Source organism: Myxococcales bacterium, from assembly GCA_016717005.1.
In the GTDB taxonomy this organism is placed as follows: Bacteria; Myxococcota_A; Polyangia; order Haliangiales; family Haliangiaceae; genus UBA2376.
This window is the reverse complement of the sequence record JADJUF010000037.1, coordinates 1150800-1258874: the sequence shown is the minus strand read 5'-3', so window position 1 is coordinate 1258874 and position 108075 is coordinate 1150800. Positions and strand designations below refer to the sequence as shown.

Annotated in this window: 81 protein-coding genes and 8 pseudogenes (1 of these 89 cut by a window edge); 48 read left to right on the top strand and 41 right to left on the bottom strand. The window is 74.0% G+C overall.

Annotation, left to right across the window (positions count from 1 at the left end; translation table 11 throughout):
* Positions 1 to 123 precede the first annotated feature (123 nt).
* The 6 genes and pseudogenes from IPL61_29080 to IPL61_29055 all read right to left on the bottom strand — a co-directional run bounded on the left by IPL61_29080 (position 124) and on the right by IPL61_29055 (position 8954).
* Complete coding sequence (locus tag IPL61_29080; protein MBK9035262.1) at positions 124 to 633, bottom strand: hypothetical protein; 510 nt, start codon at positions 631 to 633, stop codon at positions 124 to 126.
* Between the two features lie 3 nt (positions 634 to 636).
* A complete protein-coding gene (locus IPL61_29075; protein ID MBK9035261.1) occupies positions 637 to 1884 on the bottom strand; it encodes a tetratricopeptide repeat protein in 1248 nt (415 codons plus the stop codon).
* Between the two features lie 1022 nt (positions 1885 to 2906).
* Entirely contained in the window at positions 2907 to 3986 is a 1080-nt protein-coding gene (locus IPL61_29070) for a protein kinase (GenBank protein MBK9035260.1), read from the bottom strand.
* 296 nt (positions 3987 to 4282) lie between these two features.
* Positions 4283 to 5544 (bottom strand): annotated as a pseudogene (locus IPL61_29065) (DUF1688 family protein).
* A gap of 1437 nt (positions 5545 to 6981) precedes the next feature.
* Positions 6982 to 8391, bottom strand: a complete 1410-nt coding sequence (locus IPL61_29060) for a hypothetical protein (protein MBK9035259.1) — start codon at positions 8389 to 8391, stop codon at positions 6982 to 6984.
* 110 nt (positions 8392 to 8501) lie between these two features.
* Complete coding sequence (locus IPL61_29055) at positions 8502 to 8954, bottom strand: D-tyrosyl-tRNA(Tyr) deacylase (GenBank protein MBK9035258.1); 453 nt, start codon at positions 8952 to 8954, stop codon at positions 8502 to 8504.
* 134 nt (positions 8955 to 9088) lie between these two features.
* On the opposite strand from IPL61_29055, the gene IPL61_29050 reads away from it, so the two are divergent.
* The 7 genes from IPL61_29050 to IPL61_29020 all read left to right on the top strand — a co-directional run bounded on the left by IPL61_29050 (position 9089) and on the right by IPL61_29020 (position 16603).
* Positions 9089 to 9577 carry a hypothetical protein gene (locus IPL61_29050; GenBank protein MBK9035257.1) on the top strand — a complete coding sequence of 163 codons (489 nt, stop codon included), beginning with the start codon at positions 9089 to 9091 and terminating at the stop codon, positions 9575 to 9577.
* Between the two features lie 589 nt (positions 9578 to 10166).
* Entirely contained in the window at positions 10167 to 11105 is a 939-nt protein-coding gene (locus IPL61_29045; GenBank protein ID MBK9035256.1) for a GAF domain-containing protein, read from the top strand.
* On the top strand, positions 10994 to 11731 hold the full coding sequence (locus IPL61_29040; GenBank protein ID MBK9035255.1) for a hypothetical protein: 738 nt from the start codon (positions 10994 to 10996) through the stop codon (positions 11729 to 11731). The genes IPL61_29045 and IPL61_29040 overlap by 112 nt, the downstream gene beginning before the upstream one ends.
* On the top strand, positions 11644 to 12573 hold the full coding sequence (locus IPL61_29035) for an ABC transporter permease (protein MBK9035254.1): 930 nt from the start codon (positions 11644 to 11646) through the stop codon (positions 12571 to 12573). Before IPL61_29040 ends, IPL61_29035 begins: the two co-directional genes overlap by 88 nt.
* Positions 12570 to 13415 carry an ABC transporter permease gene (locus IPL61_29030; GenBank protein MBK9035253.1) on the top strand — a complete coding sequence of 282 codons (846 nt, stop codon included), beginning with the start codon at positions 12570 to 12572 and terminating at the stop codon, positions 13413 to 13415. The genes IPL61_29035 and IPL61_29030 overlap by 4 nt, the downstream gene beginning before the upstream one ends.
* 40 nt (positions 13416 to 13455) lie before the next feature.
* Positions 13456 to 13773, top strand: coding sequence for a Rieske 2Fe-2S domain-containing protein (locus IPL61_29025; GenBank protein MBK9035252.1), 318 nt, complete (start codon positions 13456 to 13458; stop codon positions 13771 to 13773).
* A 322-nt stretch (positions 13774 to 14095) separates the two neighbouring features.
* Entirely contained in the window at positions 14096 to 16603 is a 2508-nt protein-coding gene (locus IPL61_29020; protein MBK9035251.1) for a protein kinase, read from the top strand.
* Between the two features lie 1113 nt (positions 16604 to 17716).
* Here the strand turns inward: IPL61_29020 and IPL61_29015 are convergent.
* Both IPL61_29015 and IPL61_29010 read right to left on the bottom strand, forming a co-directional pair.
* A pseudogene (locus IPL61_29015) lies at positions 17717 to 18350 on the bottom strand (DUF4157 domain-containing protein).
* A 302-nt stretch (positions 18351 to 18652) separates the two neighbouring features.
* The gene (locus IPL61_29010) at positions 18653 to 20023 is read right to left on the bottom strand and encodes a sigma 54-interacting transcriptional regulator (protein ID MBK9035250.1); all 1371 of its coding nucleotides are present in this window, start codon (positions 20021 to 20023) and stop codon (positions 18653 to 18655) included.
* 345 nt (positions 20024 to 20368) lie between these two features.
* On the opposite strand from IPL61_29010, the gene IPL61_29005 reads away from it, so the two are divergent.
* Positions 20369 to 21679: a DUF4157 domain-containing protein gene (locus tag IPL61_29005; protein MBK9035249.1), complete on the top strand. Its 1311-nt coding sequence runs from the start codon at positions 20369 to 20371 to the stop codon at positions 21677 to 21679.
* Between the two features lie 145 nt (positions 21680 to 21824).
* On the opposite strand, the gene IPL61_29000 is transcribed toward IPL61_29005, so the two are convergent.
* Positions 21825 to 22208: an SCP-2 sterol transfer family protein gene (locus IPL61_29000; protein ID MBK9035248.1), complete on the bottom strand. Its 384-nt coding sequence runs from the start codon at positions 22206 to 22208 to the stop codon at positions 21825 to 21827.
* A 388-nt stretch (positions 22209 to 22596) separates the two neighbouring features.
* Between IPL61_29000 and IPL61_28995 the strand changes: the two genes are divergently transcribed.
* Positions 22597 to 24564 (top strand): 3-hydroxyacyl-CoA dehydrogenase/enoyl-CoA hydratase family protein, encoded by a 1968-nt coding sequence (locus IPL61_28995; protein MBK9035247.1) that lies wholly within the window; start codon positions 22597 to 22599, stop codon positions 24562 to 24564.
* 13 nt (positions 24565 to 24577) lie between these two features.
* Positions 24578 to 25861 carry a thiolase family protein gene (locus IPL61_28990; protein MBK9035246.1) on the top strand — a complete coding sequence of 428 codons (1284 nt, stop codon included), beginning with the start codon at positions 24578 to 24580 and terminating at the stop codon, positions 25859 to 25861.
* Positions 25862 to 26227: 366 nt separating this feature from the next.
* Here IPL61_28990 and IPL61_28985 read toward each other — a convergent pair whose 3' ends face one another.
* Positions 26228 to 27289, bottom strand: coding sequence for a carboxypeptidase regulatory-like domain-containing protein (locus tag IPL61_28985; protein ID MBK9035245.1), 1062 nt, complete (start codon positions 27287 to 27289; stop codon positions 26228 to 26230).
* 69 nt (positions 27290 to 27358) lie between these two features.
* On the opposite strand from IPL61_28985, the gene IPL61_28980 reads away from it, so the two are divergent.
* The gene (locus IPL61_28980; protein ID MBK9035244.1) at positions 27359 to 29878 is read left to right on the top strand and encodes a hypothetical protein; all 2520 of its coding nucleotides are present in this window, start codon (positions 27359 to 27361) and stop codon (positions 29876 to 29878) included.
* A 12-nt stretch (positions 29879 to 29890) separates the two neighbouring features.
* On the opposite strand, the gene IPL61_28975 is transcribed toward IPL61_28980, so the two are convergent.
* Entirely contained in the window at positions 29891 to 32659 is a 2769-nt protein-coding gene (locus IPL61_28975; GenBank protein MBK9035243.1) for an insulinase family protein, read from the bottom strand.
* Positions 32660 to 32862: 203 nt separating this feature from the next.
* The gene (locus IPL61_28970; protein ID MBK9035242.1) at positions 32863 to 34398 is read right to left on the bottom strand and encodes a glycosyltransferase family 39 protein; all 1536 of its coding nucleotides are present in this window, start codon (positions 34396 to 34398) and stop codon (positions 32863 to 32865) included.
* A gap of 41 nt (positions 34399 to 34439) precedes the next feature.
* Between IPL61_28970 and queC the strand changes: the two genes are divergently transcribed.
* The 7 genes from queC (at position 34440) to IPL61_28935 (ending at position 42183) form a co-directional block, all read left to right on the top strand.
* Positions 34440 to 35120 (top strand): 7-cyano-7-deazaguanine synthase QueC, encoded by a 681-nt coding sequence (gene queC, locus IPL61_28965; GenBank protein ID MBK9035241.1) that lies wholly within the window; start codon positions 34440 to 34442, stop codon positions 35118 to 35120.
* 36 nt (positions 35121 to 35156) lie between these two features.
* Positions 35157 to 36245 carry a hypothetical protein gene (locus IPL61_28960; protein ID MBK9035240.1) on the top strand — a complete coding sequence of 363 codons (1089 nt, stop codon included), beginning with the start codon at positions 35157 to 35159 and terminating at the stop codon, positions 36243 to 36245.
* Positions 36246 to 37256: 1011 nt separating this feature from the next.
* Positions 37257 to 38018, top strand: a complete 762-nt coding sequence (locus tag IPL61_28955) for a hypothetical protein (protein ID MBK9035239.1) — start codon at positions 37257 to 37259, stop codon at positions 38016 to 38018.
* Between the two features lie 282 nt (positions 38019 to 38300).
* Positions 38301 to 39539, top strand: coding sequence for a putative lipid II flippase FtsW (gene ftsW / locus IPL61_28950; protein MBK9035238.1), 1239 nt, complete (start codon positions 38301 to 38303; stop codon positions 39537 to 39539).
* Positions 39540 to 39657: 118 nt separating this feature from the next.
* The gene (locus IPL61_28945) at positions 39658 to 41328 is read left to right on the top strand and encodes a CotH kinase family protein (protein MBK9035237.1); all 1671 of its coding nucleotides are present in this window, start codon (positions 39658 to 39660) and stop codon (positions 41326 to 41328) included.
* Positions 41329 to 41356: 28 nt separating this feature from the next.
* A complete protein-coding gene (locus IPL61_28940; protein ID MBK9035236.1) occupies positions 41357 to 41605 on the top strand; it encodes a hypothetical protein in 249 nt (82 codons plus the stop codon).
* The gene (locus IPL61_28935) at positions 41602 to 42183 is read left to right on the top strand and encodes a hypothetical protein (GenBank protein MBK9035235.1); all 582 of its coding nucleotides are present in this window, start codon (positions 41602 to 41604) and stop codon (positions 42181 to 42183) included. Before IPL61_28940 ends, IPL61_28935 begins: the two co-directional genes overlap by 4 nt.
* Here the strand turns inward: IPL61_28935 and IPL61_28930 are convergent, their stop codons facing one another.
* Positions 42184 to 42597, bottom strand: coding sequence for a hypothetical protein (locus tag IPL61_28930; protein MBK9035234.1), 414 nt, complete (start codon positions 42595 to 42597; stop codon positions 42184 to 42186).
* 388 nt (positions 42598 to 42985) lie between these two features.
* Here IPL61_28930 and murG point away from each other — a divergent pair, with 388 nt between their 5' ends.
* The 4 genes from murG to IPL61_28910 all read left to right on the top strand — a co-directional run bounded on the left by murG (position 42986) and on the right by IPL61_28910 (position 48333).
* Positions 42986 to 44074, top strand: coding sequence for an undecaprenyldiphospho-muramoylpentapeptide beta-N-acetylglucosaminyltransferase (gene murG / locus IPL61_28925; GenBank protein MBK9035233.1), 1089 nt, complete (start codon positions 42986 to 42988; stop codon positions 44072 to 44074).
* Between the two features lie 150 nt (positions 44075 to 44224).
* Positions 44225 to 46510, top strand: a complete 2286-nt coding sequence (locus IPL61_28920; protein MBK9035232.1) for a protein kinase — start codon at positions 44225 to 44227, stop codon at positions 46508 to 46510.
* Positions 46507 to 48024 carry a sigma 54-interacting transcriptional regulator gene (locus IPL61_28915; GenBank protein ID MBK9035231.1) on the top strand — a complete coding sequence of 506 codons (1518 nt, stop codon included), beginning with the start codon at positions 46507 to 46509 and terminating at the stop codon, positions 48022 to 48024. Before IPL61_28920 ends, IPL61_28915 begins: the two co-directional genes overlap by 4 nt.
* 9 nt (positions 48025 to 48033) lie before the next feature.
* On the top strand, positions 48034 to 48333 hold the full coding sequence (locus tag IPL61_28910) for a hypothetical protein (protein ID MBK9035230.1): 300 nt from the start codon (positions 48034 to 48036) through the stop codon (positions 48331 to 48333).
* A 12-nt stretch (positions 48334 to 48345) separates the two neighbouring features.
* Here IPL61_28910 and IPL61_28905 read toward each other — a convergent pair whose 3' ends face one another.
* Positions 48346 to 50025, bottom strand: coding sequence for a DUF4157 domain-containing protein (locus tag IPL61_28905; protein ID MBK9035229.1), 1680 nt, complete (start codon positions 50023 to 50025; stop codon positions 48346 to 48348).
* 139 nt (positions 50026 to 50164) lie between these two features.
* On the opposite strand from IPL61_28905, the gene IPL61_28900 reads away from it, so the two are divergent.
* From IPL61_28900 to IPL61_28845, 12 genes are all read left to right on the top strand, one after another.
* Positions 50165 to 50671: a GNAT family N-acetyltransferase gene (locus IPL61_28900; GenBank protein MBK9035228.1), complete on the top strand. Its 507-nt coding sequence runs from the start codon at positions 50165 to 50167 to the stop codon at positions 50669 to 50671.
* Between the two features lie 134 nt (positions 50672 to 50805).
* Positions 50806 to 52224 (top strand): UDP-N-acetylmuramate--L-alanine ligase, encoded by a 1419-nt coding sequence (locus IPL61_28895; GenBank protein MBK9035227.1) that lies wholly within the window; start codon positions 50806 to 50808, stop codon positions 52222 to 52224.
* Between the two features lie 89 nt (positions 52225 to 52313).
* Positions 52314 to 52661 carry a hypothetical protein gene (locus IPL61_28890; GenBank protein ID MBK9035226.1) on the top strand — a complete coding sequence of 116 codons (348 nt, stop codon included), beginning with the start codon at positions 52314 to 52316 and terminating at the stop codon, positions 52659 to 52661.
* A 62-nt stretch (positions 52662 to 52723) separates the two neighbouring features.
* A complete protein-coding gene (locus IPL61_28885) occupies positions 52724 to 53782 on the top strand; it encodes a PQQ-binding-like beta-propeller repeat protein (GenBank protein MBK9035225.1) in 1059 nt (352 codons plus the stop codon).
* Positions 53772 to 54773 (top strand): UDP-N-acetylmuramate dehydrogenase, encoded by a 1002-nt coding sequence (gene murB / locus IPL61_28880; GenBank protein ID MBK9035224.1) that lies wholly within the window; start codon positions 53772 to 53774, stop codon positions 54771 to 54773. The genes IPL61_28885 and murB overlap by 11 nt, the downstream gene beginning before the upstream one ends.
* Complete coding sequence (locus IPL61_28875) at positions 54770 to 55711, top strand: D-alanine--D-alanine ligase (protein MBK9035223.1); 942 nt, start codon at positions 54770 to 54772, stop codon at positions 55709 to 55711. Before murB ends, IPL61_28875 begins: the two co-directional genes overlap by 4 nt.
* Before the next feature lie 34 nt (positions 55712 to 55745).
* Positions 55746 to 57482: a hypothetical protein gene (locus IPL61_28870; protein ID MBK9035222.1), complete on the top strand. Its 1737-nt coding sequence runs from the start codon at positions 55746 to 55748 to the stop codon at positions 57480 to 57482.
* Positions 57483 to 57506: 24 nt separating this feature from the next.
* Positions 57507 to 57935: an SRPBCC family protein gene (locus tag IPL61_28865; protein MBK9035221.1), complete on the top strand. Its 429-nt coding sequence runs from the start codon at positions 57507 to 57509 to the stop codon at positions 57933 to 57935.
* Between the two features lie 184 nt (positions 57936 to 58119).
* Positions 58120 to 59235: a tryptophan 2,3-dioxygenase gene (locus IPL61_28860; protein MBK9035220.1), complete on the top strand. Its 1116-nt coding sequence runs from the start codon at positions 58120 to 58122 to the stop codon at positions 59233 to 59235.
* Between the two features lie 47 nt (positions 59236 to 59282).
* Positions 59283 to 61574 carry a bifunctional salicylyl-CoA 5-hydroxylase/oxidoreductase gene (locus tag IPL61_28855; protein MBK9035219.1) on the top strand — a complete coding sequence of 764 codons (2292 nt, stop codon included), beginning with the start codon at positions 59283 to 59285 and terminating at the stop codon, positions 61572 to 61574.
* 90 nt (positions 61575 to 61664) lie between these two features.
* Positions 61665 to 62450 carry an EAL domain-containing protein gene (locus tag IPL61_28850; GenBank protein ID MBK9035218.1) on the top strand — a complete coding sequence of 262 codons (786 nt, stop codon included), beginning with the start codon at positions 61665 to 61667 and terminating at the stop codon, positions 62448 to 62450.
* Positions 62451 to 62477: 27 nt separating this feature from the next.
* On the top strand, positions 62478 to 63917 hold the full coding sequence (locus IPL61_28845) for a diguanylate cyclase (GenBank protein ID MBK9035217.1): 1440 nt from the start codon (positions 62478 to 62480) through the stop codon (positions 63915 to 63917).
* A 238-nt stretch (positions 63918 to 64155) separates the two neighbouring features.
* Here the strand turns inward: IPL61_28845 and IPL61_28840 are convergent, their stop codons facing one another.
* Positions 64156 to 65190, bottom strand: a complete 1035-nt coding sequence (locus tag IPL61_28840; GenBank protein MBK9035216.1) for an SMP-30/gluconolactonase/LRE family protein — start codon at positions 65188 to 65190, stop codon at positions 64156 to 64158.
* Between the two features lie 20 nt (positions 65191 to 65210).
* The gene (locus IPL61_28835) at positions 65211 to 65837 is read right to left on the bottom strand and encodes a rhomboid family intramembrane serine protease (GenBank protein ID MBK9035215.1); all 627 of its coding nucleotides are present in this window, start codon (positions 65835 to 65837) and stop codon (positions 65211 to 65213) included.
* Between the two features lie 69 nt (positions 65838 to 65906).
* Here IPL61_28835 and IPL61_28830 point away from each other — a divergent pair, with 69 nt between their 5' ends.
* Positions 65907 to 66788 carry a helix-turn-helix transcriptional regulator gene (locus IPL61_28830; protein ID MBK9035214.1) on the top strand — a complete coding sequence of 294 codons (882 nt, stop codon included), beginning with the start codon at positions 65907 to 65909 and terminating at the stop codon, positions 66786 to 66788.
* Positions 66789 to 67256: 468 nt separating this feature from the next.
* On the opposite strand, the gene IPL61_28825 is transcribed toward IPL61_28830, so the two are convergent.
* The gene (locus tag IPL61_28825) at positions 67257 to 69893 is read right to left on the bottom strand and encodes a tandem-95 repeat protein (GenBank protein MBK9035213.1); all 2637 of its coding nucleotides are present in this window, start codon (positions 69891 to 69893) and stop codon (positions 67257 to 67259) included.
* 1341 nt (positions 69894 to 71234) lie between these two features.
* On the opposite strand from IPL61_28825, the gene IPL61_28820 reads away from it, so the two are divergent.
* Together IPL61_28820 and IPL61_28815 are read left to right on the top strand one after the other, a co-directional pair.
* Positions 71235 to 72014, top strand: coding sequence for a YegP family protein (locus IPL61_28820; GenBank protein ID MBK9035212.1), 780 nt, complete (start codon positions 71235 to 71237; stop codon positions 72012 to 72014).
* Positions 72014 to 72205 (top strand): hypothetical protein, encoded by a 192-nt coding sequence (locus tag IPL61_28815; protein MBK9035211.1) that lies wholly within the window; start codon positions 72014 to 72016, stop codon positions 72203 to 72205. The genes IPL61_28820 and IPL61_28815 overlap by 1 nt, the downstream gene beginning before the upstream one ends.
* A gap of 107 nt (positions 72206 to 72312) precedes the next feature.
* Here IPL61_28815 and IPL61_28810 read toward each other — a convergent pair whose 3' ends face one another.
* The gene (locus IPL61_28810) at positions 72313 to 73797 is read right to left on the bottom strand and encodes a sigma-54-dependent Fis family transcriptional regulator (GenBank protein ID MBK9035210.1); all 1485 of its coding nucleotides are present in this window, start codon (positions 73795 to 73797) and stop codon (positions 72313 to 72315) included.
* 536 nt (positions 73798 to 74333) lie between these two features.
* Between IPL61_28810 and IPL61_28805 the strand changes: the two genes are divergently transcribed.
* Positions 74334 to 76223 carry a hypothetical protein gene (locus IPL61_28805; GenBank protein MBK9035209.1) on the top strand — a complete coding sequence of 630 codons (1890 nt, stop codon included), beginning with the start codon at positions 74334 to 74336 and terminating at the stop codon, positions 76221 to 76223.
* 18 nt (positions 76224 to 76241) lie between these two features.
* Here the strand turns inward: IPL61_28805 and IPL61_28800 are convergent, their stop codons facing one another.
* The 4 genes from IPL61_28800 to IPL61_28785 form a co-directional block, all read right to left on the bottom strand.
* Positions 76242 to 76799, bottom strand: coding sequence for a hypothetical protein (locus IPL61_28800; protein MBK9035208.1), 558 nt, complete (start codon positions 76797 to 76799; stop codon positions 76242 to 76244).
* 448 nt (positions 76800 to 77247) lie between these two features.
* A complete protein-coding gene (locus IPL61_28795) occupies positions 77248 to 77550 on the bottom strand; it encodes a hypothetical protein (protein ID MBK9035207.1) in 303 nt (100 codons plus the stop codon).
* Positions 77551 to 78218: 668 nt separating this feature from the next.
* Positions 78219 to 78707 (bottom strand): hypothetical protein, encoded by a 489-nt coding sequence (locus IPL61_28790; GenBank protein MBK9035206.1) that lies wholly within the window; start codon positions 78705 to 78707, stop codon positions 78219 to 78221.
* 214 nt (positions 78708 to 78921) lie between these two features.
* A complete protein-coding gene (locus IPL61_28785; protein MBK9035205.1) occupies positions 78922 to 79887 on the bottom strand; it encodes an SDR family NAD(P)-dependent oxidoreductase in 966 nt (321 codons plus the stop codon).
* Between the two features lie 150 nt (positions 79888 to 80037).
* On the opposite strand from IPL61_28785, the gene IPL61_28780 reads away from it, so the two are divergent.
* Positions 80038 to 80979 carry a hypothetical protein gene (locus tag IPL61_28780; protein ID MBK9035204.1) on the top strand — a complete coding sequence of 314 codons (942 nt, stop codon included), beginning with the start codon at positions 80038 to 80040 and terminating at the stop codon, positions 80977 to 80979.
* A gap of 121 nt (positions 80980 to 81100) precedes the next feature.
* On the opposite strand, the gene IPL61_28775 is transcribed toward IPL61_28780, so the two are convergent.
* The 5 genes and pseudogenes from IPL61_28775 to IPL61_28755 all read right to left on the bottom strand — a co-directional run bounded on the left by IPL61_28775 (position 81101) and on the right by IPL61_28755 (position 85137).
* Entirely contained in the window at positions 81101 to 82111 is a 1011-nt protein-coding gene (locus IPL61_28775; protein ID MBK9035203.1) for a DUF4215 domain-containing protein, read from the bottom strand.
* Between the two features lie 414 nt (positions 82112 to 82525).
* Positions 82526 to 82618 (bottom strand): annotated as a pseudogene (locus IPL61_28770) (hypothetical protein).
* A gap of 120 nt (positions 82619 to 82738) precedes the next feature.
* A pseudogene (locus IPL61_28765) lies at positions 82739 to 82996 on the bottom strand (proprotein convertase P-domain-containing protein).
* 387 nt (positions 82997 to 83383) lie between these two features.
* Positions 83384 to 84058, bottom strand: a pseudogene (locus IPL61_28760) (DUF4215 domain-containing protein).
* Positions 84059 to 84807: 749 nt separating this feature from the next.
* A pseudogene (locus IPL61_28755) lies at positions 84808 to 85137 on the bottom strand (hypothetical protein).
* Between the two features lie 114 nt (positions 85138 to 85251).
* Between IPL61_28755 and ttcA the strand changes: the two are divergent.
* Entirely contained in the window at positions 85252 to 86133 is an 882-nt protein-coding gene (gene ttcA / locus IPL61_28750; protein ID MBK9035202.1) for a tRNA 2-thiocytidine(32) synthetase TtcA, read from the top strand.
* 229 nt (positions 86134 to 86362) lie between these two features.
* The gene (locus IPL61_28745; GenBank protein ID MBK9035201.1) at positions 86363 to 87049 is read left to right on the top strand and encodes a transposase; all 687 of its coding nucleotides are present in this window, start codon (positions 86363 to 86365) and stop codon (positions 87047 to 87049) included.
* A 283-nt stretch (positions 87050 to 87332) separates the two neighbouring features.
* Here the strand turns inward: IPL61_28745 and IPL61_28740 are convergent, their stop codons facing one another.
* The 7 genes from IPL61_28740 to IPL61_28710 all read right to left on the bottom strand — a co-directional run bounded on the left by IPL61_28740 (position 87333) and on the right by IPL61_28710 (position 93962).
* Entirely contained in the window at positions 87333 to 89387 is a 2055-nt protein-coding gene (locus IPL61_28740) for a S9 family peptidase (protein ID MBK9035200.1), read from the bottom strand.
* A gap of 122 nt (positions 89388 to 89509) precedes the next feature.
* Positions 89510 to 89686: a hypothetical protein gene (locus IPL61_28735; GenBank protein MBK9035199.1), complete on the bottom strand. Its 177-nt coding sequence runs from the start codon at positions 89684 to 89686 to the stop codon at positions 89510 to 89512.
* Complete coding sequence (locus IPL61_28730) at positions 89668 to 90540, bottom strand: phytanoyl-CoA dioxygenase family protein (protein MBK9035198.1); 873 nt, start codon at positions 90538 to 90540, stop codon at positions 89668 to 89670. The genes IPL61_28735 and IPL61_28730 overlap by 19 nt, the downstream gene beginning before the upstream one ends.
* 7 nt (positions 90541 to 90547) lie before the next feature.
* The gene (locus IPL61_28725; GenBank protein ID MBK9035197.1) at positions 90548 to 91096 is read right to left on the bottom strand and encodes a hypothetical protein; all 549 of its coding nucleotides are present in this window, start codon (positions 91094 to 91096) and stop codon (positions 90548 to 90550) included.
* A gap of 447 nt (positions 91097 to 91543) precedes the next feature.
* On the bottom strand, positions 91544 to 92866 hold the full coding sequence (locus IPL61_28720; protein ID MBK9035196.1) for an AarF/ABC1/UbiB kinase family protein: 1323 nt from the start codon (positions 92864 to 92866) through the stop codon (positions 91544 to 91546).
* Positions 92867 to 92884: 18 nt separating this feature from the next.
* Positions 92885 to 93736: an EamA family transporter gene (locus tag IPL61_28715; GenBank protein ID MBK9035195.1), complete on the bottom strand. Its 852-nt coding sequence runs from the start codon at positions 93734 to 93736 to the stop codon at positions 92885 to 92887.
* A 4-nt stretch (positions 93737 to 93740) separates the two neighbouring features.
* Positions 93741 to 93962, bottom strand: a complete 222-nt coding sequence (locus IPL61_28710; GenBank protein MBK9035194.1) for a hypothetical protein — start codon at positions 93960 to 93962, stop codon at positions 93741 to 93743.
* Here IPL61_28710 and IPL61_28705 point away from each other — a divergent pair.
* From IPL61_28705 to IPL61_28695, 3 genes are all read left to right on the top strand, one after another.
* The gene (locus tag IPL61_28705) at positions 93961 to 96177 is read left to right on the top strand and encodes a peptide ABC transporter substrate-binding protein (GenBank protein MBK9035193.1); all 2217 of its coding nucleotides are present in this window, start codon (positions 93961 to 93963) and stop codon (positions 96175 to 96177) included. The genes IPL61_28710 and IPL61_28705 overlap by 2 nt on opposite strands.
* A gap of 426 nt (positions 96178 to 96603) precedes the next feature.
* Entirely contained in the window at positions 96604 to 97530 is a 927-nt protein-coding gene (locus IPL61_28700; GenBank protein MBK9035192.1) for an ABC transporter permease, read from the top strand.
* Positions 97488 to 98387, top strand: a complete 900-nt coding sequence (locus IPL61_28695; protein MBK9035191.1) for an ABC transporter permease — start codon at positions 97488 to 97490, stop codon at positions 98385 to 98387. The genes IPL61_28700 and IPL61_28695 overlap by 43 nt, the downstream gene beginning before the upstream one ends.
* Before the next feature lie 7 nt (positions 98388 to 98394).
* On the opposite strand, the gene IPL61_28690 is transcribed toward IPL61_28695, so the two are convergent.
* A complete protein-coding gene (locus IPL61_28690; GenBank protein MBK9035190.1) occupies positions 98395 to 98673 on the bottom strand; it encodes a hypothetical protein in 279 nt (92 codons plus the stop codon).
* Between the two features lie 118 nt (positions 98674 to 98791).
* On the opposite strand from IPL61_28690, the gene IPL61_28685 reads away from it, so the two are divergent.
* Genes IPL61_28685 through IPL61_28675 form a run of 3 tightly spaced genes read left to right on the top strand, consistent with a single transcriptional unit; the run spans position 98792 to position 100451 of the window.
* Positions 98792 to 99847 carry a hypothetical protein gene (locus IPL61_28685; protein MBK9035189.1) on the top strand — a complete coding sequence of 352 codons (1056 nt, stop codon included), beginning with the start codon at positions 98792 to 98794 and terminating at the stop codon, positions 99845 to 99847.
* Positions 99844 to 100185: a hypothetical protein gene (locus tag IPL61_28680; protein MBK9035188.1), complete on the top strand. Its 342-nt coding sequence runs from the start codon at positions 99844 to 99846 to the stop codon at positions 100183 to 100185. Before IPL61_28685 ends, IPL61_28680 begins: the two co-directional genes overlap by 4 nt.
* Positions 100186 to 100235: 50 nt before the next feature.
* Complete coding sequence (locus tag IPL61_28675; protein MBK9035187.1) at positions 100236 to 100451, top strand: hypothetical protein; 216 nt, start codon at positions 100236 to 100238, stop codon at positions 100449 to 100451.
* A 2546-nt stretch (positions 100452 to 102997) separates the two neighbouring features.
* Here IPL61_28675 and IPL61_28670 read toward each other — a convergent pair.
* From IPL61_28670 to dnaX, 6 genes and pseudogenes are all read right to left on the bottom strand, one after another.
* A pseudogene (locus IPL61_28670) lies at positions 102998 to 103579 on the bottom strand (GTPase domain-containing protein).
* A gap of 12 nt (positions 103580 to 103591) precedes the next feature.
* Positions 103592 to 104072, bottom strand: a pseudogene (locus IPL61_28665) (roadblock/LC7 domain-containing protein).
* 356 nt (positions 104073 to 104428) lie between these two features.
* The gene (locus IPL61_28660) at positions 104429 to 104887 is read right to left on the bottom strand and encodes a hypothetical protein (protein MBK9035186.1); all 459 of its coding nucleotides are present in this window, start codon (positions 104885 to 104887) and stop codon (positions 104429 to 104431) included.
* A 129-nt stretch (positions 104888 to 105016) separates the two neighbouring features.
* Positions 105017 to 105619, bottom strand: a complete 603-nt coding sequence (recR, locus tag IPL61_28655; GenBank protein ID MBK9035185.1) for a recombination protein RecR — start codon at positions 105617 to 105619, stop codon at positions 105017 to 105019.
* Positions 105620 to 105741: 122 nt separating this feature from the next.
* Complete coding sequence (locus tag IPL61_28650; protein ID MBK9035184.1) at positions 105742 to 106074, bottom strand: YbaB/EbfC family nucleoid-associated protein; 333 nt, start codon at positions 106072 to 106074, stop codon at positions 105742 to 105744.
* Positions 106067 to 107944, bottom strand: a complete 1878-nt coding sequence (gene dnaX / locus IPL61_28645) for a DNA polymerase III subunit gamma/tau (GenBank protein MBK9035183.1) — start codon at positions 107942 to 107944, stop codon at positions 106067 to 106069. The genes IPL61_28650 and dnaX overlap by 8 nt, the downstream gene beginning before the upstream one ends.
* Before the next feature lie 128 nt (positions 107945 to 108072).
* On the opposite strand from dnaX, the gene IPL61_28640 reads away from it, so the two are divergent.
* A protein-coding gene (locus IPL61_28640; protein ID MBK9035182.1) for an SDR family oxidoreductase crosses the window boundary here: on the top strand, positions 108073 to 108075 show its beginning. 942 nt of this gene lie beyond the right edge of the window; only the first 3 of its 945 coding nucleotides appear in the window; it begins with the start codon at positions 108073 to 108075; its stop codon lies off the right edge, out of view.

The following is a 108075-nucleotide window of genomic DNA, read 5'->3' as shown; positions in this document are numbered from 1 at the left end:
CCTCGCGCCCGAGCGACGAGCCGGTGCCGATCTGGATCGTGCCGATCACGAACTGTTGTGACTGAGTCGCGCAGCTTCAAACGCAGCTTCATGACCGTTCCGCTGGCGTAAGGCGACCTTGACCTAGGGCACGCCGCTGCCGCGCGCGCCCGGCAGGTGGCAGAGCATCACCGACACCGCGCCGAGCGTCGGCACCGCGATCGCCCACGCGATCCAGATGTCGCCGTTGGCCTCGAACGCCGGCTCGATCGTGACGACTCGACCCAGCGGATGCGGTGAAACGCCACCAGCGACCAGGCCGCACACGCCGCCGATCAGGATCGTCAGGCTGAACAGGCGCTGCCGCTCGGTCGGGCTGAACCGCGCCTTGGTCAGCAGCCACAGCTGGTAGCTACGCTGGACGACGGCCGCCGCGAAGGCGATCGGCTGCGCCGGCCACGCGGTCGGGCGCGAATCGTCGGGCGGCCGGGCTGGGTCGGGTGGTTCGGCGCGCTCAAGCCGTCCGCTCCGTCGCGCTTGAACGCGGGGATGCGGCGCACCACCCGTCGGTACCACGATCTGATGGTGCTCCATAATCTCCCCCCCCGAGATCCGACCAAGACCCGGCGAGCCCTCCCAACAATTCAAGATCATTAGCTATCCGACACGCGACGCTCGGAGATAGTCGCCTGCCTTGCGCGCGCGCGATGACGTGGCGCATCGGTGCGCGCGTCGCGCGCGGAGAGGTGGCGATCGAGATCCAGGTGCACGACGGCGGCGCTCGGCGCCCGCCGCCGCAGGCACGTACGCGCGGTCAGCGGAACGGCGAGGACTCGGCGGTGGTGGACGACAGGCGGGCGGCGTAGGCGCCTTCCGGGTGCGGCAAATTGGAGGCCAGGCGCGGAGCCGCGCGCGGCCACCGACGTCGCCGCGGGGCGGTGAGGACCCGGGCCAGGTAGTGGTGCGCCAGCGCGCTGTCGGGGCGGCCGAGGTACGCGCGCGCGGTGTGTTCGGCCGCGTCGAGGAGCGAGCGGCGAGCGCGGCCACGGTCATGACGCCCGAGCCGCCGCGCGTGGACGGCGTCCGCGCTCGCGCCCGCAGGGAGGGTGGCGGTCGCTCTACGCGGGTCCGCTCGATGGCGCGCCGGTGCCGGCGGTGCCGCCGAGGGCGCGCGCGCTCGATCCGGGATGCGGCGGGTCGACTCACCGTCCCGCACCAGCGCCTCGGCCGCGCGCGCCGCAGCGCCGCGGCGGACCGGTGAACGCGTCGCGGGCGGCTTGGGCGAGCCGCACGACCGCGGGCGATCGAGGCCGCGCGCGCGTCGAGCGCGATCGCCAGCGCGAGGCGGTGCGCGAGCTCGGCGGCGTCGACGGCGGCGGCCTCGCGCAGCTCGAGGCGCGCGCGAGGACGTCGATCGCGGCGGCGGCTGCCCGGCGGCGGTGAGCGCCTCGCCCTCGCAGGTAGGGCTGTAGGCGAGCTCGGGCGAGGCGAGCGCGCCGGAGGCCTTCGCTCGACGGCGTAGGCGCGGCGGCACAGGTCGAGCGCGTGCGCGTCGTCGCCGCGCGCCAGCGCGACGTCGCCGAGGTTGCCGAGCGGGATGGCCAGCGCCGGGTGCTCTTGACCGAACACGCGCGCCCAGGTGGCGAGGGCCCGGCGAAGTGATCTTCGGCGGCGCCGCCAGCTCGCCGCGATCGAGGTAGACGCCGCCGAGGTTGTTGAGCGAGGTGCCGACGTCCTCGTGATCGGGTCCGAGCGTGGCCAGCCGCACGCGCAACGCCTGCTGGTGAGCGCGCGGCGGCCTCGTCGAGAACCGGCCCTGGTGGCAGATGACCGCCCGAGGGTTGTCGAGGAGGACGCGACGTCGGGATGGTCGGCGCCGAGCAGGCGCGTGCGCAGCGCGAGCACGCGGCGATGCAGCCCTCGGCGCCGGCGTGGTCGCCTTGCCGCGAGGCCAGGGTCGCCTTAGGTGGTTGAGCACGTCACCCACCGGCAGTGGGGCGTCGGCGCCAGTGGCGGCGGTGCGCAGCGCGAGGCCTGATCGTCGCGCGCCATCGCGGCGGCGAAGTCGCCGGTGGCCTCGAGCGCCGCGGCCTCGGCCTCGAGCAGCGCCGCCGGCTGCGGCCTGGCCGGTCCGCCGCGCCAGCGCGGCGTCGGCGGGGCGCGATCGCCAGCGCCTCCTGCGGCCGCCCCAGCGCCGCCAGCGCACCCTGACGCCGGCGATCCACGCCGCGGCCGCGGCGGGCTCGGCGCGGGCCTCGGTCGCGAGCCGCGCGGCGCGGAACACCTCGTCGTCGAGGCCGGCGTAGTCGCCGGCGATCAGCGCGGCATCGACGTCGGTGACCAGGGGCCTCGGCGACCAGCACGCTCCAGCCCGCGCGTTCGGCGAGCTCGACGCCGGCGCGCGCCAGCGCGCGGGTGTGGCGGGCGTCGGCGGCGCAGCTCCGGCGCGGGCCGCGGCCACCCCGCGGCCCGGCGGCTTCGCCAGATCGCGCTGGCGCGCCGGGTCGGTCGGCCGCGGCACCGCCGACACCAGCGCCTCGGCGTCGGCGCAGGCGTCGATCGGCGGCAGGCGCGCGACGGCGTCGAGCGCGATCCATCAACGCCGCGTCGGGCGCCGCCCAGCCGCGCCACCAGCGCCGCCAGCTCGGCGCCGCGCCGGTCGAGGCACGTCATCCGGCGATCGAGCAGCTCGGGCGACTGCTCGTGGCGCACGCTCGACGCCTCGCACGCCGCGACCCGGCTCGCGCCCAGCGCGCGGGCGCGGCGCTGCAGCTCGTCGGCGACCCGGGCGGTCCAGCCGTCGACGGCGGGCCGCCCGGTGGCGCGGAACGCCGTCGCCACCCGGCGCCCGCGCCGCGTCGGTCCACAGCTCCAGCGCGGCGCGTCGATTGCCGCGGCAGACGGCGGCACCGGGGCGGCGCGGCGGGTCAGGCGGACCAGCGCGAGCGCGCCGGAGCCCAACCACCACGGCGCCCAGCGCGCGCGTCGCCGCCGCAGCGCCGGGTCGCGGGCCACCTCGACCAGCAGCGCCTGCAGCGCCGGGAAGCGATCGCCGGGCTCGGGTTGCAGCGCCTGAGCAGCGGCCGCCGGAGCCACGCCGGCACGTCGCGCTCACGCGGCGGCGGCCGCACCCGGTAGGCGAGCGCGTTGTCCGCGATCTCGTCGGCGTGGTCGCCGGCGAACGGCCGCTCAGGCCGTACAGCGCCTCGTACAGCGCCACCGCGAACGCGTACTGATCGACGCGGGCGTCGTGGACGCCGGGACGCCGCTGCTCGGGCGCCATGTACGACGGCGTGCCCATGGCCCGGCTGGCGAGGATCCGCGGGCTGGCGTCCGCGTCGGGGTCGGGCTCGCTGCCGGGCGTCGCGGGGTCTGGCGCCACGACCATCGCGCCGACCCGGGCCACGCCGAAGTCGAGCACGCGCACGCGCCCGTCGCGGGCGATCATGACGTTGCCCGGCGAAGTCGCGGTGGACGATGCCGGCGGCGTGGGCGGCGCACAGCCCAGCGCCTGCGGCGGCGAACACCGTCACGATCTCGCGCCAGCTGCGCGGCGTGCGTCGCCATTCGGTGAGGGTCTGACCGTCGACCAGCTCCATGGCGATGAAGACGCCCTCGGCGAAGCGGCCGGCGTCGTGGACCGCGCACACGTTGGGGTGCGACACGCGGGCCATGGCCTTGGCCTCGGCGATCAACCGCTCGCGGCCCTGCCCGGTGAGGTCGCGCACCAGCTTCAGCGCGACCCGACGATCGAGCTCGGGATCGTAGGCGGCGTAGACGTCGCCCATCCCGCCCTGGCCCAGCAGATCGATCACGACGTAGCGGCCGATCACCGTGCCGCGATCCATCCGCGGCAGCCGACGTCGGCGCGGGCCCGGCGGCGGCGAGGTCATCGTCGCGGTCGCCGTCGCGTCGCCGTCGCGCAACTGATCGACGGCCGCGTCGACCTGCGCGGTCGAGAACGGTGACGTGCCTGGGGCGGGCTCGGTGGAGTCCCGATCGGCCACCTCCCCAGTCTACGCCTTCGTCGGCCGCGGCGGGCCGGCGTCGGGCGCCACCGCACGCGGCGCCATCGGCGCAGCGGTCGCGGACCGACCGGCGGCAGGTGGCGCGATCGAAGAAGAGCAAGCGGTCACGGCTCCTGCATCGCGAGGTCGAGCGTGCAGGCCATGAACCGGTGCCGTCGACTGTCGCCGGCGATGGGCGAGCCGCCGCCGGCGCGCGCCGGCGCTGGCTGGACCCGCCGCCCGGCGTACGCCGAGCGGTGCCGCCGCCCGAACGCTCGGCCGCGTCCGCGGCGCGGTCAGAACACGGTGCCGTCGCTGTCGACGGCGATGGGCGAGCCGCCGCCGGCGCGGCGCTCGCGCGCGACCTGGCGCCCGGCGTACCAGGTGCCGCCCTCGAGGACGCTGGCCAGCGGCATCTGATCGGGCGAGACCTGCAGGCGCTCGCGGACCGCGTCGGCGACCCAGTCGAGCAGCGCGACGGTGAGCGCGCGCCACTCGACGACGACCTCGTCGTCGACGCGGTAGCGGGTGCCCTGGGTGATGGCGTCGTAGCGCGGGACGAGCACGCCGAGGTCGAGCAGCAGGCCGCCGTTGCGGTGCTCGGGCAGGCCGGTCATGGCGCCGTGCTGCACGACCTTGACGCCGCCCAGCTCGAACGGCTCGAACAGCGAGTAGGCGAGCCACTGCGACAGCTTGTGGAACGGCACCAGGCCGCTCGACATGCCGGCGCCGCCGGCGGCGGGTGACGCCAGCAGTCGCCGAGGTTGACGCCACCGAGCTCGATGCGGCCGGGCCAGATCGGGCCGAGGCCCTCGAGGAGATCGCCGAGCAGATCGGCGGCGCGGACCTCGGGCCCGCGGGCGCGGATCGACGTGAGCAGCCCGCTCGGGCGGCCGTTCGGGAACATGGCGGGGTTGTCGTCGATGACCTCGCCCAGCCGTCGCAGGAGGCCGGCGCGGCCGGCCAGCCCCACCAGCGGGTTGTCGGGGCCGGCCTGGAGCGCGCGCGCGAGGTCGTCGTCGTCGAGGCCGCGCAGCGCCGCCGCGTCGACGCGGAGCGGCAAGAGCGCGTCGGCCGAGAACAGGCCGGCCTCGAACGCGCGCAGGCTGGCGACCGCGACGCCCTCCGCCCGCGCCAGGAGCTCGCCGGTGGCGTCCTCGCGGTAGCGCCACGCGTCGCCGGCGTCGGCGTCGAGCAAGACGCTGACGACGATCAGATCGATCAGCGCCTCGGCGGCGATCGCGCCGGCGCCCGCGGCCTCGACCATCGCGGCGACGCGATCGAGGTTACCGGCCCGGAACCGCACCAGGCGCCCGTGGGCCGGGATGCGCAGGGTCGGATGGTTGGCGCGCGTCACCGCGATCACTCGATCAGCGACGGCCTCGATCCGCCCGCGATCGACGCGGAAGTGGCGGAGCTCACCGAGCAGGCCGGCCTCGAGGACGTTGGTCGCGCGGACCCGGATCGCCAGCGGCGAGCGCAGGTACGACACCGCGGCGGCCGCGTCGGCGGCGGCGCCCGGGACGATGAACCCGCTGCCGAGGTCGTAGCCGCTCATGGCGCCGCCCCGACGGCACCGCGGACGCTCGCGTCGTGGTTCTGGTTCGACATCGGCACGTGCGTGACTCTGGCACGAGCCCCGGGCGGGGTAAAGCCACGCCTCGGGCGGGGCCGTGGCGCGGCGCGACGTCGGCCGCGCCCAGGTGCGTGCGCGCCGACGCGACCGGTCCGCACGACCGCTCCGCGCGATCGATCAGCGCGGCAGCACGCGCGTGCGCATGTGCAGCTCGTGGCGCTCGCGCCGCGCCGGGTTGGCGACGCCGGGCGTGGGCTCGACCGTGGCGATCAGGTGCAGCTCCGCGGCGCGCGTCGGCAGCAGGCGGCCGGCGGTGTAGACGGTGGTGACCGTGCCCTTGGCCTCGAGCCGCGCGGTGCCGCCGGCGATGGCCTGGGCGATCGGCGCGATCGCGGTCTCCGACGAGATCACCGCGACCGCGCCCTTGCGGCTGACCAGCTTGGACCGGACGATCACCGTGACCGCCTGAGCTCGATCGCGACCACCTGGCGGCGCCGCGCAGCGTCAGCGTCGGCTGATCGGCCTCGACCCGCTTGCCGGTGCCGTCGTCGGACACGGCGCGGCCCGACATCTCGTAGGCGATCGGCTGCGCGCTGTCGACGGCGGCGGTCAGCACCAGCGGCGCGCGCTTGCCCCTGCCCGGCGCGTCGAGCTTGACGGTCTCGACGTTGACGTCGAGGCGCGTCGCGAACGGCTGCGACACCGGCGGCGGCGGCGCCTCGCCGAACGTCAGCGCCGAGGTGACGATGCCCTGCGACGCGGTGGCGACGCCGCCGCCGACGATGCCCGCGTCAGCGCGCACGCACAGCACGGTGCGCGCGGCGTCGGCCTCGGCGGCGTTCTCGGTGGCGAGGCACCAGGTGCCGGCGTCGCCGAGCGCGAACGCCTCGATGCCGCCGGCGATCGCCGGCAGCGTGTCGGTGGCCTCGGCGTGGGCCTCGTAGGTGACCGGCGCCGGCGCGGTCCCCAGGCGCATCGGCTCGGCGACGGTCCACGCCAGCGCGCCGGCCTCGTCGTCGGGCAGCGGCGTGACCACCGTGAGGTGCTCGGTGAACCACAGGCCCTTGGCGGTCGCGATCACGCCGAACCGCGGCAGCCCGCCGCTGATCGGGCCTAGCTCGCGATCGGGCGTGCACGTGAGGAAGCCCAGGCGCGCGCTCTCGAACGCGCGCTGCGCGCCGACCTCGCAGGTGATGACCGGCGCCGGCCCCTTGCCGGTCCAGCCCGCGAGCGGGAACTGCCAGCGCGCGCCCTTGACGAACAGCTTCGCGAACGGCGCCGTGGGCTCGATCTCGAGGTAGTCGGCCTCGACCTTGCCGCCGGTCGGCACCACCAGGCCAGGGTTGGTGACCTGGCCGCCACCGCAGGCCGCGATCGAGAGCACAACGACGAACCAGCGGGCGCGCATCGGCGCAGACACTACCGCGTTTCGCCTGTCGCGCCCGCGCGCGGTCGCGCCCGCTGCCGCTCGAGCAACGCCCGCCCGGCCGCGGCCCGTCCGGCCAGCGCGGGATCGAGCGCGACCGCCTGACGCCAGGCGTCGAGGGCCGCGTCGCCGGCCGCCGCGTCGCCCGCCACCGCGGCCTCGTAGGACGCGTCGGCGGCCGCGGCCCACGCGAGGGCGGTGGCGGCCGCGGTGGCGTGCTCGTGCGCGAGGGTCGCGGCGGCCGTGGCCGCGTCGCGCCGGCGCGGGCCTGCCGGCGCCAGGGTCCGGACGACGATCCACGCCGCGATCGCGTCGGTGGGATCGCTCCGCAGCGCGCGCACCTCGCGCGTGAGGACCTGCGCGACCGTCTTGGCCAGGGCCGCGGCCTCGTCGGCGCAGGCGGGGTCGACCCGCCGCCACTGGAGCGCGGCGAGCGCGGCGGTGGCCTGCGCGCGATCCCCGCTCCGCCAGACCGCGGCGGCCAGGCCGACCTGCGCGCGACACGCGCCGGCGTCGTCGAGCTGCGGCTGCGCCAGGGCGTAGGTCGCCGCGGCGTCGCGGTCCTTGCCGACGTCGGCGTAGTGCGCGGCGAGGCGCAGCAGCATCGTCGGGGTCCCGGCGCGATCGAGCGCGCGGAAGAACGCCTCGGCCTGCGCCGGCGACCCGACCTCCGCGAACGCGCGCACGACGTCCTTGAGCGCCTCCCGGCGCAGCGGCTCCCGACCGACCCGCGCGACCTCGACGAAGTCGGCGAGCGCCGCCTCGAGGTCGCCGCGGTTCCAGGCGACCCAGGCCCGCTTGTAGCGCGCGTACGCGCCGACCAGCGGATCGCCCAGCGCGCGCTCGTACATCGCGCCCGCCGTGGTCAGATCGTTCGCCGCGAACGCGTCGTCGCCGAGCGCGACCGAGGCGGTGCCGGCCCAGCGCGACCTCGGGTAGTCGCGGATCAAGCGCCGCCAGATCGCCGGCACATCGCCCGCGCGCTGGCCCCGCCGCAACGCCTCGGCGTACTCGGCCAGCACCTGATCGGCGGTCGCGACGGCCGCGAAGCCCGGCTCCGCCAGCAGCGCGGCGCCCAGCGCCAGGGCCTCGGCGCCGCGGTCACCGGCCGAGGGGTCGACCAGCAGCTCGAACAGCTGGATCCGCAGCTCGAGGCGATCGCGCCCGTCGGACAGCTCGATGGCCGCCCGCAGCATCTCCCGCTTGCGCTCGATCACCGCCGGCGACCGCCAGACCTCGCCGACGCCGTCGCCGGCGGAGCCCGCGACCAGGCCCGACGCGGTCCCCTCGGCGGCGATCCGGGCGCCCGGCGGTGGCAGGTCGTCGCCGGCGCGCGCCCGCCCCGGCCCACGCGCGCCGGTGGCGCACCCGGCCGCGAGCGCGGCGATCGCGAGGAGCCTCATCGCCGGTGGGACACACGCCGCCCGCCGGGGTTTCAGAAACCTGCGCGGGTCCGCGCGGGCGCGCGTGGGACACGCCCCCCGGCCAAGGGGCTCGGGATCCCCGCGCGCGGTCAGAACTGCCGGCGCGAGTCGATCATGATCGTGACCGGTCCGTCGTTGACCAGCTCGACCTGCATGTCGGCTCGGAACACGCCGGTCGCGACCTGCGCGACGCCGGCGCTGCGCACCGCCGCCACCGCCCGCTCGTACAGCGCCTCGGCTGGACCCGGGTCGAGCGCGTCGAGGAACGCTGGCCGCCGCCCCTTGCGCACGTCGGCGTAGAGCGTGAACTGCGAGATCATCAGCACCCCGCCGGCCACGTCGAGCACCGACCGGTTCATCTTGCCGTCGTCGTCGGCGAAGATCCGCAGGTTGACCAGCTTGTCGACCACGTAGCCGAGGTCGTCGTCGCCGTCGCCCTTGCCCGCCCCCAGCAGCACCACCAGCCCGTGACCGATCTCACCCACGACCGCGCCGGCCACGGTCACAGACGCGCGCCGGCAGCGCTGGATGACGGCTCGCATGCCGCGTACTTACGGCAGCGGCTGGGCCGGGGCAACCACCTGGGCGGCCCCGCAGTCCAACCTCGCACCTCCGCCGGCCAAGCCGGCCGTCCGCGATTGTGTCCACCGTCAACCCTGCTAGGATGCGCGCCCGCATGACCCGCCTCGGTCTCGTCCTCGTCCTCGTCCTCGCCGCCGCCTGTGGCAAGGAGATCGGCGACGAGTGCTCGTCGAGCCTCGACTGCGGTGACGGCACCGACCAGACCAGCATCTGCGACCAGCAGTCGCCCGGCGGCTATTGCACCGAGCTCGGCTGCGACTGGAACACCTGCCCGGACGAGGCGGTGTGCGTGCGGTTCTACTCGGCGTCGTTCACGAACAAGCCGTGCGTGCTGGCGACCGAGGACCTGACCACCGACGACTGCACCCTCGACGAGGTCTGCACGCTGCGCGGCCAGTGCGTGCCGCGGTCCTCGGAGATCCGGTACTGCATGCGCACCTGCAGCGGCTCGGGCGACTGTCGCGACCGCTACGAGTGCCGCGACGAGTCCTTGATGATGTCGCACGGCGGCGAGCCAGTGCCGAAGCCGGGCGAGCGCCTGGGCTCGGATCTCCCGGGCTTCTGCGCGCCCGCGCCGGGTTGATTCCGGAACCGACGAGCGAGCTTTGGGGACCGGCTCCTGGGTCGCAAATACCCAGGATCACTGGCGATTTTCGCCCTGCCGCGTCAGCTTTGGGGACCGGCTCCTGGGTAACGTTGGGGAGCGGCTCCTGGGTCGTAAATTCCCAGGATCACTGACGTTTTCGCCCTACCGCGTCAGCGTTGGGGACCGGCTCCTGGGTCGTAAATACCTAAACTTGCTGACTATTTTTCAACTCTGGGGAGCGGCTCCTGGGTCGTAAATACCCAGGATCACTGGCGAGTCTCGCCCTGCCGCGTCAGCTTTGGGGACCGGCTCCTGGGTCGCAAATACCCAGGATCACTGACGTTTTTGCCCTACCGCGTCAACGTTGGGGACCGGCCCCTTGGTTGCAAATACCTAGGATCACTGACGATTTTGCCCTGCCCGTCAACGTTGGGGCCCTCAGCGTTGGGGACAGCGCATGGGTCAACATCCCAGGATCAGTGGTGCCTTCTCGCCTACCTCGGCAGCTTTGAGGACCAGGATCTCCGCCTGGGGCGGTGGACGCGATCGGAAACCGCAGCGAAACACGGGGGTGGCATGGTGGGGCATGACCTCGCGCCCGGCCACCGTCCACATCCACCACGCCGGTGATCGCTCGGTCGACGGCATCCTGCGGCTGATCGCGGTCGCCGGCGAGGACGCGCCGCTCGAGCAGGCGCTGACGACGATGTGCCGCGAGCTCGCGGCGATCACCGAGGTCGACGTCGTCAGCGCGTACGTCCGGGAACCGGACGAAGACGGCGTCGACCGCCTGGTCATGCGCGGCAACCACGGCTTCCCGCCCGGCGCGATCGGCGCGGTGCGCCTGAGCTTCGGCGAGGGCCTGACCGGGCTGTGCGCCGAGTGCCTGCGCCCGGTGTCGGTCGCGGTCGGCCCCGACGAGCGCCACTTCAAGCTGGTGCCGGGCCTGGGCGAGCAGTTCCCCGCGTACCTGGGCGTACCGTTGATCGGTGGCGGCCGCGCGCTCGGCGTGCTGGTGCTGCAGCGCCGGGCCCGGACCGGGTTCACGCCGACCGAGGTGACGCTGGCGACCGCGCTCGCGGCGCCGGTGACGCTCGCGGTCGAGCGCCGGTTCGGGCGCGCGGCGATGGCCCAGGCGCGCGGCTCGATGGCGTCACCGTGGCCCCGGGCTCGGCGGTCGCGCGCGCGACGATCCTGCCGACCCTGGCGGCGCTCGGCGAGCGCGGCGACCTCGACATCGCCGGGGCCCTGGCGCGCCTGCCGACCGATCTCGAGCGCGCGCGCCGACGCCTGCGCAAGCACGGCGACGCCGACGCGCAGGTGGCGCTGGCCGAGGTCGAGCTGCTCCTGCTCGACGGCCGGCTGCACGAGCGGGTCGCCGCGGCGCCGCCGACGGTGGCGGGCCTGGCGACCGTGGCCCGCGACTACGCGCGCGCGCCGTTCAAGGTGGCCGCGGCCCACGGCCACGCGCCGGCGTTCGATCGCGCGGCCGAGGTCGAGGACCTGCTGGTGCTCTTGGGCGTGATGGCCAGCGACGCCGCGGCCCTGCCGCCCGGCGGCATCTGGATCGGCGAGCGCGTCGGCGGCCTGGTGGCGCTGGTCGCGTGCGCGCGCGCGGCCGGCGCGATCGTGGTCGAGGGCGCGGCCACGCCGGCGGCGGCGGCGATCGCCCGGGCCGACGATCTGGCCGTCGCGGCCGAGGTCCGCGGGCTGCACGCGTGGGTCCGCCCCGGCGACCGCTGCACCGTCGACGCCGACGCCGACGGCGCCGCCGTGGTGCGCGTGAACCCCCCTGGCCGCGGACGCTCGGTCCGTCACCGAGCGCGGCGCGGCGCGACCAGCGAGGCGGCGACGCGATCGACGACGCCCCGGCTGGCCGCGTACGCTCGGTCCGTCACCGAGCGCGGCGCGGCGCGACCAGCGAGGCGGCGACGCGATCGACGAAACCCCGGCCGGCCGCGGACGCGCGGTCCGCCACCGAGCGCTGCGCAGCGGGAACAGCGGGGCGTCGACGCGATCGACAAAGCCCCGGCCGGCCGCGTACGCTCGGCCCGCTCGTGCCGCTGGGCGCCTTCATCCTCCGACGCCTCGGCCTCGGCATCCTGTCGATGCTCGGGGTGTCGCTGCTGGTGTTCCTGTTCCTGCACGTGATCCCCGGCGACCCGGTCGATCACCTGGCCGGCGGCGAGGCCACGCCCGAGCAGCGCGCGAAGATCGTCAAGTGCATGGGCCTCGACGTGTCGCTGCCCGAGCAGTTCGTGAACTTCATGGGGCAGGTGGCCGACCGCACGCTCGGCCACCAGTGCCCCGATCCCGAGGGCAAGCCGACGGTGGCCGACCTGATCGCCGACGCGTTCCCGCACACCGTGGCGCTGGCCCTGGTCGGGCTCGCGTTCGCGATCGTGATGGCGCTGCCGCTCGGCATCTACGCGGCGCTCCGGCGCGGCACCTGGTTCGACACGCTGGCGGCGATCGGCGCGCTGGCCGGGATCGCGATCCCGAACATGCTCCTGGGGCCGCTGCTGCTGCTGCTGTTCTTCGTCGATCTCGGCTGGCTGCCGGGCCTGTTCGAGATCGGCCCCGCCGCGATCATCCTGCCGGCGTTCGCGATCGGCACCCACCTGATGGCGATGCTCGCGCGCATGACCCGCTCGGCGATGGTCGAGGTGCTGGGCGAGGACTACCTGCGGACCGCGCGCGCCAAGGGCCTGCCCGAGCGCGTCGTCGTCTGGAAGCACGCGCTGCGCAACGCGATCATGCCGGTCGTGACCGTCGCCGGCTTGCAGTTCGGCAGCCTGCTGTCCGGGTCGATCATCATCGAGAACATCTTCGCGCGCCCGGGCCTGGGCTCGCTCTTGCTGGCGGCGATCCGCGAGCGCAACTACCCCGTGGTCCAGGGCTGCGTGCTGGTGATCGCCGGCTCGTACGTGCTGGTCAACATCGCCGTCGACGTCGCCTACGGGCTGATCGACCCGCGGGTGCGGCGGGCGTGAGCGGCGTGCGCTTCAAGCAGTGGTCACCGAGCGTGTGGGTCGGCGCGATCATGGTCGCGGTGTTCATCGTGCTCGGCCTGTTCGGCCCGTGGCTGGCGCCGTACCCGGTCGGCGCCCGCGCGATGGATCTCGATCACATGTACGCGCCGATGTCGTGGGCGCATTGGCTCGGCACCGACAAGAGCGGCATCGACACGCTGTCGCAGCTGCTGCACGGCGCCCGCGAGGCGCTGATCCTGTCGGTGATCGTGGTCGCGATCAGCGCGTCGATCGGCGTGACGATCGGCATGGTCGCCGGCTACGCGCGCGGCGTCGTCGACGAGGTGATCATGCGCGTCGTCGACATCTTCCTGGCGTTCCCGGGGCTCCTGCTCAACATCGCGATCGTCGCGGTCGTGGCGCGGCCGGGCCTGCCGATCTTCATCATCGCGCTGTGCGCCAACGGCTGGGTCGGCTACGCCCGGGTCGCCCGCGGCCAGGTGCTCACCCTGCGCGAGCGCGACTACGTCATCGCGGCCAGGGCCCTGGGCGCGTCGACGCCGCGGATCCTCTTCCACCACATCGCGCCCAACCTGATCGCGCCGCTGCTGGTGCAGATGTCGCTCAGCTTCGGCAACGTCATCGCCGCCGAGGCGTCGCTGTCGTTCCTCGGGCTCGGCCCCCAGATCGATCACACCTGGGGCGCGATGCTCGAGCAGGGCACGTCGTTCCTGTGGAAGCCCGGCTTCCGCCACTACGCGCTGGCCGCCGGCTTCGCGATCGCCTGGGTCGTGCTCGCCGCCAACCTGCTCGGCGACGGCCTGCGCGATCGCCTCGACCCGCGCCAGCGAGGCCGGCTCTAGTGCGCGGCCTTCGACCTGGGGTCGAGGCGACGGCGCGCTAGTGCTGCGCGTGCGCCTGGCGCGGCTGGCCGACCTGCCCACCGACGCGCTCGTGGCGTTCACCGTCGCGGGCGTCACCTGGCCCGTGCTCGCGGGCGTGTTCGGCGGCGAGATCATCGCCACCGCCGGCGTGTGCCCGCACGAAGACGTCGCGCTCGCCGACGGCGAGGTCGACCTCGCCGACGGCTGCCTCACCTGCCCCGGCCACGGCTACGTCTTCGACCTGCGCACCGGCGCGTGCTTGCACGATCGGTCCTTGAACCTGCGCCGCTACCGCGCGGTCGTCGTCGGCGACGAGGTCTGGATCGAGCTGGTGTGACGCCGGTCAGGCCGACGGTCGAGCCCGAGCACGAGCTCGCGCCACGGCCCGAAGTCCTCGGCGCTCACCAGGGGACGGACCTCTGAGCCCACGTCGGCTCGCCACCTCCCCGACGTCCGTCCGCACGCGCGCGCTTCCGACCCAGCTGACGCCCGGGTGCGCCCGCGGCCGTGCGGCCGTGCGGCCGATGCGACCGCGGCGACCGCGGCGCGCGCGCTTCCGACCCAGCTGACGCCCGGGTGCGCCCGCGGCCGTGCGGCCGATGCGACCGCGGCGCTCGTGGCGCTCCCGATGTGCCGCGCCGCTGCGCTAGGCTCGCCTCATGGCGAGCGGCGACGAGACCATGCCGATGCAGGACGCGTCCGGCGCGGGCGTGGCGCGGCCGCCGTCGAGCGGCGCCGCGGCGATGGCGCCGGGCGGCACCGTCGGGCGGTTCGTCGTCCTCGGGGCGCTCGGCGCCGGTGGCATGGGCGTGGTGCTGTGCGCGTTCGATCCCGAGCTCGACCGCAAGGTGGCGATCAAGGTGCTGCGCCACGGCGGCGCCGGCGTCGAGGCGCGCGTGATGCTGCAGCGCGAGGCCCAGGCGATGGCCAAGCTCGCGCACCCCAACGCGGTGACGGTGTACGAGGTCGGCCGCGCCGGCGAGCACGTGTTCATCGCGATGGAGCTGATCGACGGCAGCACGCTCAAGGCCTGGCTCGTCGACGAGGAGCGCCGCTGGCGCGAGATCGTCGCCGTGTTCATCGCCGCCGGGCGCGGGCTGCAGGCAGCGCACGACGCCGGCCTGGTCCACCGCGACTTCAAGCCAGAGAACGTGCTGATCGGCAAGGACGGGCGGCCCCGGGTCAGCGACTTCGGCCTCGCCGAGAGCGGCGTGCGCGTCGACGCCTCGCCGACCGCCGACCCCGGGCACAGCCTCAGCGTCGACGGCGCCGTGATCGGCACCCCGAAGTACATGGCGCCCGAGCAGTGGCTGGGCGGCGAGGTCGACGCCCGCAGCGATCAGTTCGCGTTCTGTGTCGCGCTGTGGATCGCGCTCGGCGGCCAGGCGCCGTTCGACGGCCACACCGCCGACGAGCTGCGCGCCGCGGTGATCGCCGGGCAGCGCCGCGAGGGCGCGGCCCGCTCGGAGCGCCAGGTGCCGACCTGGCTGTGGCCGCTGCTCGATCGCGGGCTCGCCGTCGAGCCCGCGCAGCGCTGGCCCAGCGTCGCGGCGCTGCTCGACGCCATCACCGAGCGGATGACCTTGCGGCGCCGCGCCTGGGTGCTGGGCGGCGCGGCGGCGATGGTGCTGTCGGCGAGCGGCGCGGTGCTCGTCGCCGGGCGCGGCGGCCACGACGTGTCCGCGGTGTGCGCGCCGCCCGACGCGCGGCTCGCCGTCGTGTGGGGCGCCGCCCGCAGGGCGTCGCTCGCCACCCATCTCGCCGCCATCGATCCGACCTACGGCGCGGCCCGTCACGCGGCGGCGGCGGCGGTGTTCGATCGCGCGGCGCCAGCGTGGCGCGACATGTTCGTCGAGACCTGCCGCGCCAACAAGGTCGAGAACCGGCAGTCCGACACGGTGCTCGACGCCCGCATGAAGTGTCTCGACCGCTGGCTGGTCGGGCTCGACGGCGCGGTGCGCACGCTCGAGCGAGCCGGCGACGCCGCCGCGCTCGAGGGCGCGATCAAGGCGACCACCACGGTCGCGGCGCTCGACGGCTGCGCCGACCCCGACGCGCTGCTCGCGGCCCAGGACCTGCCCGAGGCGCCAGCCGCGCGCGCCGAGGCCACGGCCATCCTCGCCGAGGTCGAGGCCGCCAACAACGCTCGCCGCGCCGGCGTGACCGACGGGCTCGCCGCCCGCGCCGACGCCGCCATCGCCCGCGCCCGCACGCTCGGCCACGAGCTCACGCTGTCGCGCGCGCTCGCGCTGCGCTGGCGCATCGCGGTCGTCACCGGCGACATCCCCGGCGGCCTCGCGTTCCTCCGCGAGCTGACCGAGGTCGCGTCGCGCGGTGGTGACGACGTCGAGGCCGCCAAGACCTGGTCGCTGATGGGCCGCCTGACCGCCCAGTTCCAGGGCCAACCCGACCAGGCCCGCGTCATGATGCTCGCGGCCCGCGCCGCCTCGGCCCGCGCCGGCGATCCGCCGCTGGTCCGCGCCGAGGTCCTCACCAACGAGGCCGACGTGCTCACCGCGGCCGGCGACACCGACGGCGCGCTCGCTGATCTCGACGAGGCCCGCCGCCTGCTGCAGCGCGCCGGCGCCGACCAGCCCGGCTCACCGGTCGCGTCCCAGCTCGCCGGCCTCTTGCAGTCGCTCGGCGAGGCCCACTGGTACGCCGGGCGCCACGACGCCGCGCTCCCACCCCTGCGCGAGGCCATCGTCCTCTACGATCGCGCCTTCGGCCCCGACACCGCCGACGCCGCCGGCGTCTACCTCGACGTCGCCCAGGTCCTGCGCGACCAGCGCACGTACCCTGACGCGCTCGCCGCCGCCGACCAGGCCGTCCGCGTCCGCATGCGGCGCGACCCCGACGCCGTCGACACCGCGCTCGCCATCTCCACCCGCGCCTCCATCCTCACCTACCTCGGCCGCCACGCCGAGGCCATCGCCGACGCCGAGCGGGCCGTCGCGCTCGGCGCCGCCGCGCTGGCGCCCGACGACGGCGTCCTGCTCTCTCTCCGCTCCACCGTCGCCGACATCCTGGTCGACGCCGGCCGCCGGTCCGCCGCCGCCGCCATCTACCGCGACCTCCTCGCCATCGCCGATCGCACCGGCATGGACTCCGCCAACGTCGCCATGTGGCAGCGCAACCTCGCGCGCCTCGACGCGCCGCGCCCCTGACGCCCGGCTCATCGCCGCCGCCGCCTGGTCGAGGGCGTCAAGGTGGAGCCGGCGAGCTGGTCACTTCCCGAACTTCAGCGCGGCGACCGACTGCTGGTTGATGAGGTAGGCGATGTATTTCGCCGCCTTGATCGCGCTCTCCTTGCGAATAGCGGGATCCAGGCGGTCTTCGATCATTCCGGCTGCGGCGAACAGCGCATCCTGGCCCACCGAGTTCTCCGGCACCCAGGCCTGGCCGCCGCCGGGGGTGATCTCGAACCGCCCCTTGCCGCCATAGCCCGCGACGGTGACGCGCAGCGTGGCGCCGAGGTCGCCGATCGTCGCCTTGCCGTGCTCCTCGACCACGCCCTCGGTCTCGCGACCGACGCCGCGCCAGTTGGAGCCCGTGATCGTGATCCCTGCGCCCCGCTCGTGCCTGCACTCGATCTCGATCGCGCCCTTCTCGGGGTCCTGGCCGGCGACGTCATCGGCCCATGCGCCTGCGGTCGCGTGGCGCCCCGCGGTGGCGCGGGTCCAGGCCCCGGCCGCCTGGGCTGCCTGGAGATCGGGGGCGGCAGGGGCGCGCGCATCGATCCCGGTGGCCAGGCCGGCGAGTGACTCCGGGCCCTTCGCGACGCGGCCGAGCTCGTCGGTGTGCTTGATGAGCTCCTGCACCGCCCCGTGCTCGGCGTCGTTGATCGCGAGCGTCTGCGCCTCGACGAAGTTGTCCGCCGCGTCGGTCTCCTTCTTGCCCTCGAAGTGCTCCTTGGTCTTCTCCTTGCCGATGTCGACCGCCTTGTCCTTCACGACGTCGGCGAGCTTCTCGATCAGCTTCTTCGCCAGCTTCGACTCGGCGAACTCCACCACGCCCGCGCCCACCGGGCCGAGCACGGCGCCGATGACGCCACCGACCACGCCGGCCGCGAGGTCGCCGAGCAGCGACTTCTTGGGCGCGGAGTCCTTCTTGAGCGCCGCGCCGAGGCGGGTCAACCCGGCCTGCTGGTTCTTGAACAGGCGCCGGTACGCGTTCTCCGCCAGGCGGCTGGCGGAGGTGATCGTCAGTGACCCGTCGGCCCCAGCGTCGGCCTTCGCGTCGCCGGTCGCCTGGGGGCCGACGTCGCGCTGGACCGCGCTCGAGGCACCGCCGCCGACCCTCGCGCTCAGCAACTCGGCGGCGCTCTCGCCGCGCACCACGGCGTCAGCGACGGCGTCGGCGTGCTGCTCGTAGACGTCCCCGACCTCACCGACGCCGCCCTTGAGGTGAACGCCGGCGCGCTGCTGGATGACGTGGGCGGCCTCGTGGGCGGCGGTGTGGAGGTCGGGCGCGCCGGCGAAGGCGACGTGGTCGCCGGTCGCGAAGGCCTGCGCGCCCATACCGGTGGCGGCCGCGGCGGCAGCGCCGTCGGTGTGCGCGCGCACCCCGCTCACGTCGTGGTGGCCGAACGCGGCCTGGATCTGCTCGAGGAATGGCAGCGGGCCGCCGGCGCCCGCGGTCCCGGCGGCGGCCAGGGCGTGGACGTCGGGGCCCGGGTCGGCGACCGCGCGGCGTTGCACCGGCATCGCCAGCAGCTGATCGACGAACGCCGCATCGCTGAGCGTCGGGTCGACGTACCGCGGCGGTGGCGCCGCGCTCGGGGGCGCCGCGGCGTCGGCCGCCTTGCGCTGCAGGCGATCGGTGAGGGAGCGCTTCCCGGGCGCGCCCCGGGACGTGGTGGCGGAGTCGTGCGGACCCTCGTGCTCGCGATCGAACCGGTAGGACATGGGGCAGGACTCAGCAACGGTCACGCCAGCCACCGTCGCCGGCCCAAGTGCCCGTCGAGGCTCGGGCCGTCGTCGTGTGACCACCGGGTCAGGTCAGATCGTCCTGACAGATCGTCCGGCAACCCGTTCGCGCGACGGCCCGCACGCGCGCGCGGGCGGCGATGACCGAGCCCGCCACGCCCGGGCGCGGGGTTCAGATCGGAGCTTGTAGCGTTTCGGTCGACGCCCCGGGAGTTCGCGTCCTGGGTGGGGGCCCTCATCGGGGCTTGCCCCCGATGGGGGAGGGTTCGGCGACCACCCCTCGGGAAATCAGGTGCGCGGGCGCGGGACGCGGTACAGGCCGAGCTTGTTGGCCAGCGTCGTGCGGGCCATGCCCAGCGCGCGCGCGGCCCGGGTCTGGTTGCCGGCGCAGTCCTCGAGCGCGGCGATGATGCGTGCCCGCTCGGCGAGCTGCTCGGCGTCGAGCCCGATCACGGCTGGGTCATCGGTCGCGACCGTGGCCGCGCGGGCGCGGGCCGGTGCCGCGACCGACGGGGGCGCGTCGGCCGCCAGCGAACGGGTGAACGCCAGGTGGCGCACGCCGATCGTGCCGGCGCGCGCTAGCAGCACCGCGCGCTCGATCACCGCGCGCAGCTCGCGCACGTTGCCGGGCCAGGCGTAGGCCTCGAGCGCAGCCAGCACCTCGCCGTCGAGCCGGGCGTGGCCCCCGGCGCGCTTGCCGGCGGCCTCGAGGAAGCCCAGCGCCAGCGGGCCGATCAGCCGCGCGCGCTCGCGCAGCGGCGGGATCACCAGGGTCATGCCGTCGAGCCGGAAGAACAGGTCGCGGCGGAACCGCCCGGCCGTCACCTCGGCGGGCAGGTCGCGGTTGGTGGCGGCGATGAAGCGCACGTCGACCGGCACCGGCCGGGTGGCGCCGATGCGCAGCACCTCGCGGTGCTCGATGGCGCGCAAGAGCTTGGCCTGGACCGACAGCGGTAGCTCGCCGACCTCGTCGAGGAACACCGTGCCCCGGTCGGCGGACTCGAGCAGGCCCGCCTTCTGCGCGGCGGCGCCGGTGAACGCGCCCTTCTCGTGACCGAACAGCTCGCTCTCGAGCAGCGTGTCGCTCAGCGCCGCGCAGTTGATGCGCGTGATCGCGCCCGGCCGGCCCGACAGCGCGTGCACCGTCTCGGCCAGCACCTCCTTGCCGACGCCGGTCTCGCCCAGGATGACCACGTTGGTCAACGTCGCCGCCACGTCGCGCACCAGGCGCGGCACGCCGGCCGGCGTCGGATCGATGATGCGGGTGGCGTCGCGCGCCGACAGCGAGCGGTCGTCGACGCTGACGCCGGCCACCAAGACGAAGGAGAAGGGCCCGATGTGGAAGCTGTCGTTGGCCGCCAGCCGCACCGGCGCGCCGCCGCGGTGCTGCTCGCCGGCGACCCGGGTGCCGTTGGTCGAGCCCAGGTCCTGGATCGTGCGCGGCGGCCCCTGGCGCAGGATCGCGTGGCGCCGCGACAACACGCGGTGATCGATCTGCACGTCGCAGCCATCGGCCCGGCCGATCACCAGGTCGCGATCGCCGAGCACGTGGGTCGCGAACGTGCCCTCGCCGGCCACGAGCAGCACGGCGGCGCCGATCGCGCCCGCGCCGGGGCCGACCGCCGGGGTCGGCTCCTCTGAGGCTGGGGCCCGCCGCATGCCGGCGTCAGCCTACCACGGGCCCACGCCGGCGCGCCGCGCGCCATCGACGGCCGCGGGCGTCACCAACCTCCGCAGCGATCAGCGTGTGCTCCTGCAAGCTCGACACCGTGCCCGCCCGCGCTAGCACGATCGCTCGCTGCTCCTGCGCCGCTACCGCGCGGTCGTCGTCGGCGACGAGGTCTGGATCGAGCTGGTGTGATCGCGATCGCGGGTGCGGGATCCGCAGGTCCCACCGGCCGCGGGCGCCGGGCCCTCGAGGTCCCGACGGCCGTGGCCAAACCCAGGCCCGACGCGCCCGTAGGCCGCGTGGGCCGTGGCACATCGCTTGCGATTGCCTGGTCCATGTTCCATCGTCGCTACGCGTCGCAGGATCCCGTTGGCGCTGCCGGGTCGTGGTCGGGGCCGGCGCCTGGCAAGCGCACGCTCACCGCAGACCTGCCGGCCCAGGCCAAGCGCGGCGGCGCGCCCCGAGGCGGCCAGCTGCCCAGCCCCTCGACCGGCGCCCCGCTCCCGGCCGCCATCGCGCAGGCCGCCGGCGCCGAGTTTGGCCACGACTTCTCGGCGGTGCGCGTGCACCACGACGGGGCCGCCGAGCAGCTCGGGACCCAGGCGTTCGCCCGGGGCGACGACCTGCACTTCGCGAGCGGCGCGTTCCAGCCCGACGCACAGGCCGGGCGCGCGCTGATCGGTCACGAGCTCGCCCACGTGGCGCAGCAACGCGACGGCCGCGTCGAGGCCACCGGCGAGGCCTGCGGCACACCGGTCAACACCGACGCCGCGCTCGAGGCCGAGGCCGACCGACGCGGCGACGCCTTCGCCGACGTGGTGCAGGGCTTCGACATCGACGAGCTGCTGGCGATGCCAGCGCCGCGCGCGGCCCGCAGCGCGGGCGCGCCGGTGGCCCAGGGCGCCGACCTGTCGCCCGAGGAGGATCGCGATCACGACGGCGAACCGGACAAGGTCACCGTGCCCATCCGGCCGTGCGTGGGCGTCTGCCGGCCCAAGGGGCCGAGCGAGGAGAACCACTGGGGCCTGCCCGAGCCGCTGCTGACCCGGATGGGTGGCGACCTGCCCCTGGTCGACGTGACCACCGGCACGACCACCATCAAGCTCGCGACGCCGTTCGGCTCGTCGTCGCTGGGCAGCGACGGCAAGTTCAAGATCACGATCAAGGACGGCGACCTCACCGCCGGCACCGACGGGACGAAGGTCGAGGTCGGCGGCAAGGTGGGGCCGGTGTCGGGCGCGGTCGACAGCACCGGCAAGGTCAGCGGCGCGGCGCAGGTCGGCCCGTTCACCTTCGCCGCCGACTCCGGCGGCAAGGCGTCGTTCAGCGCCGCCGGGGTCAAGATGGAGTACGACCGCAACACCGGCCAGATCGCCACCACGTTCACGCCCGAGCTGAGCTGGGGGCCCGCCACCTTCAAGGGCGCCGCGGTGCCCGGCGGCGTCAAGATCACCCTCGAGCTCAAGCTCGCGCTGTCGAAGGACTGGTCGATCACGATCGCGCAGGAGTACATCTTCAAGAAGACGATCACCGACGCGGAGGCCCAGCGCGCGGTGATCGAGGCGGTCGTCGACCCGTTCTTCGAGGCGGTCAACGGCGGCCAGGGCAACTTCTCGGATCTGCTGCGCGCCCTGGGCGGCCCGTGAGCTGACCGCGCGGCGCGGCGGGCGTCGAGCCTGCGCCATCGCAGCCGGGTCCGATCGGCGCCGTCGTCGAGGAGGGGCCGCCGCCGCGATCCGACCCGCCGCGACCCGCCACCCGCCGCGACCCGCGCCGCCACGAGCGCGGGCGCTACGCGGTGATCGCGGCGATCTGCTGGGCCAGGCGCAGCTGCGCGGCGCTGGGCTCGGCGGTCTGCATCGCGACCAGCTGGGCCAGGTCGCCGTCGACCGTGATCTCGCCGGCCAGGAACGCGCCGATGCCGGCGGCGGCGTCGCCGTCGACGAAGATCTTCCGGGCGAGGTCGGCGGCGAGGGTGATCGCGGTGGCCGCGGCCTGGTGGCCACGCGCGAAGACGCCGTCCTGCAAGAACACCTGGGTGTCGCCGCGTGGGCCGGTGATCGTCACGTTGATCTTGGCCGCCTTGTGCGCCGGCGGTAGGTCGAGATCGCCGGCGGCGGCGATCAGCGCGTCGACCTGGGCGAACCATTCTTCGGACAGGAACTCGTAGGACATCGCGGCGCAGGGTACCCACGCGGGCGGCCAGGAGGGAGCCTCACGATCCACTGGTTGGGCCGGCGCGGACGCAGAGCGTGCCAGGACCGCACAGCGACACGCGGGCGCGCGGGCGCGGGCGGCGCGACGCCGACACCGCCATCGAGGGTACGCACCGCGGCGCGGCGCAGGCGGCGCGATGCCTGCCATCGCCATCGAGGGTACGCGCAGCGACGCGGGCGCGCGATGCCCGGCGACACCGTCGCGCCGAGCGTGACAGGACCGCACAGCGACGCGCGGTCGCGTGGTCGCGGGCCGCGCGATGCCTGGCCACGTGGGCGCGCTTCCTGGTACACCGCACGTGGACCGCCGCGACGGCGGCCACCCACACGACGCGAGGAGTCATCGCATGATCGTCGGTGTCATCGGCTCTGGATCCATCGGCCCGGACCTGGCCTACGGGTTTCTGACCGCCATCGCGCGCGAGCCCGGCGCGAAGGTCTACCTGGTCGATATCAAGCAGGAGGCGCTCGACGCCGGCGTGGCGCGGATCCGCGGCTACGCGAGCAAGGGCGTGGCCCGCGGCAAGCTGGCGCCCAAGGTGGCGCAGGCGATGGAGGCCGCGCTGGTGCCGACCCAGGACCTCGGCGCGCTCAAGGACTGCACCTACGTCCTCGAGGCCGCGTCCGAGGACCTGACGATCAAGCGCGCGATCCTCGCCAAGCTCGAGGCGGTCGTGGCGCCGAGCTGCCTGATCGGCTTCGCGACCTCGGGCCTGCCGCGGGCGCAGATCGCGGCCGAGGCCACGCACCCCGCGCGCTGCTTCGTCAACCACCCGTTCTTCCCGGCCTGGCGGGCGCTGCCGATCGAGATCGTGCTATCGGGCGACGCCGCGCTCGGCGCGCAGATGATCGCGACGATGAAGCGGCTCGGCAAGGTGCCGATCCTCACCGCCGACGTCGAGTGCTTCGCCGCCGACGACATCTTCTGCAACTACATCAGCGAGGCCGCGCGCATCGTCGAGGCCGGGCTCGCGACGCCGGCCCAGGTGGATCGCATCGTCAACGACGCGATCGGCGGCGGCGGCCCGTTCAACGTCATGGACGCGACCCGCGGCAACCTCCTGACCGCGCACTGCCAGGAGCTGATGGAGCACGCGCCGACCGGCACGCCGTGGTTCCGCGCGCCGGCGATCCTGACCACCCAGGGCAACAGCCCGTGGTTCGCCAAGGGCGCCGCCGTCGACGGCCGCTACGACGCGGCGCTGGGCCGCACGGTGCTCGATCGGATCCTCGCGGTCCTGTTCGGACGGACCTTCGCGGTCCTCGACGCCGGCACCTGCGCGGCCACCGAGCTCGACTGGCTGACGCGCATGGCGCTGGGCTTCCGCAAGGGCCTGCTGGCGCTGGCCCAGGAGTACGGCGCGGCGCGGGTGCACGAGCTCGTGACCCGGTTCGCGCGCGACCACGCCGGGTTCCCGGTGCCGGCGACGATCGCCGCCCAGGCGCTGGCGCCGGTGCGCCCCAACACGCTGGTCGAGCGCGACGGCGACGTCGCGGTCGTGCGGGTGTTCCGCCCCGAGGTGAAGAACGCGCTCAGCGCCGCCACGATCGGCGAGCTCGGGGCGATCTTCGCCGAACTCGGCGCCGACCCGACGGTGAAGGGCGTCGTGCTGTCGAGCTACGACGGCGCGCTGGCCGGCGCCGACATCAACGAGCTGGCGGCGCTGCCGTCGGTCGAGGCCTGCCGCGCGGTGTGCCTGACGACCCACCCGATCTTCGCGGCGATCAGCGCGCTGGGCAAGCCGGTGGTGGCGGCGCTCGACGGCCCGGTCCTCGGCGGCGGCGCCGAGCTGGCGATGGCGTGCCACGCGCGCGTGGTCGGCCCGCAGCTGGTGCTGGGCCAGCCCGAGGTCAACCTCGGCATCATCCCCGGCTACGGCGGGACCCAGCGGCTGCCGCGGCTGATCGGCGTCGAGCGCGCCGCCCGGCTGATCCGCACCGGCGCGTCGATCGGCGCGGCCGAGGCCTGCGCCTGGGGCTGGGCCCACGGGGCGCCGGCCGCCGACGTGCTCGGCGCGGCCAAGGCGCTGATCGCCGATCACCTCGCCGGCAAGGTCAAGCTGGCGCCGGTGAACCCGGAGCCGATCCCGGTGCCGGCGCGGCTGCCGGCGGTCGACCTCGGCCATCGCTCGCTCGCGATCGACGCGATCGTCTGCGACGTGCTGCGGCGCGGGCTGGCGCTGCCGCTGGCCGAGGGCCTCGCGCTCGAGGCCGACGGCTTCGGCCGCTGCAAGGCCACCGTCGACATGGACCTCGGCATGAAGAACTTCACCCAGAACGGGCCGCGCGTCCCCGCCGCCTTCCTGCATGAGTAGAGGAGCGACCACCATGGCAACCGACGATCGCACCATCGTGATCCTCGACGGCGGGCGGCGCACGCCGCGCGCCGACATCCTCGTCAACAACCGCGAGCCCGGCCTGTTCGCGCGGTTCTCGACCACCCAGCTGGGCGGCTTCGCGATCGCCGGCGCGCTGGCGCAGACCCAGCTCGATCGCGGCCTCGTGGGCCACGTGGTCATGGGCATGGCCCAGCACAGCCACCGCGACTCGATCTACGCCGCGCGCGGCATGGGCTGGCGCGGCGGCCTCGACCAGACCGTGCCGGCGCTGACCGTCGCGCGCATCTGCGGCAGCGGCGCCGAGGCGGTCGCGGTCGGCGCCGAGATCATCCTCGGCGGGCTGCGCCACGACCACGCCCGCCCGTTCATCGTCGTCGGCGGCGCCGAGAGCATGCAGTACCCGTTCACGCTCTACGGCGTGCGCGGCAAGAAGATCGGCGAGGCCGTGCAGAAGTATGGGCCGATCGACACCAAGACCCTGCCGGCCGGCACCCACCTGCAGGACATGCTGCTGATGAGCCTGTACGACCCGTCGGCGGGCATGGCCATGGCCAACACCGCCGAGGAGCTCGGGCGCCGGTACGGCATCACCCGCGACGAGGCCGACGCGTTCGGGTTCCGGTCGCAGACCCGGGCCAAGGCCGCGCGCGATCGCGGCGCGTTCCGCGAGGAGACGGTCGCGGTCACGGTCCAGCAGGACGGCGCGGCCGAGCCGTTCGAGGTCGTCCACGACACCCACATCGTCGACGACGTGTCGCTGGCGAAGATGGGCCGGCTGCCGGCGGCGTTCGAGGCCGGCGGCATCGTCACGGCCGGCAACGCCAGCGCGGTCGTCGACGGCGCCGGCGCGATGATCATCGGCACCGCGGCCGACGCCGCCAAGCACGGCGCGAAGCCGCTGGCCCGGCTCGCCGGCGTCGGCGTCGCCGGCTGCGACCCGCGGATCATGGGCTGGGGGCCGGTGCCGTCGACCGAGCGGGCGCTGGCCGCCGCCGGGATCAGCGGCAAGGACATCGAGCGGGTCGAGCTCAACGAGGCGTTCGCGCCCCAGGCGCTCGCGGTCATCCGCGACTTCGGCGAGATGGGCATCGACGCCGGGACGGTGAACCCCGAGGGCGGCGCGATCGCGCTGGGCCACCCGCTCGGCGCCACCGGCGCGATCCTGACCCTGACCTGCGCCTACGGCCTGCGCCGCGCCAAGCAGCGCTACGGCCTGGTGACGATGTGCATCGGCGGCGGCCAGGGCATCTCGCTGGTGCTCGAGGCGCTCTAGCGCTCCGACCGCGTGATTCTGAACCGCCACGATCCCTTCAGGTCGCTTCGCGCCTGTGAGAACCCCGCCGATGCATCTCCATGGGCTGCGTTGCAGCTCCTCGAGTTACGGAGAGTAGCCCGTCGTCGGTTCGCCTTGCCCCTGGCGCGCCTCGACGCCGTGGACGGATCACAAGCACGCGGTCGGAGCTCTAGTACCTCGCCGCAGTGGATCTGACCGGTTGCGGGCGTCGAGGCGCGCCGAGCGCAAGGCGAACCGACGACGGGCTCCTCGCTGGAACTCGAGGAGGTTCAACGCAGCGATCGGCGATGGATCGGCGTCCTCAACCGGTCAAGTTCATTGCGGCGAGGTACTAGCGCGCCACGATCACGGCCCGGCGGCGTCGCCGCACAGGAGGCCGAGCGGCTGCATCGCGCGCTGCCCGGCGACGAGGGTCAGCGTCGGTCGATCGCCGATGCAACCCGGCCGGCTGGCCACTAGCTTGGCGGGGCCGGCCGGGAGATCGGGCACCAGGAACGTGCCGTGGGCGTCGGTGGTGACCGCGGCCAGCCGCAGGTCGCCGACCCAGACGACGATCTCGACCCCGGCCAGCTCGGCGCCGCGATCGTCGAGCGCGCGCCCGGCGACGCCGGCGGCCGGCGCCAGCGCGCTCGACGCGTTGCCCGCCAGGTCGGCCGTGACCATCGCGCGCACCAGCGCGACGCCGCGATCGGGCGCGACCACGAGGACCGCGTAGCTGCCGGGGGCCAGGCCGTCCCAGCGGAAGCTCCCGCCGGTGCCGACGAAGCGCCGGGGCGGCAGCGGCGTCGGCTGCGGCACGCGATCGCGCACGACCGGGTGGCCGGGCCCGAAGTCGCCGAGGAAGATCGGCGTGACGATCAGATCGGCTGGGCGCGCGCCGGCCAGCGTGACCTCGCCGACCAGCGCGCCGGCGCCCGGCGGCACCGGCGGCAGCTCGCGCGGCGGCGGCACCTCGGCGGCCGGCACCGCCCGGACGATCAGCTCGGGATCGAGCGCCGCGCCGACGGTCCAGTCCTCGGCGTCGGTCAGCACCAGCGGCGCGCCGCCGCGCGTGGCGGCGACCTGCCAGCGGCCTTCGCCGAGGGCCAGGGCCGCGCGCCCGAGGGGGTCGGTGGTCGCGGTGAGCACGACGATCGCGCCCCCGCCGTCGGCGCGCCGCAGCGTGAGCGTCACGTCGGCGAGCGCGGTCCCGGCCCGCGCGTCGATCACCGCGATCGGCAGGGTGGGCCCCCGCGGCGCGGTCGCCGCGACGACCGGCGCGACCGGCGCGCGCGTGGCCACGCCGGCGTCACGCGACCGGCGCGCGCGCGGCGCGTCGAAGGGCCGATCGTGCGCGGCCCAGCGGTACGCGACCGCGCCGAGGCCGAGGCCGAGCGCCAGCGCGATCCACACGCGGAGCCGTGTCACGCCTCACTATTACCGCAACCGCGCGCGCATCCGGTAGCCGCGCCGGCGGCGGACCTGCGAAGCTCGGGCGTGCTCGCCTGCCGGACGCCGCTTGCGCTGGTCGCGATCGCCGCGGTCGCGTGTGGCCCCGCCGCCGCGCCCCGGCCCGCGACCGCGCCGGTCGTGACGCCGCAGCCCCCGCCGGTGCCGGCGCCGGCGCCCGACGTCGGGCTCGGGCCGCCGCCCGCGGTCACGCTCGACGACGACGTCACCCCGGTCGCCTACCGGCTCGACCTCGCGCTCGATCCCTCCGCCACGACCTACGCCGGCGTCGTCGAGATCGACGTCACGCTCGCGCGCCCGACCCGCGCGATCTGGCTGCACGCCGACCGCCGCATCACCGTCGACGCCGCCACCGCGCGCCGGGGCACGACCACGCTCGGGGCGCTGACCCAGGCCCGCCCCGGCCCGCCCCGCACCACCCGCGAGAGCCTGCTCGGCCTCGGGCTCCCCGCCGCCGCCACCGGCGCGCTGACGCTGCGGCTCGAGTTCAGCGCGCCCTACGGCGATCGCGTCGGCATCTTCGCGCAGCGCAGCGGCGACGATCGCTTCGTCTACTCCGACTTCGAGCCGGCCGACGCCCGCGCCGCCTTCCCGTGCTTCGACGAGCCGCGCTGGCGGACGCCGTTCGCGGTGGTGGTGCGCACGCCCGACGGGGTCGCGGCCTACGCGAACATGCCGACCACCGGGACGACCCGCGAGGGCGACTGGCTGGTGCACCAGTTCGAGCCGACGCCGCCGCTGCCGACCTACCTGGTCGCGGTCGCGGCCGGTCGGTTCACCGCCGTCGACGTGCCCGGCGCGCCGGTGCCCGCGCGGCTGATCGCGCCGCCGGCGCTGGCCCACGTCGAGCAGGCCCGCGCGGTGCTCGGACCGATCGTCACGACCTCGACCCGGTGGCTGGGGCGGCCGTGGCCCTGGCCCAAGCTCGACGTGATCGTGGTGCCGTCGCTGAGCGGCGCGATGGAGAACCCGGGGCTGATCACGATCGCCGCCAGCATCGCCACCGGCGCGGTCCACGCCGACGAGCGCGCGCTCGTGGCGCTGGTGCTCGCGCACGAGGTCGCGCACGCGTGGTTCGGCACCGTGGTCACGCCGCGGACCTGGCGCGAGCTGTGGCTCAACGAGGGCCTCGCGACCTGGATGTCCGATCGGGTGCTGCGCGAGCTGCCGACCCCGACCCGCGCGGCCACCGATCACGTGCTCGACCGGCTCGAGGTGATCGCCGAGGACCAGGCCGACCTCGCCCACGCGCTGCGGCCGGCGACGATCGCGCACCCGCGCGCGCTGCTCGACGGCCTCACCTACCAGAAGGGCGCGGCGCTGATGCACGCGTGGGCGGCGTGGCTGGGCGACGCGCCGGTGCGCGCGGCGCTGGGCGCGTACCTCGACCGCCACGCCGGCCAGGTCGTCGACAGCGACGATCTGATCGCCGAGCTGGCGCGCCTGGCGCCCGAGCTCCCGATCGCCGCGGTCGCCACCGACGGGCTCACCCGCGCCGGCGCGCCGGCCGTCGTCGCCGAGCGCCTGTGCCTGCCGGGCCGGGCGCTGGTGCGCGTGACCGCCACCGATCATCGGGTCACGCCGGTGTGCGTGCGCTGGAGCGGTGGCCGCGCGTGCGCGGTCGTCGACGACGTTGCGACGATCGAGCTCGGCGCCACCTGCCCGGCCTGGCTGACCGCCGACGCCGGCGGCGACGGCTACTACCGCTGGCAGCTGGTCGGGGGCGACTGGGCGGCGCTCGCCGTCGCGCCGCTCACGCCCGCCGAGCGCGTCAGCGCGCTCGAGGCCGTCGTCGATGGCGTCGTCGCCGGGACCGCGACCCGCGACGATCTGGTGGCGACGCTGACCGCCGCGATCGCCACCGGCGACGCCGGCGCGCTGGCCGCGGCCGCGCCCTGGCTCGGGATCGTCGACGCCGCCAGCGCCGACCGCGCGCGCCCGGCGCTCGCCCGCGTGCTGCACGCCGCCACCGATCGCGCGCTGGCCCACCTCGGCCGCGCCGCCATCGCCGCCGAGCCCGACGCCCGCGCCGACGCCCGCGCCCGCGCGCTCGAGCTGGCCGGCGTCGCCGGCGACGACCGGGCCGCCGTCCGCTGGGCCCGCCGCACGGTCGCGTCGTGGCGCCGCGGCGCCGCCCTGCCGGCCGCGGTCATCGGCCCCGCGCTGGTGATCGCCGCCCACCGCGGCAACGCCCGCGCCCGCGCCCAGGTGCTGGCGATCGCCCGCCGCGACGACGCGCGCACCGAGCCGCTGGCGCCGTACCTCGGCCGCGCCCTGACCGCCCTGCCCGACGCGACGCTGTACCCGCTCGTCATCGACGGCGCCCAGCTGCCGCTGCGGGTCCGCGTCGAGGCCATGGGCGCGCTGCTCGAGCGCCCCGATCGCGCGGCGACGATCGCGCCGGTGCTGGCCGCGCGGGTCGGGCCGATGATGGCCTTCGCCACCACCCGGCCGTGCCAGGCGCCGCCGCCCGCGCTCACCCAGCGCCCCTACCTCGCCGCCGTCGCCGCCCGCTGTCAGACGCTGGCGGCCCGGCTCACGCCGTGACCGCCGCGCGCGTCACTTGTAGTCGGGCTCGATCAGCTTGACCTGATCGATGCCGGCGTCGGCGAACGCCTTCTCGAGCGACGGCCGGTCGCCCTGGCACACGACGACCTCGCCCGCGGGATCGAGCTCCCTGCCCATGAGCAGCTTGACCTGGGCCGGCGACACCGCGGCGATCTGCTTGACCAGCTGCTTGTAGTAGTCGGGCTTCAGGTTGAAGCGCGCGATCGTCGCCAGGCGCTGGGCCAGCTCGCTCGACACCGTCGACTGCGCCAGCAGGTCCTCGATCAGCGCGCGGCGGGCGCGCACGAAGTCGATGTCGAAGGTCGCGCCGGTGCGCAGCATCTCGACGCCGTCGCGCATGGCCTTGATGGCCTCGCCGGCGCGCGGGGCGTCGACGTTGCCGCCCATGGTGTAGGCCGACGGCCCGATCTGGGCCTGCCGACGCGCGTAGGTGCCGTACGTGGCGCCGAGCTTGAACCGGATGTCGCCCATGCGGATGTTGAGCATCTCGGTCAGCACGCGCCGCGCGGCCTCCTCGGCGCCGACCCCGGCCGGGGCCGGGTAGCCGATCGTGACCGTGACCTGGGGGTTCTCGACGCCGACCACGCCGACGAACTCGGGGCCGGTGCGGGTCCGCGCGGTGGCGTCGATGGGCTGATCGACGTGGCCCTTGCTCCAGCTGCCGAAGTTCGACGAGATCGTCCCGCGGGCCTTGGCCGGATCGAACTTGCCGACGACGATCAAGGTCGCGTTGCCGGCCGAGTAGTGGGTGCTGCGGAACGACGACAGGCGATCCTGGCCGATGCCGTCGGCCGACCCGGGCGTGAGCACCGCGTTCTTGGTGTACGGGTGATCGGCGCCGTAGAGCGCGGTCAGGACCTGGCGCTGGTACTCGACCTCGACCTGGTAGTCCTTGCGCTTGAACCGCTCCTTGAGCTGCTTGCGCCAGCCCTCGACCTGCTCCTGGCTGTAGACGCCGGCCTTGATCAGGCGCTCGAGGCCCTTGAGCATCGGGCCCATGTAGATGTCGAGGCCGCCGGCGGCGAAGAAGGTGTGGTCGTTGACGGTGAAGGCCTGGATGCCGATGCCGAGGCGCTGGAGCGCGTCGCTGTCGAGCGCCGGGCTCAGGAAGCTGGCCGCGGCGTCGGCCATGCCCGGCACCGAGCCCGAGTGGGCGTCGCCGACGTTGAACACGAGCATCGTCGACACCAGCGGCATCGGCGACTCGATCGGCAAGAGGATGACGTTCATGCCGTTGCCGAGCTGGTAGCGCTCGACCCGATCGAACACCGGCATGTCGGCCGCGACCTTGAGCGGCACCTTGGCCTCGCGCGGGTCGACCTCGGGGATCTCGCGCTTGTCGTGGCTCTTGGTCTGGAACGTGACCTTCGAGCGCTTGTCGCCGTGGATGCCGGACTTGCTGGCCTTGAACACGATGACCTTGGCGCGATCCCAGTCGAGCGTCTTCTTGGTCGCGCGCTCGATCAGGCCGCCGTCGAACTTCTGGATGCGCTCGAGCTGCTTGATCAGGTACAGGTCCTGCGACGCGAACTCGGTCTCGGTGTCGAACTGGATCGCGTCGCCCAGCGAGGTCGTCCGGGCCGGCAGGGTCTCGAGCTGGCGCAGGAACCCGGCCGCGGTGCGGGCCTTGAAGTCCTCGGTCTGCTGCCAGTTGGCGTCGTCGAAGTTGCGGTGGGCCTTGGCCGCCGCCTTCTTCACGAACTCGAGCGCCTCGCCCATCTTGTCGATGCCCTTGAGCTCGACGATCACGCCGAACACCGGCGCCAGCTCGCCGCCCAGGACGATCGGATCGACGCTGTAGGCGAAGTTGTAGTCGAAGGCCTGGCCCGCGGTCTCGAAGAACACGCGGTTGATGCCGTAGCGCACGGCGCGGCCCTCGGGGGTGTTCGCGGCCGGCAGCGGCCACGCCACGACCACGTACGGGCGCTCGATGTCGAGCTCGTAGTCGGCGCGGCCGGCGGTGACCGAGGTCACCGGCTCGACCTCGACCCGGGGCGCGCCGGCGCGCTTCTCGAGCCCGCCGAACCACTTGGTGATCGACGCGGTCGCGGCCTCGACGTCGACGCCGCCGGCGACGATCACGGTCGCGCGGTCGGGCGTGTAGTAGTTGTCCATGAAGTCGCAGACGTCCTGGAGCGTGATGTTGGTCAGGTTGGCGTCGTCGCCACCGATCATCCGCGCGTAGGCGTGCTGCTTGGGGTAGACCTGCTCGAGGATCATGTCGGGGATGCGGCCCTCGGGCGTGCCCCCGCGCTGCCGGATCTCGTTGCGCACGACCTCGCGCTCGCGCAGGAACTCGTCCTCGCTGATGGTCTTGCAGCGGAAGTGCATCCGCATCGCCTCGATCTTGACCAGATCGTCGAGGCGCTCGGACCGCCCCTGCATCATGTAGTGGGTCGTGTCCCAGTTGGTGTAGGCGTTGAAGAAGCTGGTCAGCGCCCCGATCGAGTGCATCAGCGGCTGGGTGTCGGGCCCGTCCGGCTTCTGCTGGAACATCATGTGCTCCACGAGGTGCGCGATGCCGGCCTTGCCCTGCGGGTCCTCGCGCGAGCCGACCTCGTAGCGCACGTCGACCTCGACCAGCGACGTCGTGCGATCGGGCATGATCACGAACCGCAGGCCGTTGGAGGTCAACGTGCCGCGCTTCTCGCCGTAGACGAACGTCGTCTTCGGCACCTCGGGGTTGCACGCGGCGAGCGTCGCGGACGCCAGGACCGCGGCGGTCATCAATCGGGCGAGCTGCATGGCGGGGATCTTCATGCAAGTCTCGCGGATTGCAAGCGGACCGGTGCTGGCTCGTGCGATGTGTCGAGGCATCGGTGCGGCGGCTGTCCCGGGACGTCGCACTGGCGAGGTGGGAGCCGGAGCCGGAGAGCCGGAACCGAAGTCGGAACTTCCAGCAGGCCGCGGCCGCCGGCCCGGGTCAGCGGGTCAGCGGGTCAGCGGGTCAGCGCGTCAGCGCGTCAGCGGGTCGGCCACCGGCGCCAGTAGCGCGCCATCGGCTCCGGCACCTGGGTGAGCACCCAGGCCCAGGTCGCGTCGGGCACGAGCACCAGCCCGCTGGGATCGCGCGGGTGCAGGCCCAGCGGCGGCACCATGCCGGGCTGATCGTGCGCGGCCCGCAGCGCGCGATCCAGCGCAGAGCCCAGGCCGATGACGTTGCCCGCGAGCAGGCGCCACCGTCGGGGCGCCGGCACCGGATCGGGCCGCAGCCGCACCGGCAGGCGCGCGTACCACGCGACCATGAAGCCGAGGTGACGCTCGGACGTGATCACGACGGCGTCGGCGGGCAGGCGCCCCGGCAGCGCGACCATCGCCGCGACCATCGCCGGGTGGGCGTAGACCACGCCCTCGCGCGGCTCGGGCTCGACGACGGCGACCCGCACCAGCAGCGCCGGCACCACGACCGCCAGCGCGATCCAGCGCGGGCGGCCGGCGAGCGCGCGCCCGATCACCGCCGCCGCGACCAGCGCCGCCGGCGCGAACACCGCGACCCGCAGCCGGAAGCCGATGCCGTCGGGATCCCCGATCGCGAGCACCGGGATCGCGGTCACGAGCACGACCGCGACCGCGCCCCACGTCGCCGCGCGGTCGGCCGGCCGCGCCGCCCACCGCGGCAGCCCGCGCACGCGCCCCGCGGCGATCGCGAGGGCGATCACCGCCAGCGCCAGCGCCACCGCGATCGGCGTCTGATCGCCGAAGCGCAGCTCGAACGCCGCGCGGCCGCGGTGCGGCACGTGCATCGCCGGCAGGTGCCACTGCGCCTCGCCGCCGAGCGCGTCGCCCAGCTCGGCGAGATCGCGGCCGGCGACGAAGCGATCCGGCGCCAGCGTCCCGAGCGCCAGCGCCGCCACGGCCAGCGCCGCGACGCCGATCGCCAGCGACCGCGTGGCCCGGCGCGCGCCCAGGCGCGCCCGCAGCTCGACGACGACCGCCGGCGCGAGCACCGCCAGCACCAGCGCCGCGGCCATCTTGTGGGTCAGGACCGCCGCCAGCGCCGCCAGCGCCGCCGCCGCGACGCGGGCCCGGCTGGGCCGCTCGAGCGCCGCCAGGCCCAGCCAGATCGCGCCGAGCGCGACCGCCAACCCCACGCCGTTCTTCACGAATTCCAGGGACAGATAGAACGAGCCGCCGCTGGTCGCGACCACGACCGCCGCCGCCAGCCCGCCCGCGACCCCGCCGAGGCGCCGCCCGATCCCGAACGCGGGCACCGCCGCCAGGGCGCCGGCGAGCGCGGCCACCAGCTTGACGCTGGTGATCACATCGGCGAACCGCGCCACGAGCGCCATCAGGTAGAACGTCAGCGGCGCGGCCGGGTAGGCCAGCTCGCCGCGCTCGAGCAGCGCGCGGACCTGGATCGCGTAGTAGTAGCCGTCGATCCCGACCGGGTGCGGCGACGCGGTCAGGACCTGCCAGCGGTGCCACGCCGACCACGCCACGAGCGCGGCCAGCGCCAGCCACGGCGCCACGGCGGTCGCGCGATCGCGCGCTTGCGTCACAGGCCGAGCCTACAGCGTCGCGCCGGTGCTACAAGGGAGCGGTGCCAGCAGCTGTCGTGCTTCTGTCGGGCGGGCTCGACTCGACCACCGCCCTCGCCATCGCCCTCGCCGAGGGCCGGACCTGCTACGCCCTGACCGTCCGCTACGGTCAGCTCCACGCCTGCGAGCTCGCGGCCGCGACCCGGGTCGCGCAGGCGCTCGGCGTCGCCGAACACCGCGTGCTCGAGCTCGACCTCGCGCCGCTGGCCCGCTCGGCCCTGACCAGCCCCGATCTGGCGGTGCCCAAGGATCGCTCGCTCGACGAGATCGGCGCGCCCGGCGACGTGCCGCTCACGTACGTGCCGGCCCGCAACACGATCCTGCTGGCGCTGGCGCTGGCGTGGGCCGAGTCGCTCGGCGCCGAGGAGCTCTGGGTCGGCGTCAACGTCCTCGACGCGAGCGGCTACCCCGACTGCCGCCCGGTGTTCATCGACGCGTTCCAGGCCCTGACCGACGTCGCGACCCGCGCCGGCGGGTTCCAGGTGCGCGCGCCGCTGATCGCGATGACCAAGGCCGAGATCATCGCCACCGGCCGGCGCCTGGGCGTCGACTACGCGCTGACCCACTCCTGCTACGACCCGATCGGCGAGCTCGCGTGCGGGCGCTGCGACGCCTGCCACCTGCGGCGCAAGGGCTTCGCCGACGCCGGCGTCGACGACCCGACCCGCTACGCCACGACTTGACGCCCAGGCGGTCGGCGAGCGACGCTCGCCCCTTCGATGAAACTGGGCACGCTGCTGCTGCGCAACGCAGCGATCTCGCTATCGCAGCTCGAGAGCGGGCTGCGGACGCAGGTCCTCTACGGCGGGCGCCTGGGGACCAACCTGGTCGAGCTCGGCTACCTCGACATCGACGCGCTCGGCGATCAGCTCGGCGAGCTGTACCAGATCCCGTCGGCGACCCGGGCGCTGCTCGACGGCGCCCCGGCCGAGGCGATCAACCTGATCAGCGCGCGCACCGCCGCCACCCTGGGCGTGATCCCGCTCGGGCAGCTGCCGCCGTTCGTCGACGCGCTGGCGGTGGCGATGATCGATCCCAAGGACGACCACGCGATCGATCAGCTCGCCGACCAGACCGGCATGGCGATCACGCCGTACATCGTGTCGGAGCTGCGCGCGCTCTACTACCTCGAGAAGCACTACGGCCTGCCGCGCCAGGCCCGGTTCGTCCGGCCCGGCACCCGCAAGAGCACGAGCAACCCCGATCGGCGCCGCACCCAGCCGGCCGGGGGCATCGTGACGCCGCCGCCGGTGCGGCTCGAGCCGCGCCGCAAGAGCGGCAACGTCGCGGTGCCGGCGCCGCCACCGCCGGCGCCGCCGAAGGTCGCGTTCGCCGAGGCGTGCGATCGGATCGACGCGGCCCACCACCGCGACGAGATCGCGGCGACGCTGCTCGAGTTCGCCGACGGCCGCTTCCCGGCGCTGGTGCTGTTCCTGGTGCGCGACGGCAACGCCCTGGGCTGGCGCGCGTTCACCGAGCGCCCGCTGGCGCGGCCGATCGCCGAGCTGGCGCTGCCGATCGGCGGCTCGTCGGCGCTGCAGTGCGCCAACGACGATCTGCGCCCGTTCCGCGGCCGACCGCCCGCGGCGGCGCAGCCGACCGAGCGCGCGCTGTGGGAGTTCCTCGAGGTCGCGCCGGCGGCCGAGGTCGCGGTGGCGCCGGTCGCGGTGCGGCAGCGCGCGGTCAACCTGATCTACGCCCACCCGCGCGGCGATCGGTTCGAGGGCGCGGTCATCGACGAGCTGTGCGAGCTGGCGGTGCGCGCGTCCGAGGCGTACGTGCGGCTGATCCGGCAGGCCAAGGGCTGAGCCGGACCTTACGCACGCCTGACGCGGATCGCGCCGCGGCGCGCGTATCACGGACGCATGCACCTGCCCCCCCCCCCCCCCCCCCCCCCCCCCCCCCCCCCCCCCCCCCCCCCCCCCCCCCCCCGCCCCCCCCCCCCCCCCCCCCCCCCCCCCCCCCCCCCCCCCCCCCCCCCCCCCCCCCCCCCCCCCCCCCCCGCCGCCCCCCCCCCCCCCCCCCCCCCCCCCCCCCCCCCCCCCCCCCCCCCCCCCCCCCCCCCCCCCCCCCCCCCCCCCCCCCCCCCCCCCCCCCCCCGCCCCCCCCCCCGCCCGCCCCCCCCCCCCCCCCCCCCCCCCCCCCCCCCCCCCCCCCCCCCCCCCCCCCCCCCCCCCCCCCCCCCCCCCCCCCCCCCCCCCGCCCGCCCCCCCCCCCCCCCCCCCCCCCCCCCCCCCCCCCCCCCCCCCCGCCGCCCCCCCCCCCCCCCCCCCCCCCCCCCCCCCCCCCCCCCCCCCCCCCCCCCCCCCCCCCCCCCCCCCCCCCGCCCCGCCCCCCCCCCCGGGGCCCGCCGCCCCCCCCCCCCCCCCCCCCGCCCCCCCCCCCCCCCCCCCCCCCCCCCCCCCCCCCCCCCCCCCCCCCCCCCCCCCCCCCCCCCCCCCCCCCCCCCCCCCCCCCCCCCCCCGCCCCCCGCCCCCCCCCCCCCCCCCCGCCGCCCCCCCCCCCCCCCCCCCCCCCCCCCCCCGGGCCCCCCCCCCCCCCCCCCCCGCCCCCCCCCCCGCCCCCCCCCCCCCCCCCCCCCCCCCCCACCCCCCCCCCCCCCCCGGGGCCCCCCCCCCCGCCGCGCCCCCCCCCCCCCCCCCCCCCCCCCCCCCCCCCCCCCCCCCCCCCCCGGGCCCCCGGGGGGCCCCCCCCCCCCGGCCCGCCATCCGTGGATGGGGCTCTTGCCCGACGACGTCTACACCGGCCTGCCCGGCGGCGCGGTGATCACGCGGCGGTGACGCGCGCGGGCCGCGGGGTGTAGATTCCGCTGCGCCGCGATGCGTCCGCCCGAGCTCCGCTTCGGCCCCTGGCGTCCGCGCTGGTCTGACTGGACCGGCCTGGGCGTGATCCTCGACGGGCTGGTCCACGATCAGCCCGAGGTCGCGGCGCCGGCCGACTACGTCGACCTCGTGCTGCTGACGCCGGATCACCGGGCCGCGTTCCTGGCGCTGATCGACGACGCCGGGCTCGTGGTGTGCAGGAACGTCGGCGGCGCCGACGCCACCCACGCCGAGGTCCGCGGGCGCTCGAGCCGCGGCCGGCTCAGCCCGAGCGAGCTGTACCACCACGACGGCTGCGCGGGCCCGACCAAGCCGCGCGTCGTCGAGATCCGGTGCCCGTACCAGCCGGTGCCCCGGGCGATCGCCACCGCGATCGCGCCGTTCCACACCACCGTGCACGCGATGCTCGAGGTGCTGTCGCCCGAGCTGCGCGGCGCCGACCCCGAGGTCGTGGCGTGGCACGCGGCGCTCGCGGCCGACGGCGCGCTGCCGCTCGACGCCTACGACCGGGCCCAGGGCGCGATCAACCGGATCACCCGGGTCGCGATGTCGGCCGAGGCCACGCGCGCGTACTTCCGCGCCGTCGACGCGCGCGCCGGCGCGTACCGCGAGCCGTGGACGATGGGCGAGAGCCGGTTCATCGCCAACAGCAACCCCGGCCGCACGATGCAGCACCGCCGCGCCTACCTCGAGCCGCCCGGCCCGCCCAACGGCCACCTGATCAAGCGCTGGCCCGACGGCCCCGCCATGCACGAGTAGCGCCGCCGGGTCGCCCGCCGACGGCAGCTGATCACGCGCTGGCCCAGAGCCCGCGATGCACGAGTAGCGCGCACCGCCCCCCCCGGCCACCTGATCACGCGCTGGCCCGAGGGCCCCGATGCACGAGCAGCCCGCCGGGGCCGCCCAACGGCCACCTGATCACGCGCTGGCCCGACGGCCCGGCGATGCACGAGTAGGCCGCCGCGCCGCCGCGGCGTCGTCACGCCCGCGCCGCCGAAAAGTTGCCCCGCGCGCGCCAGTCGGCACGATGGCCTGACCTCCGTGCTGCCTGCCACCCTCGTGTCCGAGCCTCCGGTCGAGCGGGCCCCGCCGCTGGCGGCGCAGGCGGCGATCGCCGACGTCAGCGAGCGCCCCTACGACCTCGTGCTGGTCGGGACGATCCTGGCGCTGCTCGGGGTCGGCACGATCGAGATCTACGCGGCGACCGCGGCCGAGGCCATGGCCCGCCACGGCGACCCGGCGTTCTTCCTCAAGCGCCAGATCGTGTTCCTGGCGCTGGGCGCGTTCGCGATGTTCGCCGCGGCCCACATCGACTACCGCCGGCTGCGCAACCGCGCCTACTCGCTCCTGGCCTGCGCGCTGCTCGCGCTGGGCGCGACCCTGGCGATGCCGTCGCTCAACGGCGCCAAGCGCTGGCTCCTGCTCGGGCCGCTGTCGTTCCAGCCGGTCGAGCTCGCCAAGCTGGCGCTGATCGTCTACCTGTCGCACAGCCTGCAGAAGAAGGCCGACAAGGTGAAGACCTTCACGATCGGCTTCGTGCCGCACCTGGTCGTGTGCGCGCTGATGATGGGCCTCTTGCTGATGCAGCCCGACCTGGGCTCGTCGATCATCCTCGGCACGACCACGCTGATGATGCTGTTCGTCGCCGGCGCCCGGGTCTCGTACATCGTGCTCGCGGTGCTCGCGGCGCTGCCGGTCGCGTACCAGCTCGTCGTCGGCACGCCCTGGCGCATGCGCCGGTTCATGGCCTACTTCAACCCCGAGGCGTTCAGCGATCGCGAGGCCTACCAGATGGTGCAGGCCCACGTGTCGCTCGGCTCGGGCGGGCTGTCGGGGCTGGGCCTGGGCAACTCGCGCCAGTCGCTCGGCTACATGCCCGAGGGCCACAACGACTTCATCCTGGCGCCGATCGGCGAGGAGCTCGGCTTCATCGGCGTCGCGGTCGTGCTGGGCCTGTTCATGGTGCTGGTCTGGCGCGGCGTGCGCGCGGCGCTGGGCGCGCGCGACACCTTCGGCGGCTACCTGGCGTTCGGCATCACCGCGATGTTCGGCCTGCAGGCGCTGCTCAACGCCGGCGTCGTGTTCGGCGTCGTCCCCAACAAGGGCATCACCCTGCCGCTGGTCAGCTACGGCGGCACCTCGCTGATCGTCACGATGTTCCTGGTCGGCCTGATCCTCAACGTCGGGCGCCGCCGGCCGCCGCCGGTGCCGACGCGCGAGCTGGTCAACCCCGACTACGCGCGCAAGAAGCCGCAGCGCGTCCGCGTCGTGGTCGCGTAGGGAGCGCCCGGCGCGGGCGGCGTCGGCCCCGGCGACGGTCAGGCGGTGGGTCATGACCCCGAGCGCGCGCGACGATGCGCCGCGGTGACGCCGACCCGGCCGCGCGTAGATTGCGGGGGTGCGGACCTGGTCTGTGCTGGTCGGTGTGGTCGCGGCACTCGCGGCGTGCGGCGGCGACGGCCGCGACGGCCCGGACGGTGGCGCGCGCGACGGCGGCCCGGACGGCGGCGGCCCGGCCGCGCCGCTGGATCCGGCGGTGCTGCACGCGGTCGCGATCGACATCGCGCCGGCCGACGTCGACACGTTCGACACCGATCCCACGGTGCGGGTGCCGTGCGACGTGCGCTGGGACGGCGCGCTGCTGGCGCGGTCGGCGTGCCGCAAGAAGGGCAGCGGCGGCTCGGTCGACGCGGTCGTCGGCAAGCCGGCGTTCTCGATCAAGTTCGACGAGCTGGTCGCGGGGCAGAAGCTCGGGCCGTTCGACAAGATGGCGCTCGACAATGCGCTGCAGGACCCCAGCCTGCTCCACGAGCACGTCGCCTACGAGGTGTTCCGCCGCGCCGGCGTGCCTGCCCACCGCACCGCGATGGCGCGGCTGATCCTCAACGGCGAGCCGCGCGGCCTGTACGTCGCGGTCGAGCCGGTCGACAAGGAGTTCCTGCGCGATCGCTACGGCGCGACCAGCGGCGGCGGCAACCTCTACGAGTCGCCGTCGGCCGACTTCGCGGTCGACCCCGACGGCATGGATCTCAAGGATCCGGCCGGGCGCAGCCGCGCCGATCTCGAGGCCGCGGCGGCCGCCGTGGTCGGCGCGAGCGACGCCGGGTTCGCGACCGCGGTCGGCGCGCTGATCGATCTCGACGAGGCCACGCGCTTCATCGCCGCCGAGCTGGCGCTGGCGGCCGAGGACGGCTTCGCGCTCGGCCGCAACAACTACTACCTCTACCACCGCCCCGACACCGACCGCTTCGTGCTCCTGCCCCACGGCCAGGACGTGATCCTGGGCAACCCGGCGCTCGAGCCCGACTACCCGCCGGCGGCGCGGCTGGCGGCGCGCATCCGCGCGATCCCGGCGCTCGCGGCTGCGCTCGATCAGCAGCTGGCCGCGGCGGCGGCGCCCGGCGGCGCGCTCGACGACGACGCCCTGGCCGCCCACGTCGACGGCGTCGTGGCGCTGGTCGGCGCGCTGGCGGTCGACGACGACTTCACCGTCGGCGACATCGCGACCTTGACCCGCGAGGCCCCGGTGGTGAAGGCCCAGCTGGCGTGGCGCGCGGCGCTGCTGCGCGGCGCGGCCGCGGCCCCGCGGTGCGGCGACGGCGTGGTCCACGTCACCGAGCAGTGCGACGACGGCGGCACCGCCGACGGCGACGGCTGCGACGCCACCTGCCGCCCCGAGTGCCGCACGATCGTCGCCACCGCCGCCGACGGCGGCGCCACCTGGCGGCTGTGCCCGGCGGCGATCGATCAGCCGAGCGCCGCCGCGGCGTGCGCGACCGGCGGCGGCGCGCTGCTCGTGCCGGCCAGCGCCGCCGAGGCCGCGGTGCTGGCGCGGGTGGTGCGCCGCGAGCTCGGCTCGGCCGACGTGTGGCTCGGGCTGACCGACGCCGCCGTCGAGGACACCTGGGTCGACGCCCGCGGCGCGCCGGCGCCGTACCTCGGCTTCACCGGCCGCGAGCCCACCGGCGGCACCTCGGAGAACTGCGCGGTGCTCGACACCGGCACCGCCGGCGGCTGGCGCGACACCAGCTGCGACGCCGGCTACCCGACCTTGTGCCGCCGGCCGTGACTGGCGGCGCGCCTGCTATCCTGCCGAGGTGCAGCCATCCGACACCAGCCCGGCCATGGCCGCCAAGCAGCTCGAGCTGCTCCGGGCGGCGGGACCTTCGCGCCGGGCGGGGCTCGCTCTTCGACTCTCGGCCGCCTTGATCGACTCGTCGCGGCGGACCATCGCGCGTCTGCATCCGGAGCTCGACGAAGAGGGCGTTCGGCTGCTGTGGGTCGAACACCACTACGGCCGGGAGCTGGCGGATCGCCTCCGCCAGCATCTCGCGGCGCGCCGATGACCGCGGACCTCGCCGAAGCGCTGGCGCCGGTGGCCGACCTGCTCGAAGCGCTCGGCGTGGCCTACCGCGTCGGCGGCTCGATCGCGAGCTCGGCGCTCGGCATCGGCCGGTCGACGTTCGACATCGACCTGGTGGCCGACCTCGCAGGACGGCACGTCGAGGCGCTGGTCGAAGGGCTCGGTGAGGCCTACTACGTCGACGGCGACATGATCCGCGACGCGATCCGACGGCGCTCGTCCTTCAACGTGATCCACCTCGCGACGATGATGAAGGTCGACGTGTTCATCCTGAAGGATCGCCCGTTCGACCAGGCCGCCTTCGCCCGGTCGACGGCGTCGACCCTCGACGAGCACCAACGCCGGGTCTATCCGCTGACCACCGCGGAGGACATCATCCTGCACAAGCTCGAGTGGTATCGTCTCGGGGACGGCGTGTCGGAGCGCCAGTGGCAGGATGTCCTCGGCGTATTCCGGGTCCAGGGGGCGACGCTCGATCGCGCGTACCTCGAGCGTTGGGCCAGCGACCTCGGTGTCGCGGATCTGCTCGCGCGCGCGTTCCGCGAGGCCTTCCCGGGGTGACTACAGCACGCCGCGCAGCACGCCGTAGGCGATGATCGCCAGGCCCGCGGTGTTGAGCACCGCGTTGATCGACGCGAGCAGCCAGCCGGTCGACTTCTCGGCGAACTGATCGCCGGTGCCCTTGAGCCAGTTCACCACGCCAGAGAGGTCCTGGAACACCGACGCCAGCACCACCAGCCACGCCCCGGTCGCCGCCGTCGTCTTGCCGAGCACCGCGAACGACATCGCGAAGCCCAGACCCAGGAGCATCAGGCCCTCCTGCAGCGACACGGTGTGCGCCACCAGGAGCCAGTGGTGCCTGGCCATCGGCTCCTTCATGCGCTTGATCGACAGCACCCAGCCGAGCACGAACGCCAGCACCAGGTTGAGGACGCCGCCGAGGACCAGCACGCGGATCGCATAGGGGGCCTGCATCGATGCGCATCGTACGCGAGACCCTGCCGCGTGGATCGCGCCCGGCCGCGGGCCTCGCGCCGCGGCGGCGGTCCGCCACGCTGACCGCGGCGACGACGGCCTGACGCTCAGCCGGCCAGCGGCGCTCGCGATCGCGCTGCGCGTAGCCGGGCGGCGGGTCGGCGCGCCAGCCGGTGCCCAGCTCGGCGGCGAGCGCGCCCAGGGACGCGTCGAGCGGCGGGTGCGCGAACCCGAGCTCGGCCACGGCCCGGGCCGGCTCGACCTGGGACATCCACGCGGTCGACCGCGCGACACCTGGCGCACGACCAGGCCGGCCTCGACCAGCGCTTGCCACCGGACGCCTGCGCAGCACTACCGCGCGCGATCGGCCCGCGGTAGCGTCGCCGCCATGCGCGTCCTCATCGCCGGCGGTGGCACCGGCGGCCACCTGTTCCCCGGCGTCGCGATCGCCGAGGAGGTCCGCGCGCGCGATCCCGACGCCGCGGTCCAGTTCGTCGGCACCGCCCGCGGCATCGAGGCCCGGGTGCTGCCCGAGCTCGGCTGGGACCTGGCGCTGGTCCAGGTGTCGGGCCTCAAGACCGTCGGCGCGCTCGGCGCGATCAAGGGCCTGTTCAAGCTGCCGCGCGCGCTGTGGCAGGCCCGCCGGATCGTCAAGCGGTTCAGGCCCGACGCGGTCGTCGGCGTCGGCGGCTACGCCTCCGGGCCGGTCGTCCTGATGGCGCGCCTGCGCGGCGTGCCGACGGCGATCTGCGAGCAGAACTCGATCCCCGGCTTCACCAACAAGCTCCTGGGCCGCGTGGTGCGCCGGGTGTTCCTGTCGTTCGAGGAGAGCCGCCGGTTCTTCAAGGCCAAGAAGATCGCGATGACCGGCAACCCGGTGCGGCGCGAGCTGGCCGCCAAGCTGCTGGCCGCCGGCGCGACGCCGCGGCCGACCGACGCGCCGCTGGCGGTGCTGGTGAGCGGCGGCTCGCTGGGCGCGGTCGCGGTCAACGACCTGGCGTCGCAGGCGCTGATCGTGCTGGCCGGCGCGCGGCCGCTGACGATCGTCCACCAGACCGGCACCGCCGACGAGGCCCGGATCGCCGCGCGCTACCGCGACGCCGGCGTCACCGCCGAGGTCAAGGCGTTCATCAAGGACATGGCCAGCGCGTACCAGCGCGCGGATCTGATCGTGTGCCGGGCCGGGGCCACCACCGTCGCCGAGCTCGCCATCGCCGGCAAGCCCGCGATCTTCATCCCGTACCCGTTCGCCGCGGACAACCACCAGGAGCTCAACGCCCGGGAGATGGCGACCGCCGGCGCGGCGCTGTCGTACAAGCAGGCCGACCTCACCGCCGCCGCGCTGGGCGCCGCGATCGCGCCGCTGCTCGACGACGCCGACCGACGCGCGACGATGGCCGCGGCGATGCGCGCGCTGGCCCGGCCCGGCGCCGCGGCCGCGGTCGTCGACTGGTGCGCGGCCCCGGGCCAGCGCTGACGCCGGCGGGGTGAGCCGCCCGGCCCGCGGCCGGGAAGAACCGCAGGTATACTGCGTCGTGCGATCGCGATGGACCCTGACCAGACCGCGGGCGGACCGGGACACCCCGGGGCGGCGACCATCTCCAGCGATGGCGGGGCGGTCGTGCGCGTGGTCGCGCCAGCGACGGCGGTCGGCACCGCGCTGACCAGCGGCGTGGTCGTCGCCGAACGCTACCAGGTGGTGCGCCTGCTCGGGCGCGGCGGCATGGGCGAGGTCTACGCCGCGCACGATCGCCTCCTCGGGCTCGAGGTCGCGCTCAAGACCGTGGCCGCCGAGCGCGGCGGCGCCGCCGCCGACCGGCTCGACCGCGAGCTGACCCTGGCGCGGGCCATCGCCCACCGCAACGTGTGCCGGATGTTCGACCTCGCGGCCGACGCCGCCGGGCGCCGCTTCGTGACGATGGAGCTGGTGCCGGGCGAGACCCTGGCCGAGCGCCTGCACCGCGGCGCCCTCGATCCCAGCGAGGCCGGCGCGATCCTCGACGACCTGATCGCCGGGCTCGGCGCGGCCCACGCCGCCGGCGTGATCCATCGCGACCTCAAGCCGGGCAACGTCATCCTCGCGCGCGACGCCGCCGGGAGCCGCGCGGTCATCACCGACTTCGGCCTGGCGCGCCACCAGGACGACGCCCGCGAGAGCGTCACCGACTTCGCCGGCACGCCCGCGTACATGGCGCCGGAGCAGCTCACCGGCCGCCGGGTCACGACCGCGGTCGACGTGTACGCGCTCGGCGTGGTCGCCTACGAGCTGCTCACCGGGCACCTGCCGTTCGAGCACCCCGACGACGTCACCAGCCGTGGCCTCGGCCGGCTCGCGGCACCGGTGCCGAGCGTCGGCGCCGCCGGCGGCCGCGACGCGCGGCGGTGGGACCACTTCATCCACGCGTGCACCGCCCTCGACCCCGGCGCGCGCCCGGCCACCACCGCGCTGGCGCACCTGCGGACCGCGGCCCCACCGCGGCGCCGGGCCCGCGCCCTCGCGCTCGGCGTCGGCCTGGCGATCGTCGCGGCGTCGACCGCCACCGCCGCGGTCGCGCTGCGCCCGCACCCGGCCCCGGCCCCGCGCCGCGATCGCGGGGCCCGGGTGCCGCTGGCGTTCACCGTCGGCGGCGTCGGCCGCGACAACGTCAACGCCGTCGCCTGGCACCGCCACGGCGATCTCGTGCTCGGCGGCTACGCCGGGCCCGGCGGCACGCTCGCGGGCCGCGGCCTGGTCCGCGATCCGACGCTCGAGCGCAGCGCCTGGGTCGCGCGCACCGACGACCGCGGCCGCCCGCGCTGGGTCTGGCGCACCGCCGGCGCCCACGACGCCCGGGTCGTCGACGTCGCGGTCGCGCCCGACGGTGACGTCGTCGCGGTCGGCTGGTACTACGACGAGGTCGACGTCGGCGGGCAGGTGCTGCCGCGGCCGCCGCAGGACGCCGACGGCTTCGTGATCCGCCTCGACGGCGCCACCGGGGCGCGCAAGTGGGCGCTGGCCCTCGGCGCGCACCACGCCGGCGCGCCGCGGGCGGTCGAGGTCGACGCGGCCGGCGACGTGTACGTCGCCGGCGAGTACGGCGGCGCGACCACCTTCGGCGGTGACGCGATCGCCGCCGACTCGGGCGGCACGCTCGACGCCCGCGCGCCGTTCGTGCTGGCGCTCGACGGCGCCGGCCGACGCCGGTGGCTGGTGGCGGCGCGGGGCCGGGCCGCCCGGATCTTCGGGCTCACCACCGACGGCGCCCGGGTCTTCGTCAGCGGCATCGTCTGGGGCGGCACCTACGTCGGCGACCTCGAGCTGGGCGCGCGCTCGATCGGCGATGGCGTCGTGCTCGCCCTCGACGCCGGCACCGGCGCGGTCGCGTGGACCCACCGATTCGACAGCGCCCAGGCCGCGACCGCGATGGGCGCCGTGGCCCGCGCCGGGCGGCTGGTGGTGACCGGCAACTTCCGCTACGAGGCGACGTTCGCCGGCGTGCGCCACGAGACCGCGGGCCCCTTCGGCGCCTGGGTCGCCGACCTCGATCCCGGCACCGGCGCCGAGCGCTGGTCGACCGCGGTCACCGGGCCGGGCATGGCCAACCCCAGCGACGTCGCCCTCGACGACCGCGGGCACGCCTGGGTGGTCGGCAAGTTCACCGACGAGGTCGGCGTCGGCGACCTCCGCCTCCGCAGCGGCGGCGGCGAGGACGGGCTCGTGCTCGAGCTCGACGGCGCCGGGCGCGCGCTCGGCCTCGAGCAGCTCGGTGGCCGCGGCGGCGAGCGCCTCCGGCGGATCGCCGCCGGCCCCGACGGACGGCTGGCGATCGGCGGCCACTACGTCGGGCGGCTGCAGGCGGGCCGCTTCGACCTGATCAGCCGCGGCGACGCCGACGGCCTCGTGCTCGAGCTCGACCCGAAGGTGACCCGATGACCGCGCCCACGATCACCAGCGCCGGCGCCGCGCCGCCGACGCCCACACGCCTGCGCCGGCTGGTGGTCGTATCGACGCCGACGCCCGCGCCGCGCACCCACGTCACCGTCACCCACGACCTCGCGCTCGGCCGCGAGCTCGACGGGCCCGGCCTGGTGCTGCTCGACCCCGAGTGCTCGCGGGTCCACGCCCGCGTGCTGGTCGCCGACGACGGCGTCGACGTCGTCGACTGTGGCAGCCGCAACGGGGTGTTCGTCGACGGCGTCCGCGTCACGCGCCACCGCCTCGAGGCCGGCGCGGTCCTGCGGCTCGGCCAGAGCTTGCTGGTGTTCGGCGACGACGAGGTCATGACCGGGGTGCCGCCCTTGCCGGAGTCACCGCGGCTCCGGGGCGGCAGCCTCGCGATGCAGCACGTGCGCGGCCAGATCGCGCTGGCGGCGCCGCGGGCGCTGCCGGTGCTGGTGCTGGGCGAGACCGGCGTCGGCAAGGAGCGGGTCGCCGAGGAGCTGCACCGCCAGAGCGGCCGGCCCGGCCCGTGGGTCGCGGTCAACTGCGCGGCCCTGCCGGTCGAGCTGGCCGAGAGCGAGCTGTTCGGGCGCGTCGCCGGCGCGTTCACCGGCGCCACGCGCAGCGACGGCCTGTTCGTCGCCGCCGATCGGGGCACGCTGTTCCTCGACGAGGTCGGCGAGCTGCCAGCGCCGGTGCAGGCCAAGCTCTTGCGGGTGCTGGTCGACGGCGAGGTCCGCGCGGTCGGCGCGAGCGCCACCCGCAAGGTCGACGTGCGCATCGTCGCCGCGACCCACCGCGCGGTCGACACCGCCGACGGCGGCTTCCGCGCCGACCTGTTCGCGCGCCTGGCCGGCTGGGTCGTGCGGGTGCCGCCGCTGCGGACCCGGCGCGACGACATCCTGCGCCTGGCCGTCCGCGACGACACCGCGCTCACCGCCAACGCCGCCGAGGCGTTGCTGCTGCACGACTGGCCCTACAACGTGCGCGAGGTCGAGCAGGCCATGCACCAGGCCCGGATCCTCGCCGGCGCCGCGCCGGCGATCGATCTGCCGCACCTGCCCGAGGCCATCCGCGCCGCGCTGCCAGCGCGCCCGGGCAGGGCGCGCCGCGCCCGCCGCCGCTGGCGGCGCGCATCGATCGCGGCCGCACGCCCACCGCCGACGAGCTGCGCGAGGTGCTCGACCACGTCGACGGTAACGTCACCGCCGCCGGCCGCTTCTTCGGCAAGGATCGCCGGCAGGTGTACCGGTGGATGGCGCGCCACGGCCTGCGCGGCACCGACGCGTCCGCCGACGACGACGGCGATGATGACGGCGACGGCGACGGCGACGGCGGGGGCGGCGGCGACGGCGGGGGCGGCGGCGACGGCGGGGGCGGCGGCGACGGCGGGGGCGGCGCCAAGGCGCGCGCCGGCGGGGATCGCGGCGACGACGCCGGGGATCGCGGCGACGACGCCGGGGATCGCGGCGACGCCTCATCGTGACCGCCGCGCACCGCCGCGGTAGCGTCCGCACATGTCGCTCCGCGCCGCCGCCCTCGCCGCCGTCCTGGTCACCGCGTGCGGCGGCCGCGAGCCCGACGACTGCGCGGTCTACGCGCGGCGCGAGTTCGAGTGCGGCAGCTACCCCGCGCGCGAGCGCGCGATCACGCTCAAGCTGTCCGAGGGCTTCTGCCGGGAGATCAAGCGCGGCAACCCCGAGCTGCAGGGCCTGCCCGGCGTCAAGGCCGGGCCCGGCTGCGCGACCTCGACCACGACCTGCGCCGCGTTCCTCGACTGCATCGCCCAGGCCGAGGAGCCGCCGCCGCCGCCGTGACCCGCGTCGTGATCAGCGCACGCGGGGCTGCGGCGCCTCGCGCGCCCGCCGCGCACGTTCCTCCTCGGCGCGGTCCTCGGGCCGCGGCTGGCCCCGCGGCGGGGCCTCCCGCCGCGGCACGTCCGGGGCCGGCACCACCGGCGTGTGGTCGCGCCAGTGCTCCGGCCGCAGCTCCTGCTTGAGCATCTCGTTCACTTCTTTCTCGAGGTCGTCGGCCATGATCAGCCGCAGGCCCGCCTCGAGCAACGACGCGACCTCGCGCAGCGTCGCCGCGACGCCCCAGACGATCTCGCCGCACGCGGCGAAGGCGGTGACCGCGACGCCGGCGATCGCGCCGGCCACCGGCCCGACCTCCTTGGAGGCGGCGTCGTACGTGTCGAAGCCGAGGTCGAGGCTGTCCTTGCCGTGCCACGAGTCGCCCTTGGCCAGCAGCTCGGCGCCGGCCGCGCGCAGCTGCAGCAGCGCCGCCGCCAGCCCCGTGACCCCGGCGACCCGCGTCAGGCTCGCCAGCGAGCTCACGCCGCTCGCGAAGCCGAGCACGCCTTGGTCGAACTGGAGCATCGCCTCCATGTGATCGCCGCGGGTCTGCGCCTTCGAGAACTTGTCGACCCCGTCGTAGATGTTCTTGGCCCCGCCGATGATCCCGAGAATGGCGAGCGTCTTGTCGGCGACCTTGAGCCCCTTGGAGAGCCGATCGAGGGCCTTGGGCGACAGCGGCGGCTTCTTCGCCGCAGCCGGCGGCGGCGCGCCCTTCGCCACCTCGGCCTCGAAGTTGATCCGCGGCTTCGGCGCGGGCAGATCCGCCGGCAGGCGGCCGGCCGGCGCCGCCGGCGCTGACGGCGCTGACGGCCTGGCCGTGAACAGATCGTCGGGCGCCATCTGGGCGCGCTCGAGGGTCGGCGCCATCAGGTGCGCGGCCTCTTGATCGAGCCCCCACTCCTGCCCAACGGCGCCGGCCTTGCCGAGCACGTACGCCAGCGCGTCGTCATAGATGATCCGGTTGACCCTCGAGGCCTCGAGCTTGGCGTCGACGGCCTTGACGGCGTGGTACGCGAGCTTGACCGCGGCCAGGCCGCTGACCGCGTCGCGATCGCCGGGGACGTTGCCCGCGCCCCTGCCCGCGCCCGCGCGCGGCTCGCCGTCCTTGCGCTGGATCGCCCGGCGCGCGCCGCCGCCGCCGCCGCCGCACTCGGCCAGCAGCGCCTCGGCCGAGCGGCCGGCCACGACCGCGTCAGCGACCGCGTCGGCGTGGCGCTCGTAGGCGTCGCCGGCGCGACCGATCCCGTCGCGGAGCTGCACGCCGCCGCGCTGCTGGACCACGTGCGCGGCCTCGTGGGCCGCGGTGTGCAGGTCCGGCGCCGACGCGAACGCCACCGCGTCGCCCGACGCGTAGGCCTGGGCGCCGAGCTCGGCGCACGCGTCGGTGGCCGGCCCGCCGATGAACGCGCCGACCCCGCTGAGATCGTAGGTGAAGCCGAAGCAGCGCTCGATCTCGGCCGCGTACGGCAGCGACTGCCGCGGGCCCTGCATCCCAGCGGTGGCCGCGGCGTGCTGGGCCTCGGGGCTCGTGGCGGGCGCGGCGCCGCCCTTGCGCTGCAGGCGCGAGGTCAGGGTCACCTTGCCGGGCGCCCGGGGGAACGATGGGCTGGCGTCGGCGTGATCGGGCGCCGACGCGTGCGAGCGGGTCCTCATGTCGACGAAGTCGCCGGGCGCGGCCAGATGATCCCGGGCGTCGGACGATTTCTGGCACGCCGGCCCAGGCGCCGACGCAGACGCCCTGACGCGCGGGGCCGTCGAGTGCACGCCGGCGTCCCGGTGGCACAATGCGCCCATGGTGCGCGAGGCCCGGCCTGACGACGCGGACGCGATCGCGCGCGTGCACGTGGCCAGCTGGCACGCGGCGTACCAGACGCTGATCCCGGCCGACCGGCTGGCGGCGTTCACGGTGCGGGTTCGGGCCGCGGCGTGGCGCCACAACCTCGAGACCGGCTCGGTGCGCGCCGCGGTGTTCGAGGACCCCGGCGGGGTGCGCGGCTTCTCGGCGGTGGGCCCCAGCCGCGATCTGATCGGCTGGGGCGAGATCTGGGCGCTCTACGTCGATCCGTCGATGTGGGGCCGCGGCGTCGGCAGCGCGCTGTTCGCCGACGCGCTCACGGCGCTGACCGAGCGGCGGTTCGACCAGGTGTTGCTGTGGGTGCTCGAGGGCAACGAGCGCGCGCTGCGGTTCTACCAGGGCGGCGGGTTCGTCCTCGACGGGACCCGCAAGGTCGAGAGCGGGCTGCCGCAGCTGCGCCTGCGTCGCTGGCCGCCGACCGCTCGGGCGAGCTCGGCGCGCTGACGCCGGCTCGGCCAGGCACGGCCCCGCGCCCCCGGCCGCCGGTTCTGGTATGTACGCTCCACGCGGCACAAACCCGCGCGCCCATGCGTTCCACCCGCGTGCGCCACCCCCGCCCGCTCGTCGTCGAGGTCCCGATGTTCCGCAAGCCTGACACCAAGATCCACTTCGTCGGCATCGGCGGCATGGGCATGTGCGGCCTGGCCGAGGTCCTCGCCAACATGGGCTACAAGGTCTCGGGCTCGGACACCAACGACTCCGAGATCACGCGCCACCTGTCGGAGATCGGCTGCGCGGTCAAGCAGGGCCACCGCGCCGACCACCTCGGCGAGTCCGACGTCGTGGTCGTGTCGTCGGCGATCAAGGACTACAACCCCGAGGTCGAGGCCGCGCGCGCCCGCCAGATCCCGGTGATCCCGCGGGCCGAGATGCTCGGCGAGCTGATGCGCATGAAGTTCGGCATCGCGGTCGCCGGCGCCCACGGCAAGACCACGTCGACGACGATGATGCACACGGTCATGATGGCGGCCGGCCTCGACCCGACCGCGGTCATCGGCGGCCGCGTCAACTCGCTGGGCCTGGCCAACGCCCGCTGGGGCAAGAGCGACTACCTCGTGGCCGAGGCCGACGAGAGCGACGGCTCGTTCCTGACCCTGTCGCCGACGCTGGCGATGGTCACCAACATCGACGCCGAGCACCTCGATCACTACGGCACCTACGACAACGTCAAGAAGGCGTTCGCGTCGTTCTGCAACCGCGTGCCGTTCTTCGGCATGAGCGCGCTGTGCCTCGACAACGCCGGCGTCCAGGAGGTGATCCCGCAGCTGACCAAGCGGTTCACCACCTACGGCGTGTCGGCCCAGGCCACCTACCGCGCCCGCAACATCCGGCCCGACGGCCTGGTCACGCGCTTCGTCGCGTGGCGCCGCGCCGACGAGCTGGGCGAGGTGGTGCTGCCGATGCCCGGCCACCACAACGTGCTCAACGCGCTGGGCGTGCTGGCGATCAGCGACTTCCTCGACATCCCGTTCGCGACCTACGCCGGCGCGATCGCCAAGTTCGAGGGCATCCAGCGCCGGTTCACCGTCCGCGGCGAGGTCGGCGGCATCACCGTCGTCGACGACTTCGGCCACCACCCGGCCGAGGTCCGCGCGACCCTGTCGGGCGCGCGCGCGTCGTTCGCCGGCCGCCGCATCATCGCCGCGTTCCAGCCGCACCGGTTCACCCGCACCCGCGATCAGTTCGCCGAGTTCGCGCGCAGCTTCTACGACGCCGACAAGGTGGTCGTGTGCGACGTGTTCGCCGCCGGCGAGAAGCCGATCGACGGCATCTCGTCCGAGGCGCTGGTGCGCGCGATCAAGGAGGCCGGCCACAAGGACGTCTCGTACGTGGCGCGGCGCGAGGACGTCGCGCCGTGGCTGGCCGAGCAGGCCAAGGGCGGCGACCTGATGATCACGCTCGGCGCCGGCAACATCCAGCTGTCGTGCAACGAGGTGATCGAGCAGCTCGAGAAGACCCGCGGCGCGGCGACGAGGAAGAACCTGGTCCGGATCTGACGTGGCTGGTCGGAGAATTGCGGTGCGACGCTTGACCGCAGCCGGTGCGTGGCTTGAACATCGGTCCCTCAATCCAAGGGGGACGCTTCATGAAAAACCGCGACCAAGTCGTCACTGCGCTTCTGTGTATGTTCGTTCCGTTCTATTCGCTCTACTGGGCTGTGAGCACCAAGAACGAAATGAATCAGCGCCACGGCACAACTGTGCCGACGGGCTGGGTCCTGCTGATCCCTGTGATCGGCTTCTTCTGGTTCACGATCTCGTGGTGCGGCGCGGCAGCGAAGGTCCACGGCAAGTTCGGCACGTTCGTCGGCTGGATCCTCTTCGCGATCCCGGGAGCCGGTCCCTTCCTCGGTCCGTTTCTTCACCAGGGCGGGTTCAACGAGGTCGCCGCTCGCGGCGGCGCGCCCGGCATGGCGATGCAGCAGGCGGGCTGATCGGCCTGCTCGCCGTCGCGCTCACGGCGACGGCCTGTACGTCACCGCCGGCGACGCGGCCGGTGATCGCCCAGGGGGGATCGATCCCGGCCACGCCGCCGCTGCCCACGCCGACCGAGGCGTGGAGCTACGACTACCCGGCCTACTTCGGGGCCGGTGACCTGCGCGCGAGCGTGTTCGGACGCGACCTCGTGGTGCTGACCAAGGAGTTCGACGGGCGGGTGGTCATCGGGCTCGACGCCGCCACCGGCGCGGTGCGGTTCGAGGTCGACGGCGCGACCGCGGTGCGCGCCGGCGACGGACCGCTGTACGTGGTCGGCGTCGACGCCGCCGTCGGGTTCACCGTCACCGAGCGCGCGCCGGGCGACGGCGCCGTCGTCCGCACGATCGCGCTGGCGCCGTCGCTGCCGGCGTTCCGGTCGACCCGGTTCGCGCTGGCCGGCACCACGCTCCTGGCGATCACCGACGGCGCGGTCGCCGCCTACGACCTGACGACCGGCGCGCTGCGCTGGCGCACCCCGCTCGTCAGCGCCAGCTACCTGTTCGCGCCGGTGGTCCTGGCCGACCGCGTGATCGTCGTCAACCAGACCACCACGGCCTTGCGCCTCGCCGACGGCGCGACCCTGTGGACCTTCGCCGGCGCGTGCTGTAGCGCGGTCGCCAGCCCCGACGGCGCCCACGTCTATGTCCGCCGCGACGACGACGTCGACGTCGAGCTCGACGGCCGCGGCCAGGTGGTGCGCGCGCTCGCCGGCCACGCCGCCGCAGCCACCGACGCCTGGGTCGCGGTGCTCGGGCCGCGCGGGCTCGACGTCGTGCCGCACGATCGCGCCGCGCCGATCTGGCACGCGCCCGCCGCCGCCGACGACGGCCTCGGCGCGATCGGCACCGCCGGCCCGTGGCTCACCTACTTCGACGGCCGCGACGACACGCTGTGGCTGCAAGATGTCGTCGGCGACCAGCGGGTCGCGCTGCGCCAGGCCCACGAGCGCCTGGTGATCAGCCCCGACGCCAGCGGCACCGCGCCCGCGTACATCGGCGCGCCGGCGGTCTGGGCCGCGCCGCGCGCGTACGTGCTCGACTGGGCGCTGCACGCCTACGAGGTCGGCGATGGCCGGTGACGCGCCCGACGACCTGGCCCTGATCGGCGACGACGCGCCCGACGACGCGGCCGCCGCGGTCGCCAACCCGCGCTCGATCCTCGACGCCGCCGCCCGCGCCGCGCTGGTCGAGCTGCTCGCCGACGACGTCGCGTTCGACGAGCCGATGCGGCGCCACACCACCGCGAAGATCGGCGGCCCGGCCGACGCGTTCGCCCGGCCGTCGACCCACGCCCGCCTCGACGCGCTCCTGCGCTGGTGCGCGGCCGAGGCCGTGCCGGTCACCGTCGTCGGCGGCGGCTCGAACCTGCTCGTGCGCGACGCCGGCGTCCGCGGCGTCGTGCTCACGACCAGCCGCCTGCGCGGCCTGGCGCTGACGTCGCCGACGACGATCGAGGTCGAGGCCGGGACGCCGACCTCGAAGCTGCTCGCGCTCGCGCTCAAGCACGACCTCGGCGGCCTCGAGTTCCTCGGCGGCGTGCCGGGCTCGGTCGGCGGCGGCCTGATCATGAACGCCGGCACCTACCTGGGCGAGTTCACCAGCGTCGTCACCTGGGTCGAGAGCGTGCGCCTGGCCGACGCCACCGTCGTGCGCCGCGACCACGCCGCGTGCGGCTTCCGCTACCGGGCCAGCGACCTGCCGCCGACCGAGCTGGTCGTGCGCGCCGGCCTGACCCTGCGCCCGCGCCCGCGGGCCGAGGCCGACGCCGAGATCCGCGAGCTGCGCGCCCGCCGCCACGCCCGCGAGCCCAAGAAGGTGTCGTCGAACGGCTCGACCTTCAAGAACCCGCCCGGCCAGTTCGCCGGCCAGCTGATCGAGCGCGCTGGCTGCAAGGGCTGGCAGGTCGGCGACGCGGTGTGCTCGCCGGTCCACGGCAACTGGCTGGTGTCGACCGGCCACGCCACCTGCGCCGACATGCTCGCGCTGATCGAGCGCGTCCGCGCCCGCGTGCGCGAGGTCCACGGCGTCACCCTCGAGCTCGAGGTCAAGGTCATCGGAGAGGTCACATGATCGAAGCGTTCCGCGACAAGCGTATCGGCGTCGTCCTCGGCGGGCTCTCGGCCGAGCGCGACGTGTCCCTCAAGACCGGCGCCGGCGTCCACGCCGCGCTCCTCGAGGCCGGCTACCAGGCCGTCGCCATCGACTGGCAGGCCGGCACGTCCCTGGCGGCGCTCCTCGTCGAGCACCGGGTCGACGTCGTCTGGAACGCGCTGCACGGCACGTTCGGCGAGGACGGCGCGGTCCAGGGCCTGTGCGCGTGCCTCGGCGTCCCGTGCACCGGCTCGGGCATCCTCGCCAGCGCCCTGGCGATGGACAAGGTCGCGTCCAAGCGCATCTTCGAGAGCCACGGCATCCCGACGCCGCGCTGGCGCTTGCTGCCGGGCAAGGACGAGGGCCCCGCCGACGGCGGCGACGGCCCCGCGGCGCTCGCGGACTTCGGCTACCCGCTGGTGGTCAAGCCCGCCGACGAGGGCAGCTCGGTCGGCGTGTCGGTCGTCGACGACGCGTCGCAGTGCGCGGCGGCCGTGGCGCTGGCGCGGCACCACCACGGCCCGGTGCTGGTCGAGGAGTACATCGCCGGCACCGAGGTGTTCGTCGGCATCCTCGACGGCGCGGTGCTCGGCTCGGTCGAGGTGCGCCCGGCCACGCGGTTCTACGACTACGAGGCCAAGTACCTGCGCACCGACACGCAGTACCTGGTGCCGCCCGAGATCGACGCCGACGTGCTGGCCCGGTGCGAGGCCCACGCGCTGGCCGCGTACAAGGCGCTGGGCTGCAGCGGCCACGCGCGCCCCGACGTGCGCATCGACGGCGCTGGCGCCGCGTTCGTGCTCGAGGTCAACACGCTGCCGGGCATGACCGCGACCAGCCTGTTGCCCAAGATCGCGAAGCGCGCCGGGATGTCGTACGCGCAGCTGTGCGAGCGCATCCTCGCCGGCGCGCGCTGACCCGCGGACCGCCCGCGCGGGGTACGCTCCGTGGATGTCGCAGGGGGATCCGCGCGATCCGCGCCGAGGGCCACCACCACCGTTCGGTCAGCCCGCGCGGCCGATCGTGCCCGGGTCGGGCATCCCGCCGGGACCGCCGCCCGCAGGCCCCGCGCCGGTGCAGCCGCCCACGCCCGCGCCGCAGCCACCGACGGCCGCGCCGCAGCAACCAGGGGCGTATCCGCAGCAGCCGCAGCACGGCGCGTATCCGCAGCAACCGCAGCACGGCGCGCAACCGCAGCACGGCGCGCAACCGCAGCACGGCGCCTACCCGCCGCCGCAGCAGCGCGGCGCGCAACCGCAGCACGGCGCGCAACCGCAGCACGGCGCGCAACCGCAGCACGGCGCGTACCCACAGCAGCCGCAGCACGGCGCGTACCCACAGCAACCGCAGCACGGCGCGTACCCACCGCAACCGCAGCACGGCGCGTACCCACCGCAACCGCAGCACGGCGCGTATCCGCAGCAGCCGCAGCACGGCGCGTACCCGCAGCAACCGCAGCACGGCGCGTACCCGCACCAGCCGTACCCGCAGCACGGCGCGTCCCCGCCGCAACCGTACGGCTATCCGCCCGCGGCGCCGCGGCCGCCGAAGCCGCCCGGCCACGGCTTCTTCGCGTTCCTGCGCCTGTCGCTGCTGCGCGCGGTCCGGCTGCGCATCGAGCCCGACGAGGTGCTGCCCGCCGAGCGGGCCGCGCTCGAGCGCGCCGGCGTCACCGAGCCGTCGTTCCAGGCGTTCCTGGCGTGGCGCCGCTCGATCCTGTTCGCGGTCGCGACGCTGCTGGTCCCGCTGATCGCCCTCAAGGCCTACGAGATCTACGGCGAGGACTCGGCCCTGCCCGACTCGATCGCCAGCACGTTCCGCACGCTCCAGACCATCCCGCTGCTGGCCGAGATCATGTTCTGCGGCCTGGCCTGGTGGCAGCTGTCGGCGTGGACCCACTGGCGCCGGCAGCGCCGGCGCCTGGCGTGGGGGTGGCTGGTGTTCTTCCTCGCGCCGTTCGTCGTCTACCTGTACCCGCTGCGCAGCCTCACCGGCGAGCTGCTCGAGGGCGCGTCGCCGGAGCAGACCCGCGCGCTGTCGCTCCTGCTCGGGATCGGCTTCTCGCTCCAGGCGATGATGACCCTCGCGCCCAAGGCGGTGTCGCTGATCCCCGGCATGGTGCGCGCCGCCACCGTCACCAAGCTCTTGTTCCCGGGCTCGGCCGCGCCCGGCTGGCTGATCGTCCTCGGCGCGCCGATCTACGCGCTGTTCATCTACGTCGTGCTGATCGTGCCGTACCAGCTCACCGGCTCGGGCTACTTCGCGGTCGCGATCGTCGGCATCATCGGCGCCGAGTTCTTGCTCGGCCGCGGCGGCTACCTGCTGGCGCGGCCGCTGACCCGCGACGAGGCCATCGCCGGCGTCCGCAAGGCCCGGCTGATGTACCTGGCGGCGCTGGTGGTGGCCGCGCTGTTCATGCTGCTGGCCCTCGGCGAGCTGGTCGAGCAGCTCGAGTGGAAGCTCATCACCGTCGTCAACCTGGCGGGCACGTTCCTCACCAACGTCTGGATCCTGACGCTCATCACCACCGACCTGCTGATCGCCGGCCTCGATCGCGCCCGGGGCCTGTCGGCCGGGACCTCGCAGCTCGCCGACGACTTCAACCGCCAGCTGGGGGTGTTCATCGGCCAGCGCACCGTCGCCATGGCCGCGGTGGCGCCGCCGCCGGACGTCGAGCCCCCACCCTGACCTGCGATGCCGTATAGTCCCGGCGTGCTCGAGGCAACGATCGAGGTCCGCTGTACCGCCGCGCGCGCCTGGCAGCTCCTCGCCGACATCGCCGCGACGCCCGCGTGGGTGCCGGGCATCGCCGACGCCCGGGTGATCGAGGGCGACAGCGTCCGCCCCGCGGTCGTGCAGTTCACGTCGATGCCGTCGACCGGCAGCCTCGACTACCGGCTGCGCTACACCTACGACGACGACACCCGCACGCTCGGGTGGTCGCCGGCCGTCGTCGACGACGCCCGCGGCCTCGAGGGCGTGGCGCGGATCGAGGCGATCGCCGACGATCGCTGCCTCTTGCACTACCAGCTCCGCACCTGGGCCGGCCGCACCGTGCCGCGCTGGGCCCAGGCCGCGCTCGCCGACGACACCGCGCAGCGCACCGTCGCGGCGTTCCGCCGCTGGGCCGAGACCCGCTGATCGCGCTGCGCGCCCGTCGCGGCGCGCGGCCGTCGGCGTCGCGCCCGTCGGTGCGCCCGTCGTCGCCGCCGTCGGTGCGCGGGCGGCCTGCCGCGGCGCGGCGCGAGCGCGCCAGGCTGACGCAGCGGCGGCGGCCCGCGGGAGCGCTTGTGCTGGCCCGTCGATCTGACGACACTCGCCGGCGATGGCGCGCACCCCTACCGCGTACTGGGACTACATCCGGGTCGAGGAGCTCCTGTCGCTGCAGGCCGGGCTCGAGCCCGACGCCGACAAGCTCGCGAACGACGAGGTGATGTTCATCACCATCCACCAGATCGACGAGCTGTGGATGCGCCTGATCCTGCGCGAGCTCGTGGCCGCGCGCGACCTGTTCGTCCAGGTGCCCGTGCCCGAGCAGGCGCTGGCGTCGGCGGTGCGCGGCATCGACCGCATGTCGCAGATCCTCGGGCTCATCGCCGGCCACTTCGCGCTGATGGAGACGATGACGACGCGCGACTACCTGGCGTTCCGGGACAAGCTCAACCCAGCCAGCGGCTTCCAGTCGGCCCAGCTGCGGCAGATCGAGATCCTGGCGGGCCTGCCCGAGGCGATGCGCATCCCGCTCGGCCAGGAGAAGAGCTACATGGCGATGCTGAAGAACCCCGACGGCAGCGCCACCTCGGCGTCGCGCCGGGTCGACGCGGCCCTCGCCGACACGCCGACCCTGGTCGACGCGATCTCCGACTGGCTGCACCGCACACCCATCCAGGGCTCGATGCCGGGCCACGCCGACGACGACGCCCGGGTGCGCGCCTTCATCGAGCGCTACTGCGCGGCCCACGCCGGCAGCGCCCGGGCCGCGCTGGCCCTGGCCAAGGAGGCGACGCGCAACCCGGCCGACGCCGATCGCCTCGACGAGCGCTTCCAGCGCGAGATCGACGGCGCCCGCGACTTCTTGCTGGCCGCCGACGTGGCCGAGCCCGATCGGGCCCGGGCCTCGCGGGTGCGGGCCGCGCTGATCTTCATCGAGAGCTACCGCGAGCTGCCGCTCCTGGCCTGGCCGCGCGCCGTCATCGACAGCCTGGTGGCGTTCGAGCAGGCGTTCGTGATCTTCCGCCAGCGCCACGCCCGCATGGTCGAGCGCATCATCGGCCGCCGCACCGGCACCGGCGGCTCGGCCGGCGTCGAGTACCTCGACCAGACCGCGCTGCGCTATCGCATCTTCCGCGACGTGTGGGCGGTGCGGACGCTGCTCGTCCAGGAGTCGGTGCTGCCGCCGCTCGAGCACCCCGAGGCCTACGGCTTCGCCGCCAAGATCTGAACCAGGCTGGGTCTGCCAGACCCGACCGCGCCTCCTTGGAGTCTCCCATGCGCATCCTCTGTCTCGGCGGCGGCCCCGCCGGCCTGTTCTTCGCGATCCTGATGAAGCAGGCGGATCCGCGCCACGACGTCACGGTGTTCGAGCGCAACCGCGCCGACGACACCTTCGGGTGGGGCGTCGTCTTCTCCGACCAGACGATGGCCGGGTTCCGGGCCCACGCGCCCGAGGTCGTCGACGAGATCGAGCGCTCGTTCCGGCACTGGGACGACATCGACACCTACTTCCGCGGCGAGAAGATCACCTCGGGCGGCCACGGCTTCGCCGGCATCGCCCGGATGAAGCTCTTGCAGATCCTCCAGCGCCGGGCCGCGGCGCTGGGCGTGCAGGTCGAGTACGAGCGCGAGTTCAGCGATCCCGACGTCTACGCCCGGAGCTACGATCTGGTGATCGGCGCCGACGGGGTCCACTCGGTCACGCGCAAGAAGCACGAGGCCCACTTCAACCCGCGCGTCCAGGTCGGCGACTGCCGGTTCATCTGGCTCGGCACCAAGAAGAAGCTCGACGCGTTCACGTTCGCGTTCCGCGAGACCCCGCACGGCTGGTTCAACCTGCACGCGTACCGGTTCGACGACGAGATGTCGACGTTCATCGTCGAGACGCCCGAGCACGTCTGGCGCGCCGCCGGCGTGCCGACGATGACCGCCGAGGAGTCGATCGGGATGTGCGAGGAGCTGTTCGCCGACCTGCTCGACGGCCACCGGCTGGTGTCGAACGCGCGCCACCTGCGCGGCGCCGCGGTGTGGCTGCGCTTCAACCGGGTGCTGTGCGAGCGCTGGTACAAGGACAACATCGTGCTCCTGGGCGACGCCGCCCACACCGCGCACTTCTCGATCGGGTCGGGCACCAAGCTGGCGATGGAGGACGCGATCGCGCTCGCGGCGGTGCTGCAGTCGACCGACGGCGACGTGCCGACCCAGCTGGCGCGGTACCAGGCCGAGCGCGAGGTCGAGGCGCTCAAGCTCCAGAGCGCCGCGCGCAACCGGATGACCTGGTTCGAGCACGTCGATCGCTACGTCGACCTGCCGCCGCAGCAGTTCGTGTTCTCGCTGCTGACCGGCAGCCAGCGGGTCGGCCACGCCAACCAGCGCCTGCGCGACCCGGCCTACGTCGAGCAGGTCGATCGCTGGCTGACCCGCGCCAGCGGCCTGGGCGATCGGGTCGTGCCGCCGATGTTCACGCCGCTGCGCCTGCGCGGCCTCACCATCGACAACCGGGTCGCGGTGTCGCCGATGTGCATGTACTCGGCCCAGCGCGGCACGCCCGACGACTTCCACCTGGTCCACTACGGCAGCCGCGCGACCGGCGGCGCCGGGCTGCTGTTCACCGAGATGACCTGCGTCGCCGCCGACGCGCGCATCACGCCGGGCTGCGCCGGGCTGTGGACCGAGGCCCACGAGGCCGCGTGGACCCGCATCGTCGGCTACGTCCACCGCGCCGGCGCGACCAAGATCGCGCTGCAGCTCGGCCACGCCGGGCGCAAGGGCTCGACCCAGCTGGCGTGGGAGGGCGTCGATCAGCCGCTGGCCAGCGGCGGCTGGCCGCTGGTGGCGCCGTCGCCGCTGCCGTACCTGACCGGCGTGTCGGCGGTGCCGCGCACGATGACCCGGGCCGACCTGGACGCGGTCCTGGCCGCCCACGTCGCCGCGACCAAGCGCGCCGCGCGGTGCGGGTTCGATCTGCTCGAGCTGCACTGCGCCCACGGCTACCTGCTGTCGTCGTTCCTGTCGCCGCTGACCAACCGGCGCGCCGACGACTACGGCGGCGATCTCGAGCGCCGGTGCCGGTTCCCGCTCGAGGTGTTCGCGGCGATGCGCGCGGTCTGGCCGGCCGACCGACCGATGTCGGTGCGGCTGAGCGCGCACGACTGGGCGCCCGGCGGCAACACCGGCGACGACGCGGTCGAGATCGCGCGGCGGTTCCAGGCCGCCGGCGTCGACATCGTCCACGTCTCGTCGGGCCAGGTGGTCAAGGACGAGCGCCCGGTCTACGGCCGGATGTTCCAGGTGCCGTTCGCCGATCAGATCCGCAACACGCTCAAGCTCCCGACGATCGCGGTCGGCAACATCTTCGAGGCCGACCACGTCAACACGATCATCGCCGCCGGCCGCGCCGACCTGTGCGCGCTGGCGCGGCCGCACCTGGCCGACCCGTACTGGACGCTGCACGCCGCGGCCGCGCAGGGCTTCGCCGACGTCACCTGGCCGGTGCAGTACGCCGCCGGGCGGCAGCAGCTCGAGCGCAACCTGGCGCGGGCGACCCAGCTGGCGCTCGACGCCTGACCGCCTCGGGCGGCTCCGGATGGCGACCGCAACCCCGCCCGCACCCGAACCCCGTGCGCGCCGCGACCCAGGTTTGATAGGCTCAGCCCGGTGAGGCGACCCACGCGGCAGCCGCCATCGCGCGATCCCATCCACCGCGTGCTGGTCAGCGACGAGCTGTTCGTCGTCTACCAGCCCGTCGTCGATCTGCGCACCCGCCGCACGTTCGCGTACGAGGCGCTGGCCCGCACCACCGCGCCCGAGTTCAAGGGCCCGCTCGACCTGTTCGCCGCCGCCGCCAAGCACGGCGTCACCGGCGAGCTCGGCCGCAAGCTGCGCACGCTCGCGGTCGACGGCTGCCCCGACGTGCCGCTGTTCCTCAACCTCAACCCGGCCGAGCTCAACGAGGGCTGGGTGGTCCAGCCCGACGATCCGATCTTCCAGCACTCCGAGGACGTCTACCTGGAGATCACCGAGGGCGTGCCGCTGTCGCACTTCGCGCTGTGCAAGAACATGCTGGCGGAGGTCCGCGGCCGCGGCGTGCACCTGGTCGTCGACGACCTCGGCGCCGGCTACTCGAACCTGAAGTACATCGCCGACCTCAACCCGCGCGTGGTCAAGCTCGATCGCGACCTGGTCGCCGGCCTGGTGATCGGCAGTCGGCTGTTCAAGCTGGTCACCGGCATCGTCCAGCTCTGCAACGACCTCGGCGCCAAGGTCGTGGCCGAGGGCATCGAGGAGGTCGCCGAGCTCGAGGCGGTGATCGCCGCGGGCGCCCGGTACGGCCAGGGCTACCTGCTGGCGCGGCCGGCGACGCCGATGCCGGCGGTCGTCTGGCCCGCCGAGGTCGAGCCGCGCCGGCGCCCGACCGTGCGCGGCCTCACCCCGATCAGGTGACGGCCCGATCCTGTTACACTGGGCCGGTTGTCGCCACCTGACCCAGACGTGACCCGAGCGCCGACCTCGGCCGACGCGCTGTCCGAGCTGGCCCGGGTCTGGCGCCGGTACGAGGGCGATCCCGACGGCGCGATCCGCGCGATCACCGAGACCGGCTGCACCGCGATCGACGTGGCGCGCTGCAGCGTCTGGCTCCTGTCCGAGGACCGCCGCTCGCTGCGGTGCGCCGACCTGTACGAGCGCGCCCTTGGCCGGCACACGAACGGCATCGTCCTCGAGGCCACCACGTTCCCGGCCTACTTCGCGGCGCTCGAGAGCGAGGAGCCGATCGCGGCGTTCGACGCCCACACCGATCCCCGCACCGCCGAGTTCTCGCCGGGCTACCTGACGCCGCTCGAGATCGGCGCGCTGCTCGACGCGCCGCTGCGCACCGGCGGCGCGCTGGTCGGCGTCGTGTGCAACGAGCACATCGGCGGTCGGCGCGACTGGACCACGTCCGAGCAGCGCGACGCCGCGTTCCTCGCGAGCCTGGCGTCGCTCGCGCTCGAGCTGGCCCAGCGGGCCCGACGCGAGGCGCTGCTGGCGGCGACGCTCGAGTCGACCGGCGAGGGCATCGTGGCCGTCGACGGCGCCAAGGTCGTCGCGTTCAACCGACGCTTCCTCGAGATGTGGGAGCTGGACACGCCGCCGCGCGACGTCGCGGCGATGAAGGCGCACCTGGCCGCGCGCACCGAGCAGCTCGCCGGCCTGCTCGCCGACGCCACCGACATCCTGGCCGAGGCCGCCGACGACACCGTCGACGTGATCCAGCTCCGCGACGGCCGCATCTACGAGCGCACCGGCCGGCCCCAGCGCCTGCGCGGCGACATCGTCGGCCGGGTCTGGAGCTTCCGCGACGTGACGCTGCAGCGGCGGGCCGAGGCCGCGCTGCGCGCCAGCGAGGCCCACCTGCGCGATCTGGCGATCCGCGACGGCCTGACCGGCATCTACAACCGGCGGTTCGCGCTCGAGCAGCTGACCGCGGCGCTGACCGCGGCCGCGTCGATCGGCGAGCCGGTGGCGGTCGCGCTCCTCGACGTCGACTTCTTCAAGCAGGTCAACGATCAGCACGGCCACCTGATCGGCGACGCGGTCCTGCGCGACTTCGCCGCGGTGCTGTCCGAGCGCCTGCGCGGCAGCGACCTGGTCGGCCGCTACGGCGGCGAGGAGTTCGTCGTGGTCATGCGCCGGGCCACCGCCGCGCAGGCGGCCGGCGTGCTCGACGCGCTGCGGGCGCGCCTGAGCGATCGGCCCGGCACCGAGGCGGTGCCGCGCTACACCTTCTCCGGCGGCGTCGCGCAGTTCCCCGACGACGGCGGCGACGCGATGACGCTCCTGGCCTGCGCCGACGAGCGCCTGTACGCCGCCAAGCACGCCGGCCGGAACCGGCTGATGACGGCGCTGCCGCCCGAGCCGAGCCCGGGCTGACGCCCGCGGGCTGACCGCCGTGCGCTCCCCCCCGCGCCCCCCCGCCCCCCCCCCCCCCCCCCCCCCCACCCCCCCCCCCCCCCCCCCCCCGCCCCCCCCCCCCCCCCCCCCCCCCCCCCCCCCCCCCCCCCCCCCCCCCCCCCCCCCCCCCCCCCCCCCCCCCCCCCCCCCCCCCCCCCCCGCCGCTCCCCGTCGGCGCCGCGCCCCGCCCGCCCGACGTCGCGCCTTCGCGACCGCGCTACTTCGCGATCGCGACGGTGTGGATCATGTTGTCGTTGAACAGCGGCACCAGCAGCCAGCCGCGCTTGCTGTCCCAGCCGATGTCGGCCGGCGCCTTGAGGCCCTCGGCCACCGCGGTCCAGGGGCCGCCCGGCTTGCCGCGGAAGACCGCGCTGCCCTCCCACGACGACACCAGCAGGTCGCCGCCGTCGAGCGCGACCAGGCCGTCGAGGCTGCCCTTGGGCAGCTTCTCGCCCGGCTGCTTCGCGCCGCTGGGATCGATCGCGTACAGCTCGCCGGTGCCGTTGGTGACGACCCAGATCGTGCCGTCGGCCGTGACGTGGACGCCGTTGGGCCCGCCCAGGGCCTTGTCCTTGATCACGGTCGTGACCTTGCCGTCGGCGCCGATCCGGTAGATCGCGTCGTTGCCGGTCGGCGTGAAGGTCTTGTCGACCCCGGTGTCCGAGACGACGACGCCGCCGTCGGCGGTCGCGGCGACGTCGTTGAGGAAGTCGGCGCCGTCGATCTTGATCTCGGCCAGCGGCTTGCCCGTGGCCAGGTCGAACGTGCGCACCGCCGAGACGTCGGCCACCCACAGCTTGCCGCCGCTGATCGCCATGCCCTTGGGCGCGCTCAGCGTGACGTCGGCGGCCGCGCCGTCGATCCACTTGGCCGCGACGACCTTGCCGTCGGGCGAGAGCACGGTGATGAAGCCGTTGTCGTCGACGTCGGCCGGCCCGCCGTTGATGTTGGCCACCAGGTAGCGGTCGTTGGCCGCGTCGTACAGGACCGACTCGGGCGTGGCCAGCCCCTCCATGAAGTGCGGCAGCCCGGCGGCCGCCATGCCCGCGCCAGTGCCCGAACCGGTGCCCGCGGCCGTGCCCGCGGCCGTGCCCGCGCCGGTGCCCGCGGCCGTGCCCGAGCCGGTGCCCGCGGCCGTGCCGGTGCCAGAACCGGAACCCGCGGCGGGCTCGGTCGACTTCTTCTTGCAGGCCGCCGAGGCGGCGACGAGCGTGGCGATCAACAGGACGGAGGTTCCGAGGGTGCGCGTCATGGCGCGCACTCTAGCCCGGATCAGCCGGGCAGCTTGGGCAGCTTGGGCCCGGGCCCAGGCCCAGGCCCAGGTGACCGCGGGGGCGCGCCAGCCGCGAGCGCCGGCGGACGCGCGCCGCCGCGCCCCGCGCCGAGGAACCCGAACGCGCCGCCGATCGTGCCGCCGATCAGGTGCGCGGCCTGCGAGACCTGGTCGTCCTTGAACGCGCCGACGACCTCGCGGCCCATGAACAGCACCGCGACCGCGATGAAGGTGAGCGGGATCTCGCCGGCCTTGATGTTGGCCACCGACGCCAGCACCACCATCATGAACGCGATGCCGCTGGCGCCGACCAGGTACTGGTTGGTGAACGCGACGTTGATGAGCCCGGTGATGAGCGCGGTGATGAGGATCATACCCAGGAGCGACGCCGAGCCGTGCCGCTCCTCGAGGATCGGCCCGATGATCAGGATGATCGAGAAGTTCGCGAGCAGGTGATCCCAGCCGGCGTGGCCGAGGATGTGCGAGAACAGGCCCAGGTAGCTGCGCCAGTCGTAGAACTCGGGCCAGGCCGCGAAGTAGCGCTGGATGCTCTCGGGCAGGAGTTGCACGACCGCCGCCGCGAGGGCGAACGTCAGGACCACCGGGGCGTTGTACCTCACGCGCAGCTTGGCCATGCGTTCAACCTAGCACGCGCGCGTGGCCCGGGCCGCGCGTGCTAAGACCGACGCCCGTCGATGTTGTTCGCGGCTAGCCAGACCGACTTCGCTGGCGCGCACCTGCGCTCGGCGCTGTTCCTCGACCGCGCGCTGCGCATGCACGTGATGGCGAAGCACCGGCTGCGGTTCGACTCACGGTTCGTGCCGCCGAGTCCGGTCGCGCGCGCGGTCGCCACGATCTACGTGGTCGCGGCCGGATCGATGGCGACCGGCGCGACCACGACGTCGGCGCCGGGGCTGTGGGTGCTCGGCGAGACCGAGCTCGAGCGCCCGACCCGCGGCGCGCGCTGGTTCCGCTCCGGCGGCGATCCGTCGATGACCGTCGAGATGCGGATCGCGGCGCGGCTGGTGCGCGGCCCGATCGGCCTGGCGGCCGGCGCGCGGCCGCTGTCGGCGCGGACCTGGGCCAGCGTGGCGACGCTGTTCGCGCTCACCGGCACGCCCGCGGCCGGGGTCGCGCCGCTAGCGCCGGTGCAGGCGTTCCTCGACGACCTCGTCCGCGACGGCGTGCTCACCGCGACGCCGGCGCTGACCCACGCCGAGCCGCCGGGGCTGGCCCGGCTGTGGCAGGCGGTGACGCCGGCCTACGACGCCTACGCCACCGCGATCACGATCGACCAGGTGGCCGCGACCAGCGGCCGGTCGAGCCGCCAGGTCCGACGCGAGCTCAAGGCGCTGGCCCAGGAGTTCGATCTGTTCGGCGGCAACTTCCGCCACATCACGCGGCTCCTGCGCCTGCGCGCCGCGCTGCTGCTGCTGAGCGCGCCCGACGCGTCGGTGGCCGAGGTCGCCGACCGGGTCGGCTACGGCAGCCCGGTGGCGATGGCGCGCGCGTTCCGCGACGTCGACCTGCCGACGCCGAGCGAGCTGCGCGCGCGGGTGCGCTACGACGCGGGGTGAGCGGCTAGCTGGAGCTGCCGAGGTCGCCGAACCGCGCGCGCTGCGCGCCGCTGGCCGGCCCCGCGGCCTGCACGCGACCGGCCACTGTCGCCGCCGAGCGCGCCGAAGGTGTCGCCAGCGGCGCGCCGCTCGTGCCGGCCCCGCGGCCTGCCCGCGACGGACAGCTGGAGCTGCCGAGCGCGCCGAACCTCGCCAGCGGCGCGCTGCTGGTGCCGGCCCCGCGGCCTGCACGCGACGGACAGCTGGAGCTGCCGAGGTCGCCGAACCTCGCCAGCGGCGCGCCGCTCGTGCCGGCCCCGCGGCCTGCACGCTACGGGCAGCTGTAGCTGCCGAGGTCGCCGAAGGTATCGCCGGCGGCGCGCCGCTCGTGCCGGCCCCGCGGCCTGCACGCTACGGGCAGCTGTAGCTGCCGAGCGCGCCGAACCTCGCCAGCGGCGCGCCGCTCGTGCCGGCCCCGCGGCCTGCACGCTACGGGCAGCTGTAGCTGCCGAGGTCGCCGAAGGTGTCGCCGGCGAAGCCGTCCCACTCGACCGCGGGGTCGAACGGATCGCTGCCGATCAGATCGCCGGAGGTGACCGTGCACTTGCGGCGGAGCGTGTGATCGACGGTCGAGGTCAGGCCTGTTCCCCAGGCGGTGCCGGGGTCGAACGCGAGCTGGCCGAACACGTCGACCGACACGCCGCTGCAGAACAGCTCGATCGCGTCGTCGCCGTTCCAGTTGATCGTGCTGCCGGTCGCGGTGACGTCGCACAGCGCCAACACCGGCGCCGACGCCGACGGGTTGCACAGCACCAGCACGTCGTGCGACGCGATCGTCTGGGACAAGGTCAGGGTCGAGGTCGGGGCCATCGCGCCGTTCGAGTACAGCCGCAGCGAACAGCCCACGAGGCTCGCCGGCGTCGGCAGCGGGTTCATGATCTCGATGGCCTTGTTGCTGCCGGTGACGCCCTCGACGTACTCGGAGAAGAACAACGTCTCCGTGCGGCAGGTGCCCGAGCAGCCGTCGAGCCCGACGTTGTTGGTGTCGTCGCACTGCTCGCCCGGGTCGAGCTCGCCGTCGCCGCACACCGGCGCGTCGACGACCGTGACCGTGACCAGGGCCGGGGCCGAGCTGGCCGCGCCGTCGCTGGCGGTGACCGTGAACGTGGCCAGGCCGGTGAAGCCCGCGGTCGGCGTGAACGTCACGGTCGCGGTCAGCGGGCCGGTCGACGTGACCGCGCCGACGGCGCCCGAGCTGGGCGCGCCGACCGCGAACGTGACGCTCGGCGAGTCGATGTCGGTCGCGGTCAGCGGCACGACCACGGGGCTGTTCTCGTCGGTCGAGATCATCACCGCGGCCGCGACCGGCGCGTCGTTGACCGGCAGCACGGTGATCACGGCGTGGCCGAGGTCGAGCCCGCCGGCGCCGTCGCCGACGTGGTAGTCGAACGAGGCGGTGCCGGCGAAGTCGGGCGCCGGCACCACCAGCACGCGGTTGGCGACCTTGGTCGCGGTGCAGTTCAGCGGGTTGAGGACGTCGACCAAGACCAGCGGGCCGGGCCCGTCGATGTCGCCGTCGTTGGCGAGGACGAAGACGTCCGTGCCGGGATCGTCCTCGGCGATCGCGACCGCGTCGTCGACCGCGACCGGCGCGTCGTTGACCGGCAGGACCGTGACGGTGACCAGGCCGACGTCGGACAACCCGCCGTCGGACACCGTGTACTCGAACGACGCGACGCCGTTGAAGTTGGTCGCCGGCGTGAACGTGACCGCGCCGCCGGTGACGTCGACGGCGCCGTTGAGCGCGTTGCCGACCGCGACCACGGTCAGCGATGGCCCGTCGACGTCGGCGTCGTTGGCCGTGAGCGTCGCGCCGGGGATCATGAGCGGCGTGTCCTCGTCGGTCGTCGCGACGTCGTCGCCGGCCACCGGCGCGTCGGGCACCGGCGTCACCGTGATCGCGACGTGGCCGACGTCGGTGCGCCCGCCGTCGGACACGGTGTAGTCGAACCCAGCGGTGCCGGTGAGGTTGGGGGCCGGTGTGAAGGTGACCGTGCCGGCGACCAGCGCGACCGTGCCGCCGCTCGGGTTGGCCACCGCGATCACCGTGAGCGCGTCGCCGTCGACGTCGACGTCGTTGGCCGCCAGCGTGGCGGCGGCCACGACCAGCGGGGTGTCCTCCTCGGTCGTCGCGGCGTCGTCGACCGCGACCGGCGCGTCCTGCACCGGCGTGATCGTGATCGCGACGGTGCCGACGTCGGTGGCGGCGCCATCGGACACGGTGTAGTCGAACGCGGCTGCGCCGACGTAGTCGGGCTCGGGCGTGAACGTGATCGTCGCGCCGACCAGCGCCACCGTGCCGTGGACCGCGTCGGCGACCGCGGTGACCGCGAGCGTCTGCCCCTCGGGGTCGGTGTCGTTGGCCGTCAGCGTCGCCGCGGTGATCATCGCCGGGGTGTCCTCGGCCGTGGTCGCGACGTCGTCGGTCGCGACCGGCGGATCGTTGACGTCGCCGACGGTCACCGTCACCGGCGCCTCGACCGCCTCGACGCCGTCGCTGACCGTGTAGCTGAAGCTCGCGGCGCCCACGAACCCCGACGTCGGGATGAACCGGAGCTGGTCGCCCTCGATCGCCACCGTGCCGTTGGCGCCGGCGCTGACCTGGGTCACGGTGAGCGCGTCGCCGTCGACGTCGGTGTCGTTGGCCGTCAGCGCAGCGAGGGGCGCGACCAGCGGCGTGTTCTCGAGCGCCGCGAGGCCGTCGGCCATCGCCACCGGTGGATCGTTGACCGCGATCACCTCGATCGCGATGATCGCGGTGGCCTGGGCCTCGCCGTCGAGCACGGTCACGGTGACCGCGTCGGCGCCGTTGTAGTCGGGCGCGGGCGTGTACGTGAACATCGGGCCCACGCCGGTGACCGTGCCGTGGCTGACGCCGGTGTAGCGAAACTCGAGCGCGTCGCCGTCGAGGTCGCTGGCCGTCATGGTCGCCTGCAGGCTCACGTCCTCCGGCGTCGACTGCGGGCTCCCCGAGATCGTCGGCGGGCGGTTCGGTCCATCGGACGGCCCACAGCCGACGGTCAGAGCCAGACCGATCAGCGTCATCCACCGGGCGCGGACCTGCATCCGGCCATCGTACTCCGGCCCCAGCCCCGGCGCGCGGCCGGACCGCCCGCGCGGCGTGTGTGATCGATCACCACTGGGATGCTGTCGGCGTCGGAGGTCGCCGTCGGAGGTCGCCGTCGGAGGTCGCCGGCGTCGGCGTCGGCGTCGGCGTCGGAGGTCGGCGTCCGCGTCCGCGTCCGCGCGTCGGGCGTCGTCGGCGTCGGACCAAGTGCGAGTGGCGCTGGGGGTGGAGCGGGCTCCCCTCGGGCCGCGGTTCGGGGGACCCGGCTCGATGCGAGCGGGCTGCCGCACCACGCCCCGCCTTGGTCACACCACCGAGCCGTGGAAATTACGCGGCCTTCGGGGACCCACCCACCCCTGCGCTCGGCGCGCCTGGCGGCGGACCTTGACCTATGACGTGGCGGCACGCGCGATTCTCACCGAGAAGCGATCCAAGGCTACGGCGCGAGCGCGCGGGACCGAAATGGGGGACCGAAATGGGGGACAGGCTCCTGGGTCCCAGGTGTCTGGGATCGCTATTGATTTTGCCCGTACCGCGGCGGATTTGGGGACAGGCTCCGGGGTCCCAGGTGTCCGAGACCGTTATGGAATTTGCCCGCACCGCGGCCGATTTGGGGACAGGCTCCGGGGTCCCAGGTGACCGGGATCGTTATTGTTTTTGCCCGTACCGCGGCCGATTTGGGGACAGGCTCCGGGGTCCTAGGTAACCGGGATCGTTATTGTTTTTGCCCGTACCGCGGCCGATTTGGGGACAGGCTCCTGGGTCCCAGGTGTCCGGGATCGCTATTGATTTTGCCCGTACCGGGGCCGATTTGGGGACAGGCTCCGGGGTCCTAGGTGTCCGGGATCGTTATTGTTTTTGCCCGTACCGCGGCCGATTGGGGGACAGGCTCCGGGGTCCCATGTCTCCGGGATCGTTATTGATTTTGCCCGTACCGCGGCCGATTTGGGGACAGGCTCCGGGGTCCCAGGTGTCCGGGATCGTTATTGTTTTTGCCCGTACCGCGGCAGATTTGGGGACAGGCTCCGGGGTCCCAGGTGTCCGGGATCGTTATTGTTTTTGCCCGTACCGCGGCAGATTTCGGGGACAGGCTCCGGGGTCCCAGGTGTCCGGGATCGTTATTGTTTTTGCCCGTACCGCGGCAGATTTGGGGACAGACTCCGGGGTCCCAGGACAGGCTCCGGGGTCTCTGCCTCGAAAATAGGCACTAGTGCAATTGCAGTTGCAATCATGCAACTACAGATTCAGTCGATGCAGCCACATGCCTGACCGTTTCTATTGATTGCGCATGATTACGTGATTCTCGACCTGGCACCGAGGTTGCTCAGAGGACGGTCACCATGATGCGCCGCCTGCTGACCACGCTCACCGCTGTTCTCCTCGCCACCGCCACCGCCGCCTGCGTCGACGCGCCTGTCGACACCTCCGAGGTCTCCGAGGCCGCGTCCTGGGGTGACACGTCGATCCGTCCGTCGTTCGAGCTCTGGAAGAGCAGCGACAGCCAGTTCCGGTTCCACATGCTCGACAGCCGCGGCGAGATCCTCGTGACCTCGCAGGGCTACAGCGCGCGCACTGCGGCGCTCACCGGCCTGCTCTCGGTGCTCGCCAATGGCGGCGACAAGAGCCACTACGACGTGCGCCCCAACGCGGGCGGCGGCGCGTACTTCAACCTGAAGGCCGGCAACGGCGCGATCATCGCGACCAGCCAGAGCCACGCGACGATGGCCGCGGCCCAGGCCGACGCCGACGCCACGCTGGCCGCCGTCGGCGCCTACCGCGCCGCCTGGTCGACCGCGACCGGCCGCCGCTTCGCGCTGCACCTCGACGCCGGCGGCAAGTACTACTGGAACCTCCACGCCGGCAACGGCGAGATCGTCCTCCGCTCGCAGCGCTACGACAGCGAGGCGGCCGCGCTCAACGGCGCGTTCTCGGTGGTCGACAACGGCCTCACCGCCGCGCGCTACGAGGTGCTGCCGTCGAGCAACAACGGCTACTACCTGAACCTGACCGCGACCAACGGCCAGATCATCGGCACCAGCGAGGTCTACGCCTCGAAGAGCAACGCCGAGCGCGCGCGCGACTCGATCATCGCGCTGCTGCCGACCATCGAGCTGCTCTGATGTCGATCGTCGTCCGCGTCCACGGTCCGACGAAGTGCGCCGCCGCGCTCGCCGAGCAGCCGGTCCATCGGAACTGGGTCGACTCCAGCCGCCGCCGCAGCGGCGCGAACGTGCCCGCGATGCTCGGCAAGCAGATCGACCAGGTCGCGTCGCTCGAGGGTCGCGAGCCACCGACCGAGCGTCGCCGCTGAGAGCTTGTAAGTCTTGTCGAGGCTCGGTGGTCGCCGGCCTTCGGTGCACCAGCGATTCCGATCGCTTGGCTCACCGCGGCAGAGTCCTCCGCCGAAAACCTCTGAGGTCACGCGTCGTCGGTGTGCACGGTCCGACGCAGCGCGATGCCGCGCTTGCGCAAGAGCCGGTACATCGTGACCGGGTCGACGCCGGCGGCGGCCGCCGCCGCGCGCACGTTGCCGCGGTGCTCGGCCAGCAGATCGATCAAGTAGCGCCGCTCGAGGGGCGCGAGCCACTGCTCGCGGAGCGTCGCTAGCGTGGGGCGGGCGGCGGGGCGCGAGGGGCGCCTCGCCGCGGACGGGCCGGCCTGGAACGGGCGCGGCAGATCGTCGGGCACGAGCTCGGGGCCGGTGGCGAGGATGACGGCGTGCTCGATCGCGTTGCGCAGCTCGCGCACGTTGCCCGGATAGTCGTACGCGGCCAGGCGCGCCATCGTCGTCGACGTCAGGCGCGGCGCCGGCTTGCCGTGCCGGACCGCGGCCTGCTCGATGAACACCGACGCCATCACCTCGAGCTGCTCCTTGTAGCGGCGCAGCGGCGGCAGCGACAAGGTCATCACGCCGAGCCGGTAGTACAGGTCGTCGCGGAAGCGCCCGTCGGCGACCATCGCCTCGAGGTCGCGGTTGGTCGCGCACACCAGCCGCACGTCGACGCGCGCCGGCGCGGTGTTCGAGCCCAGCGGCTGGACCTCGCCCTGCTCGACCGCGCGCAGCACCTTGGCCTGCAGCGCCACCGGCAGCTCGCCGACCTCGTCGAGGAACAGCGTGCCGCGGTCGGCCTTCTGGAACTCGCCGAGCTTGTCGGCGCTGGCGCCGGTGAACGCGCCCTTGACGTGCCCGAACAGGATGCTCTCGAGCAGCGTCTCGGGGATCGCCGCGCAGTTGACGGTCACGTACGGTCGATCGGCGCGCCCGCTGGCGCCGTGGATCGCGCGCGCCACGAGATCCTTGCCGGTGCCGCTCTCGCCGCGCACCAGGATCGGCGCGCGGGTCGGCGACGCCAGCTCGATCCGGCGCTCGACCTCGCGCCACTCGGGGCTGAGCCCGCCGATCAGGAACGGCCGCCCGGTCTCCTCGCGGCTCTGCCGATCCGCTTGCGCGCGCCGCACGAACCGCGCCGCCGCGGTCGCCAGCTCGGTCAGGGCCGCCAGCGCCGCCTTGTCGAGCGTGCCCGTCCGGGTCGCCACGGTGATCACGCCGATCGGCTTGCCCTGCCAGCGCACCGGCGCCGCCGCGATCGCGCGCACGTCGAGCAAGTACCGCGTGTAGTGCTCATCGCTCGCGCTGTCGCGACACAGGTACGGCGCGTCCTGCTCGAACGCCCACCCCGCGATCCCGGGCCGCCCGTCACCCCGGATCACCGTGTCCGGCAGCGTCACCACCAGGCCCTCGACCACGTGGTGCGACAGCACCAAGCCCCGCACCTTCTTGTCCCACAGGAACAGCGCGCCGATCCCCGCCCCCGTCGCCCCCAGCGCCCGCTCCACCACCTCGCGCTCGATCGCCTCCGGCCGCGCCTCCGCCAGCACGCGCTCCAGATCCGCAACGCTCACGCCCTCAGCCTACCATGGGGACAGGCTCCTATATCCTAGGTAGCTGTAATCGCGTTGGATTTTGACCCTACCGCGGCCCAGAAAGGGACAGGCTCTACTGTCTCAAACTCCCAAGATCATTCTAGAATTTGACCGTACCGCGGCTGAATATCGTTCATCCGCAGGCCCACCGAACCCGATCTCACCGGCCCTCAAGGGTCGTCACAGCGGTCCAACATTGAGTAATCAAACATGAAGTCTGCATGCCTTGAACGCCCGGGACGTTTGCAGCGTGAACAATGTTCAGCCGCGGTACGGTCAAAATCAACAACGATTCTAAAGGTTTGAGACAGTAGAGCCTGTCCCCTTTTCGGCCGCGGTAGGCCAGAATTCCCCTGCGATTCCAGATACGTCGGACATAGGAGCCTGTCCCCACCCGCTGTTGCGATCGGCAACGTCGGGTGGCGTGGCGCACGTTGCAAGTGGCTGGATTTGCGATGGCGGTTCGCTCGTGGCTGAGCACGGCGTATGCTTGAGGCTTCATCATGACGTCCTGCATGCGAGCGCTGGCTGGGCTGGCGGTGTTCCTGGCGGCCTGCCCGGCGAGCAACGAGCCGGTGCTCGAGGAGCCGTGTCTGCCGGGCGCGGCCGAGTGCCCGCGCGCGTGCGACCGCTTCCGCACGGTCGGCGAGTTCGAGCTGTGCTTCGCGACCGGCGACGCGGCCTACACGGTGGTCGCGCGCTACGCCGGCGCCGGCGAGCTGGCGCTCGACACGACCGAGCTGCGCGTGGCCGGCGCGCCGGCCGACGCCGCGAGCGCGTACGACGCCGCGACCCGGACGTTCACGCTCGAGGCCACCGACCTCGCGCCCGGCAAGTACAGCGTGCTCGTCCGCGCGCACACCACCACCGGCCAGCCGGTCCGCCCGCTGTTCGTGCCGATGTGGATCGGCGCCGGCGGCTACGCCGACTTCAGCTGGCACGACGCCAGCATCTACCAGGTCCTCACCGATCGCTTCCTCGACGGCGACCCCACGAACAACCTCGACAACTCGGTCGGCGACCTCGCGCGCGTCGACGATCCCCGCAGCCGCTGGCAGGGCGGCGACTTCGCCGGCATCACCGCCAAGATCCGCGACGGCTACTTCGAGGACCTCGGCGTCAACACCGTCTGGATCAGCTCGCCGATCATCAACTCGCACAACTCGCAGCCGTCGGTCGGCCTCACCGACCCGCGCCGCTTCGCCAGCTACCACTCGTACCACCCGATCGCGACCGGCTACACCGACGCCGATCACCTCGGCTTCGCCACGCCGATCGAGCCGGCGTTCGGCACCGCCGCCGAGCTCCACGAGCTGGTCCGCGAGGCCCACCTCCGCGGCATCCGGATCATCCCGGACTTCGTCGTCAACCACGTCCACCGCGAGGCCCGGCTCTACGCCGATCACCCCGACTGGTTCTTCCCGTACAACCCGTGCGACGGCCGCTGGGACGTCGCGCGCATCGGCTGCTGGTTCACGACCGACATGCCCGACTTCGACTACGGCGGCCACCCCGACGCGGTCCGCGCCGTCGTCGATCACGCGCTGTGGATGATCCAGGAGTTCGACTTCGACGGCTTCCGCGCCGACGCGCTCAAGCACATGGACGACGTGTTCGTGCGCGAGCTCAAGCGCGCCGTCGTCGCCGAGATCGAGACCACGGTCACCAACCACGAGCTGTCGGTCGAGCCGACGATCTTCTACATGGTCGGCGAGTCGCTCGGCGGCTGGGCCCGCTACCACGTGCGCCCCGACATGGTCCAGGGCCAGGTCGACGAGGGCTACTACAACCAGACCAAGGCGTCGCTGCTCACCTTCGACGCCAGCGTGCGCAACCTGGCCGACTTCGCGATCGCCAACGACACCGCCTACCTCACGCCCCAGGACACGATGGGCGGCCGCGGCGGCTTCCCGGGCGCGATCATGGGCAACTTCTTCGGCAACCACGATCAGGTGCGCGCGCTGACCGAGGCCATCTCGCACGGCGGCGGCCACGAGCGCCTGCGCCTGGCCCAGACCTTCCTGGCCACCTCGCCCGGCAACATCCCGATGCTCTACCAGGGCGACGACATCGGCACCGAGGGCGACCAGGACCCCGACAACCGCAAGATGCAGCGCTTCACCGGCCTGTCCGCCGACGAGCAGGCCTCGCTCGCCCACGCCCGCAAGGCCGGCACGCTCCGCGCCCAGCACCCCGCGCTCCGCCGCGGCACCCGCACGACCGTCGTCCTCGAGGACTGGTACTGGGTCTACAAGGTCACCGACGGCAGCGACGAGGTCTACGTCGCCATCAACCGCGACAACCCCAAGCAGTGGTCGCCCCCGCCCGGCTTCGTCGACGGCCTCGGCACCTGCAGCGGCGGCACCGTGCCCGTCCTCAGCTCGTGCATCTTCGTGCGGCCGTAGGGGCGGAAGAGGGAGCGGTCAGAGGTCGTCGAGGTCTGGAGTCTCGACCTCGGTCAGTGGCGTGAAGGTCGCCGTCTTGGCCAGCGCGGCGATGACACCCCGCGCACGCTCGGTTACGAAGATGAATCCCTTCTCCGGCGCCATGAAGATATCAGCGCCGTCCCACGACTCAGGCTCAAAGTAGAGTCCCCGCCGATACCCCATCGTGCCGACTGGCATTGGCTTCCTGAAGGGGTCACTCCGCTTCAGGTCGATCGCACCGCATCGCCCACGCACGACGAGCCCGTAGAAGGCGCCCATCGGCTCACCGCGTCTCCCCGCCAGTTCGACTGGAAAGGTCGACCAGCCCGTGATTTCGTGCGTTGCCAAGGCGTCCACCAACGCGCTGCTCAGCAGCAGCAAGACTACACAGTCGGTCGCGACGATCGCGTCTGGGCGCTCGCCGCCCACGTGCCAGCGAGCGATCGTCACACCCTTCTCGAGCTCGCCGCGGAGTACGCCGGACACATCACCTGCGTCGATCTCCAGTGCCGCGGTGAAGTGCTTGCGCGACTCCGCGACGCCGAGCGAAAACACTCGTTCGAATCCGGGAAACTTAGAAATACACATTGAGATTGTGCCCCTGCGCTAGCGCACGACCAAAGTTGACCAAGTTGACCACCTGCGACCTCGTATAGGACGGAAAGGCGCTCCCGGGTCTCGGGTGGCTCTCCGACGAGAAGCCTAACCTTGAGGCTGCCATCCACCCGCAGAATGAAGGTCAGCTCCGGGAACGGGAACTCGGGGAGGCTGAAGTTGACGCACGGGGGGGGGGGGGGGGGGGGGGGGGGGGGGGGGGGGGCGGGGGGGGGGGGGGGCCCTCGGCCTTGAGGTCATGGAAGTGCGGTACCAGCTCGGCCGCGTCAAGTCCTCCGAACTCTCCGGCGACATCGACGACTGCGCGCATCATCGGCATCTCTCTCTCATCTTTCCCGCTCAACACGCCCTTGTTCAAGGGTACGGGCTGACACGTCGGCTCACCGTCCTACCGACCGTCGGGCGGCGCGTCGATCGCAGCATTCATGCGCGCCTGATACGCGAGCCCGAGCGCCCGCAGGACGCCGCGCACCTCCTCCCAGGCGACGTTCGCCAGGCGCTTCCCCCGATGCGCCCGCATCACATCGACCGCCGCCGGCAGCGCCGCCGCGACGAACTGCGCGACGTGACGATCCCCCTGCTCGCGCTCGACCGATGGGATCCCGATGTCCACCGAGACCCAGCCGCCCTTCCGAGCGATGCTCACGAACCCCGGGCCCGACAACCCAAAGGACTTGAGGCTGCCATCCACCCGCAGAATGAAGGTCAGCTCCGGGAACGGGAACGCCGGGAGGCTGAAGTTGACGCACTCGGCCTTGAGGCCATGGAAGTGCGGTACCAGCTCGGCCGCGTCAAGTCCCCCGCCCCCCCCCCCCCCTGTTAAGTGTCCGGGCTGACACGTCGGCTTGCACCGTCCTACCGACCGTCCTGAGGCTTCGGCGGCGCGCCCCGAGCGCCCGCAGGACGCCGCCCCCTCCTCCCAGGCGACGTTCGCCAGGCGCTTCCCCGCGCCCCCCTCACATCGACCCCGCCGGCCCCCCCCCCCCCCCCCCCCCCCCCCCCCCCCCCCCCCCCCCCCCCCCCCCCCCCCCCCCCCCCCCCCCCCCCCCCCCCCCCCCCCCCCCCCCCCCCCCCCCCCCCCCCCCCCCCCCCCCCCCCCCCCCCCCCCCCCCCCCCCCCCCCCCCCCCCCCCCCCCCCCCCCCCCCCCCCCCCCCCCCCCCCCCCGCCGTGATAGTCGGTGCGCCATCGCTCGCTCTTCAGCATCAAGTCCGTGGGCCACTGTCGAGTGGAAGCAGGTATCCACCAGCCAACTAGTGTACCGCTCCGCCAGATCTTGAGCGACGCCCCAGGTCTGGAAGGCCCCTGCGCGTCGCAGCGCGCATAGGGGATTGCGGGCTGCGAGCCGGCGGTCGGTTCGTTCAGGGACCGCTGCGGGGGCGCGCGATGGCGGTGGGCGGCGGGTGCGGTGCGGCGCCGTTGACCGAGCGGGCCAGGCTGCGCCGCCGCAGGCCGGTGGCGGTGAGACCGCCGCCAAAGACGAGGAGCCACACGCCCGGCGAGGCACGCGCGCCGATGTCGATGAGGTACACGGTGGCGGCAGCGCCGATCGCGAGCAGCAGCAGGCCGAGCAAGGTGAGGCGCCGCCCGCTGGCGGTGAGCCCGACGACGTCGCCGTGGCTGAGGTGCAGTGACGGGTCGGCGGCGGCGCCGGCGAGCGCGGCCAGGTCGGCGCGTTGGCTGCACGCCGCGCACCGGTAGCCCTGGCCGACGATGTCGGCCTGCGCGAGCGCGACCTGGGCGCCGCAGACGACGCACGTGACCTGGCCGTGCTCGACGCGGGCGCCGAGCGGGGGGGCGAGGTCAGGGACGAACAGTGGCGGTGGGGGATCGTCGCGGAACATCGTCATCTCCGGTTTGGTTACCGGGGGTATCGGCCGGCGCGCGGCGCGGTTGCGTCGCGCGGCGGCGGTTGAGCGCGGCGGCGACGCGACCGACGTGGACTCCGTCGCTGTAGCCCGACGAAGGGCAGCGAATCCGAGGCGCTGGAGGACGGGACCAGCCGATCGGACAGGACGCAACCGCCGCGCGTGCGGTCGATACCCAGCGCGCCGCGGCCCGACGTCAGGCGTCCGCGGTCGCCTGCTCGAGCGCGGTCCACAGCGCGGCGCGATCGGCGGGATCGTCGGCGGTGCCGGGCATCAGGTGCGTCGGCGCGGGCGCGCGATCGAGCCAGAACTGGCCGCTGGGGCCGGGCGGTGGCTGCGCGGCCGCGAGCCAGACGGTGGTGTCGGCGCCCTCGGCGGGCGTGCGCAGGAAGCGGCGCGTGAGGCGGTAGAACGCGGGCAGCGCGGTGGCGACGCCGGGCGTGTCGGCCCAGCCGGGGTGCATCGCGTGGAACGCGACGGCGGGCTCGCGCGCGGCCCACAGCTCGGTGAGCACGACCTGCGCGCGCTTGACCTGGGCGTAGGCCGCGACGCCGTCGTAGGCGCGCCGCTGCCACTGCAGATCGTCGACGCGCAGGCGCTCGCTGTACATGCCGCCCGAGGACACGAACACCACGCGACCACCGGCGGCGCGCAGCCGCGGCAAGAGCAGGCGGGTGAGCAGGTGCGGACCGGCGAGGTGGACCGCGAAGTCGAGCTCGAGGCCGTCGGTGGTGACCGCGCGGGCGTGCGGCAGGGCGCCGGCGTTGTGGATGACCGCGTCGATCCGCGGCGCGTCGATCGCGGCGACCGCGCGCCGCACCTGCGCCAGCTCGCCGATGTCGACGACGATCAGTCGAGCCACGCCGCCGGCCGCCGCGACCTCGCGGCGCGCCGCCTCGCCGCGCGCCGCGTCGCGACACAGCATCCAGACGGTCGCGCCGCGCCCGGCCAGCGCCCGGGCGGTCTCGAGGCCGAGCCCGGAGTTGGCGCCGGTGACGACGTAGTGCGCGCCCGCGAGCTCGACGTCGAGGTCCGCCGCGACGAAGCGCCGCGCCCGACGGCGATGGCCGAGCGCGCTCCAGCTCCAGGCGATGCCCGGCATCCGCGCCGCCGCGACCAGCCCGCCGCCCACGCGCACCAGCGCACCATCACCGATCGCCATGGTGCTTGGACGCTCGCCCCGCGCCGCGGTTACCCCGCGCCGCGCCGCCGCGACCAGGCCGCCGCCCACGCGCATCAGCGCGCCATCACCGATCGCCATGGTGCCTGGACGCTCGCCCCGCGCCGCGGTCACCCCGCGCTATGGTCGGGCATGGCCGTGCCCGTGCTGATCAACCGCCACGCCGGCCGGGCCAGCCGCCGCATGCTGGCGGCGCTGCACGCGGCGACGCCGGCGCTGATCGTCACCGACACCGCGGCGGACGCTGACGCGGCGCTGACCGAGCTGGTCGCGCGGGGCACGCCGCGGGTGATCCTGGGCGGCGGGGACGGCACGATCGTCGCGGGCCTGAACGCGATCGCCCGGGCCGCGGCCGGCGGGCCCGAGCCGGTGGTCGGCGTGCTCGCGCTCGGCACCGGCAACGCCCTGGCGCGCACCCTCGGCGCCGGCCGCCCACGCCCGCGCACCGTCGCGACCGCGCTGGCCCGGGCGACCGCGGCGACACCCGTGGTCCTGCCGATGCTCGACGTGCTCGGCCAGCGCACGCCGTTCTGCGGCTTCGGCCTCGACGCGCAGCTCCTGGCCGACGCCGACGCCGTGACCTCGACGGTCGCGCGCGCGGGCGTGCGGCTCCCGGCCGCGCTGCGCTACGCGCTGTCGGTGCCGCTGGTGTCGGTGCCGCGGTTCGTGCGCACGTCCCGCACGACCGTCACGATCCACCGTCGCGGTCCAGCCGAGCGCACCGACGGCAGCGCCGCCACTGACGACGTGCTGTGGTCGGGCGCGTGCACGATGGCCGCGTGCTCGACGGTGCCGTACTTCGGGCTGGGCCTGCACATGTTCACGTTCGTCGGCGCGCGCCCTGATCGCTTCCAGGTCCGCGCCGGCGATCCCGGCCTGGCCGAGGTCATCCGAAGCGCGCCCGCGGTGTTCCGCGGCCGCTACCTGTCGCCGCGGGTCCACGACTTCCTGTGCACCGGCGTGACGCTCGCGCTCGATCGCCCCGCGCCGTTCGAGCTCGGCGGCGACGTGATCGGCACCTACCGCAGCGTCGACGTGGCGCTCGGGCAGGCGGCGCGCATGGTCGCGGCGTAGCGCGGGCCGCCGGACGGCCCCAGGCCGTCGAGGATGCCGGTCCGCCGAAAAATGCGAACGGCCGGTGGGGCGAACCCGACCGGCCGTAGGACGACTGCGCGGACGCGCCGCGGCGCTCAGCTCAGTGGACGTCCCACCGCAGCGCGGTGGTGCCCGGCGTCACCGAGTTGACGACGTTGAAGCTGAAGGCGCGGCCGACCGTGCCGGCCAGGTTCTCCGCCCCGATCGTCGCCGAGCTGCCGCTCGCCCGGGCGGCGTCGCCCGTGCCCGAGCAGTAGTGGTACTCGACGAAGCCGTCCGGGGTGAGCTGGGCCTGGAACACCAGCGTCGCGACGGTCGAGAACGTCAACGCGTTCCACTCGATGGTCAGCTTCTGGGTCGGGCCCGCGCCGGTCACGAGGTACCGCGTGCCGGTGCCCGTGAGGTCGAGGTCGTCCCAGAACGGCGCCAGCATGCCGTTCGGCGTCGCCGTGGTCGGCAGCGTCGTGTTCGAGAACGCGGACGCCACGGTGCCCGTCGCGCTGGTCACCAGGCCGAGGTAGCCGTTCGACGACACGCGGAAGTGCGTGACCGCCGTGCCATAGAGCGTGTAGGCGAACGGCAGCGCGACCGCGGCCGACACCACGTCATCGCCGGTCGCGTTCAGGGTGGTCGCCCCGGTCATGTCGGTGCAGGCCAGCGAGACGGTCGTCGGCGTCGGCCGGCACAGCGACGGCGCGCTGCCGCAGTAGAACCCGGCCTCGACCGCGCAGGCCGCCGAGCAGCCGTCGCTGGCGGTGGTGTTGCCGTCGTCGCAGGTCTCGGTGCCGGCGATGATGCCGTCGCCGCAGATGACCGGCACGCACACCGACGGGGTGCCGCTGCACAGGTAGTTGGGCTCGACCTGGCACGTCGCCGAGCAGCCGTCGCCGCTCGCGATGTTGTCGTCGTCGCAGGTCTCGCCGGCGTCGAGGTTGCCGTCGCCGCAGCCGTCGACGATCGTGCAGACGTTGCTGCACGCGTCGGTGTTGGTGGTGTTGCCGTCGTCGCACTCCTCGGCCGGGCCGGTCGCGCCATCGCCGCAGTACGGCGCCGCCGGATCGACGCACAGGAGCAGCGTCCAGCTGTTGAGCGTGCCCGTGTCGCCGCCCAAGTCGTCGAAGACCCGGAGGTTCCAGGTCCCGGCCGCGTTCTGGGCGCGGAAGTCGACCCCGGCGGTGGTCGCCAGCGACTGCTCGGGCCGGAACGAGCCCGTGAACGGCGCGGCCCCGGCGGTGACCGCGGTGGTCGCGGTGTCAGCGAGCAGCGTGCCGAGGTAGTTGTCATTGCCGGAGCCGTTGTCGGTCGACAGCTCGCGCCGGCGCCCGCCGGGGCTCACCAGGTACATGTCGACGTCGGCGTCGAACGTGTGGGTCAGCGACCCGATGAACACCTGGGCCGCGACCACCGCGCCGACCTGCGCGACCGTGACCGGGCTGGTCGCGCCCGTGACCTGGTCGTTGTCGGGGATCGCCACCGGCGTGTTGTTCGAGACGATCACCGGCGTCTGGCCGGCGCCGCACGCGATCTCGAGCTGGCAGGTCGACGAGCAGCCGTCGCCCGAGACGATGTTGTCGTCGTCGCACTGCTCGCCGGCGTCGAGGTTGCCGTCGCCGCAGCCGTCGGTGAGGCCGCAGTACGTGGTGCAGGCGTCGGTGTCATCGGTGTTGCCGTCGTCGCACTCCTCGCCAGCGTCCGCGACGCCGTTGCCGCACTGCGCCGCGGTCGGGCTGGTGCACAGCGCCAGCGCCCACGCGTTGAGCGTGCCGGTGTCGCCGGTCGTGTCGTCGCTGACCTCGAGCGTCCAGGCGCCGCCGGCGAGCTGGCCGATGAACCGCGCGAGCGGGAGCTCGGGGCGGAACGACCCGGTCATCGGCGCCACCGCCGAGGTGATCGAGGCCGCCGCGGCGTCGGTGAGCAGCGTGCCGACGTAGTTCGCGCCGGAGCCGCCGTTGTCGGTCGACAGATCGATCCGCACCCGACCGTTGGTCAGGTACATGTCGACGTCGGAATCCCAGGTGTGGGCGAGGTCGCCGATGTACACCACCGCGCGGGTGGTCACCGCGGTCGAGGTCACCGTCACCGCCGACGTGATCCCAGTCGCGTTGTTGTCGGGGATCGCGATCGGGGTGGACGAGGCGGCGGTCACCGCGGTCTCGCCAGCGCCGCAGGTGATGAGCTGGAGGCACGCGGATGGCGTGTTGGTGCACAGCCAGCCGCCCTCGGCCTGGCAGCTGGCGTCGCAGCCGTCGCCGGGGGTGACGTTGCCGGCGCCCTGGTCGCAGGTCTCGGCGCCGAGGATCAGGCCGTCGCCGCAGATCGCGGTGCAGACCGAGGGCACCACGGTGGTGCAGGTGAAGCCGGTCTCGACGGCGCACACGTCCGAGCAGCCGTCCGCGGCGGCGGTGTTGCCGTCGTCGCAGGCCTCGGGGCCGGTCGTGACGCCGTTGCCGCAGCCGGTGACGGTGCAGTTGTTGTCGCAGCCGTCGCCGTTGTCGGCGTTGCCGTCGTCGCAGACCTCGGTGCCGGTCACGACGCCATTGCCGCAGCCGGTCGCGCGGCAGGTGCCGCCGGTGCCGTCGTCGCAGCCGTCGCCGTTGGTCATGTTGCCGTCGTCGCACATCTCGCCGGCCTGGACGACGCCGTCGCCGCACGCGGGCGCCAGGCAGGTCATCGCCGTCCCGCACACGCCGCTGGTGCAGTCGGCGCCGATGGCGCAGCCCTCGCCGGTGTCGCACGTGTTCGTCGGGGCGCACGAGCCGCCGCAGTCGACGCCGGTCTCATTGCCGTTCATGATGGTGTCGGTGCAGCTCGGCACGACGCAGGCGCCGGTCGCGCTGCAGGTGCCGCCGCCGGCGCAGGCCTCGCCGGTGCGTGGTGTGTTCACCGGCGCGTTGTTCACGCACTCGTCAGTGGTGCACTCGTTAGAGTCGTCCACAGGGGTGCACATGGGCGCGTCGACGGGGCGCGCGTCGACCGTGGGGCTGCCGCCGTCGTCGCCGCACGCGGCGAGGAGCGAGCCGGCGAGGATCGCTGAGAGAAGTAGGAGACGAGTTCGCATGAGGCGCACCTTAGGCCGAGGCGATCGCTCGCTTCAACCGAGATCGATCCGGCCCGCGCGACCGCGTCTGTCGCGCGTGGCGTCGCGCACGCGCAACCATGGTCGGACCTGATATTCAACGCGCCGGCCGTCGGCCCATTGTCCTCGGCGGCAAACCCCGCCCCGCCACGACGCGAGTCCTCACACCGCGTGGACCAATCCTCGATAGCAACGGGGGGCAAGCGCCGCGTCGTCGATCCGCCGGCTGCCCACCATCGACGGCGTCAGCGCGGCGTCGGGTGCATCGTGATGCCGTACGCCTGCGCCGGCATGTTGTCGCCGAACTCGACGATGTGCACGTAGACCCGCTGGCCCGGCGCCAGGTCGTAGTCGAGGCCGGGGCAACGATCGTTCGACGCGTTGCGATCGTCGTTGCTGGCCAGGACCGCGCCGGTGGCGTCGCGGATGTTCATCCCCACGTCGAGGAGGATGCCGCACGACGCGCCGTAGCCGAACGTGGCCTGACGGTTCCAGACGTCGAAGCGGACGCTCTGGGTGAGCGCGCTCGAGTTGGTGACGGCGAAGACGTCCTCGTCGCCCGCTGGCTGGAGCGCCGCCAGCACCGCGGCGTCGCCGAGGCCGACGTCGAGCGGCACGCGCGCCATGTTGGCGTTGGCGTTGGCGACCGCCGTGGCGTCAAAGTCGTTGCCGAGCGGATCGGTCGTGCTGCCCTCGGTGGGCGTGCCGTCCTCGTTGGGCTCGACCTCGGTCGGCTCGTTCGCGCAGGTCGGCCCGCACCCGTCGAGCGGCGTGGTGTTGTGGTCGTCGCACGCCTCGGCGCCGGACCTCGTGCCGTCACCGCAGACGCCGTTGGTCGAGCACGCGCCGGCCGCGCTGCAGGTGCCGCCGCCGGTGCATGACGCGCCCGTGCGGGGCGTGTGGTTCGGCAGATCGCCGTCGCAGCCATCGGTCGTGCACTCGTTGCCGTCGTCGACCGGCGCGCACGAGTCGGGCGCGTCCGGGGTGCCTTCGTCGACGTGGTCGCAGCCGAGCCCCAGCGTACCCATCAGCGCGACCGCCATCACGAGTCGAATGCCCATAGGGCACCATAGGTGTGAAGGTCCGAGGGGTTCAACCGCGATCGACCCCGGGCGTGCGAAATCGACGGGGCCGGCGGGCCGAACACCCTTGCGCCGGCGCCGAGGCCCCGTAGGATGCCGCCGATGTCCGAGCTGCGCCGCCTCGAGAAGCTCCTGTACCGGCAGGTCAAGGACACCTGCGAGACGTACCAGCTGCTCGCGCCCGGCGACCGCGTGATGGTCGCCATGTCCGGCGGCAAGGACAGCTACACGCTGTTCCACCTGCTCACCAAGATGGTGCCGCGGCTGCCGTTCAAGGTCGAGCTGATCGCCGTGCACCTCGACCAGGTCCAGCCCGGCTACGACGGCGCGAGCCTGCGGGGGTTCCTCGAGGCCAGCGGCCAGCCGTTCGAGATCTTGCAGGAGGACACCTACGCCGTCGTCACCGATCGGCTCGACGCGTCGCAGACCTACTGCTCGCTGTGCTCGCGGCTGCGGCGCGGCATCCTGTACACGGCGGCGGCGCGGCTCGGCTGCACCAAGATCGCGCTCGGCCACCACCGCGACGACTCGCTCGAGACGTTCCTCTTGAACCTGTTCTACAGCGGCAAGCTCCAGGCGATGCCGGCGAGCTACCGCACCGACGACGATCGCTTCGACGTCGTCCGCCCGCTGATCGAGTGCGCCGAGCGCGACATCGGCGAGCTCGCCGCCGAGCTGGCGTTCCCGATCATCCCGTGCAACCTGTGCGGGTCGCAGGACGGCCTCAAGCGCGACGCGATGACCGCGCTGCTCGCCGACCTCGAGCGCACCAACCCGCACGTGCGCTCGGTCATGCTCAACGCGCTCCGCAACGTGCGGCCCACGCACCTCCTCGATCGCGACGTCGCGCGCGCCTGGGCCGACCGCGCTCCCGACATCCGCCCCGCCGCCGCGCCTGCGCCCCGCGCCGCCCACGCCGCCGCCCTCCCCATCGCCCGCGGCGGCCGCCTGCATCTCCCCGTCGTCGACTCGTGAGCTGATCGGCTTGGACATGGCCACCTATCGGCCGGCCCGCCCCGCGGTTGCTTGGGGACAGGCTCCTACCCTCCATCTCGATGATATCATTGCTGAATTCGGGGGTGCCGCGGCCGAAAAGGGGACAGGCTCTACCAGGCTAACCGCTCGATATTGAAGGTGTTTTCGACCGTACCGCGACGATTCAGTCCGAAGCAACTTCACGTCCGAGCGGTCGAAACCCCTGGCGATGCCACGCCAAGCTCGCCTCGTCGTTCCCGGAGTTCCCCACCATCTCTATCTCCGCGGCAACAACCGCCGCCGGCTGTTCTCGTCGTCCGGAGACTACGCGCTGTTCGTCCGATGCCTCGACCACGGCCTCAAGGCGAGCGAGTGTGTGCTGCACCAGCTCACGCTGATGTCCAACCACGTCCACATGGTCGCGAAGCCGCCGACCAAGGTCGCGCTGGCGACGCTGGTCCAGCGAGCCGGGCAACGCTACGCACAGCTTCGGAACGCGGCGCGCTCCGCGAGCGGCAAGCTGTTCGAGGAGCGCTTCCACTCGAAGCCGATCCTCGACGACACGTACCTGATGACGGTCACGATCTACAACGACGTGAACGCGTATCGCGCGAAGCGCATCATCGATCCGTTCACCCACGCCTGGTCGACGGGGCCGCTACACGCTGGCGTGAAGGGCGGACGCATCCCGCCGGCGATGTGGACGCCGAGCCCGTGGTATGGCGCGCTTGGCGCGACCGCCGAGCAGCGCGCTCGGCGCTACCGCGAGCTGGTCGCGGCGTACCTGGGAGCGCCCGGTCAGGCGCCGGTCGATGACGGGGTGGACGGGATGGAGGACTACAGCCTGCGGCTCGAGCGCCCCGACCGCTCGACGGCGAGTGAGATTCAGCCGCGGTGGGGCGGAAAAGCTCCGTGAGATCAGTATCTTGGAGGGTAGGAGCCTGTCCCTTTTTCGGCCGCGGTACGCCGAAATTCCATCGTGATTTCAGCCAGATGGAGGGTAGGAGCCTGTCCCCTTATTTGCAGCCTGCGGCTCGAGCGCCCCGACCGCTCGACGGCGAGTGAGATTCAGCCGCGGTGGGGCGGAAAAGCTCCGTGAGATCAGTATCTTGGAGGGTAGGAGCCTGTCCCTTTTTCGGCCGCGGTACGCCGAAATTCCATCGTGATTTCAGCCAGATGGAGGGTAGGAGCCTGTCCCCTTATTTGCCGCGCTTGGCGGTGTAGAGGTCGATCCAGGCGAGGACCTCGTCGTGCCACTTCTTGGAGTTGGCGGGCTTGAGGACCCAGTGGTTCTCGTCGGGGAAGTAGATGAGGCGCGAGGGGATGCCGAGGCGCTGGAGGGCGGTGAAGGTCGAGAGGCCCTGGGTGTCGACGACGCGGTAGTCCTTGGCGCCGTGGATGACGAGCGTGGGCGTCTTCCAGTTGGCGACGAGATCGATCGGGTTGTGCTTGGCGTAGCCGGCGGGGTTCGCGTACGGCGTGCCGCCGTGCTCCCACTCGGGGAACCACAGCTCCTCGGTGTCGAAGTACGCGAGCCGCTCGTCGAGGTTGCCGTCGTGGCAGACCAGCGCCTTGAAGCGATCGGTCTTGCCGTTGATCCAGTTGATCATGAAGCCGCCGTACGACGCGCCGGCGGCGCCCATGCGGGTGCCGTCGAGGAACGAGTACTTCTTCAGCGCGGCGTCGACGCCGGCCATGATGTCGTCGTAGGGCGCGCCGCCCCAGTCGCCGCGGATCGCGTCGGTGAAGGCCTGGCCGTAGCCGGTCGAGCCGTGGAAGTCGATCATCAGCGCGGCGTAGCCGTGGCCCGCGAACACCTCGGGGTTCCAGCGGTAGTGGAAGTGATCGCCGAAGCTGCCCTGGGGCCCGCCGTGGATCAGCACCGCGACCGGCACCTTGGGCGTGCGCTTGGGGTCGAAGCCGGCCGGCTTGACCAGGTAGGCGTAGACGGTCTCGTTCTTGGCGCCGGTGAACGTGAACTGCTCGTACGCGCCCCACGCGATCTTGGCGACGCGCGCGTCGTTGAAGTGCGTGATCGCGCGCGGCGCGCCGCCGGCGGCCGGCACCGCGTACAGCTCGGCCGGCGCGGTCAGCGTGTCGCGCACGAACACGATCTCATCACGCGCCACCTGCGGGCTGGCGTTGGTGCCCTTGGCGACCAGCGTCGTGACCTTGCCCGAGCCGGCGTCGACCGCGAACAGCGCGTGGTTGCCGAGGTCGTCGGCGGTCGTGTACAGCGTCGCGCCGTCGGCGCTCCAGGTCAGCGACCCCGGCGACCGGTCCCAGGCCTCGGTCACGGTCCGCGGCTTCTTGGTGGCGAGATCGTAGATCGTGATCCGCTGGCGGTCGGCCTCGAAGCCGGGCCGCGCCATCGCCAGCACCGCCAGCGACTTGCCGTCGGGCGAGAACGCGGGCGCGTAGTCGTAGGCGAGGTTGGCGCCGGTGATCGCGACGGCCTTGCCGACGCCCGACGACGGGACCAGGAACACGTCGGTGTTGGTGGTCCACGCGATCTTGGCGCCGCCGACCCGCGCCACGTACGCGACGGTCTTGCCGTCGGGCGCGATCGCGGCGTCCTCCATGCCGCCGAACGGGTGGGTCGGCACGTCGGTGGTCATCCCCGGCGTCAGGTCGCGCGCGTCATCGGGCGCCTCGGGCGACCACACGAACAGGTGCGCGAACCGGCCGTCCTCCCAGGTGTCCCAGTGCCGGAACAGCAGGCTGTCGTAGACCTGCGCGCTGGTCGTGATCTTGGCCTGGGCCGCGTCCTTCGCGACCGACGCCGCGAGCGTGCGGGTGTCGGGCCACACCTCGATCGACAGGAGCAGGCGCTTGCCGTCGGGGAACAGCTGGAAGCCGCCGACGTCGAGCGGCACCTTGGTCACCTGCTCGGCCTCGCCGCCGGTGACGGCGATCCGCCACACCTGCGACGAGCCGCCGCGCGACGACGTGAAGTACACGTACGCGCCGTCGGGCGACCAGGTCGGGCTGGTGTCGTTGGCCGGATCGCTGGTCAGCCGGCGCACGCTCGAGCCGTCGACGGCGGCCAGCCACAGATCGACGCGGCCCTTGTTGGCGGCCATGTCCGTGTCGCGCACCGACAGCGCGACCCAGCGGCCGTCGGGCGACACCGCGGGCTCGCCGACCCGGTGCATGGCCAGCATGTCGTCGATGGTGAGGCCCTTGCCGGGGCCGGCGACGGCCGGGGCCGCGGCGAGCACGAGCGCCAGCGGCGCGAAGCGGAAGATCGACATGCCTGCGGGCTTACGTGCCCGCCGCGCCGGCGTCAAGCGGTCGCGCCCCGTCGCACCCGGTCGCGGCGCGTCAGGCCTCCGCACCAGGTCGCCCGGCTCGACGCCGCGCGCGGTAAGGCGCGTCAGGCCGGCCGCGCGCGCACCAGCCGCATGGTCAGGCGCGCCCGCGTCAACCCGTTGGCCGAGACCGTGTGCAGGAGGCGCGGATCCATCAGCACGAGGTCGCCCGCGGCGCCGATGAGCTCGACGCCCCGCAGCCAGCGCCCCCGCGATCCGCGCGTCAGGCCTGCCGCGCGCACACCAGCCGCATGGTCAGCCGCGCGCGCGTCGACACGTTGGCCGACACCGTGTGCAAGAGCCGCGGATCCATCAGCACGAGGTCGCCCGGCGCGCCGGTGAGCTCGACGACCCGCAGCTCGACCCCGCGCGCGCGGTAGGGCGCCTCGAGCGCGGGACGCTCGCCATCGGGCCGGCACAACCCCGCGAGTTCCGGCGCGTCGCGGCCGAGCGCGGCCAGCGCGACGTCGGTGGTCACGAGCTCCGTCGGCGCCCGACCGGCGCGCGCGGCCAGCGCGACCTCGGTGGTCACCAGCTCCGGTGGCGCCCGACCGGCGCGCGCGGTCGCGACCGCGCCCAGCCATCGGTGCGAGCCGGCGACCGCGACGGTCGCGCCGCCGCCGGGCGCGACGTCGTCGAGGAACAGGAACGCTAGCAGCCCCCACGCCATCGCCTGGCTCGCGGCGGTCGGCTCGTCGACGTGCCAGGCCGCGTGCGGCACGGCCCACGCCCGCGCACCGCTCGGGAAGTTCGGCGCGGCCAGGCCGCCGTGCTGATCGTCGACCGGCGCCCAGCGGCCGATCCCGAAGACGTCGTCGACCGCGCGGGTGAGCGCCGCCGGCAACGTCGCGAACGCCGGGGCCCGGCCGATCGCCCACAGCACGTCGACGGCGGCGGGGCCCGGCCGCAGCGCGCCCGCGATCTCGACCAGCCCGAGCCCGCCGCCAGGCCTCCAGGTGCGCGGGTCGTCGCGCTCGAGCCCGTGCGCCGCCAGCGTCGCCCACACGCTCGCGCGCAGCGCCGCGACCTCGTCGGGCGCCACCGCGCCGAGGACCTGGACCACGCCGTCGCGCGCGAACGTCGCCTGCCGCGGCACGCGCGCGTCAGTCCCGGTTGGTCGGCCGCTCGATCTCCCCCACGCTCGGGTTGCCACCCGAGGCCCCGCCGGTGAGCGTGAAGACGACCTCCTCGCCGTCGCAGTCGAGATCGCCGATCGCGGTGACGGTGAAGCCCTGCCCGTCGGCGCTGGGCGTGTACGTGTACTGAAAGTAGTGGCGCTCGTACGGCTCGAAGTCGAGCGACTGCCACGGCTCGACCGCCCACGCCGCAGGATCGGGCGCGCACCGGTGGTTCGGTCCCATGCAGCATGGCTCGCTCGGCGTCCGCCCCGCGGCCGTCGTCGGGAACATGCCGTTCTCGGCGTAGGAGCGGCGCGCGGCCTTGCTGATGGCGTTGAGGTTGAGCTCGGCCTCGCTGCGCTTGGCCTTCTGCTGGTAGCTCATGAACGACGGGATCGCGACCGCCGCCAGGATGCCGAGCACCATCACGGCGCCGACGACGCCGAGCGTGATCCACAGCCACACGAGCGACTGCTTGCGCGGCGGCGGATAGCCGTAGCCCGGCGGCGGATAGCCGGCCGGTGGGTAGCCCACTGGGTAACCCGGCGGCGGAGCGCCCGGGGGAGACCCGGGCGGTGGAGATCCCGGCGGCGCTGGCTGCATGGGCGGACGATATCACCGGCGCCGCGCCGCGAGATCGGCGTGCGCAACCGGGCCGCCGGGCGGGGCGGTGTCGGGCACGCGCGCGTTGCGCCGCCTCAGCACCGGCACCAGGCGCTTGGCGACGTCAGCAGCAGCCCCGGCGCGGGCTGCGCTACTCGGCCGGCTGGGCGGCCCGGGCGGTCGCGGGGTCGGGCCCGCGCGGTCGCGCCCCCTCAGCACCGGCACCAGGTCCGTGGCGACGTCAGCAGCCCCGGCGCGGGCTGCGCTACTCGGCGGCTGCGCGGCCCGGGCGATCGCGGGGTCGGGCACGCGCGGTCGCGCCGCCTCAGCACCGGCACCAGGTCCGTGGCGACGTCAGCAGCCCCGGCGCGGGCTGCGCTACTCGGCCGGCCGGGCGGCCCGCGCGGCCGCGGTGTCGGGCACGCGCTCGTTGCGTCGCATCAGCACCGGCACCAGGTGCTGGGCGACGTGGGCGAAGACGTTGACGTCGGGGTCGAGCATCGTGCCGATGCCCTGCGACGTCACCATCGCCACCAGCACCAGCGTCATGTCGGTCACCGGCCGGACGTTGTAGCGCCGGCCGATCGCGAACATCTCGTTGAAGAGCTGGCCGTAGTCGAGCGCCGCGGCGTTCTGGGCCCGGAACTTCAGCGCGAACACCTCGACGTCCTTGGCCAGCGCGTCCCAGTCGACGTCGCCCATGTACGTGTGGAACCGGCGCAGGTGCGCGACCAGATCGCCGGGCGTGCCCATCGTCAGGCACTTGCCCATGTCGATGAACTGGATCAGCACGTCCTCGTGCAGGTGCTTGGCCAGGCCGACGTCGAACAGCACCAGCCGGCCGGCCTCGTCGACGAGCATGTTGCCGGGGTGCAGGTCGGCGTGGAGGAACCCGTCGTCGAAGCACATCTGGAACATGCACCGCCGCACGACCTCGGCCAGCGGCAGCTTGTCGGCGGGCTGGGCGTCGATCTTGGTGCCGCGGATGAACTCCATCGTCAGGACGCGCTCGGTCGACGGCGCCAGCACCTCGGGGAACTTGACCGTGGTCCAGGTCGCGAAGTTGGCGTGGAAGTGGCGATAGTTCTCGGCCTCGATCCGCAGGTCGGTCTGATCGTGGATCGCGGCGACGAACTCGCGGGTGTGGCCGACCGGATCGCTGCGGCGCAGCGTGGGGTGCAGCGCGATGATCCGCGCGCCGAACATCAGCAGCGCGCCGTCGCGCTCGACCTGGCGCCGCACGTTGGGGCGCAGCACCTTGACCGCGACCTCGCGGCCGCCGCGCAGCCGGGCGCGGTGGACCTGCGCCACCGACGCCGCCGCGACCGGCCGCTCGTCGAACTCGGCGTAGGTGTCGGCCAGCGGCGCGCCGGTGTCCTCCTCGATCGTGCGCTTGACCTTGGCGAACCCGAACGCCGGCAGGCGATCCTGCAGGTGCCTGAGCTGGTCGATGGTCTCGGCCGCGAACAGATCGGGCCGGGTGCTCATCACCTGGCCCATCTTGATGAAGGACGCGCCGAGCGTCTCGAGCATGCGCCGCAGCGTCCAGCCGTTCCAGCGCGCGACCGCCCGCCGCCGCCGCGCGCCGCTCCAGCACAGGCCGAGCAGCAGGCCGAGCCGCACCAGGCCGTAGCCCAGCACGAACCCGAACACGATCAGGCCGACCCACAGGATGTGGATCGCGTAGCCGAGCCGCCGCACCGCCCGAGGATAGCGCGGCTAGCCGCGGGCGGGGGCCAGGCCGCGCATCGTGACCGCGCCCACGACCACCGCGCCGCCGACCAGCGCCCACAGGCCCGGGCGCTCGGCGAACAGGAGGAAGACCCAGAGCGGCGACACGATCGGCTCGATCATCGGGATCAGCAGGCCCTCGACCGCGGTCACGCGCCGGATCGCCCACGCGTACAGCATCGTCGGCGCGGTCTGCTGCAGGAGGCCCAGCGCCGCCATCGCCGCCCAGCCCGAGGCCGGCAGCGCCGGCGCGGTCAGCACGAACGGCCCGCCGAGCACCGCGGCGACGACGTGGCCCAGGATCATCGCGCGCAGCGCCGAGGACGTGCCGTCGGGCGTGCGCGCGATCTTGCGCAGCAGGACCACGTTGGTCGCGAAGCAGACGCCCGCGCCGAGCGCGACGAAGTTGCCGGCGACGTGATCGAGCGCGAGCTGATCGCGGAAGAACAGCGACACGCCCACCAGCGCCAGCCCGATCGTGATCCAGTCGATGCGGCTGGCGCGCTCGCCGATCAGCACCGCCGCGAGGAGCGCCGCCCAGGCCGGGGCCGAGTACTGGATCAGGATCGCGTTGGCGGCGGTGGTCCACTTGTTCGCGAGCACGAACAGGCCCGTGGTCGCCGCCAGCGCCACCGCCGACGCCCACTCGGTCCGGGTCACGCCCCGCCACGACGGCCGGTAGATCGCGATCAGCGTGGTCGCGGCGATCGCCGAGCGCAGGCCCCAGATCGCCGCGGGCGGCCACGCGACGTACTTGATCAGCACGCCGGCGGTCGACCACAGGAGGCCCACGACCACCAGCGTCACGACCGCGCGCGCGCGTCCGTCGATCGTGGCCATCGGCTCAGTCGACGTCGACGAGGTGGTCGAAGTAGTCGTAGACCGGCAGCTGGGGCCGGCCGCGCCAGCGCTCGGTCCAGGCCGCAAAGTCGGCCGCGTCGCTGCGTCGCTCCTCGTAGCGCTTGCATCCGCGGCAGTTCATCTCGACGATGGTGACGTCCGCGAACGCGGTCTGGCTCCGCTCGACCGCGTAGCTCGCACAACGAGGACACCGGAACTCGTCCATGACGCGCCCGCACCCTACCACGCTCGTCGCGCTCGTCGCGCTCGTCGCCGGCTGCGGGCTGCCGGATCGCGAGTACTTCGGCCCGGTGCCCACGGTCGACGATCCGCGGCACCTGCGCTGGTGCAACAGCGGCGAGCCCGACAGCCTCGACCCGGCCGAGGGCCAGAGCACGACGGTCACGCCGCTGATGTACGCGCTGTTCGACGGCCTGGTCATCTTCGGCGACGACGGCCTGCCCGAGCCCGGGTTCGCCGCGCGCTGGGAGGTCGACCCCGATCAGCGCCGCGTGACCTTCCACCTGCGGCCCGAGGCGCGCTGGTCCAACGGCCGGCCGCTGACCGCCTACGACGTCGCGTTCCAGGTGGTGCGCGTGCTGCACCCGGCCACCGCGTCGGTCAACGCCGACGCGCTCGACTGGATGAAGAACAACCTGGGCTACCTCGAGCAGCGCGTGCGGGTGCTGCTGCGGCCGAGCGGCGGCCTGCCGGCCGGGACGATCGTCGACGTCACCGCGGTCGACGGCAAGGCCCTGGCCGACTGGGGCGACACGTCGCCGCCCGATCCCAACGCCCGGGCCGCGCGGGCGCCGCTGGCCCTGCGCGACCTGGGCGCGCCCGCGGCCGCCGCCTACGCCACGGTGCCGCCGGGCACGACGGTGGCGATCATCGAGCTGTCGGGGCGCCCGGCCACGCTGCCCGATCCCGACGGCCGCGCCTGGGCCTACGTCCACTGGGATCGGGCCGACGGCGTCTACGGCTGGGTGCCCGCGGCCGAGCTCGACGTCGTGCCCAGCGCCGGCCATCGGGTCCGCGTGGTCCCGGTCGTCGACAAGCAGACGCCCGGGCTCGATCGCCCGTGGCCCGAGCTCCTCGCCGACGCGGCCGTGGCCCGGCCCGAGGTCGAGGTCGACGCCGCCGACCTGCTGATGTTGCCCGAGGCGCTGGGCGTGCGCGTGCCCGATCCGTACACGCTGGTGCTCGAGGCCGCCGATCCGACGCCGTCGCTGGTCGCGACCTCGGCCAACCGGGCGCTGCGCCCGACGCCGCGCGAGGCCGTGGCCCGGCGCCCGCGCAGCTGGACCCGGCCCGAGACGATCGTCACCTCGGGCCCGCTGCACCTGACCGAGCACGCGCAGCGCGATCATCTGACGCTGGTGCGGTCGCCGACCTACTGGAACCAGGCCGACGTCGCGCTCGATCGCCTGACCGTGCTGTCGATCGACGATCAGGCGGCGAGCGCGAACCTCTACTACACCGGCGCGTGCGACGCGGTCACCGCCAACCACGTGCCGCAGTCGTACCTGGCGGCGCTGTCGACCGGCAACCACGGCCGCCCGTTCCGCGACTACACGGTCGCGCCGTACCTGGGCTCGTACTTCGCGATCGTCAACACCCAGCGGTTCGACAACGTCCACCTGCGGCGCGCGCTGGCGCTGGCGCTCGATCGCTCGCGGATCGCGACGTTCCTGCGCGGCGGCGAGATCGCCGCGGCCAGCTACACGCCGGGCGCGCCGATCGCGAGCCTGTCCGACGAGGATCTCGCCGCGTGCGGCGTCGCCCGGACCACCCCGGGCGTCGCGCTGGTGATCGAGCGCGGCGCGCTGTGCTACGTGCCGCCGCGGGGGCTCGAGTTCGACCCCGAGCGCGCCCGCGCCGAGCTGGCGATCGCGCGGCGGGAGATGGGCCCGCGGTTCCCGCGCGAGGTCGTCTACAAGTTCAACGTCGGCTTCGAGGCCCACAAGCTGGTGAGCGAGTACCTCCAGGCCCAGTGGCACGGCGTGCTCGGCATCGACGTGCGCCTCGAGCAGCAGGAGTGGCAGGTCTTCCTCAACGACACCCGCGCGCTCGAGTACCAGCTCGCGCGGCTGGGCTGGATCGGCACCGCCGCCGATCCCGAGGTCGAGTTCGTGCGGATGTGGCGGTGCAACGGCTCGAACAACCGCACCGGCTGGTGCAACCCCGAGTTCGATCGGCTGCTCGACCTGGCCGCGACGATGACCGACCCGCGCGCGCGCCTGGCCCAGGTCCGCGCGGCCGAGGCGATCCTCGTCGACGAGGCGCCGATCATCCCGATGTTCGTCTACACCCAGAAGAACCTGCGGCGCCCGTACGTGCGCGGCCTGCCGCAGAACTACATCGCGCAGCCGCCGCTGTGGCGGGCCTGGCGCGATCCGGCGTGGCGCACGGCGCCGTCGACCACGCCGCCGCCGCGCTGACCGGGGTCGGCCGGGCGCTGGCCGGGAGCGCTCGTGCTCCGACCGGATGATCCTGAGCCCGCCACGATCCCTCCAGGTCGATCCGCGCCTGTGGGAACCCCGCCGATCCAGCGCCATGGGCTTGGTGCCAACTCCCCGTGGTACAGGCCGTCGCCCGTCGTCGTTGCGCCTCGCCCCGGGAGATGATCCCGACCCCGCCACGATCCCTCCTGGTCGCTGGGCGCCCGTGGGGGCTCGGCCGATCCAGCGCCATGGGCGTGGTGCCAACTCCCCGTGGTGCAGGCCGTCGCCCGTCGTCGGCGCGCCTCGCCCCGGGGAGCGCCGCGACGCCGTGGACGGGTCACGATCACCCGGTCGGCGCACGAGCCACCACGAGCGCGCGCGCGGGTGGACATCGGCGGCGCCGGGATCGATGATCGCCCCGGCGTGCTCCGCCTGATCGTGACTCGCCTGCTGGGGGGCGTCGCCGTGCTGGCCGCGGTCGCGACGATCGCGTTCTTGCTGCTGCACGCCGCGCCCGGCGGGCCGTTCTCGAGCGAGCGCCGCCTGCAGCCGGCGGTCGAGCGTAACATCGAGGAGCGCTACCACCTGCGCGATCCGCTGTGGCGGCAGTACGCGCGCTACATGGACGGCCTGGCCCACGGCGACCTCGGCCACTCGATGAAGCGGCCCGAGACCGTCGGCGCGATCATCAAGCGCCACTTCCCGAAGAGCCTCACGCTCGGGCTCATGGCGATCGGCTTCGCGGCGGTGTTCGGCACGCTCCTGGGCGTGATCGCGGCCGCGCGCAAGAACACCTGGGTCGACTACGCCGCGATGAGCGTGGCGCTGGTCGGCATCTCGGTGCCGTCGCTGGTGCTGGGGCCGATCGCGATCCGCTACCTCGCGCTCGAGCTGGGCTGGGTGCCGGCGGCCCGGGCCGACGGCTTGATCGGCTACGTCGTGCCGGCGGCGGTGCTGGGCCTGGTCTACGCCGGGACGATCGCGCGCCTGGCCCGGGCCGGCATGCTCGAGACCCTGCGGGCCGACTACATCCGGACCGCGCGCGCCAAGGGCGTGAGCGAGCGCGGCGTGGTCTGGCGCCACGGCCTGCGCCTCGGCATCTTGCCGGTGGTCAGCTACCTGGGCCCCGCCACCGCCGGGCTGATCAGCGGCTCGTTCGTCGTCGAGAAGATCTTCCAGATCCCGGGGCTCGGGTTCTACTTCGTCGACAGCGTCACCAGCCGCGACTACCCGGTGCTGACCGGGCTCTTGGTCTTCTACGTCGCGTTCCTGGTGCTGTTCAACCTCGTGGTCGACATCGCCTACGGCTGGCTCGATCCGCGCATCCGCGCCAGCGAGCTGGCCTCGTGACGGGGCCCCCCTCGCTCACCGGGGCCGCCTGGCGGCGGCTGCGCGCCAACCGCATGGCGTTCGCGTGCCTGATCCTGTTCGCGGTGATCACCGCGGCGTGCTTCCTGGGCCCGACCGTGTGCGGCTGGTTCGGGCTCGACGCGACCACGCTCGACCTCGAGCTCCTGGCGGCGCCGCCGTCGACCGCGCACCCGCTGGGCACCGACAGCCTCGGCCGCGACCTGCTGGTGCGGGTGCTGATCGGCGGCCGCATCGCGCTCGTCGTCGGCGTCACCGCGACGGTCGTGGCGCTGGTCATCGGCGTGACCTGGGGCGCCGTCGCGGGCTACGCCGGCGGCCGCGTCGACGCGGTCATGATGCGCATCGTCGACGTGCTCTACGGGTTCCCGACGATCGTCTTCGTCGTCGTGATCCGCGCGGTCTTCGACACGCGCAGCCTGGTGTCGCTGTTCGCGCTGATCGGCGCGATCTCGTGGCTGACGATGGCGCGGATCGTCCGCGGCCAGGTGCTGTCGCTGCGGCACCAGGAGTTCGTCGAGGCGGCCCGGGCCATCGGCGCCAGCCCGGCGCGGATCCTGGTCCGCCACGTCATCCCCGGCACGCTCGGCACGGTCGTGGTCTACGCCACGGTGCTGATCCCGCAGACGATGCTGGTCGAGACGTTCCTGTCGTTCATCGGGCTCGGCGTGCAGGCGCCGCTGGCCTCGTGGGGGACGCTCGTCACCGAGGGCTCGACCCAGGTCGCGGTGTCGCCGTGGGTGCTGGCCGGGCCCGGCGTCGCGATGGGCCTGACGATCTTCGCGCTCAACTTCCTGGGCGACGGCCTGCGCGACGCGCTCGACCCGCAGACCCGGTGACCGCGGGCTACTTGCCGGCGCAGCCCTGGTAGTCGGCGCAGCTGGTCGTGGTGTGCAGGCACTCGGCCCGCTTGGTCACCTGGCCGGTGATGAACGGGTTCTTGTCGGTCTCGAGCGCCGCGCACGCGGCGACGCACTCGCCCTCGTCGAAGCTCGACTCCTCGGTCGGCTTGGTGCCGTTGCACTCGGCCTCGCGCGCGCAGATCGCGCGGCAGGTCTTGCTCTTGGGCGAGGTGCAGGCGACCAGCGCGATCGCGACGAGGGCGGCCATCGGGCCGAGGCGCATGGGTGACATCATAGACACGGGTGTGGCGGTGGCGCCACGGCGCGGCGCCGGCGGTAGGCGCAGGTGTGCGGATCAACCGCGGCGGCCTGCGGAACGCGACTTGCTATGTTGTGGGGGCATGCAACCGGCCAACGCCAGGGTGCGGTCCGCGATCACGGTGATCGTGATCACCTGCTTCGTGGCGGCGTGCGGCCCGACGTGGCCGCGCCCCGTCGCCGCGGTCGACACGCGCCTGGTCGAGCACACCGCGGCGATCACCCGCGTCGACGTGCTGCCGGTCGACCTCGCGCTGTGGACTGACGGGCGCCGCGGCGACCCCGACGCCCTGCGCCTGCAGGCCGAGAACGCGCTGGTGGGTGCCGCCACGACGGCGCTGTACCAACGCGGCTACCAGCCCGGCGCCCAGGTGCGCTGGGACGGCTCGTACCTCGGCGACGACGGCGCCGCGCACCTCGCGCTCGCGCCGGTCCAGCTCCTGGCCACGATCCAGACGCTGTCGGGGTACCACGAGGCCGTCGCGCGGCTCGGCGGCCTGCCGCAGCCGCCACTGCCGGCGCGGCTCGGCGCGTCCGGGGCCGAGGCCACGCTCTACGTCGGCGGCTGGGCGTTCGTGGGCCAAGCGCCCGACGGCGGCAGCTCCGCGCTCAAGGTCGTGGTGATCGCCGCGGTGGTCATCGTGGCCGTGGTCGTCGCGGTCGCGCTCGCCAAGAGCAAGACCAAGGTCGGTGACGGGCTCGGGCGCGCGGCCGGCTCGGTCGCGGACGCGGCGGTGGCCACCGGCCGCGTGGCCGTGCGGGGCCTGGCGCGGGCCGGCAACGTCGCGGTCGAGGTCGGTCGCACCAGCCTCCACCTCGTCGACGGTCTCGTGCGCACGTTCCCCGGGCGCGTGCTGCCGCGGATGATCGATCCGAGCTTCGATCTCTACGTGACCTCGCGCGCTCCGTACGGACCGCCGGCGTGGCAAGCGAGCCCGGCGCCGGTCGAGTGGGGCCAGCGCCCCGGTCTGCCACGCCGCGGGCGCTCGACGATGTACCTGGAGATGACGCTGGTCGACAACCGCGACGGTCACGTGCTGTGGCACGTCGCGCAGCGGTTCCCCGCGTCGGGCGCGGCCCCCGCCGACGTCACCCGCGCCGCCGCGGCGATGCTCTCGACGCTCCCGGTGGCCCGATGACCTCGCGCTTCGCCGACGACGTGCGCGCGCGGCTGCGGCGCGGGATGATGCGCCGCGGGCAGGACCTGGCGACGCGCCTGGCCGAGCTCATGGCCGGCGCCGACGGCGATCGCCTGGTGCGCGCGCTCGGCCTCGACGCCAAGCCCGGGGCCCGGCCCGAGGAGGTCCTGCGGCTGGCCCTCGACCAGGTCGAGGAGCGGCGGCGCTGGCTCGACGCCGGCGACGATCGCTTTGGCCGCTGCACCGAGTGCGGGGTCGACCTGGGCGAGGCGGCGTTGACCGAGATGCCGTGGGCCGATCGCTGCCAGGCCCATCCGCCCGGCGCCGCGCGGCCGTGACGCCCGTGCCGGCGGCTGCCGAGCCGCCGGATTCGCGCTAGCTTCAGGCCATGGCCAAGCTGAGCGGGACGATCAAGAAGAGCGACCTCGAGGGCGGCCACTGGCTGCTGGTGACCGACAAGGGCGATCAGTACCAGCTCGTCGGCGCCAAGGGCATCCGCGCCGGCCAGGAGGTCGTCGTCGAGGGCACCGTCGACCGCGGCGCGATGGGCATCGGCATGACCGGCCCGATGCTCACCGTGAAGAAGATCTCGCCGAAGAAGTAGCGGCCGCGCCTCGGCGGCGCACGCGACCAGATCGTCGGTCCGGCGACCGACGCGCCCGTGCCCTGCTCGGTGCCCGAGCTCGGTGCCCGCGGCGCCGCCGACCTCGGCGGCGCACGTGACGACGATCGTCGGTCCGTCGACCGACGCGCCCGTGCCCTGCTCGGTGCCCGAGCTCGGTGTCCGCGGCGCCGCCGACCTCGGCGGCGCACGCGACCAGATCGTCGGTCCGTCGACCGACGCGCCCGTGCCCTGCTCGGTGCCCGAGCTCGGTGCCCGCGGCGCCGCCGACCTCGGCGGCGCACGTGACGACGATCGTCGGTCCGTCGACCGGCGCGCCCGTGCCCTGCTCGGTGCTCGAGCTCGGTGCCCGCGGCGCCGCCGACCTCGGCGGCGCACGCGACCAGATCGTCGGTCCGTCGACCGACGCGCCCGTGCCCTGCTCGGTCGGTCCGTCGACCGGCGCGCCCGTGCCCTGCTCGGTGCCCGAGCTCGGTGTCCGCGGCGCCGCCGACCTCGGCGGCGCACGCGACCACGATCGTCGGTCCGGCGACCGACGCGCCCGTGCCCTACTCGAGCTCGATCTCGGTGCCCGCGGCGATGCCGACGTCGGCGGCGCACGCGACCACGATCGTCGGTCCGTCGACCGACGCGGCCGTGCAGTTGGCCTTCTGGGTCGGCGTCGCCTTGACCGCGACCCGGACCGAGGCGTCCTGGCTGTAGGTCTTGCCGCCGGCCGGGATCGTGAACGTCGCGGTCAGCGACGCCATGCCGGTCACCGTCGCCACCGACTGATCCGCGGTGGTCCGCGAGCCCTTGGCGATCTTGCCCTGGAGCGCGACCACGCCGCCGATCGGCGCCTTGATCGTGAGCCCGTCGAACTTGGCGCGGAGCGCGTCCCGCTCGAGGCTGCGCGCGTCGATCTTCTTCTGGATCTCGGCCATCTTGGCCTCGGCCGCCTTCTGCGCGTTGGCGTTGCCCGCCGCCTCGGCCTTGTCCCGCGCCGCGGTCGCGTCCTTGAGCTGCTTGGGGTAGCGGACGTCGAGATCGTTGTCGAACCCGCGCAGCTTGGACTCGTCGGGCGCCGCCGCCGCGAAGCGCAGCAGGGGCTCGCCGACCGCGACCTCGGCGCCATCGGCGATGATGAACGCGACCACGCCGGCCTGGCCCGCGACCACGTCGGACACGTCGCCCGGCTTCTCGGTCATCGTCGCGGTCGGCGCCGGGGGCGGCGGCGGCGGCGGCGGCGGCGCGGGCGGCGTGGGCTGGGGCGCGGGCTGGGCCGTCGCCGGGGCGTCGCTCGACTCCCACGGCAGCGGCTTCTTCAGGACCTTGGTCCAGACCACGAACGCGGCGGCGAGCAGCACGACCAGCACCAGCAGGAACACCAGCGCCTTGCTGGTGCCCGCCGCGGGCTGATCGACCGGGGTCGCCACCGGCGCCTGGTCGGCGTTCTTGGTCAGATCGGGCTTCTTCTTCGAGACCCCGACCGGGATCGCGGGCAGCTCGTCGACCGCGCGCCCGGCCTGTTCACGCGCGGCCTGCGCAGCCGCCTCGCGGGCAGCGGCCTCACGGGCGGCGACCTCACGGGCAGCGGCCTCACGGGCAGCGGCGTCGCGCGCGGCGGCCTCACGATCGGCGGCGTCGCGCGCGGCGGCCTCACGATCGGCGGCGTCGCGCGCGGCGACCGCGGCGGCCGCGTCCTCGCGGGCGCGGGCGTCGTTGGCCTCGAGCTCGGCGAGCACGTCCTTGGGCACGTCGACCGCGGCCATCACCTTGGAGGCGCGCACGGCCTCCTTGACGTCGGACGCGGACACCGCGAGGTGGTCGCTCAGATCGACCGAGACGTCGTCGTCCTCGTAGTCCATCGTCCGGGGCTTGGGCAGGTTGGTCGGCCCGTCCTCCTCGGCGTCGGGCCGCGACGACGGGCGCATCGACGCCGTCGGCATCTCGGCCGGCGGCGGGGTCGGCGCGTCGAACTCCATCACGCGGGCGCCACCCGACGGGCCCAGCTCGGGGCCATCGACCACCGCGATGCGGGCGTGCGTCGACGCCGCGACGCCGCCGGCGGTGCCGAGCTCGAGATCGGTCCCGGCCGGGAACTCGTCGTCGGGCTGCGCGGTCGCGGCGCCGGCGGTGCCGAGCTCGACATCGTCGAAGGACATCGGCGCGGGGACGTGGCGCGGCGCCACGACGCCGGCGACCAGCTCGGGCTCGTCCGCGGCCACGTGCGCGGCGGCGGTGCCCTCGAGGTAGCCGAGGTCACCCAGCGTCGAGATCACCGTGGCGACCTCGTTGGCGCTGGGCTCGACGCCCAGCTCCTCGCGCGCCCAGCGCTGGATGCTGGCGATGTCGCGCGCGCCGTCCATGGCGCACGCGAGCGAGTACTCGACCTCGAAGAACCGGAAGCCGTTGCCACTGTCGGGATCGACGACGTCGATGAAGCGCTTGCCGTCGTCCTCGATCGGCTCGGCCACGAGGTCGGTACGGAAACGCGGGTGCGCGATCGCGGTCATGGCTCCTCCGGAATCGAGTCCGGCCATCAGCCGGCCTTGCGCAGTTTCGGTCAGGACCAGCTTGGCGACGGCCTTGAGGGTATCGAACACGCCCACGCCCTTGGTCGCGACCGCCTCGTAGTGCGGCACGCCGGTCGGGTTGAGGACCTCGAGCAGCTCGTCCATCGGCGACGCGTTGGGCAGGTCGCGCTTGTTGAACTGCACGACGTACGGCAGCTTGTCGAGATCGTAGCCCTGCTCCTGCAAGTTCGTGCGCAGGTTGTCGAGGGACTCGATGTTGGCCTCCATGCGCTCGAGCTGCGAGTCGCCGACGAAGACCACGCCGTCGACGCCCTTCAAGATGAGCTTGCGGCTGGCGTCGTAGAACACCTGGCCCGGGACCGTGTAGAGGTGGAAGCGGGTCTTGAAGCCGCGGATCTCGCCGAGCGACAGGGGCAGGAAGTCGAAGAACAGCGTGCGATCGGTCTCCGTGGCGAGGGAGATCATCTTCCCTTTCGCCTCGGGGTTCGTCTTGTTGTAGATGTACTGCAGGTTCGTGGTCTTCCCGCACAGGCCGGGGCCGTAGTAGACGATCTTGCAGTTGATCTCGCGCGACGAGTAGTTGATGAAGCTCATACGTCCCCGCGCCTAGTCGTTGAAGAGGTTGTCGATGTCGTCGTCGGTGATCTCGGCGAACACCGATGGCTGGTTGCCGGACTCGCTCTTCTTGACCAGCACCTCGAGGACGTGCGTGAGCTCGACCGCGGCCTTGCGGACCCGCAGGCGGACCAAGCCCAGGGGAGCTGCGCTCGTCGAACAGGACCAGGAGGATGACCCGCGCGCCCACGATCGAGATGTGGACGTTGGTCTTCTCGCCCTCGTGGAACTGGCCGGCGAACTCCTTCTCGGCCAGCAGCGAGGCGATGCCGCCGGTCGCGGCGACGTTGCCCGCGGTCAGCGACGACAGCGACGTCACGTCGAGCTGCTCGACCTCCCCTGACTGCGCGATCGCCTGGCCGTTCTTGTCGATGACGAGGACCGCCCTCGCGTTCGAGTCGCGCTGGAGCACGTCGCAGACGTTGGTGATCTGCAGCAGCTCCTCTTCGTACATCACCAGTTGGTTAGACATCGCGCCTGGGCTCCTACCGGCCTGAGTCGAGTGCAAACGAACGGCCTTGCCCAGCGGTCGCCGAGCCTTAGCCTCCGGCCAACCTACCAGAGGGGTGGCGATTCTTTCCACAAATCCGGGCAAGTATCGCCCGTCCGGATCCCCCGCCCAGCCCCGGGGCTCAGGGCTTCCGAGCGCCCTCGCGCCGTCGACGCTGCCGTCGGAACCTCACCCGATCGGGGCGTCCGGCGGGCGGTTCATCCCACCTTGCTCACCCGAGCTCCCGCGGCGATCCGGGCGAGGCCGACCTCGGCGCGCCCCTGAGGCCTTGCGACCGGCGCCCCCGAGCCCCGCAGCGCCTCGGCCGCCCGGGACGCTCAGTTGAATCCGGCCAGGACCAGGACGAACGCGCCGTTGACGGTCACCGTGCAGGCGCCGGTGCCGCTGCAGGCGCCGGTCCAGCCGCGGAACGTGCTCGGCGGCGTCGGCAGGGCCGTCAGGGTCACCTGGGTCCCGCACGGCAGGGTCTCGCGGCAGTCGGGCGCGCAGTTGATGCCGGCCGGGTTCGACACCACGCGGCCGACGCCCGGCCCGACGATCTCGGCGCCGAGCACACAGTCGACGCCGATCGGACCGTCGAGCGGACCCGTGCCGTCCCGGGGCCCGCCGCCGTCCCGGCCCGCGTCGACGAGCACGATCGGACCGTCGATGTCCGCGGCGTCGGCCCCGGGCGCGTCGAGCCCGCCGGGCGCGTCGATCGGGAGCGGCGGGCTGTCGCCGCCACCGCTGCAGGCTGCGCTCAGCGCGAGGATGATCGAGACGGCCCGGGGACGCATCGCCCTAGCGTAACCGACCGCGACCGGCCGCGGTAGGGGAGCATCGGGCGGTGCGCGCGGTCACGGCCGCGGTCACCGCGCGGTCACGGCCGCGGTCACCGCGCGATCACGGCCGCGATCACCGCTCGGTCACAGCGCGGTGCGGCCCGCCAGCGCCCGGCCGATCGTGGCCTGGTCGCTGTACTCGAGATCGCCGCCGACCGGCAGGCCGGTGGCGATGCGGGTGACGCGCACGCCCAGCGGCTTGATCAGCCGGGCCAGGTACATCGCGGTCGCCTCGCCCTCGACCGTCGGCGCGGTCGCGACGATCAGCTCGGCGACCTGCGGGCCATCGCTCGGCGCCAGGCGCCGCACCAGCTCGGCGATGCGCAGGTCGTCGGGGCCGATGCCGTCGAGCGGCGCCAGCACGCCGTGCAGCACGTGGTAGCGGCCGCGGTAGTGGCCGCCGCGCTCGATCGCGATCACGTCCGACGGCTGCGCGACCACGCACAGGAGCTCGACGTCGCGCCGGGTGTCGGCGCACAGCCGGCACGGATCCTCGGCGGTCAGGGTCATGCAGATCGAGCACAGGCCGATCTGCTCGGTCGCGTCGATCAGCGCCTGCGCGAGATCGCGGACCTGCGGCTTGGGCGCGCGCACCAGGTGCATCGCCAGCCGCGACGCCGACTTCTCGCCGATGCCAGGCAGGCGCGCCAGCTCGCGCACGAGTCGCTGGATGGGATCGACGGCCATGGTTGGTCAGGGTGCGCGCCCGAGGACGACCGCGGGATCTTCGGTGGACGTGCGGCGGCGGTTCAGGACGGGCCGCGGCGACGGCGCGGCGACGAGCCGCGCGAGCGCGCCGCGCCCGGGGCTCAGAACATGCCCGGCATGCCGGGGATGTTCATGCCGCCCATGACCTTGCTCATGTGGGCCTTGGTGACCTCGCGCATGCGCGCGTTGGCGGCGTTGATCGCCGACATGACCAGGTCCTCGAGCATGCCGATGTCGGTCGGATCGACGACGTCCTTCTCGATCTTGATGCGGGTGACGTCGAAGGCCCCGTTGACGGTGACCGTGACCATGCCACCGCCGGCGGCGCCGTCGGCGGTCATCGTCAGGACCTCCTCCTGGGCCTTGGCCACCTTGGCCTGCATCTGCTGAGCCTGGCGCATCAGCGCGTTCATGTCGGGCATCTTGTTAGACATCGGTCTTGATCTCCTTGATCTGGGCCCCGAAGGTCTCGAGCACCAGTCGCGTCATCGGGTGTTCGCGCGCCTCGCGCTCGCGGCGCTGGCGCTCGGCGTGGGCCTTGGCCTTGGCGTCCTCGACGGTCGAGCGCGCCTCGGTGGTCGCGCTCTCGGCCGACGACAAGAGCCGCACCGCCACCGCGACCGCGCGGCCCGCGACCTCGGCCAGGGTCTGGCGCACGATCTCGATCTGCTCGGCCCCGCGCGCCATCTCGCCCATCTCGTAGTCGGTCGAGAACCCGAGCTCGATCGCGTCGTCGCGCCACGCCAGCACGCGCGCGTGCTGGTAGTGACCGAGCGTGGCGAACCGACGCTTGGCCTCGAGCGCGTCGAGCACGGCGTTCCAGCGGGCCGCGGGATCGGCGCCGACCGGCGCGGCGCGCTTGGGCTCGGTGACGACGATCCCGGACGTCCGCGCGGGCGGCGCGGGCGGCGCGGGCGGCGTGGGCGGCGGCGCGATCCGCTCGGGCACGCGCTCGGTGGTGCGATCGGCGATGTCGGGCGGCGGCGGCGGCGGCGCGATCCGCTCGGGCACGCGCTCGGTCGTCGACGGCGGCGGTCGCTCGGGGTGATCGGGGCTCGCGGCCCGGACGCCGCGGGCGGGCGCGGCCGGAGCCGGGGCGGAGCGCGGCGCGGCCACGCGACCACCACCACCGCCACCGCCGCCGCCGCCGCCGCTGGCGAGCCGGCGCTCGAGGTCGCCGAGCCGATCGATCAGATCACCGAGCGGCAGGAGCGGCTCGGTCGTGGCGACGTCGATCAGCGCGAGGTCGAGCACCAGCCGCGGCTGCATGGTCTTGCCGAGGTCGTCGCAGGCCCGCAGCATCCGCTCGAACATCTGGGTGACCCGGCCGCGCGCGAGCTGCCCCGCCTCCTCGGCCAGGCCGGCGCGCTCGTCGTCGGAGGCGTCGACCAGCGCGGTCGCGCCCGGCGCCGCCTGCAAGACGGCGAGGTCGCGCAGGTAGCGCACGATCGCGCGCGCCAGCTGGACCTCGTCGACGCCGCGCTCGACCGCGCGCTCGACCGCGGTCAGGGCCGCGGCCGCGTCGCCGCCGGCCAGGGCGCTGACGATCGAGCGGGTCAGCGCGCGGTCGGCGACGCCGAGCACGTCGGCCACGTCGGCCTCGCGGATCGCCTTGGCGCCGACGAACGAGATCACCTGATCCGACAGCGACAGCGCGTCGCGGGCCGAGCCGCCCGACTCGCGCACGATCAACGACAGCGCCGCCGGCTCGGCGTCGAGGCCCTCGGCCTTGAACACCCGGACCAGGTGCGCGAGCAGGCGCGCGCTCGGCACCAGCTTGAAGTCGTAGCGCTGGCACCGCGACAGGATCGTCACCGGCACCTTGTGCGGCTCGGTCGTCGCCAGCACGAACGTGACGTGCGGCGGCGGCTCCTCGAGCGTCTTGAGCAAGGCGTTGAACGCCTCGGTGGTGAGCATGTGGACTTCGTCGATGACGTAGACCTTCTTGCGCAGCACCGCCGGCTGGTAGCGCACCGCCTCGGTCAGCTCGCGGATCGAGTCGATGCCGCGGTTCGAGGCGCCGTCCATCTCGTAGTAGTCGACCGAGCTGCCGTTGGCGATGCTCGTGCACGCGCTGCACTGGCCGCACGGCTCGGCCGAGACGCCCTGCTCGCAGTTGAGGGCCTTGCCCAGGATGCGCGCCAGCGTGGTCTTGCCGACCCCGCGCGGCCCGCAGAACAGGAACGCGTGGTGGACGCGGTCGGTCGCGAACGCGTTGGCCAGCGTGCGCGTGACGTGCTCCTGGCCGACGACCTCCGAGAAGGTCGCCGGTCGGTACTTGCGCGCGAGGACGAGGTAGGCCATGGCAGCCGCCGGACCATACCCCAGGCCCCCCACAGACGGGCGCGTTGTGCGCAGGGGGATCCGGACCGCGGCCGAACCGGCGGGGCCCCAGGCTTGACCCTCACGCGCCGGCCGCGAATGATCCTCCGATG

Coding starts and splice junctions, on each gene's coding strand:
- IPL61_29080 (MBK9035262.1), bottom strand. CDS start 633: ATGATCTTGAATTGTTGGGAGGGCTCGCCGGGTCTTGGTCGGATCTCG.
- IPL61_29060 (MBK9035259.1), bottom strand. CDS start 8,391: ATGAGGCTCCTCGCGATCGCCGCGCTCGCGGCCGGGTGCGCCACCGGC.
- IPL61_29055 (MBK9035258.1), bottom strand. CDS start 8,954: ATGCGAGCCGTCATCCAGCGCTGCCGGCGCGCGTCTGTGACCGTGGCC.
- IPL61_29050 (MBK9035257.1), top strand. CDS start 9,089: ATGACCCGCCTCGGTCTCGTCCTCGTCCTCGTCCTCGCCGCCGCCTGT.
- IPL61_29045 (MBK9035256.1), top strand. CDS start 10,167: ATGACCTCGCGCCCGGCCACCGTCCACATCCACCACGCCGGTGATCGC.
- IPL61_29020 (MBK9035251.1), top strand. CDS start 14,096: ATGGCGAGCGGCGACGAGACCATGCCGATGCAGGACGCGTCCGGCGCG.
- IPL61_29010 (MBK9035250.1), bottom strand. CDS start 20,023: ATGCGGCGGGCCCCAGCCTCAGAGGAGCCGACCCCGGCGGTCGGCCCC.
- IPL61_29005 (MBK9035249.1), top strand. CDS start 20,369: ATGTTCCATCGTCGCTACGCGTCGCAGGATCCCGTTGGCGCTGCCGGG.
- IPL61_29000 (MBK9035248.1), bottom strand. CDS start 22,208: ATGTCCTACGAGTTCCTGTCCGAAGAATGGTTCGCCCAGGTCGACGCG.
- IPL61_28995 (MBK9035247.1), top strand. CDS start 22,597: ATGATCGTCGGTGTCATCGGCTCTGGATCCATCGGCCCGGACCTGGCC.
- IPL61_28990 (MBK9035246.1), top strand. CDS start 24,578: ATGGCAACCGACGATCGCACCATCGTGATCCTCGACGGCGGGCGGCGC.
- IPL61_28975 (MBK9035243.1), bottom strand. CDS start 32,659: ATGAAGATCCCCGCCATGCAGCTCGCCCGATTGATGACCGCCGCGGTC.
- IPL61_28960 (MBK9035240.1), top strand. CDS start 35,157: ATGAAACTGGGCACGCTGCTGCTGCGCAACGCAGCGATCTCGCTATCG.
- IPL61_28955 (MBK9035239.1), top strand. CDS start 37,257: ATGCGTCCGCCCGAGCTCCGCTTCGGCCCCTGGCGTCCGCGCTGGTCT.
- IPL61_28935 (MBK9035235.1), top strand. CDS start 41,602: ATGACCGCGGACCTCGCCGAAGCGCTGGCGCCGGTGGCCGACCTGCTC.
- IPL61_28930 (MBK9035234.1), bottom strand. CDS start 42,597: ATGCAGGCCCCCTATGCGATCCGCGTGCTGGTCCTCGGCGGCGTCCTC.
- murG (MBK9035233.1), top strand. CDS start 42,986: ATGCGCGTCCTCATCGCCGGCGGTGGCACCGGCGGCCACCTGTTCCCC.
- IPL61_28915 (MBK9035231.1), top strand. CDS start 46,507: ATGACCGCGCCCACGATCACCAGCGCCGGCGCCGCGCCGCCGACGCCC.
- IPL61_28910 (MBK9035230.1), top strand. CDS start 48,034: ATGTCGCTCCGCGCCGCCGCCCTCGCCGCCGTCCTGGTCACCGCGTGC.
- IPL61_28905 (MBK9035229.1), bottom strand. CDS start 50,025: ATGAGGACCCGCTCGCACGCGTCGGCGCCCGATCACGCCGACGCCAGC.
- IPL61_28900 (MBK9035228.1), top strand. CDS start 50,165: ATGGTGCGCGAGGCCCGGCCTGACGACGCGGACGCGATCGCGCGCGTG.
- IPL61_28895 (MBK9035227.1), top strand. CDS start 50,806: ATGTTCCGCAAGCCTGACACCAAGATCCACTTCGTCGGCATCGGCGGC.
- IPL61_28890 (MBK9035226.1), top strand. CDS start 52,314: ATGAAAAACCGCGACCAAGTCGTCACTGCGCTTCTGTGTATGTTCGTT.
- murB (MBK9035224.1), top strand. CDS start 53,772: ATGGCCGGTGACGCGCCCGACGACCTGGCCCTGATCGGCGACGACGCG.
- IPL61_28875 (MBK9035223.1), top strand. CDS start 54,770: ATGATCGAAGCGTTCCGCGACAAGCGTATCGGCGTCGTCCTCGGCGGG.
- IPL61_28870 (MBK9035222.1), top strand. CDS start 55,746: ATGTCGCAGGGGGATCCGCGCGATCCGCGCCGAGGGCCACCACCACCG.
- IPL61_28860 (MBK9035220.1), top strand. CDS start 58,120: ATGGCGCGCACCCCTACCGCGTACTGGGACTACATCCGGGTCGAGGAG.
- IPL61_28855 (MBK9035219.1), top strand. CDS start 59,283: ATGCGCATCCTCTGTCTCGGCGGCGGCCCCGCCGGCCTGTTCTTCGCG.
- IPL61_28840 (MBK9035216.1), bottom strand. CDS start 65,190: ATGACGCGCACCCTCGGAACCTCCGTCCTGTTGATCGCCACGCTCGTC.
- IPL61_28830 (MBK9035214.1), top strand. CDS start 65,907: ATGTTGTTCGCGGCTAGCCAGACCGACTTCGCTGGCGCGCACCTGCGC.
- IPL61_28825 (MBK9035213.1), bottom strand. CDS start 69,893: ATGCAGGTCCGCGCCCGGTGGATGACGCTGATCGGTCTGGCTCTGACC.
- IPL61_28820 (MBK9035212.1), top strand. CDS start 71,235: ATGATGCGCCGCCTGCTGACCACGCTCACCGCTGTTCTCCTCGCCACC.
- IPL61_28815 (MBK9035211.1), top strand. CDS start 72,014: ATGTCGATCGTCGTCCGCGTCCACGGTCCGACGAAGTGCGCCGCCGCG.
- IPL61_28805 (MBK9035209.1), top strand. CDS start 74,334: ATGCGAGCGCTGGCTGGGCTGGCGGTGTTCCTGGCGGCCTGCCCGGCG.
- IPL61_28790 (MBK9035206.1), bottom strand. CDS start 78,707: ATGACGATGTTCCGCGACGATCCCCCACCGCCACTGTTCGTCCCTGAC.
- IPL61_28785 (MBK9035205.1), bottom strand. CDS start 79,887: ATGGCGATCGGTGATGGTGCGCTGGTGCGCGTGGGCGGCGGGCTGGTC.
- IPL61_28780 (MBK9035204.1), top strand. CDS start 80,038: ATGGCCGTGCCCGTGCTGATCAACCGCCACGCCGGCCGGGCCAGCCGC.
- ttcA (MBK9035202.1), top strand. CDS start 85,252: ATGCCGCCGATGTCCGAGCTGCGCCGCCTCGAGAAGCTCCTGTACCGG.
- IPL61_28745 (MBK9035201.1), top strand. CDS start 86,363: ATGCCACGCCAAGCTCGCCTCGTCGTTCCCGGAGTTCCCCACCATCTC.
- IPL61_28740 (MBK9035200.1), bottom strand. CDS start 89,387: ATGTCGATCTTCCGCTTCGCGCCGCTGGCGCTCGTGCTCGCCGCGGCC.
- IPL61_28715 (MBK9035195.1), bottom strand. CDS start 93,736: ATGGCCACGATCGACGGACGCGCGCGCGCGGTCGTGACGCTGGTGGTC.
- IPL61_28705 (MBK9035193.1), top strand. CDS start 93,961: ATGACGCGCCCGCACCCTACCACGCTCGTCGCGCTCGTCGCGCTCGTC.
- IPL61_28710 (MBK9035194.1), bottom strand. CDS start 93,962: ATGGACGAGTTCCGGTGTCCTCGTTGTGCGAGCTACGCGGTCGAGCGG.
- IPL61_28690 (MBK9035190.1), bottom strand. CDS start 98,673: ATGCGCCTCGGCCCGATGGCCGCCCTCGTCGCGATCGCGCTGGTCGCC.
- IPL61_28685 (MBK9035189.1), top strand. CDS start 98,792: ATGCAACCGGCCAACGCCAGGGTGCGGTCCGCGATCACGGTGATCGTG.
- IPL61_28680 (MBK9035188.1), top strand. CDS start 99,844: ATGACCTCGCGCTTCGCCGACGACGTGCGCGCGCGGCTGCGGCGCGGG.
- IPL61_28675 (MBK9035187.1), top strand. CDS start 100,236: ATGGCCAAGCTGAGCGGGACGATCAAGAAGAGCGACCTCGAGGGCGGC.
- IPL61_28660 (MBK9035186.1), bottom strand. CDS start 104,887: ATGCGTCCCCGGGCCGTCTCGATCATCCTCGCGCTGAGCGCAGCCTGC.
- recR (MBK9035185.1), bottom strand. CDS start 105,619: ATGGCCGTCGATCCCATCCAGCGACTCGTGCGCGAGCTGGCGCGCCTG.
- IPL61_28650 (MBK9035184.1), bottom strand. CDS start 106,074: ATGTCTAACAAGATGCCCGACATGAACGCGCTGATGCGCCAGGCTCAG.
- dnaX (MBK9035183.1), bottom strand. CDS start 107,944: ATGGCCTACCTCGTCCTCGCGCGCAAGTACCGACCGGCGACCTTCTCG.